The sequence below is a fragment of the Streptomyces showdoensis genome (assembly GCF_039535475.1).
GTDB classification, from domain to species: Bacteria; Actinomycetota; Actinomycetes; order Streptomycetales; family Streptomycetaceae; genus Streptomyces; species Streptomyces showdoensis.
Genome location: NZ_BAAAXG010000010.1, coordinates 1 through 112,255, shown reverse-complemented (window position 1 = coordinate 112,255; position 112,255 = coordinate 1). Strand labels below are relative to the sequence as shown.

The 112,255-nt window shown below is 73.8% G+C and carries 94 protein-coding genes and 6 pseudogenes; 49 read left to right on the top strand and 51 right to left on the bottom strand.

Annotated features, from left to right (window positions below; translation table 11 throughout):
• Positions 1-8,138: 8,138 nt before the first annotated feature.
• The 20 genes and pseudogenes from ABD981_RS05915 to ABD981_RS05820 all read left to right on the top strand — a co-directional run.
• Positions 8,139-8,569: pseudogene (locus tag ABD981_RS05915) on the top strand (phage tail sheath C-terminal domain-containing protein); the annotation flags it as partial.
• Positions 8,570-8,657: 88 nt separating this feature from the next.
• Positions 8,658-9,099: pseudogene (locus ABD981_RS05910) on the top strand (phage tail protein).
• Positions 9,096-9,583 (top strand): annotated as a pseudogene (locus ABD981_RS05905) (hypothetical protein); the annotation flags it as partial. The pseudogenes ABD981_RS05910 and ABD981_RS05905, both read left to right, overlap by 4 nt.
• 6 nt (positions 9,584-9,589) lie before the next feature.
• A pseudogene (locus ABD981_RS05900) lies at positions 9,590-9,747 on the top strand (DUF6760 family protein).
• A gap of 155 nt (positions 9,748-9,902) precedes the next feature.
• A complete protein-coding gene (locus ABD981_RS05895; RefSeq protein ID WP_345528201.1) occupies positions 9,903-10,652 on the top strand; it encodes a hypothetical protein in 750 nt (249 codons plus the stop codon).
• 1,568 nt (positions 10,653-12,220) lie between these two features.
• Positions 12,221-12,718: a hypothetical protein gene (locus ABD981_RS05890; protein ID WP_345528199.1), complete on the top strand. Its 498-nt coding sequence runs from the start codon at positions 12,221-12,223 to the stop codon at positions 12,716-12,718.
• A gap of 34 nt (positions 12,719-12,752) precedes the next feature.
• The gene (locus tag ABD981_RS05885) at positions 12,753-13,178 is read left to right on the top strand and encodes a phage tail protein (RefSeq protein WP_329418255.1); all 426 of its coding nucleotides are present in this window, start codon (positions 12,753-12,755) and stop codon (positions 13,176-13,178) included.
• Positions 13,179-13,326: 148 nt separating this feature from the next.
• Positions 13,327-14,055, top strand: a complete 729-nt coding sequence (locus tag ABD981_RS05880; protein ID WP_345528194.1) for a CIS tube protein — start codon at positions 13,327-13,329, stop codon at positions 14,053-14,055.
• Entirely contained in the window at positions 14,052-15,869 is a 1,818-nt protein-coding gene (locus ABD981_RS05875; RefSeq protein WP_345528192.1) for a VgrG-related protein, read from the top strand. The genes ABD981_RS05880 and ABD981_RS05875 overlap by 4 nt, the downstream gene beginning before the upstream one ends.
• Before the next feature lie 94 nt (positions 15,870-15,963).
• On the top strand, positions 15,964-16,281 hold the full coding sequence (locus ABD981_RS05870) for a PAAR domain-containing protein (protein WP_345528190.1): 318 nt from the start codon (positions 15,964-15,966) through the stop codon (positions 16,279-16,281).
• Positions 16,281-16,703, top strand: a complete 423-nt coding sequence (locus tag ABD981_RS05865) for a GPW/gp25 family protein (RefSeq protein ID WP_345528188.1) — start codon at positions 16,281-16,283, stop codon at positions 16,701-16,703. The genes ABD981_RS05870 and ABD981_RS05865 overlap by 1 nt, the downstream gene beginning before the upstream one ends.
• The gene (locus tag ABD981_RS05860; protein ID WP_345528186.1) at positions 16,703-18,673 is read left to right on the top strand and encodes a putative baseplate assembly protein; all 1,971 of its coding nucleotides are present in this window, start codon (positions 16,703-16,705) and stop codon (positions 18,671-18,673) included. The genes ABD981_RS05865 and ABD981_RS05860 overlap by 1 nt, the downstream gene beginning before the upstream one ends.
• Entirely contained in the window at positions 18,670-19,251 is a 582-nt protein-coding gene (locus tag ABD981_RS05855; protein WP_046912529.1) for a phage tail protein, read from the top strand. Before ABD981_RS05860 ends, ABD981_RS05855 begins: the two co-directional genes overlap by 4 nt.
• A 313-nt stretch (positions 19,252-19,564) precedes the next feature.
• Positions 19,565-20,326: an NADase-type glycan-binding domain-containing protein gene (locus ABD981_RS05850; protein ID WP_345528184.1), complete on the top strand. Its 762-nt coding sequence runs from the start codon at positions 19,565-19,567 to the stop codon at positions 20,324-20,326.
• Positions 20,327-20,461: 135 nt separating this feature from the next.
• Positions 20,462-21,454: a dihydroxyacetone kinase subunit DhaK gene (gene dhaK, locus ABD981_RS05845; protein WP_345528182.1), complete on the top strand. Its 993-nt coding sequence runs from the start codon at positions 20,462-20,464 to the stop codon at positions 21,452-21,454.
• 7 nt (positions 21,455-21,461) lie between these two features.
• Positions 21,462-22,070: a dihydroxyacetone kinase subunit DhaL gene (gene dhaL / locus ABD981_RS05840; RefSeq protein WP_345528180.1), complete on the top strand. Its 609-nt coding sequence runs from the start codon at positions 21,462-21,464 to the stop codon at positions 22,068-22,070.
• Positions 22,067-22,471, top strand: a complete 405-nt coding sequence (gene dhaM / locus ABD981_RS05835; protein WP_345528178.1) for a dihydroxyacetone kinase phosphoryl donor subunit DhaM — start codon at positions 22,067-22,069, stop codon at positions 22,469-22,471. The genes dhaL and dhaM overlap by 4 nt, the downstream gene beginning before the upstream one ends.
• 362 nt (positions 22,472-22,833) lie before the next feature.
• Positions 22,834-24,858: an NADPH-dependent 2,4-dienoyl-CoA reductase gene (locus ABD981_RS05830; RefSeq protein WP_046908540.1), complete on the top strand. Its 2,025-nt coding sequence runs from the start codon at positions 22,834-22,836 to the stop codon at positions 24,856-24,858.
• A 33-nt stretch (positions 24,859-24,891) separates the two neighbouring features.
• The gene (locus tag ABD981_RS05825; protein ID WP_046908539.1) at positions 24,892-25,443 is read left to right on the top strand and encodes a PadR family transcriptional regulator; all 552 of its coding nucleotides are present in this window, start codon (positions 24,892-24,894) and stop codon (positions 25,441-25,443) included.
• A 76-nt stretch (positions 25,444-25,519) separates the two neighbouring features.
• A complete protein-coding gene (locus tag ABD981_RS05820; protein ID WP_046908538.1) occupies positions 25,520-26,923 on the top strand; it encodes an FAD-dependent oxidoreductase in 1,404 nt (467 codons plus the stop codon).
• Here the strand turns inward: ABD981_RS05820 and ABD981_RS05815 are convergent.
• Both ABD981_RS05815 and ABD981_RS05810 read right to left on the bottom strand, forming a co-directional pair.
• Positions 26,920-27,381 (bottom strand): pyridoxamine 5'-phosphate oxidase, encoded by a 462-nt coding sequence (locus ABD981_RS05815; protein WP_046908537.1) that lies wholly within the window; start codon positions 27,379-27,381, stop codon positions 26,920-26,922. The two genes, ABD981_RS05820 and ABD981_RS05815, sit on opposite strands and share 4 nt — an antisense overlap.
• A 222-nt stretch (positions 27,382-27,603) precedes the next feature.
• Positions 27,604-28,944, bottom strand: a complete 1,341-nt coding sequence (locus tag ABD981_RS05810; protein WP_046908536.1) for a DUF2252 domain-containing protein — start codon at positions 28,942-28,944, stop codon at positions 27,604-27,606.
• Positions 28,945-29,146: 202 nt separating this feature from the next.
• Here ABD981_RS05810 and ABD981_RS05805 point away from each other — a divergent pair, with 202 nt between their 5' ends.
• Complete coding sequence (locus tag ABD981_RS05805) at positions 29,147-29,929, top strand: GntR family transcriptional regulator (protein WP_046908535.1); 783 nt, start codon at positions 29,147-29,149, stop codon at positions 29,927-29,929.
• Positions 29,930-29,974: 45 nt separating this feature from the next.
• On the opposite strand, the gene ABD981_RS05800 is transcribed toward ABD981_RS05805, so the two are convergent.
• Both ABD981_RS05800 and ABD981_RS05795 read right to left on the bottom strand, forming a co-directional pair.
• Positions 29,975-31,507, bottom strand: coding sequence for an amino acid permease (locus tag ABD981_RS05800; protein ID WP_046908534.1), 1,533 nt, complete (start codon positions 31,505-31,507; stop codon positions 29,975-29,977).
• A gap of 62 nt (positions 31,508-31,569) precedes the next feature.
• Entirely contained in the window at positions 31,570-32,565 is a 996-nt protein-coding gene (locus tag ABD981_RS05795; RefSeq protein WP_046908533.1) for a hypothetical protein, read from the bottom strand.
• 330 nt (positions 32,566-32,895) lie between these two features.
• Between ABD981_RS05795 and ABD981_RS05790 the strand changes: the two genes are divergently transcribed.
• The 5 genes from ABD981_RS05790 to ABD981_RS05770 all read left to right on the top strand — a co-directional run bounded on the left by ABD981_RS05790 (position 32,896) and on the right by ABD981_RS05770 (position 37,949).
• Positions 32,896-34,422, top strand: coding sequence for an FGGY family carbohydrate kinase (locus tag ABD981_RS05790; RefSeq protein ID WP_123954584.1), 1,527 nt, complete (start codon positions 32,896-32,898; stop codon positions 34,420-34,422).
• Positions 34,419-35,840 (top strand): FAD-dependent oxidoreductase, encoded by a 1,422-nt coding sequence (locus tag ABD981_RS05785; RefSeq protein ID WP_046908532.1) that lies wholly within the window; start codon positions 34,419-34,421, stop codon positions 35,838-35,840. The genes ABD981_RS05790 and ABD981_RS05785 overlap by 4 nt, the downstream gene beginning before the upstream one ends.
• Before the next feature lie 89 nt (positions 35,841-35,929).
• On the top strand, positions 35,930-37,156 hold the full coding sequence (locus ABD981_RS05780) for an FAD-dependent oxidoreductase (RefSeq protein WP_046908625.1): 1,227 nt from the start codon (positions 35,930-35,932) through the stop codon (positions 37,154-37,156).
• 5 nt (positions 37,157-37,161) lie between these two features.
• Positions 37,162-37,641, top strand: a complete 480-nt coding sequence (locus ABD981_RS05775) for an NUDIX hydrolase (RefSeq protein WP_046908531.1) — start codon at positions 37,162-37,164, stop codon at positions 37,639-37,641.
• A 62-nt stretch (positions 37,642-37,703) separates the two neighbouring features.
• Positions 37,704-37,949, top strand: coding sequence for a hypothetical protein (locus tag ABD981_RS05770; protein WP_046908530.1), 246 nt, complete (start codon positions 37,704-37,706; stop codon positions 37,947-37,949).
• A gap of 43 nt (positions 37,950-37,992) precedes the next feature.
• On the opposite strand, the gene ABD981_RS05765 is transcribed toward ABD981_RS05770, so the two are convergent.
• Positions 37,993-39,906, bottom strand: a complete 1,914-nt coding sequence (locus ABD981_RS05765) for an NAD-binding protein (RefSeq protein ID WP_046908529.1) — start codon at positions 39,904-39,906, stop codon at positions 37,993-37,995.
• Positions 39,907-40,129: 223 nt separating this feature from the next.
• Here ABD981_RS05765 and ABD981_RS05760 point away from each other — a divergent pair, with 223 nt between their 5' ends.
• A complete protein-coding gene (locus ABD981_RS05760; RefSeq protein ID WP_345528168.1) occupies positions 40,130-41,365 on the top strand; it encodes a D-alanyl-D-alanine carboxypeptidase family protein in 1,236 nt (411 codons plus the stop codon).
• 10 nt (positions 41,366-41,375) lie between these two features.
• Here the strand turns inward: ABD981_RS05760 and ABD981_RS05755 are convergent, their stop codons facing one another.
• Both ABD981_RS05755 and ABD981_RS05750 read right to left on the bottom strand, forming a co-directional pair.
• On the bottom strand, positions 41,376-41,714 hold the full coding sequence (locus ABD981_RS05755; RefSeq protein ID WP_046912452.1) for a DUF3040 domain-containing protein: 339 nt from the start codon (positions 41,712-41,714) through the stop codon (positions 41,376-41,378).
• A gap of 70 nt (positions 41,715-41,784) precedes the next feature.
• The gene (locus tag ABD981_RS05750; protein ID WP_046912451.1) at positions 41,785-42,054 is read right to left on the bottom strand and encodes a DUF5133 domain-containing protein; all 270 of its coding nucleotides are present in this window, start codon (positions 42,052-42,054) and stop codon (positions 41,785-41,787) included.
• A gap of 182 nt (positions 42,055-42,236) precedes the next feature.
• On the opposite strand from ABD981_RS05750, the gene ABD981_RS05745 reads away from it, so the two are divergent.
• A complete protein-coding gene (locus tag ABD981_RS05745; protein WP_046912450.1) occupies positions 42,237-43,277 on the top strand; it encodes an NAD-dependent epimerase/dehydratase family protein in 1,041 nt (346 codons plus the stop codon).
• A 47-nt stretch (positions 43,278-43,324) separates the two neighbouring features.
• Here the strand turns inward: ABD981_RS05745 and ABD981_RS05740 are convergent, their stop codons facing one another.
• Positions 43,325-44,218 carry a glutathione S-transferase C-terminal domain-containing protein gene (locus tag ABD981_RS05740; RefSeq protein ID WP_046912449.1) on the bottom strand — a complete coding sequence of 298 codons (894 nt, stop codon included), beginning with the start codon at positions 44,216-44,218 and terminating at the stop codon, positions 43,325-43,327.
• A 458-nt stretch (positions 44,219-44,676) separates the two neighbouring features.
• Between ABD981_RS05740 and ABD981_RS05735 the strand changes: the two genes are divergently transcribed.
• The 4 genes from ABD981_RS05735 (at position 44,677) to ABD981_RS05720 (ending at position 48,820) form a co-directional block, all read left to right on the top strand.
• Entirely contained in the window at positions 44,677-45,135 is a 459-nt protein-coding gene (locus tag ABD981_RS05735; protein ID WP_046912448.1) for an RrF2 family transcriptional regulator, read from the top strand.
• Positions 45,136-45,291: 156 nt separating this feature from the next.
• Positions 45,292-46,719: an acyl-CoA dehydrogenase family protein gene (locus ABD981_RS05730; protein WP_123955301.1), complete on the top strand. Its 1,428-nt coding sequence runs from the start codon at positions 45,292-45,294 to the stop codon at positions 46,717-46,719.
• A gap of 205 nt (positions 46,720-46,924) precedes the next feature.
• Entirely contained in the window at positions 46,925-47,812 is an 888-nt protein-coding gene (locus tag ABD981_RS05725; RefSeq protein WP_046912447.1) for a universal stress protein, read from the top strand.
• A gap of 240 nt (positions 47,813-48,052) precedes the next feature.
• A complete protein-coding gene (locus ABD981_RS05720; RefSeq protein ID WP_345528160.1) occupies positions 48,053-48,820 on the top strand; it encodes a CAP domain-containing protein in 768 nt (255 codons plus the stop codon).
• A gap of 19 nt (positions 48,821-48,839) precedes the next feature.
• On the opposite strand, the gene ABD981_RS05715 is transcribed toward ABD981_RS05720, so the two are convergent.
• From ABD981_RS05715 to ABD981_RS05685, 7 genes are all read right to left on the bottom strand, one after another.
• Positions 48,840-50,399, bottom strand: coding sequence for a sigma-70 family RNA polymerase sigma factor (locus ABD981_RS05715; protein WP_046910483.1), 1,560 nt, complete (start codon positions 50,397-50,399; stop codon positions 48,840-48,842).
• A 127-nt stretch (positions 50,400-50,526) separates the two neighbouring features.
• Positions 50,527-50,817, bottom strand: a complete 291-nt coding sequence (locus tag ABD981_RS05710; RefSeq protein WP_046910484.1) for a hypothetical protein — start codon at positions 50,815-50,817, stop codon at positions 50,527-50,529.
• Positions 50,818-50,923: 106 nt separating this feature from the next.
• Positions 50,924-53,149 carry an NADP-dependent isocitrate dehydrogenase gene (locus ABD981_RS05705; RefSeq protein WP_046910485.1) on the bottom strand — a complete coding sequence of 742 codons (2,226 nt, stop codon included), beginning with the start codon at positions 53,147-53,149 and terminating at the stop codon, positions 50,924-50,926.
• Between the two features lie 45 nt (positions 53,150-53,194).
• A complete protein-coding gene (locus tag ABD981_RS05700) occupies positions 53,195-54,232 on the bottom strand; it encodes a phosphoesterase (protein WP_123954953.1) in 1,038 nt (345 codons plus the stop codon).
• A 75-nt stretch (positions 54,233-54,307) separates the two neighbouring features.
• Complete coding sequence (locus ABD981_RS05695) at positions 54,308-54,601, bottom strand: hypothetical protein (protein ID WP_046910486.1); 294 nt, start codon at positions 54,599-54,601, stop codon at positions 54,308-54,310.
• Between the two features lie 237 nt (positions 54,602-54,838).
• Complete coding sequence (locus ABD981_RS05690; RefSeq protein WP_046910487.1) at positions 54,839-55,606, bottom strand: class I SAM-dependent methyltransferase; 768 nt, start codon at positions 55,604-55,606, stop codon at positions 54,839-54,841.
• The gene (locus tag ABD981_RS05685; protein ID WP_345528157.1) at positions 55,606-58,683 is read right to left on the bottom strand and encodes an aminotransferase class I/II-fold pyridoxal phosphate-dependent enzyme; all 3,078 of its coding nucleotides are present in this window, start codon (positions 58,681-58,683) and stop codon (positions 55,606-55,608) included. The genes ABD981_RS05690 and ABD981_RS05685 overlap by 1 nt, the downstream gene beginning before the upstream one ends.
• Here ABD981_RS05685 and ABD981_RS05680 point away from each other — a divergent pair.
• Positions 58,678-59,004, top strand: a complete 327-nt coding sequence (locus ABD981_RS05680; protein ID WP_345528155.1) for a hypothetical protein — start codon at positions 58,678-58,680, stop codon at positions 59,002-59,004. The two genes, ABD981_RS05685 and ABD981_RS05680, sit on opposite strands and share 6 nt — an antisense overlap.
• An 88-nt stretch (positions 59,005-59,092) precedes the next feature.
• Positions 59,093-60,079, top strand: a complete 987-nt coding sequence (locus tag ABD981_RS05675; protein WP_345528153.1) for a hypothetical protein — start codon at positions 59,093-59,095, stop codon at positions 60,077-60,079.
• Positions 60,080-60,280: 201 nt separating this feature from the next.
• On the opposite strand, the gene ABD981_RS05670 is transcribed toward ABD981_RS05675, so the two are convergent.
• A complete protein-coding gene (locus ABD981_RS05670; protein WP_046910489.1) occupies positions 60,281-60,601 on the bottom strand; it encodes a putative quinol monooxygenase in 321 nt (106 codons plus the stop codon).
• 146 nt (positions 60,602-60,747) lie between these two features.
• Positions 60,748-61,521, bottom strand: a complete 774-nt coding sequence (locus tag ABD981_RS05665; RefSeq protein WP_240495393.1) for an IclR family transcriptional regulator — start codon at positions 61,519-61,521, stop codon at positions 60,748-60,750.
• A gap of 144 nt (positions 61,522-61,665) precedes the next feature.
• Here ABD981_RS05665 and ABD981_RS05660 point away from each other — a divergent pair, with 144 nt between their 5' ends.
• The gene (locus ABD981_RS05660) at positions 61,666-63,423 is read left to right on the top strand and encodes a VanW family protein (protein WP_123954955.1); all 1,758 of its coding nucleotides are present in this window, start codon (positions 61,666-61,668) and stop codon (positions 63,421-63,423) included.
• Between the two features lie 86 nt (positions 63,424-63,509).
• Here the strand turns inward: ABD981_RS05660 and ABD981_RS05655 are convergent, their stop codons facing one another.
• A complete protein-coding gene (locus ABD981_RS05655) occupies positions 63,510-64,832 on the bottom strand; it encodes an MFS transporter (RefSeq protein ID WP_345528207.1) in 1,323 nt (440 codons plus the stop codon).
• A 463-nt stretch (positions 64,833-65,295) separates the two neighbouring features.
• Between ABD981_RS05655 and ABD981_RS05650 the strand changes: the two genes are divergently transcribed.
• The 3 genes from ABD981_RS05650 (at position 65,296) to ABD981_RS05640 (ending at position 66,357) form a co-directional block, all read left to right on the top strand.
• Positions 65,296-65,469, top strand: coding sequence for a CsbD family protein (locus tag ABD981_RS05650; protein ID WP_123954956.1), 174 nt, complete (start codon positions 65,296-65,298; stop codon positions 65,467-65,469).
• A 240-nt stretch (positions 65,470-65,709) separates the two neighbouring features.
• Complete coding sequence (locus ABD981_RS05645) at positions 65,710-66,006, top strand: DUF2188 domain-containing protein (protein ID WP_046910491.1); 297 nt, start codon at positions 65,710-65,712, stop codon at positions 66,004-66,006.
• Positions 66,007-66,159: 153 nt separating this feature from the next.
• A complete protein-coding gene (locus ABD981_RS05640) occupies positions 66,160-66,357 on the top strand; it encodes a hypothetical protein (protein WP_131723920.1) in 198 nt (65 codons plus the stop codon).
• Between the two features lie 233 nt (positions 66,358-66,590).
• Here ABD981_RS05640 and ABD981_RS05635 read toward each other — a convergent pair whose 3' ends face one another.
• The 3 genes and pseudogenes from ABD981_RS05635 to ABD981_RS05625 form a co-directional block, all read right to left on the bottom strand.
• On the bottom strand, positions 66,591-67,547 hold the full coding sequence (locus ABD981_RS05635) for a TIGR03557 family F420-dependent LLM class oxidoreductase (protein ID WP_046910493.1): 957 nt from the start codon (positions 67,545-67,547) through the stop codon (positions 66,591-66,593).
• A gap of 410 nt (positions 67,548-67,957) precedes the next feature.
• Positions 67,958-68,645 (bottom strand): annotated as a pseudogene (locus tag ABD981_RS05630) (HAD family hydrolase).
• A gap of 220 nt (positions 68,646-68,865) precedes the next feature.
• A complete protein-coding gene (locus ABD981_RS05625; RefSeq protein ID WP_123954958.1) occupies positions 68,866-69,198 on the bottom strand; it encodes a hypothetical protein in 333 nt (110 codons plus the stop codon).
• A gap of 132 nt (positions 69,199-69,330) precedes the next feature.
• Between ABD981_RS05625 and ABD981_RS05620 the strand changes: the two are divergent.
• Positions 69,331-69,820 (top strand): annotated as a pseudogene (locus ABD981_RS05620) (flavin reductase family protein).
• A 139-nt stretch (positions 69,821-69,959) separates the two neighbouring features.
• Here the strand turns inward: ABD981_RS05620 and ABD981_RS05615 are convergent.
• Positions 69,960-70,394, bottom strand: coding sequence for a hypothetical protein (locus ABD981_RS05615; protein ID WP_240495394.1), 435 nt, complete (start codon positions 70,392-70,394; stop codon positions 69,960-69,962).
• Between the two features lie 248 nt (positions 70,395-70,642).
• On the opposite strand from ABD981_RS05615, the gene ABD981_RS05610 reads away from it, so the two are divergent.
• Positions 70,643-70,846: a hypothetical protein gene (locus tag ABD981_RS05610; protein ID WP_131723921.1), complete on the top strand. Its 204-nt coding sequence runs from the start codon at positions 70,643-70,645 to the stop codon at positions 70,844-70,846.
• 81 nt (positions 70,847-70,927) lie between these two features.
• Here the strand turns inward: ABD981_RS05610 and ABD981_RS05605 are convergent, their stop codons facing one another.
• Together ABD981_RS05605 and ABD981_RS05600 are read right to left on the bottom strand one after the other, a co-directional pair.
• Positions 70,928-71,980 carry an ArsO family NAD(P)H-dependent flavin-containing monooxygenase gene (locus tag ABD981_RS05605; protein ID WP_046910498.1) on the bottom strand — a complete coding sequence of 351 codons (1,053 nt, stop codon included), beginning with the start codon at positions 71,978-71,980 and terminating at the stop codon, positions 70,928-70,930.
• 165 nt (positions 71,981-72,145) lie between these two features.
• Positions 72,146-72,565 carry an arsenate reductase ArsC gene (locus ABD981_RS05600; protein WP_046910499.1) on the bottom strand — a complete coding sequence of 140 codons (420 nt, stop codon included), beginning with the start codon at positions 72,563-72,565 and terminating at the stop codon, positions 72,146-72,148.
• A 356-nt stretch (positions 72,566-72,921) separates the two neighbouring features.
• Here ABD981_RS05600 and arsB point away from each other — a divergent pair, with 356 nt between their 5' ends.
• Positions 72,922-74,022 (top strand): ACR3 family arsenite efflux transporter, encoded by a 1,101-nt coding sequence (gene arsB, locus ABD981_RS05590; protein ID WP_345528142.1) that lies wholly within the window; start codon positions 72,922-72,924, stop codon positions 74,020-74,022.
• 59 nt (positions 74,023-74,081) lie between these two features.
• Here the strand turns inward: arsB and ABD981_RS05585 are convergent, their stop codons facing one another.
• The 3 genes from ABD981_RS05585 to ABD981_RS05575 form a co-directional block, all read right to left on the bottom strand.
• Positions 74,082-74,438 carry an ArsR/SmtB family transcription factor gene (locus ABD981_RS05585; protein WP_046910500.1) on the bottom strand — a complete coding sequence of 119 codons (357 nt, stop codon included), beginning with the start codon at positions 74,436-74,438 and terminating at the stop codon, positions 74,082-74,084.
• Between the two features lie 131 nt (positions 74,439-74,569).
• The gene (locus ABD981_RS05580; protein WP_046910501.1) at positions 74,570-75,070 is read right to left on the bottom strand and encodes a GNAT family N-acetyltransferase; all 501 of its coding nucleotides are present in this window, start codon (positions 75,068-75,070) and stop codon (positions 74,570-74,572) included.
• Positions 75,067-75,429 (bottom strand): ArsR/SmtB family transcription factor, encoded by a 363-nt coding sequence (locus tag ABD981_RS05575; RefSeq protein WP_046910502.1) that lies wholly within the window; start codon positions 75,427-75,429, stop codon positions 75,067-75,069. Before ABD981_RS05575 ends, ABD981_RS05580 begins: the two co-directional genes overlap by 4 nt.
• 149 nt (positions 75,430-75,578) lie before the next feature.
• Between ABD981_RS05575 and ABD981_RS05570 the strand changes: the two genes are divergently transcribed.
• The 3 genes from ABD981_RS05570 to ABD981_RS05560 are packed head-to-tail and all read left to right on the top strand — an operon-like array spanning position 75,579 to position 78,592.
• The gene (locus ABD981_RS05570; protein ID WP_046910503.1) at positions 75,579-76,967 is read left to right on the top strand and encodes an NAD(P)-binding domain-containing protein; all 1,389 of its coding nucleotides are present in this window, start codon (positions 75,579-75,581) and stop codon (positions 76,965-76,967) included.
• Positions 76,964-78,196, top strand: coding sequence for an MFS transporter (locus ABD981_RS05565; RefSeq protein ID WP_046910504.1), 1,233 nt, complete (start codon positions 76,964-76,966; stop codon positions 78,194-78,196). The genes ABD981_RS05570 and ABD981_RS05565 overlap by 4 nt, the downstream gene beginning before the upstream one ends.
• A gap of 24 nt (positions 78,197-78,220) precedes the next feature.
• A complete protein-coding gene (locus tag ABD981_RS05560) occupies positions 78,221-78,592 on the top strand; it encodes an ArsR/SmtB family transcription factor (protein ID WP_046910505.1) in 372 nt (123 codons plus the stop codon).
• Between the two features lie 65 nt (positions 78,593-78,657).
• Here ABD981_RS05560 and ABD981_RS05555 read toward each other — a convergent pair whose 3' ends face one another.
• The 18 genes from ABD981_RS05555 to aroA form a co-directional block, all read right to left on the bottom strand.
• Positions 78,658-79,593 carry a GNAT family N-acetyltransferase gene (locus ABD981_RS05555; RefSeq protein WP_046910506.1) on the bottom strand — a complete coding sequence of 312 codons (936 nt, stop codon included), beginning with the start codon at positions 79,591-79,593 and terminating at the stop codon, positions 78,658-78,660.
• The gene (locus ABD981_RS05550) at positions 79,590-81,926 is read right to left on the bottom strand and encodes a heavy metal translocating P-type ATPase (RefSeq protein ID WP_046910507.1); all 2,337 of its coding nucleotides are present in this window, start codon (positions 81,924-81,926) and stop codon (positions 79,590-79,592) included. The genes ABD981_RS05555 and ABD981_RS05550 overlap by 4 nt, the downstream gene beginning before the upstream one ends.
• A 139-nt stretch (positions 81,927-82,065) precedes the next feature.
• A complete protein-coding gene (locus ABD981_RS05545; protein ID WP_046910508.1) occupies positions 82,066-82,293 on the bottom strand; it encodes a heavy-metal-associated domain-containing protein in 228 nt (75 codons plus the stop codon).
• A 76-nt stretch (positions 82,294-82,369) separates the two neighbouring features.
• On the bottom strand, positions 82,370-83,545 hold the full coding sequence (locus ABD981_RS05540; RefSeq protein WP_046910509.1) for a pyridoxal phosphate-dependent aminotransferase: 1,176 nt from the start codon (positions 83,543-83,545) through the stop codon (positions 82,370-82,372).
• Between the two features lie 5 nt (positions 83,546-83,550).
• Positions 83,551-84,090, bottom strand: coding sequence for a FixH family protein (locus ABD981_RS05535; RefSeq protein WP_046910510.1), 540 nt, complete (start codon positions 84,088-84,090; stop codon positions 83,551-83,553).
• A 40-nt stretch (positions 84,091-84,130) separates the two neighbouring features.
• Entirely contained in the window at positions 84,131-84,484 is a 354-nt protein-coding gene (locus ABD981_RS05530; RefSeq protein ID WP_046910511.1) for a hypothetical protein, read from the bottom strand.
• Complete coding sequence (locus tag ABD981_RS05525; RefSeq protein WP_046910512.1) at positions 84,477-86,402, bottom strand: ABC transporter ATP-binding protein; 1,926 nt, start codon at positions 86,400-86,402, stop codon at positions 84,477-84,479. Before ABD981_RS05525 ends, ABD981_RS05530 begins: the two co-directional genes overlap by 8 nt.
• Positions 86,399-88,090 (bottom strand): ABC transporter ATP-binding protein, encoded by a 1,692-nt coding sequence (locus tag ABD981_RS05520; protein ID WP_046910513.1) that lies wholly within the window; start codon positions 88,088-88,090, stop codon positions 86,399-86,401. The genes ABD981_RS05525 and ABD981_RS05520 overlap by 4 nt, the downstream gene beginning before the upstream one ends.
• Before the next feature lie 296 nt (positions 88,091-88,386).
• Positions 88,387-89,634, bottom strand: coding sequence for an ATP-grasp domain-containing protein (locus tag ABD981_RS05515; RefSeq protein ID WP_046910514.1), 1,248 nt, complete (start codon positions 89,632-89,634; stop codon positions 88,387-88,389).
• Between the two features lie 11 nt (positions 89,635-89,645).
• Positions 89,646-90,824, bottom strand: a complete 1,179-nt coding sequence (locus tag ABD981_RS05510) for an ATP-grasp domain-containing protein (protein WP_240495398.1) — start codon at positions 90,822-90,824, stop codon at positions 89,646-89,648.
• Positions 90,824-91,951, bottom strand: coding sequence for a GNAT family N-acetyltransferase (locus ABD981_RS05505; protein ID WP_046910538.1), 1,128 nt, complete (start codon positions 91,949-91,951; stop codon positions 90,824-90,826). Before ABD981_RS05505 ends, ABD981_RS05510 begins: the two co-directional genes overlap by 1 nt.
• Before the next feature lie 10 nt (positions 91,952-91,961).
• Complete coding sequence (locus tag ABD981_RS05500) at positions 91,962-93,236, bottom strand: ATP-grasp domain-containing protein (protein ID WP_046910516.1); 1,275 nt, start codon at positions 93,234-93,236, stop codon at positions 91,962-91,964.
• Positions 93,237-93,282: 46 nt separating this feature from the next.
• Positions 93,283-93,633: a carboxymuconolactone decarboxylase family protein gene (locus ABD981_RS05495; protein WP_046910517.1), complete on the bottom strand. Its 351-nt coding sequence runs from the start codon at positions 93,631-93,633 to the stop codon at positions 93,283-93,285.
• Between the two features lie 36 nt (positions 93,634-93,669).
• Entirely contained in the window at positions 93,670-94,896 is a 1,227-nt protein-coding gene (locus ABD981_RS05490) for a M28 family metallopeptidase (protein ID WP_046910518.1), read from the bottom strand.
• A gap of 14 nt (positions 94,897-94,910) precedes the next feature.
• Positions 94,911-95,090, bottom strand: a complete 180-nt coding sequence (locus ABD981_RS05485) for a hypothetical protein (protein ID WP_046910519.1) — start codon at positions 95,088-95,090, stop codon at positions 94,911-94,913.
• A gap of 75 nt (positions 95,091-95,165) precedes the next feature.
• Entirely contained in the window at positions 95,166-95,858 is a 693-nt protein-coding gene (locus tag ABD981_RS05480) for a CTP synthase C-terminal region-related (seleno)protein (RefSeq protein WP_046910520.1), read from the bottom strand.
• 70 nt (positions 95,859-95,928) lie between these two features.
• Positions 95,929-97,446, bottom strand: coding sequence for a 2,3-bisphosphoglycerate-independent phosphoglycerate mutase (gene gpmI, locus ABD981_RS05475; RefSeq protein ID WP_046910521.1), 1,518 nt, complete (start codon positions 97,444-97,446; stop codon positions 95,929-95,931).
• Entirely contained in the window at positions 97,443-98,744 is a 1,302-nt protein-coding gene (aroA, locus tag ABD981_RS05470; RefSeq protein WP_046910522.1) for a 3-phosphoshikimate 1-carboxyvinyltransferase, read from the bottom strand. The genes gpmI and aroA overlap by 4 nt, the downstream gene beginning before the upstream one ends.
• Positions 98,745-98,989: 245 nt before the next feature.
• Here aroA and ABD981_RS05465 point away from each other — a divergent pair, with 245 nt between their 5' ends.
• Positions 98,990-100,069: a helix-turn-helix transcriptional regulator gene (locus ABD981_RS05465; protein ID WP_046910523.1), complete on the top strand. Its 1,080-nt coding sequence runs from the start codon at positions 98,990-98,992 to the stop codon at positions 100,067-100,069.
• A 41-nt stretch (positions 100,070-100,110) separates the two neighbouring features.
• Here ABD981_RS05465 and ABD981_RS05460 read toward each other — a convergent pair whose 3' ends face one another.
• Positions 100,111-100,485 (bottom strand): ArsR/SmtB family transcription factor, encoded by a 375-nt coding sequence (locus ABD981_RS05460; protein ID WP_046910524.1) that lies wholly within the window; start codon positions 100,483-100,485, stop codon positions 100,111-100,113.
• Between the two features lie 191 nt (positions 100,486-100,676).
• A complete protein-coding gene (locus tag ABD981_RS05455) occupies positions 100,677-103,190 on the bottom strand; it encodes a molybdopterin-containing oxidoreductase family protein (protein WP_046910525.1) in 2,514 nt (837 codons plus the stop codon).
• Positions 103,191-104,148: 958 nt separating this feature from the next.
• On the opposite strand from ABD981_RS05455, the gene ABD981_RS05450 reads away from it, so the two are divergent.
• Positions 104,149-104,892, top strand: a complete 744-nt coding sequence (locus ABD981_RS05450) for a YcnI family copper-binding membrane protein (protein ID WP_046910527.1) — start codon at positions 104,149-104,151, stop codon at positions 104,890-104,892.
• A gap of 18 nt (positions 104,893-104,910) precedes the next feature.
• The gene (locus ABD981_RS05445; protein ID WP_123954959.1) at positions 104,911-106,626 is read left to right on the top strand and encodes a copper resistance CopC/CopD family protein; all 1,716 of its coding nucleotides are present in this window, start codon (positions 104,911-104,913) and stop codon (positions 106,624-106,626) included.
• Here the strand turns inward: ABD981_RS05445 and ABD981_RS05440 are convergent.
• Complete coding sequence (locus tag ABD981_RS05440; protein WP_123954960.1) at positions 106,595-106,828, bottom strand: low molecular weight phosphatase family protein; 234 nt, start codon at positions 106,826-106,828, stop codon at positions 106,595-106,597. The two genes, ABD981_RS05445 and ABD981_RS05440, sit on opposite strands and share 32 nt — an antisense overlap.
• 127 nt (positions 106,829-106,955) lie before the next feature.
• Between ABD981_RS05440 and ABD981_RS05435 the strand changes: the two genes are divergently transcribed.
• Positions 106,956-107,267 (top strand): ArsR/SmtB family transcription factor, encoded by a 312-nt coding sequence (locus tag ABD981_RS05435; RefSeq protein WP_046910528.1) that lies wholly within the window; start codon positions 106,956-106,958, stop codon positions 107,265-107,267.
• Between the two features lie 114 nt (positions 107,268-107,381).
• On the opposite strand, the gene ABD981_RS05430 is transcribed toward ABD981_RS05435, so the two are convergent.
• The 3 genes from ABD981_RS05430 to ABD981_RS05420 form a co-directional block, all read right to left on the bottom strand.
• Positions 107,382-108,071, bottom strand: coding sequence for an ATP-binding cassette domain-containing protein (locus ABD981_RS05430; protein WP_046910529.1), 690 nt, complete (start codon positions 108,069-108,071; stop codon positions 107,382-107,384).
• Entirely contained in the window at positions 108,059-109,798 is a 1,740-nt protein-coding gene (pstC, locus tag ABD981_RS05425; RefSeq protein ID WP_165590998.1) for a phosphate ABC transporter permease subunit PstC, read from the bottom strand. Before pstC ends, ABD981_RS05430 begins: the two co-directional genes overlap by 13 nt.
• 75 nt (positions 109,799-109,873) lie before the next feature.
• Entirely contained in the window at positions 109,874-110,725 is an 852-nt protein-coding gene (locus ABD981_RS05420) for a phosphate ABC transporter substrate-binding protein (protein WP_240495396.1), read from the bottom strand.
• Positions 110,726-111,211: 486 nt separating this feature from the next.
• Between ABD981_RS05420 and ABD981_RS05415 the strand changes: the two genes are divergently transcribed.
• Positions 111,212-111,766: a hypothetical protein gene (locus tag ABD981_RS05415; protein WP_240495397.1), complete on the top strand. Its 555-nt coding sequence runs from the start codon at positions 111,212-111,214 to the stop codon at positions 111,764-111,766.
• The last annotated feature ends 489 nt before the right edge of the window (positions 111,767-112,255 follow it).

Sequence of the window (112,255 nt, the reverse complement as noted above, 5' to 3'; positions counted from 1 at the left end):
TCTTCCGGCGCCCGCCCGCACGGCTGGACACGCCGTACGAGTGCGTCCCTCAGTGGAGGATTACCGCGAGGTCGGCTCGCCCCCCTGCTCGCCCCGTCCGACGGCGCGGCGCGCTCGTATCGCAGTCGGGTCACAGGCGGCCGTGTCCGCACCAGTGTGACTCGCTCCAGACGTCCATGTCGGACTGGAGCCGACTCCGCGCGACCTCGACGGGCCTCTCCCGACCGTAGGATCCGGCCGCGCCGCGACGTACCGCGACCGCACGACGCGGGATCCGCTGTTTCCGTTGCCCGCTCGTGGTTCGATCCGTGGAGCCGAGCGGCAGAACTACACCCCACGACGGGCGCGAGGATCGTAGTTCACAGCCGCTTCGTAGGACGGCATCAGACGGCGACCGGTGTGTCGTGCGGATCGAACGATCTGATCGCGGACGCCGAGACGGCACGAACGAGGCGGCGCTGCCGCTGGCCGGGCGGGGGCCCCGGGACTGGACACCGATCCCGAACTTCTCCCCCGACGGGCGCCCTCCTCGCCTTCACGCGCACCTCGCCCGGAGGGGTGGGCGGACGCCAGCCTCGGGCCCCGGGCGCATCCTGATCGCCGACGGCCGCACCGGGGCGCTGCGCGGCGAGTCGTCCCGCGGACGGCAGGTGCGAGGGCGTGACGCCCAGCCGACCTGGTCGTCCGCGGCACGACGCTGGCGTTCACCCGCACCAGTCATCGGCGGCAACGGGGGAACAAGCAATCTGGACCGTGCCCGTGGACCGGCTCGACCGGCAGCGGGACCTGAGCGCCGGGCGATGTGCCCGCCGGCTGCGAGGTCATCGACGACACCCGGCGTTCTCGCCGGACGGCACCGTCATCGCCTCTCAACCGAAGAACGGCGGCGGCCGCGTCGACGAGCGCAACGGCCTTCCTGCTCGCGCCCCTGGCCGGCGGCGGGTTCGACGCCGGCTGCCGGGTCCTGCTGCCCGGACGCCGCCCGCGACGTGCCCGGAGGCCTGCCACCAGGAAGCTCCCCGACACCTCGGCGACCGGGCCCTTCCAGCCCCGCCGACGCCGCCTGGACGGCCGACGGCAGGGGACCTGGTGTTCAGCTCCCGGCCGCGCTCGGCCCGAACAGCCCAGAAGCTGCACCTGGTGGACTTCGCGAACCGGTGCCCCACCCCGCTGACCGCCGGCCTGCGGGCCGTCAAAGGAGCCCGCCGTCAGCAGTCCGTCGACCCTGCCGTACGGGCCCCACGCCGGCGTCCCGCCGCTGACCGTCGGCGTGCCCGGGATCGTCCGGGTCGAGGTCGTCAACGGCGGCCCCCGGCCGCCTCGCCCGGCACCCCGGCTGACCCTGGCGCCCCCGCTTGGCTGACCGTCACCGCGTCACCGCGCCGGCGCCTCCTGCGACGCGGGCGGCCCTGACCTGTTCCCTGGGCGCTCGTCCGCCGGGCGGCACCGTTCCGGTGGCGTCACCTTCACCGGCACACTCGCTCCCGGCGACCTCCGGTGACTGGTCGGGTGACCGGCGCCGTCCTCGCCCCGCCCGAGCGACAACGCGGGCCGCACGCTCGTGCCGTGCGCGAGGTGGTTGGATCCCCCGACCCCGACGCCTTCGGCCGTCGACCCCTGCGCCGACCACAACCGCCCCCCCCGACGACTCCGCCTCCCCCGACCACCGCGCCCCCCGCCGACGACCACTCCCCCGCCGCCTCCGAGCCGCCCGTGCCCGGCCGGACCGGCGTGCGGATCACCGCGCGCCCCGACCGGGGTACGTGGGCGGGCGCGTCGTCGTCAACGTACACGGTTCCGCAACGGGCGCAACGCGCTCGCGACCGGCCTCAGGCTGCGCATCGGCTGCCCCCGGGCGTGCCCTCCAACGGGCCGCCGCCGGAGCTGCGACAGCGGCTGGACCGCGCGCGCTTCCGGACCTGGCGCCGGCGCCCGCGCCGTCCTCCAGTCGTCCTCGCCCCCGCGACCGGGCGTTCACACCGGCCGGGTCACGCGGGGTCCTCACCACCACCGGCACGGACGCCGGAACCCCCGCGCAACACCGCCCGGCAGCGCATCCGGTCCTCCAACCGCGGATCGTCGCGGGTCCCCCGGATCGGCAAGCCGGCTTTCGGTCACCTCGGTGCGCGGCCGGGACTTCCCGCCCGGGTGCCCGTAACGGGTTCACCTGCGGCCCGGCATCACGGCCGCCGCGGCGGCGACCGTGCCCGGCCCGGACGGCTCGTTCGTCGGCCGCTGCTGATCCTCGCCAAGGATCAGACCGGCCCGCGGGAGATCACCGCGAGCGGGCCGGGCTTCGGCCGGTGCGGACGGACTTCCTCGTGTTCACGGCACGGGCAGCCGCCCGACGTGTGGCCGCCGTGATCCAACGAGGTCGACGAGCGCTGCGCCGCCTGCTCGTGGAGTCCCGGCTGGAGGCCGGCGGGCGTCGAGGTTGGTGTTCGACGCGCCATGAGACCTGACTGGGCGGCGCGGCGACGACACCGCCCCCGTGTGCGTCTTCCTGTTCGACATCGCGAGGACCACGCCCCCGCGGCGCGGCGGGGAGAGGGTGTACGACGAGGGGGCTTCGTCGTCGCGCGCCGCACCCCCCCCGCTGGGTTCGAGCTGCGTACCTGGTCTCCGCGTGGGCGGGCCGCCCCGAGGACGAGCACCCCGGCTCTTGCTGTCCCAGGTGCTCGTCTGCGCTCACGGGCCCGCGAACGACCCTCCCGCGCAACACCTGCTCGGCGGGACGCTCGCCGAACTCGGAACCTGCTCCTGTCCCCCGCTTCGACGCGTGGCGCCCACCAGCGACCCCGACGCCCCCTCGCCCGCCGACGTGTGCGTCGGCGCTCGGCGGTGAGCTGAACGCAGAGTCGATCGGGGTCGGGGTCCGGGCCCGCTCGCGGGCACGGCCGGGGTCGCCGCCCCGCCGGTCACCGCGAGGGGCTCGGTTGGTGCGTCTTCGGCACCCGCCTCCGGCCCGGACGCGCGCGGACGAGGCGCGCCGCCTGCGCTACACCGAGGTGGACGCGCCCCCCCCCGACGAGGGCTTTCGGCGCGCCACCCGGGAGCCCGCCCGCCCCCGCCCGCCGCCGACGAGGAGAGCGCAGCAGACCGTGACCGGCACCGTGCCGACACCGCCACCGACGGGGAGCCGAGCACTGACCAGGCCCGGGCGGCACGGCCCCCGCCAGACCCGGGCGACGCCTCCCGACCCGGCCCCGGAGGCGCCGCCCACCCGGCCCGGGAGGCCGACGCCTGCCCCGCCGACGGGGGAGCCGACAACCCGGCCCGGGCCCGGCGCGACGGCCGAACGCGTCCGGGAGGCGACGGCCGAACGGGTCCCGGAGGCGACCGGCCGAACGGGTCCCGCCCCCGGACTCCCCCTCCCCCGTACCTGTGGAGCCGGCTGGTGCTCGTCCGAGGAGGCGGGTGCGGCGGGCGGTGTGCGGTGCGGCTCGCGTCGATCCCGACCCGGACGACCCGTACCGGGGGCAGTTCCTGACGCCCGATGCGTCGCCGGGTCCTGGAATCCGCCGTACGACCCGTCCTCCCCCGCCGCTCGCGCCGGCCGCTCCGCCGGCCGTTCGCCGCTCGACGTGCTGGCCGCCCGCTTCTCCCTCGCCCCGCCGGACGTGGACCTGCTCCTGATCGCGCTGGGCCCCGGACCTGGACGCGCGCTTCGGAGCGGCTCTACGGCTACCTCAACGACGACCTGACGCGCCCGGTCGGCCCACGTCGGGCTCGGCCCTCGAACTCTGCGGCTCGCCGGGGTCCCGGCCGCCCGGTTCCGGCTCGCCCCCACCGCCCCGCTCGTCCTCCGGGGGCCTCGTCGAGGTCAACCGAGCCCGAACAGCGCCCCGCCGCTGTCCGCGTCTGGCCGTGCCCGACCGGGTCACCGCGCACCTGCTGGGCGAGCTCCTCGCCCGACCCGCTGCTCGCCGGGGTCCTCGGGCGGCGCGCCGAGGACTCCGGCCGCCGACCCCGGCCGAACGGGACCGGGCCGCCGCCGCGTCCGGTCACGGCCACAGTCCACCTGCGCTCCCACCGGCGGGGGACCCGCGGGCCTCGCCGCCGCCGCGCTGCGCGCCCGCGGGCTGGCGTCCCTGCCGCTGGACGCGGCGGCCCTGGGCGGCCACGGCGGCACGGTGGCGGACCGGGACTCGCCCGGGTCGCTCCCGCGTGGGATCCGCTTCGCGGTCTGACTTGTCGTCAGCTGGGCTAGTTGTCCTGGGCCCGCCGTTGATACATCTAGCTTGCCGATACAACGACCGCGGGTGCGACTGCGGTCTGACAGGACCTGGCCGGCCGTTAGTCCAGCAGGAGAATAGTCTGTGTCACTGGGCCTACGAATCGCTCTCTGCGCGATACATTCTGGATTAGCACCGGGGTCCCGACTGTCCTTTCTCCATCTGATCACAGCTGTGCACGACTACGGCGATCGAGCGGGCTTGTGGGTGGAGCCCGGCCTGGGCCCTCTTTGAGACACACCACCTCTCGTCCGTTCGTAACCCTCGAGCGGTCGGCCGTCCCCTCCCCTCGTCTACGGCAGGGCGGCCGCTGCGTGCGGTGCACAGCAGTGCCCTTGTGGCGCGGGACCGGACCGAGGGATCGGTACTGGGTGTGGTGGCGGAACAGTCCCGTGCAGGGCGCGTGCGCTGTCGTCTATTGCCTGCGTGGTCAGTCCTGCCTGTCGTGTGTGCTAAGTTTTCGTGTCTGAAAGGACCCCCCGTGTGCGTGACGAAGGCGGACTAGGCTCGGAACGCCTGGGCAGCTGCACCGGGCCGCCGGTTTGCACTCTGTCACGTGTGGCGCAACGGCACGCCGACACGGCGTCGGGCCGTGTAACGCCCGGAGGGGAACTGTCGCCGCCGTGCGCGGCCCAGCACACCGTAGCGGGGCTCGCCCGGTTTGGCCCGCCGGTTGGAGTCCCGCGCGGTGGGGTCTGGGAGGTCACCTGGTGCTGCCCGCCACGCACCCGGCGGCTGGAAGTGAGCTCTGCGTGCGGGCCGCCACTCTGCGAGCTCGCTAGATTGTGCTCTCAGAGTCGCTGTGGGGGATGCGGCCCCAATGGCGGCTGGCGCGCGTGGGCCGCGTTGGGGGTGATCGCGCTCTTCCGCGTTGTGCCCGTTCCGGCACGTGGAAGAAATACCAGTTGGTACCTGTCGCCGAGGGGGTCGTGGTCCGTGGTTTGCTCGACCTCGTGCATGGAGGCCTGTACGTGGTGACCTGTCGACTGAGCGGTCGTCGAACAAGTACGTCGCGCCGATACGCGAGATAGAACTGGAAGTTTCGGATCTTCACGGAGGCGGCGCGGTGCCGTCACGCGGTTGCTGTTCGGTACATGACGAGCGACGCGCTCTATCGGGTCACAAGTCAGCGCGCGGAGTGGTGTAAGGCCGCGCACGACCGGCGACCGGCCATAGCATCGAGTCGCTGTACTTTCTCCAGCGGCGTTGAGTCCCATATCGGAAATCCCCGAGCCTGGCCGATCCTTTGTATACCATGCCATAGACCCTTCCTCTCCGCCGAACACTCTGACGAGGCGTTCTCTTCATCTGATTCCCGGTTCGTAATGGGTGCAACGCGCGCCTCGACGTGTCGCGCTGTAGTCTTCTGGACTGTGCCGCGCTCGGGTTTTTCTCGCCGGAGTGGACGCGGCCCCAGACCGGCTGGCCTGTGGGAGCGGTGCCTGCAGATGCCCACGATGCGGGCCTGCCTCCCATGCTGTGACGGTACTCTCTGCGCTACCTCTGCTTGTCTGCCGCGGATAATCCCTATCGTGGTTTTCTTGTAGCTGTGCCGGGGGGTCGATCGCCTGGTGCCTGTTGTCTTGTTCAAGCCGCAAGTCGTACTTTCACTTTGTGCCTGGCGGGACTTGTCTCGTCTCAAGCTCGCCTTGTCCCTGCCCGTAACCGGCCCCGTGAGTGTGCCTGTGGCTGGGCCGCTATGACACACATGGTGCTCAGCTGGTGTTGGTCGGGGTGGCGCCACCGAGGTAAGTACACACACACCGTGGACCAATCTGAGTGTGCCCTGGATTCTGCCGTGTCTTCCCTCCACGCTGGATAGTGGAGCGTAGTGATCGGCCCCGTACCTGTGACCCAGTGTTTTTAGCAGTCGAGTCACCCGTGCTGATTGGTGACTACCCGCGGTGCCTTCTGCGTGTCGCATCAATTTCTATGGCGTGCGTGCCCGGACGGCGGGGCAGTACGCGCCTGTGCTGACGGAGCGTGCCCTCGCGCGTCTGTAGCCACTGTACTTTCCTCTGGCGTACTAGATGGCAAACTGCCCGCCTAGCCCCTCGGGCCGACGTTCCGTCGGACAGGTGTTTTGCAGCCCTACGCGCTGATTTCGTTGCGCACTTCATCGCGCCCTGCCCGCGCCTGCTCTCAGACGTGTGTGTACACTGCTAGCGCACGTAACAACTGGAGCGTGTGCATGCCGCGAATACGAAGTCCACCATGGGGAGCTCATCACTGGGCTACGGAGTCGTCGTGTAAACGTGGATAGGGAACGTGGTGAGTGTCTCTACAGTATTCTGGGTACCGCCGCGTCATGTATGACTCGTTTGGTTGACTCGTGCTACCATTCGGGACGCTGCGAGAGAGGGGTGCGGGGTGGCGATTAATGGCCAGTGTTCTCGGTTGGTTAATATATGGGAGCCGTCGCAGTGAGTTCCTGCATCGTAAGCAATTACGGATGCAGTGTTTGCTGCCAGCAAACCATAAAGGAATACACTATGCGGTTGTCCGGGCCCATATCTACCGTCGACTATGTGCCATAGGTGAGTCCGGTACCCTTTCATTTCTTTGTGTGTGTTCTACCTCGTGCTCCAGTCATCCACTTATTCTGAGGTCCAGGTGCGAGTTCAGCGGGCGTCTAGTGTCCCGGTCGTCAGGTTGTGTCACTAGACGCTCTCCGGCGGCGCCTACATGCCCCTCGCGTGCACGGCTAACTCGCCACGGCGGCGGCGCCGCGTACGTCGTCCGGGTCGGCCGCCCCTTCGTCCGTGACTTGTGGACTTGGGAGCGTACGGGGTGACGCATTAGCCGTAACCCGCGCGGGTGCAGGGACGCTTCGCGGTTCCGGCGGGGCCCAGGGAGCTGAGCTCAGGTGTGGCGGGGGCGGCTGGCCATCGTGCCGTTCGTGAGAACTCGGCGGCTTCCCCACGTCCGCGGCCCGGCCCGGCGTTCACCGCGTGTCCGTCGAGCATCAGCACGGACCCAGGTCGAGAACAACCCGCCGAGGACCGATTCACGGATCCTGCCGCCAGGGCGACCAGGTGGCCGAGACGTACGAGTTGTCCACAAAACAAACAACCCGCAAGAGCGTCAAGAGGCTACGTCGTCACAACAGACGCGGGCCTCGCGCCATCATCGGGTCTCCGAGAAGCGCGACGGCCCGCCCAGACGCGGCCCGCACAGCCCCCAGCACGGTCGACCCCTCACCGACGGGCCGGCGCCCCGGCGCCCTCTGAAAGCGGTGGCGGCCGTCGGGCAGGTAACCCGGCTCGACCCAGGCCGATTACGTTAACACGTATGCCAGTCGACGAACAGAACATGCCCTTAGATTATGCCCGATACACGGCTTTTTTCGCCGGCCCTGGAAGACGGATCGTACAGGAGATCACAACATGGTCGGGTGCCGTACCTGATGAGCGCCTACCAGCGCGGCGACATCTGATCGCCGAGGGGCGTGCGCCACCGTGTGCAGCTGACTCGACGGTGATCCTCGCACTGCGTAGCAGATGTGGCGAGTCACGTGTGCCGTCCATGGGACGCCCCTCCAGAAGGCCCGGGCTCTCCGGCAGCAGGTGCGGCGCACTAGGCGGTGCACTCAGCACGACGTGAGGCGGGCTGCACGACTGCCCGGTTTGCGACGCTCATGTATACTACCGGCCTGGTGCGGTGTCTTGCGCCCGCGGCGGCCGGGCGCAACACGACCGTGCCCGCCGAGCGTGTGCACACTCGCGGGCGTGTGTGGCGCGCAGCGACGCCGAGCTGCGCCCGTCCACAAGGGCCCGCCAATACGAGGTGATCAGATAGAGTGCGTCGTGGACTGAGCTGAATGCTCAGCAAGGGCAGTAGCAGGACCTGAGTGTAAAGCCCTGATCGGGTGGACCTGCGTTGCTGGGGCGCTGACACCGGCCGCGTGGCATCCGCGTGCTGGGTACCCCTGACCAAGACACAAAGACACCCTACTATCCTACCGACCCGGCCTGGGCGCTATCTGAACGTGCGCGCCGCCTCGTTTCAACTCACCTGGAGGAGTCGATCCTGCTGGCACCCCAGTGCGGTGGTCTTCGAGCCGAACGACGACCGGCCTGTGGTCCAGCATCCGTGGCGCACGTCACGGCCTTCCTCACCGAGAGAGTGGCGCCGTGAGGCGCCTGTTCGGCCGGACGGCGCGGCGGAGGCGTTCTCACGTGAATGTGCGACGGGACAACAACCGCGCAGGAGTCGATCGACCAGGGCGGGTGGTCTGCGAGATCGGCGTGGCGCCCGTCAAGCCGGCCGAGTTCGTGGTGTTCCGCTGCGGATGGCCCAGTTCTCGGACAGCAACCAGCCTCGTCGACGAGTGAGGCGCGGGGCCGCCGGACCCCGGAATCCGGCACGGCGGATGAATCAGATGAATCAGATGAGCGGACAGTGAGAGAGGGATAGACGGTCATGGCAGAGGGCGATGCTCTTTCCACCCATGTCTTCGGCGTGCAACTGGGGCGGCTATCTGGTCGAGTCGGTCCAGGAGATCAGCGGCGCTGAGCGTCGAGGAGGAGGTCGTCGAGGTCCGCCAGGTCAGCGCGACCGGCAAGCAGTATCATCCGCAAGCAGCACGGCGCCCGCCAGGCGGGGGAGATCACGATCACCCGGGGACTCGACAGAGCAGCGAGTTCACCAAGTGGATCAGGAGACCTGAACAACGGGGCCGTCGACACCGCCCTGGCAGAACATCACCATCGAGATCAAGGACAGCACCGGCTCGACCGTCCGGCGCATCCAGCTGATGCAGGGCTGGGCCTCCAAGTGGGAGGGCCCCTCGCTGAAGGCCGGCGAGTCGTCCGGGGCCACCGAGACCGTGACATCGTGTTCGAGAGAGATCATCGTCGAATGAGGCGTCGTACGGTGACCGGCGGGCAGCCTGGAGGAGATCCTCCAGGCCACGGCGCCCGCCCCGGCCCCGAGCAGCCGGCCCCCGCCGCCGCCGCACCGGCACCGCGGCAGGACCACGGGCTGCGCACACCGATTTCGAGTTCGAGCTGCCGCGCGGGTACGTGGACGAGGACGGACACCCTGCACCGGCACGGCGCGATGCGCCTGGCCACCGCGCGGGACGAGCTGCGGCCCCAGATCGACCTGCGGGTCAAGGAGAAACCCGGCGTACCTGAGCGTGGTGCTGCTCAGCCAGGTGATCACCCGGCTCGGCACGCTCACCGACGTGCACGCGGGCGTCGTGGAGCGCATGTACGCGACCGACGTCGCCTTCCTCCAGGACTTCTACCGGCGCGTCAACAGCGAGGGCCACACCCGCGCGGGCCGTCACCTGCCCGCACTGCGAGGGCGGCTTCGAGGTCGACCTCTCCGGTGGGCGCCTGGGGGGAATCGTGACGTACGCCCTCCCCCGGCTGCGGGAGGAGATCGCGTACATCGCCTACCACTTCCACTGGCAGCGCGACGACATCCTCGACCTGACCCATCGCGAGCGCCAGGACTGGGTCACCGAGATCGCCCGTATCAACACCGTGTGAACGAAGGCGGTTGACATCATGGCATGGCGGACAGGCTGCGGCGGCGCGGCGCCGGGCCCTCCCGGGGCCGGCTCCCACGGACGCCGCGGCACCGGGCCCGGCGGCGCCGCGGGACGCCGCCGCCCCACCCGGGTCCGGCGTGCCCGGGAACTGGGACGGCGGCTGGCGCATGACGACGAGCCCCCGGCTGACCGTCTCCCGCGCCCCGCTGGCCGTCAGCGACGGCCTCGTCTTCCGCGCCGGCCTGGCCGCCTGGCAGGACCCGTCGTTCGACACCGGACTCGCCCACGGCCTGGCCCCCTCCGCCCCGCCCGGCCTCGTCCGCGGGGTGGCCCGCCCCGCCGCCGACCCGCCCACCCACAGCGGCGGGGGCCCCGCTGCTGCATCCGCGCCCTCGGCCCGTACGGGGCGGAGCCCGAGCAGGACCCGACGCCGGAGCCCTCCGCGCCCCGCACCGCGCGCCCGTCGAAGCCCGGCCCCGTACGACGGGCCCGGGGCCGAGGCGCAGACGCTCGGCACACCCGCGCCCGAGGCCGGGGCCCCGACGACGGCTCCGCCCTCCGACGTCACGCCGGGACCGGTCGTGGCGCGGACCGTGGTCGGGGCGGGAGCCGACCGGGGGCTCCGGAACGCCGGCCCCGGCCGGGAACGCGGCCGGGACCCCGCGGGGAGGAGCCTCCTGGCGCGGCGGGACCCCGCCCCTGCTGCGCCGGTCACGGACGCGCGCGGCAACGGACCGGGAACCGGCGGCTCCTGTCACCCCCCGGCCTCGGTACGGCAGTACAGCGCGCCGAACCCTCCGGTGCGGCAGGGGCGGCCGGTCCCGGTCGGACCCGCGCCCCGGCGCGTTCCGGCAGGGCCCACCGGGCCGGCACGCCCCGAGCGTCCGGAGCGCCCGCGGCTACGGATTTCCCTCTGATACGGCGGATCGCCGTGGTTCCCCAGGCGCCGGTGGACGGCGCCCCGCCACGGGGAACGACGCCCTCACGCGCCTCCGGCACCGCCGCACTCCCCACCCGACGGGCCGTGGCCGGCGCTCCGGTGCCGCCCACGGCGGGGGCGGCAGCCGCGGCCGACCGGCGCCGTCCGGTGCCCCGGCGTCCCGCGCCCGCGAGGCGTCCCCTCCGGGAGGGGGCGGCCGGCGCCCCGGCATCGCACGGGGAACGCGCCGCCTCCTCGGCTCCCGCGCCCGGTCCGGCGCCGGTCCGCGGCCACCGGCGCCCCGCGCCGTGGTGCGCCCGCGCACCATCGGGCGGCCGTCGACCGTCGCCCGCACTCCCGCGATGCCCAGGCGCCGCGTGGCGGTCGTGCCGCCCCGCTTCCGGGACCACCCCTCCGGCCACGCCCCCGGTGCAGCGGGCGAGCAGGGCCCCGCTCGGGGCTCCGGTCGCCGAACCGCCCGTGGCGGCGAGCCGTCGGACGTGACGGTCCCCGGCTCGCCGATGCCCCTGGTCCGGCAGCAGGCCGAGACGGCCACCGCCCCGGCGACACCGTCGGCCACCAGGCCACCGCTCGGAGCCCCGCCCACCGGACCGACGGCCGCCACGAAGCCGCCGGAGGCGACTACTCCCGAGCCATCGCCGTCCCTGCCCACGGTCCAGCGTCGAGCCGAGACGCCGACCGCCCCGGAATCGCCTCGGACCGGCAGGCCGTCGCCCGACACACCCCTCACCTCACCACCGCCCATCCCGCGGCCGCCGAGGACGACCCCTCCGGACCCGTCGCCGCCTTGCCCACGGTCCAGCGCCAAGCCGAGACACCCGCCACTCCAGCGACACCACCGGTCACCAGGCCACCGCTCGGCGCGCCCCTCACCGAACTGCCGCCCACCGCGCAGCCGTCGGAGGCGACCCCTCCGACCCTTCGCCGCCCCTGCCCACGGTCCAGCGTCGAGCCGAGACACCCGCCACCCCGGCGACACCACCGGTCACCAGGCCACCGCTCGGCGCGCCCCTCGCCCAACTGCCTTCCACCGCGGCGCCGTTGGGCGCGCGACACGGCGCAGTCGTCGGAGGTGACGGTCACCGGGCCGTCGATGCCCGCCGTCCGACGTCCGGCCGAGCCGCCCGCCGGGCCCGGGCCCCGGGCGCGGAGCGGGCTCGGGGCACCCCTGCACGCCTTGCCGGCGAGCGCGGCGCTCCCGGGCACCGCCCCTGCGGCCCGGACCCGCACACCGCAGGCGACCCCGCTCCAGCGCACCGCCCTCACCGGGCCTTCGGGGGACCACGGCGACCGACGGCCCGTCCCGGTCCCGCTCGTCGAGCCGGACCCCGTCGCCGACGGCGGCAGCGGCGGCCCCGCGGACTCCCCTGTGCCGGTCCTCCGGCTTCTGGCGGCCCGTCCTCTGCCCTGGGCCTGGACGCCGTCGACACGGGGAGTCCGGACCCGCCCCGTACGGGCCCGGCGTCCAGGCCCGTGGTGCCCGCCCGGTGGCCGGACGCACCCTCGGCCGCGCCCCCGGGCCGGCGCGCGGCGGACGGGCCGCGGGTGACGACGGGGGCGGCCTCCCCCCGTACCGGCACCGCGCAGGCGCCCACGGTCTCCGTCGGCCGCGCCGCACGCCCCGTACCCGCGTCGGGTCCGGCGCCGCTGCCCGTGGCCGGCGCTCCGACGCCGCCGCTCGTGGTCCGGCCGGCCCCGGCCCCCACGGCCCCGGGCGGGCTGCCACCGGGCCGTCCGATCCCGGTGGCGCGGCCCGCGGTGGCGCGCGGTGCCGGTGGGGCGAACCCGCCGCCGCTGCAACGCGCCACCGGCACCCCGCGTCCCGACGGCGGACCGCCCCCCGCACCCGGTGCCGCGCGCCCGGTGCAGGCGGCCGCGGTGCCGGGCCGGGCGGAGCGGGTGCGGGAGACGGGGCCGCAGGGCTCGGACACCGAGTTGGACGACCTGGCCCGGCGGCTGCTGGATCCGGTCGCGCGGCTGCTGCGCACCGAGTTGCGGCGCGGGCGCGAGCGCGCGGGCAGGCCCTTCGACGGGCGTCGCTGAGAAGACGGACGAACGAGAGACGGACGGCGGAACGATGACCGACAGCATCTTCGCGACCAGCGTGTTCTTCCGGCTGGCGATCGGCGGCAACGACCTGGGCGCGTTCCACACGTGCTCGGGCATGGGGGCCGAGGTCGAGATGGAGAGCTATGCCGAGGGCGGCAACAACGGCTTCACCTGGCAGCTGCCGGGCCGGGTCACCTGGTCGAACATCACGCTCACCCGGCCGGTCACGGCGGACACGGCGAAGATCGGCCGCTGGCTGGACGAGACGCTGCGCAGGGTCGAGCCGAAGGACGGCGAGATCGTCGCCCTGCGGCCCGACCTGAGCCGGATCATCAGCTGGCAGGTCTTCGGGATCGTGCCGGTGCGCTGGCAGGGGCCCTCCTTCGACCCGGCCCACTCGGAAGCGGCGGTGGAGACCCTGGAGATCGCCCACGCGGGCCTTCTGCCCAGCTGACCCCGGCAGCCGCCCGCACCCGGCCCTCGCGCGAGCGCCCCGCACCGGCCCCCGCCCCCGCACCCGCACCCGCACCCGCACCCGCACCTGTGCCGTTTCCCCTTTCCACACCCGTACCTCGTCCCCGCTCCGGAAGGGAGTGCACGCCATGCCCGCATCGGCTCGCGCCAGCCGCGCCAGGGCCCAGCTCACCCTGAAGGAGCCCCCCGCCTCGGTCGGGGCCAAGCCCGGCGGGACGATCGCCCGGCTCGACCTCCAGTTCAACCCCTCGTCGCTGGAGCTGCGCAAGACCACCGAGTGGCGGCGCTCGCCGTCCCGGATGGCCGGGCAGTCGGCGCTGCCCGAGTTCGTGGGCAGCGGCCCGCGCGCGCTCAGCCTGGAGGTCTTCCTGGACGCCACGGCCACGCACGACAACTCCGTGGAGCAGGCGGTGGAGAAGCTGATGAAGGCGTGCGTGCCGACCCCGGCGAGCCTGGGGCGGAAGAAGCCGGCGAGCCCGTGGGTGCGCTTCGAGTGGGGCAACGCGCGGACGACGTCGTTCGACGGGGTGCTGTCCAGCCTGTCGGTGACCTACACGCTGTTCGACGTGGACGGGAAGCCGTTGCGGGCCACCTGCGCGCTGTCCATCGAGGAGGCGAGCGTCGACCCGCCCGGACAGAACCCGACGTCCGGCGGGCGCACCGCGCGCAGCACGCACACCGTGGTGGCGGGCGACAGCCTGGCGATGCTGGCGTGGCACGAGTACGGCGACGCGACGGCCTGGCGGGCCATCGCGGAGGCGAACGGGATCGACGATCCGATGGCGCTGGTCCCCGGGACGGAGCTCGTGGTGCCGGGGATGCGGGACGCGGGCGACGAGGACGAGGAGGGGCGATGAGCACGTCCGACGCCGGAGGCCGGTCGTTCGCGGCCGATCCGATCGTGGAGGCCCCGGGTGAGCTGCCGCCCGTCTGGGCCGCGCAGCTGGTGAGCTGCGTGGTCGACGAGAACGTGGCGCTGCCCGACACGGCGGTGCTCACCTACCGGGACCCCGACCACGAGTTCCTGCGCGCGACCGGCATCACCATCGGCACCCCGCTGCGGGTGTCGGTGGTGACGGTGAAGGGGCAGGCGCGGGAGCGGCTGTTCAACGGCGAGGTGACGGCCCTGGAGATCGACCGGGACCGCACCGGTTCGTTCACCGTCGTCCGCGCCTACTCCAAGGCCCACCGGCTCCAGCGGGGCCGCAAGGTCGTGGCGTACCGGAACATGACGGCCGCGGCCATCGTGCGCAAGGTGGCCGCCGGGGCGGGGCTCGCGGTCGGGGCGGTGGAGGCCGCGCCGGTGACGTACCGGCAGCTGTCCCAGGCGAACGTCTCCGACTGGGACTTCCTGCAGTTCCTCGCCGGGGAGAGCGGCGCGCAGGTGCGGGTGGACGACAAGGGGCTGCTCCAGTTCACCCGGCCGGCCAAGGCGTCCGGGGCGCCCGCCCCGTCGACGTCGGCCACGCGGCATCCGATGGTGCTGGAGTACGGGCGCAACCTGTTGGCCCTGCGGGCGGCGCTGTCGGCGGCCGACGGCGCGGCGAAGGTGGCGGTGCGCGGCTGGGACGTGACCACCAAGCGGCCCCTGGTCGCCGAGCGGCCGGCCGTGGTCAGCGACACGGTGGTCCCGGGGCTCGGTCCGCAGGCCGCCGCGCGGTTCGGGTCGTCGACCGTGACGGTGACGGACACGCCGTACCGCACGCAGGCCGAGACGACGGCGGTCGCGGGGGCGACGGCGGCGCAGATCAGCGCCGGTTTCGGCGAGCTGGAGGCGGTGGCCGAGGGCAATCCGCTGCTGCGGGCGGGCCGGGCGGTGGCCCTGGGCAACGTGGGTCCCGCGTTCTCCGGCCGGTACACGGCGACCGCCGTGCAGCACGTCCTGGAGCCGCACGGCGGCTACCGCACCACGGTGTGGGTCAGCGCGAGCCCCGACCGCTCGCTGACGGGTCTGGTGACGGGCGCCAACGCCCCGGGGCGCGGCCCGCGCGTCCCGGGCCTCGCGATCGGCGTGGTGACGGACGTGCGGGAGCCGAACGGCTCGGAGCGCGGGGCGGTGCGGCTGCGGTTCCCGTGGCTGGACGACACGTACGTCACGGACTGGGTGCGGACGGTCCAGTGGGGCGGCAAGGGCGGCGGTGGCGTCGTGAGCCCCGAGGTGAACGACGAGGTGCTCGTCGGCTTCGAGCAGGGGCTGTTGGACAGTCCGTACGTCATCGGCGGCCTCTACAACGGGGTGGACGAGCCCTCGCCGCACGACGTGCCCCTGGTCGACCGGACCAGCGGCAAGGTCAACCGGCGGTCGGTGGTGTCGCGTTCGGGCCATCGGGTGGAGCTGCTGGACGCGCCGGCGCCGGGCCCGTCGGGGCTGCGTCTGGTGACCGGTGACGAACGCCTCGAGGTCCGCCTCGACGACCGCCGGGACCGGATCGAGCTCACCGTGTACGCCGGGCGGAACCGGCCGGTGAGCTCCGTGCTGCTGGACCGGGACGGCATCACGCTGGACGCCCGGCAGGGCACGGTGAAGGTGACCGGCCGCGAGGTGGACATCGACGCCACGGCCGCGGTGCGCGTCGGCGGGCGGACGGTCCGGGTGGCCGGAACGGCCGAGGTCACCGTCGACGGCGGCCTCCTGGCGGTCCTCAAGGCCCGCCTCGTCCGCATCAACTGACCTCTCCTGTCCCTCCGTTCCCCACCCCCCGTCCCTCCTGTGTCCCACTTTCCGGTCTTCCCGCCGCAGCCCCCTTCCTCCCGAGGAGCCCCTGATGCCGTCCGCCGCCCGTACCGGCGATCCGACCGACCACGGCGGCCGGATCGCCACTCCGCCGCCCGGCGCCGCCGCGACCGTGGCGACGGTGCTGATCGGCGGGCTGCCGGCCGCCGTGGTGGGCAGCCTGCACGTCTGCGTGGTCCCGCCGCACGTCGCCCTCGGACCGGCCAACGTGGTGCTGCCCGACCCGGCCGGGCTCGCCGCGGGCGCGGTGCTGATCGGCGGACTGCCGGCGGCGCGGGCCCGCGACCGGACGGCGTGCGGCGCGACGATCCTGACCGGCGCGCCGGACGTCCTGATCGGGGGCGTGTGATGAGCGAGCGGTTCATCGGCCGCGGCTGGGCGTTCCCGCTGCGGGTCGGGCCCACCGGCGGGATCGTGATGGTCGAACGGGAGCGGGAGCTGGAGGAGGCGATCCGGCTGGTCCTGGGGACCGCCCCCGGCGAGCGTCCGATGCGGCCCGAGTTCGGCTGCGGGATCCACGAGTACGTCTTCGCGCCCGGCGACGGCGACACCGCCGGGCGGGTCGCGCAGCGGGTGCGCGAGGCGCTGGAGCGGTGGGAGCCGCGGATCGTGGTGGACGAGGTCGTCGTGGCCTTCGACTCCGTGGACGCGGGGACCCTCTACATCGACGTGCACTACACCGTGCGGACCACCAACGACCGGCGCAACCTGGTCTTCCCCTTCTACACGATCCCCTCCGAGGAGGGGCTCGGGAAAGCGGTCGACGACTGATGGCCCTCCCCTCCCCGAACCTGGACGACCGACGGTTCCAGCAGCTCGTCGACGAGGCGAAGCGGTACGTGCAGCAGCGCGCGCCGGAGTGGACCGACCACAACGTGTCCGATCCGGGCGTCACCCTGATCGAGACCTTCGCCTACCTCGTGGACCAGCTGCTCTACCGGCTGAACCGGGTGCCGGACAAGAACTACCTGGCGTTCCTCGACCTGTTGGGCATCCGGCTGTTCCCGCCCTCGGCGGCCGTCGCCGAGGTCGACTTCTGGCTGTCGGCCCCGCAGCCGGACACGGTGACGCTGCCCGCGGGGACCGAGGTGACGACGGCGGCGGGCGGGCCCGACGAGCCGGACGAGGGCGTGGTCTTCGCGACCGTGGACCGACTCCGGATCGTGCCGAGCGAGTTGACGCGGCTGGTGACGGCGCCCAGGTCCGGCGGACAGACCGACGTGACCGGCGCGCTCGCGGAGGGGCGGGACGTCCCGTGCTTCCAGGCGGCCCCGGAGCCCGGCGACGCGCTGCTGTTCGGGCTGCCCACGGCGGTGCCGCGCTGCGTGGTCGCCGTGCGCCTGGACAGCCGGGTGCAGGGCGTCGGCGTGGACCCGCGCCAGCCCCCGCTGGTGTGGGAGGCCTGGGACGGCGGGCGCTGGCGGCGCTGCGAGACGGGCTCCGACAGCACGGGCGGCCTGAACCGGCCGGGCGAGGTCATCGTGTACGTCCCGGCCGGGCACACCGCTTCGGTGGTCGCGGGGACGCGCGCGGGCTGGCTGCGGTGCCGGGTGACGGAGGCGGAGCCCGGCCAGCCGTTCTACTCGGAGTCCCCGACCGTGCGGGAGGCGGCCGTCTTCACCGTCGGGGGCACGATGACCGTGGAGCACGCCGAGACGGTGACCGACGTGCCGCTGGGCGTCTCGGAGGGGGTGGCGGGACAGAGTTTCCGGCTCGGCCGCCCGCCGGTGCTGCTGGACGGGGAGCCGCCGGTGGTGGAGGTGTCCTCCCCGGAGGGGTGGCAGCGCTGGGAGCTGGTGGAGCACTTCGGCCGTTCGGGCCCGGAGGACCGGCACGTGCGGGTCGACGCCACCCTCGGCGAGTTCACGTTCCCGCCGGTGCTGCGCGAGCCCGACGGCACCCTGGGCTCGCGCGGGGCCGTGCCGCCCAAGGGGGCGCACATCCGGGTGGCCCGCTACCGGACCGGCGGCGGCCCGGCGGGCAACGTCGCCCGGGGCGCCGTCTCGGTGCTGCGCAGTTCCGTCCCGTACGTCACCCGGGTCGCCAACCGGGAGGCCGCGCGGGGCGGGGTCGCCGGGGAGACCCTCGACAACGCCAGGCTGCGGGCCCCCGAAGCGCTGCGCATGCAGGAGCGCGCGGTGACGGCCGAGGACTACGAGATCATCGCCCGGCAGGCGGCGCCTTCGGTGCTCAGGGTCCGCTGCCTTCCGGACGCCGGGGGCGGCGCGGGAGCCGTACGGGTCCTGGTGGTCCCGGACGCCGTGGCGGACGAGGGCGACCGGCTCCGCTTCGAGCAGCTGATCCCCTCGGAGCAGGTGCTCGGGGCGATCACCGGCGCGCTCGACGAACGGCGCCTGATCGGCACCCGTCTGGTCGTGGAGCCGCCGTTCTACCAGGGCGTGACGGTGGTGGCCCGGCTGTCGGCGCCGGCCGCGGAGGCGGACCGGGTGCGGGAGGCGGCGCTCGCCGCGCTGTTCCGGCACCTCGACCCGCTGCGCGGCGGGCCCGACGGCACGGGGTGGCCGTTCGGCCGGCCGGTGCAGTACGGGGAGGTGTTCGGCGTCCTGCAACGCGCCGTCGGGGACGTCCTGGTGGAGGAGATCCGGATGTTCGCGGCCGACCCGGTCACCGGCCGGCGCGGCGCCCCGGTCGACCGGATCGAGGTCGCCGCGGGCGCGCTGGTCTTCTCGTACCAGCACCAGGTCGTCGTGGCGGCCCGGGCCGAGGAGGAGCGCGGATGAGCCGGGCCGCGGTCCCGGGGCTGCCCAGCCGGCACCCGATCGGCGGGCAGCTGCCCGCGCTGTACGCCGAGGACGACTTCGCCCAGCGGTTCACGGCCGGGCTCGACACGGTCCTGGCCCCGGTGTTCGCGACCCTGGACAACCTGCCCGCCTACTTCGACCCGCGGGTGACCCCGGCCGACTTCCTGTCCTGGCTGGCCACCTGGGTGGGGGGCGTGGACGACCCGCGGTGGCCGCCGGACCAGCGGCGCGAGGCGGTGGCCCGCGCGGTCGAACTGCACCGCCGGCGCGGCACCCGGCGCGGCCTGGTCGACGCCCTGCGGCTGGTCCTGGGCGTGTCCGCCGAGGTCGAGGGGGACGGTGCGGCCATCTGGTCCGGGACTCCCGGGGCCGCGCTGCCGCCCGCCCCGGCCGACGAGGTCCTCGTCCGGGTGTGGCCGCACCGCGAGCCTACGGTCGACGCCGACCGGGTCCGCGCGCTCGTCCGCGCGCTGTGCCCGGTCCACACGGTCTGCCGGGTGGAGGTCCTGCCCGGCCCGCCTTCCGGCGGCGGCGAAAGGGGCGACGGCCTTGCGTGAATGCCCGGCGTGCGGGGCGCCCAACGGTGCGACGGACGACTTCTGCGGCAACTGCGGCGCCTACCTGGACTGGTCGGACCAGGCCCGGCCCCCGGCTCCCGGGGGGACGGGCCCGCAACCGCCCGCCGCGGCCGAGCCGGAGCCCCCGGAGAACCGGCCGCAGGCAGCACGGACCGAGCCCCAGCGGCCGGCGCCACCCACCCTTCCGGCGGCACCCCCGGAAGCCCGGCCCCTTCCCCACCCCGCTCCCGCGGCCCCCACTCCCCCTGCTCCCCCCGCCCCCACGTCGTCCCCGGACGCCTCGCCGCTCCCCGTGCAGCCCGCGAGGGCGGTGACGGCCCGCCCGCAGGTCCGGGCCGCCCCGGTGGACGACACGGTGTCCGGGCTGCCGTGCCCCGCCTGCGGCACGCCCAACGCGGCGGACCGGCGCTTCTGCCGTCGGTGCGCGGCCCCGCTGACGCCGACCGCCGAGCCGCCCGCGCCGCCCTGGTGGCGGGTCCGGCCGTTCCGGCGCCGGGTGCGGGCGGGCTCGGGCCGGGCGGTCCGCTTCCTGACGGTCCTGGTGGTGGTCCTGGCGCTGGGCGCGGCGGGGCTGCTGCTCCTCCCGGCCGGCCGTCACCTCTTCGAGGACACCCGGGACAAGCTGGGCAAGGCGAAGGCGGTGACGCCGGCCCGGGTCCGGGCGAGTGCCGAACTCCCCGGGCACCCCGCGGACGACACGACCGACGGGCTCAGCAACCGCTACTGGGGCGCGCCCGGGGCGGGCGCCTCGGTGACGTACACGTTCGCCAGGCCCTTCCGCCTGGTGGACGTGATCGTCACGAACGGGGCCTCGTCGGCGCCGGAGGAGTACGCGCTCCAGGGGCGGGCGCTGCGGATCGGGATGGAGGTGACGACGAAGGACGGCGGGACGGTCCGCACCTCGCTGGGCCTGAGCGACAAGGCGGGCCCGCAGACGTTCCCGACCGGCATCAGCGACGTCACCGCGATCCGGCTGGTCCTGGAGGCGCCCGCGGGTCTGACCGGGGGCCGCCATCTGGCCCTGGCGGAGGTGGAGTTCTTCCAGCGGGGCTGACGCTCCCGCGGGGTCGCGGCTCCGCCCGACGGCGCCCGCGCGGTGGTCCCGACGGCGGAACACCCCGCGCCCCCGGGACCGAGCTGCGAGGATCGTGATCGGCGCCTTGCCCGCTCCTCTCACTAGGAGGCATCCGTGAGGATGTTGATCAATGTTCCGGAGACCGTCGTCGCGGACGCGCTGCGCGGGATCGCCGCCGCGCACCCCGACCTGAACGTCGATGTGGAGAACCGGGTCGTGGTGCGGCGGGACGCGCCGGTGGCCGGGAAGGTGGCGCTGGTGTCGGGCGGGGGCTCGGGGCACGAGCCGCTGCACGCGGGGTTCGTGGGGCCGGGGATGCTCTCGGCGGCCTGCCCGGGCGAGGTGTTCACCTCGCCGGTGCCGGACCAGATGGTGCGGGCGGCGGCCGCGGTCGACAGCGGGGCGGGCGTGCTGTTCGTGGTGAAGAACTACACGGGCGACGTCCTGAACTTCGAGATGGCAGCCGAACTCGCCGAGGACGAGGGCGTGCAGATCGCGAAGGTGCTCGTCGACGACGACGTGGCCGTGACCGACAGCCTGTACACGGCGGGGCGGCGCGGCACCGGGGCGACGCTCTTCGTGGAGAAGATCGCCGGGGCCGCCGCGGAGGAGGGCGCCCCGCTGGAGCGGGTCGAGTCGATCGCGCGCCGGGTCAACGAGCGCGCGCGGAGCTTCGGGGTGGCGCTGAGCGCCTGCACGACCCCGGCGAAGGGCTCGCCGACCTTCGACCTCCCCGAAGGGGAGCTGGAGCTGGGCATCGGGATCCACGGGGAGCCGGGCCGTGAGCGGCGCCCGATGATGACCGCGCGGGAGATCGCGGACCACACCGTCGACGTCGTCCTGGAGGACCTGCGGCCCAAGGGCCCGGTGCTCGCGCTGGTGAACGGGATGGGGGCGACGCCCCTGCTGGAGCTGTACGGGTTCAACGCGGAGGTGCAGCGCGCGCTCGCCGAGCGCGGGGTGCCGGTGGCCCGCACGCTCGTGGGCAACTACGTGACGTCGCTGGACATGGCGGGCTGCTCGGTGACGCTGTGCGAGGCCGACGAGGAGCTCCTGCGCCTGTGGGACGCCCCGGTGCAGACGGCCGCGCTGCGATGGGGTCGGTGATCCGGCGATGAGCGAGCCCACCTACGACGCGGCGTTCTTCCGCGCCTGGCTGGAGGGGGCGGCGGCCGCCGTGGACCGCGAGGCGGACCGGCTGACCGAGCTGGACTCGGCGATCGGCGACGCCGACCACGGCGCCAACCTCAAGCGCGGCTTCGCGGCGGTGACCGCGACCTTGGAGAAGGAACCTCCGGCCACCCCGGGCGCGGTGCTCGCGACGGCCGGACGGCAACTGATCTCCACGGTCGGCGGCGCGTCGGGACCGCTGTACGGGACGCTGCTGCGCCGCACGGGCAAGGCCCTGGGCGAAGCGCCGGAGGTCTCCCGTACGGCCCTCGCCGAGGCGCTGACGACAGCGGTGGCCGCCGTGTCGCAGCTCGGCGGGGCGCAGCTCGGCGACAAGACGATGCTGGACGCGCTCGTCCCGGCGGCCGAGGCGCTCGGCACCTCGTTCGAGGCGGCCCGGGAGGCCGCGGAGGCGGGCGCGCTGGCGACCGTGCCGCTGCAGGCCCGCAAGGGCAGGGCGAGCTATCTGGGCGAGCGTTCCATCGGCCACCAGGACCCGGGGGCGACCTCGTCCGCGCTGCTGATCGCCGCGCTCGCGGAGGTGGCGGCATGAGCGGCCGGGTGGGCATCGTCCTGGTCTCGCACAGCGCGGCCGTGGCCACGGCGGTGGCCGAGCTGGCCCGGGGTCTCTCGGGCGGCGGCGACACGGCGCCGATCGTGCCGGCGGGCGGTACCCCGGACGGCGGCCTGGGCACCAGCGCGGACCTGATCGTCCGGGCGGCCGAGGCCGCGGACGGCGGCGTCGGCGTGGCCGTTCTGGTCGACCTGGGCAGCGCGGTCCTGACGGTGAAGGCCCTCCTGGCCGAGGGCGACGAGCTCCCGGAGGGCGCCCGCCTGGTCGACGCCCCCTTCGTGGAGGGCGCGGTGGCCGCCCTGGTGACGGCGACGGCGGGCGGCGACCTGGACCAGGTGGTGGCGGCGGCCTCGGAGGCGTACGCGTACCGCAAGGACTGACTCCGCACACGGCGACGGCGCGGAGGGGGCCGGGGCGGGGGTGGGGTGTCCGGACGTGGCGGCGCCCGTAACGAGCGAAGCGAAGTGAAGGTCGCAGTCCGGACACCCCACCCCCGCCCCGGCCCCCGCACCACCCACCGGGCTGACCGGCCGCCACCCACCGGCCTGCGCTCCCGCCTGACCGACTCCCCCCGCCTGACCGACTCCCACCCACCGGCCTGACCACTCCCACCCACCTGCCCCTGCCGCCTCCCCCTGTGGCATGCCACACATCCCGCCCCCACCCTTATGCAACTTGTTGCACAAGCCTCGGCCGGTCGTCTACAACAGTCCGTGACGACCCCGCGCGAGGAGGCGCCCCGATGGCCCCGACCACCCCGTACCCGCACCTGCTGAGCCCGCTGGACCTCGGGTTCACGACCCTGCCCAACCGGGTGCTCATGGGATCCATGCACGTCGGCCTGGAGGAGGCCGAGCACGGATTCGAGCGCATGGCCGCCTTCTACGCGGAGCGCGCCCGCGGCGGCGTGGGCCTCATCGTCACCGGCGGCATCGCCCCGAACGAGGCCGGCCGCCCCTGGGACGGCGGCGCGAAGCTGACCACCGCCGAGGAGGTGGCGGAGCACCGTCGGATCACGGACGCGGTGCACGAGGCCGGCGGCCGGATCGCGATGCAGATCCTCCACTTCGGCCGCTACGCCTACCACCCCGCCCTCGTCGCCCCCAGCCCGCTCAAGGCCCCGATCAGCCCCTTCGCGCCGAACGAGCTGACCGACGCCGAGGTCGAGCAGACCGTCGAGGACTACGTGCGCTGCGCGGAGCTCGCCAAGGAGGCCGGGTACGACGGCGTCGAGGTGATGGGGTCCGAGGGCTACCTGATCAACGAGTTCATCGCGAGCGCCACCAACCAGCGCACCGACCGCTGGGGCGGCTCGTACGAGAACCGGGTCCGTTTCCCGCTGGAGATCGTCCGCCGCATCCGCGAGCGCGTGGGCACGGACTTCATCCTGATCTACCGCCTCTCCATGCTGGACCTGGTCCCGGGCGGCTCCACCCTCGACGAGGTGACCGCGCTCGCCAAGGAGATCGAGGCGGCCGGCGCCACGATCATCAACACGGGCATCGGCTGGCACGAGGCCCGCATCCCCACCATCGCCACGTCGGTCCCGCGGGGCGCGTACACCTGGGTGACGAAGCGGCTGATGGGCGCGGTCTCGGTCCCGCTGGTCACCAGCAACCGCATCAACACGCCCGAGGTCGCCGAGGGCATCCTCGCCGAGGGCCGCGCCGACATGGTGTCGATGGCCCGCCCGTTCCTCGCGGACCCCGACTTCGTGGCGAAGGCGGCGGCGGACCGCGCCGAGACGATCAACACGTGCATCGGCTGCAACCAGGCCTGCCTGGACCACACCTTCAGCCTGAAGATCACCTCCTGCCTGGTGAACCCGCGCGCCTGCCACGAGACCGAGCTGGTCCTCTCCCCCACCCGCCTCGCCAAGCGGATCGCTGTCGTCGGCGCGGGCCCGGCCGGCCTCGCCTGCGCGGTCTCCGCGGCGGAACGCGGCCACGAGGTCACGCTGTTCGACGGCGCCGAGGAGATCGGCGGCCAGCTGAACGTGGCCAAGCGGGTGCCGGGCAAGGAGGAGTTCGACGAGACGCTGCGCTACTTCCGGGTGCAGCTCGCGGAGCGCGGCGTCGAGGTGCGGCTGAACACCTTCGTGTCGGCGGCCGACCTGACGGAGTACGACGAGGTGGTCGTCGCCACCGGCGTCACCCCGCGCACCCCGGAGATCGAGGGCGTCGACCACCCGAGCGTGGTCGGCTACCTGGACGTGCTGCGCCACGGCGCGCCGGTCGGCGAGCGGGTCGCGATCCTGGGCGCGGGCGGCATCGGCTTCGACGTGGCGGAGTTCCTGACCGACGGCGGGGAGGGCGCGAGCCAGGACCCGGAGACGTACTTCCGGCAGTGGGGCGTCGACACGTCGTACGAGACGCGGGGCGGCCTGCGCGCGCCGGAGCGGCCGCGGCCGCCGCGCCAGGTGCACCTGCTCCAGCGCAAGACCACGAAGGTCGGCGCCGGCCTGGGCAAGACGACGGGCTGGATCCACCGCACGGAGCTGAAGCACCGGGGCGTGACGATGGTGGCGGGCGTCTCGTACGAGCGGATCGACGACGAGGGCCTGCACCTGACCGTCGAGGGCGAGCCGACGGTGCTGCCGGTCGACACGGTGGTGCTGTGCACCGGCCAGGAGCCGCGCCGCGGGCTGTACGAGGAGCTCCTCGCGGCGGGCCGGACGGCGCACCTGATCGGCGGCGCGGACGTCGCGGCCGAGCTGGACGCCAAGCGGGCGATCGACCAGGGCACGCGGCTCGCCGCCGCGCTGTGAGCGCCCCGGCCGGCCGAACCTAGGATTGCGGCCATGTCCCTCCCGCACGCGATCCTCACGGCGCTGCTCGAGAAGCCTTCGTCGGGCCTCGAACTGACCCGCCGATTCGACCGGTCGATCGGCTACTTCTGGTCGTCCACCCACCAGCAGATCTACCGCGAGCTGGGGAAGCTGGAGCAGGCGGGGTACATCCGTGCCCTGCCCGCGCCGGTGCCCGCGCGGGGGCAGAAGAAGGAGTACGAGGTGCTGCCGGCGGGCCGCGAGGAGCTCGCCGGCTGGGTGGACACCGCGGAGGACCCCAAGCCGCTCCGCTCGGCGCTGCTGCTGCGGATGCGGGCGGCGGCCGTGGTGGGCGGCAGGGGGCTGCGGGCGGAGCTGGAGCGCCATCTGGAGCTGCACCGGCGCCAGTTGGCCGAGTACCGGGAGATCGAGGTGCGGGACTTCCCGCCGGAGCGGCGGGCGGCGGAGCCGGACCGGCTGCGGCACCTGGTGCTGCGCGGCGGCATCGACCTGGAGCGCTTCTGGGTGGAGTGGCTGACCCAGGCGCTGCGGGAGCTGGACGGTCCGGGCACGGCGACGCCCTGAAACGACCGCGCGCCCGCCCGCGGTGGATACTGGTCAGTCCTGGACCGACAACGTCCACACACGCGAAAGGGCGAGGATGGCCGACGAGTTGGGTCACCGCAGGACACGTCATGCGGTGGTCATCGGGGGGAGCCTGGCGGGCCTGCTGGCCGCGCGGGTGCTCAGCGAACACGCCGAGCGGGTCACGGTCGTGGAGCGAGACCGCTACCCGGAGGGACCGGAGGCACGGCCGGGCGTTCCGCAGGGCCGGCACCTCCACGTGCTGATCGAGGGCGGGCAGCGGGCGCTCGACGAGCTGCTGCCCGGCTTCATGGACGAGCTGCACGGGCTGGGCGCGCCCAAGGTGGGCGTCCCGCAGGACATGGTCCAGTGGCAGAACGGGCATTGGTACGTCCGCTCCGAGGCGACGGCGTACTTCTACACGGGCCCCCGGCCCCAGTTGGAGTGGCTGGTGCGGCAACGGGTCGCCGCCGATCCCCGGATCGAACTCGTGGAGGGCACCGAGACGGTCGGCCTGCTCGGCGACGCGGCCCGGGTGCGGGGCGTACTGGTGCGCGAGCGCGGGGCCGGCACGGACCGGGAGCCGCGGGCGCTGGAGGCCGATCTGGTGGTGGACGCCTCGGGCCGCTCGACCAAGGCGCCGGACTGGCTGGCCGCGATCGGCGCGGAGGCCCCGCACGAGGAGACCCTGGACACGGGCCTGGCGTACGGCACCCGGTTCTACCGTTCCCCCGCCGCGGACCCGTCCACGGACGCGCTCGGCTACTACGTGGTGCCGAACCCGACACAGGTGCACAGCGGTGTGGTGCTGCCGCTCGGCGACGGCCGGCACGTGGTCACCCTCGGCGGGCTGCGCGACGACGTGCCGTCCACGGACGAGGACCTGTTCGAGGAGTACGCGCGCAAGCTGCCGCACCCCGTGGTGAGCGAGTGGCTCGCGAAGGCCGAGCCCCTGACGCCGGTGTACGGCTCCCGCAAGACGACCAACGTCCGCCGCCGGTACGACCGTCCGGGGCGCCGTCCGGCCGGTTTCCTCGCGACCGGCGACGCGCTGTGCGCCTTCAACCCGATCTACGGGCAGGGCATGGCGGTCGCCGCGCTGTCCGCGCTGGCGCTGCGCAAGGCCCTGGCGGACCCGCGGCGCACGCCGACGACGCGGCGGGTGCAGCGGGCCCTGTTCGACGCTTCCAAGCAGGCCTGGGACATCTCGGCGGGCGCCGACAAGAATATGCCGGGCGTGACCGGCAACGCGGTCGGGACGGGGGTGACCGACAGACTGACCGGCTGGTACATGCGCCGGGTGCAGGCGCGCGCCTCGGGCAACCCGGTGGTGGGCACGCCCTTCCGGGCGGCGCTGACGCTGACGGCCCCGCTGACGGGCCTGTTCGCCCCCTCGGTGGCCCGCGCGGTGCTGTTCGGGCCGGTGCCGGAGACGCCGGCGGAGCCGCCGCTGCTGCGCGGGGAGGCCGGAGGGTCCTAAGCCGCCCACTCCGTCCTGTGGCCGAAGCCCCGGCTGTTGTCGACGAGGCGCAGCCAGGTCGGGTGGATCACCCAGTGGTCGGCGCGGGACAGGGCCTGCGCGAGGCGCCCGGCCGTGGCGACGAAGGGGAAGCGGCGCGCGTACGCGGCGCGCGCCGCCGCCAGGGCCGGGCCGCTCGCCCGCTCGCACGGGCCGCGGCCCTGCAGGCCGGTGAGCGAGCTCCACTGCTGCGCGTCCCGGTGCGCGGTGAACGCGACCCGTGCCCCCGGCGCCTGGCGTGCGAGGGCGGCGCCGTGGCGAGTGGAGCGGGCGGTGAGGAAGACGAGGGCGCCCGTGCCGGTGACGGCGTAGAGGACGGCGCAGGCGCCCGGTCCGTCCTCGTCGGCGTAGGCGAGCGAGAGGGTGGTGTGGGCGGCCAGTGCCCGGCGCAGCCGCGCCGGCGGCCCGTCCGCGTTCATGCGGTGCCCCGGGCGCCGGCGACGCGGCGCGGAGGGTGACGCATGGGAGGGCTCCCGGTGTCGCGCGGACGTTCGCGCCTCCACGGTAGGCGATCTCGACGTCGCCGGACCCCGGATTCCGTGGGACCGACGTCCCCGATGACCGGGACTTTCGCCTGGTGATGTCGCTCCGGGCCGGTCGGCGGGCGGGGGTCGCGCCGGAGTGGCCGACCCCTCGGCTCCTCACACCCCCGGGGCCGCCGTCACCACGCCCGCCGCGATGCCCGCGCTCAGCGCCGCGTAGTCGTCGGCGTTCTGCCCCGCGTACCGCAGGGCGAAGTCGGCGATGCCGCGGTCGAAGACGTCGGAGGAGCCGAGGTACGCGGCGATGGCGATCCGGTCGCCGGAGCGGGCGTGGGCGCGGGCGAGGGCCCAGCCGCACAGCCGCGCGTACTGGCGCAGCACCGCCGGGGACATGGTCTCGACCTCGGCGGAGCCCTTCATGTCGCGCAGCTGGCGCCAGTAGAAGTGGCGTTGTTCGGGGCCGGTCATCCAGCCGAGGAAGATGTCGCTGGCGGCCTGGGTGAGCCGCTGGCCGCAGACCACCCGGCGGCCCTGGTGGCTGAAGGCGCTGGGGGTCAGGTACTCCTCCAGGACCGAGGGTCCGGCCTCCTTGATCTGGAGGAAGAGCGGGTCGCCGTCGTCGCGGCCCTCCAGGAGCAGGATGAAGCAACGGGTGCCGACGCTGCCGACGCCGACGACCTTGCGGGCGGCGTCGACGTAGTGGAAGCGGTCGAGGAGCGTCCGGCGCTCCTCGGAGAGCGAGCTGCGGTAGTCGCTGAAGATCTTCCCGATGGTGACCCGGTCGACGTCCGTGACCCGTTCGAGCAGCGGCGGGTCCTCGACGATGTGCCGGCCGGTCTCGTCCTTCTCGGTGAGCTTGCCGAAGGCCTGGAGGCTGGTGCGGCGCCGGGCGCGGGCGAGTCGGCTCTCCAGGCGTTTGCGGTCGGAGGCGCCGCGGACGAGGCCTGAGACGTCGTCGGCGGAGATCCGCTCGTACCAGACCTCCAGTTCGCCCAGGCCGGCGAGGCGGCGCATGGCCGTGCGGTAGCCCTCGGCGGAGACCTGGGCGGCGCGGTGGGCCTTGGCCTTGGTGGTGCCGTTCTGGAGGGCGGCCACGGCGATGGAGGCGGCGAGCCGCTTGACGTCCCACTCGAAGGGGCCGGGCAGCGTCTCGTCGAAGTCGTTCACGTCGAAGAGGAGCGCCCGTTCGGGTGAGGCGTACACCCCGAAGTTGAGCAGATGGGCGTCGCCGCAGAGCTGGACGGTGAGTCCGGTGTGCCGCTGGGCGGCGAGGTCGGCGGCCATGACGGCGGCCGCGCCGCGCAGGAAGGCGAAGGGGGACACGGCCATGCGGCCGTAGCGGATCGGGACGAGTTCGGGCACCCGGTCGACGGACTGGCGCTCCAGGACGCCCAGCGGGTCCGGGCGCTGCGAGGAGGGTATCCAGCGCCCGTGCGAGGAGCGGGGGACGCGCTTGCGCGCGGCCCGGCCCCTCTCGGCCCGTTCGGAGGGTGTCGTCATCCGGCCTCACCCACTTCTTCCACCGCCGCTGCCTCCACTGTTCCGTCGCGATCCATTACAAATCGGGACGCTCGATTCGGCCACTCTCGACGAACGGACTTCCAGAATGGTTTAGACCAATGATAGGAATTGCTCACCCACGCGGTTCAGATGCTCACACCGAGCAATGGTTGAACCATGCATGACAGAGAGGGTCCGTGACATGGCCGAGCCCGTTTCCGAGCCCGGACCGAGGGCGGCGCTTCCGCTCTACCTCCGGGTCGCCGCAGTGCTGCGGGACGACCTCATCCAGCGCCGCATCTCCCCCGGCAGCCGACTGCCGTCCGAGCGCCACCTCGCCCACCGCTTCCACGTCAACCGCCAGACCGTCCGCGGCGCGCTCCAGCTGCTGCGGGACGAGCGGCTCGTGGTCACCGACCGGCGGGGCACCTTCGCGGCGGCCGCCGACCAGGACCCGCGCGGCCCCGGGCCGACGGCGCTCCGGCGCTCCTTCCCGGGCGGGCCCCGGGCGGCGGACGCCCTGGTGCGCGCCGCGCTGGCCTGGGAGGCGCCGCCGGTCGCGCTCGCCGCCCGGCTCTCGCTCGCGCCGGGCGAGCCGACGCTGGTCCACCGGCACGCGGTGCTGGCACCTTCGGGGGTCTCGCTGCAGCGGTCGGTGTCCTGGTTCTCCCGGCCCGCCCTGGCGGAGATCCCGCAGCTGGGCCGCTACCGGCGCAGCGCCGAGCGGTTCCAGCAGCAGCCGGACCTGCGGCTGCTGTACCACTGGATGCACCACGCGGGCCTGCGCACCACCCACCGGGAGTCGGTCGGGGTGCCGCAGGTTCCGGCGGGCCACGCCGCCGACGGGGCCGTCCAGGCGGCCGGCGGCGGGGCCCGGCTGAGCGTCCACCGGGTGGTGAGCGACCAGCACGGGCACGCGCTGGAGGTCACCGACATCGACGTGGCGGCCCGGACCGGTTCCTGGACCTACGAGTTCAGCGGCTGACCGGGCGCGGGCCCGTCCGCCCGCACCCGGCCCGCCGGACGGGTCTCAGACGATGCCCTCGGCGATCTCCGCCTCCTCGCGGGCGCTGCCGTACGCCGAGGGCGTCCCGTACGAGCGGCGGGCGACGTACCACCAGACGCTGGCGAGGACGAGCACGACCGCCAGCGCGATCACGGCGTAGTTCATGCTGTCGACGGTCACCGGGGACTTCTGCGGCAGGCAGAAGAGCACGGTCACGCCGGCCACCCAGACCACCGCGATCCAGCCGATCGGCCTGCTCCAGCGGCCCAGGCTCCAGGGGCCGGGGACGAAGTTCCGTCCCGCGCGCAGCCGCAGGTAGATCGGGATGGCGTAGGCGGGCGTGATGCCGATGACGTTGATGGCGGTGACGGCACCGTACGCGGTGGCGGAGTACAGCGACGGCAGGGCGAGCAGCGCGGCCACCGCGACGGAGAGCCAGACGGCCGGCACCGGGGTCTGGGTGCGGCTGCTGACCCGGCGCCAGAGCGCCGAGCCGGGCAGGGCGTTGTCGCGGCTGAAGGCGAAGACCATGCGGCTGGCGGCGGCCACCTCGGCGTTGCCGCAGAAGAGCTGGGCCACGATCACGACGAGGAGCAGGGCCTTGGCGCCGCCCTCGCCGAGCGCGTCCAGGAGGATCTGGGCGGGCGGCACCCCGGTCGCGCTGTTCTGCGTGCCCGCGTAGTCCTGGATGGCGAAGGTGAGTCCGGCGAGGAGGGCGAAGCCGGCGATCCAGGAGGCCCAGATGGAGCGGACGATGCCCTTGGCCGCGGTCACCGAGGCGTTCGCGGTCTCCTCCGAGAGGTGGGCGGAGGCGTCGTAGCCGGAGAAGGTGTACTGGGCGAGGAGCAGGCCGATCGCGGCGACGTAGAGCGGGTTGCTCCAGCCGGTGTCGTTCACGAACTCGGTGAAGACGAACGAGGCGGACTGGTGGTGGTCGGGGACGAGGGCGAGCGCGCCCACGATGAGGGCGACGCCGCCGAGGTGCCACCAGACGCTGATCGAGTTGAGCACGCTGACCAGGCGGACGCCGTAGAGGTTGAGCACGGCGTGGAGCAGCAGGATCACCAGGAAGATGAGGAAGGTGGATCCGGCGGTGGGGACGATGCCCCACTGGAGGTTGAGGAAGGCGCCGGTGAACAGGGCGGCGCCGTAGTCGATGCCCGCGATGGCGCCGAGCAGGCCCAGGAGGTTCAGCCAGCCGGTGTACCAGCCCCAGCGGCGTCCGCCGAGCCGGTCGGCCATGTAGTAGAGCGCGCCCGAGGTCGGGTAGGCGCTGGTGACCTCGGCGAGGGCGAGGCCGACGCACAGCACGAAGAGCCCGACGCCGGCCCAGCCCCAGAGCATGACGGCGGGGCCGCCGGTGCCGAGCCCGAAGCCGTACAGGGTCATGCAGCCGGAGAGGATGGAGATGACCGAGAAGCTGATGGCGAAGTTGCCGAAGCCGCCCATCCGGCGGGCGAGGACCGGCTGGTAGCCGAGCTCTCTGAGCCGCGCCTCCTCGTCGTCCTTGGCCGGGGGCGGCTTGCGTATCGCGTCGGTGGGGGCGGTGCGGGACATGCGTTCCTCCGGGGACGGGGGGCGTACGGGGGTGTGGGTGGGGGGAGACGCGCGGCGGCCGGTCAGGTGCCCGGCCGGGACTCCGGGGCGGTCAGGCAGCGGGCCCTGGCCCGCAGGAAGACCTCCTCGGCGGGCCCGCGTTCGTCCGGGAGCGCGGTGCGGTACGCCCAGGGCTGCGGGGTCCAGTACGGGCCGAGGGACTCGAACACCCGGGCCGCGTCGGCGAACTTGAGGGCGCCGTACAGGGCGTGGGCCAGGTGGTTGAGGTCGAGCAGACTGGCCTCCTCGGTGGCGCAGAAGAGGAACCAGGCGTCCATGGCGCGGCGGGCGTCGCGGACCGCGTCCTCGGCGACCCAGTGCAGGTCCAGGGCGCGCTCGTGGCCGCGGTCGCGCCGGTAGCGCTCGACGCGCACGTACAGCGGCAGGGCGTGCAGCGCGGAGCCGACGGGGGCGGCGGAGGAGGCCCACTGGGCGTAGTTGACCGCCTCGGAGAGCGGGCCGGGCCGCCGGGCGTACACGAACTGGAGCATCCGGTGGTGCGCCTCGCGGTTGTACGGGTCGCGCTTCTCGGCCTCGGCGAGCAGTCCCCAGGGCCCCGGGGGCAGCATCGGGGCGGGCGGCGGGAGCCGGTGCTCCTCCATGCTCTGCCGGGCGTCGAGTAACGACAGGGCGAGGCGGCCCACCCAGGGCACGGGGTCGGCCGGGGCGCGTTCGACGGCCTCCCGGCAGGCGGTCCAGGCCTCCTGCCACAGTTCGCGGGTCCGGGCGTGGCCGGCCCGGTGGGCGCGGACGGCGCGCTCGACGGCGACGCGGGAGTGCATGACGGCGGCGGCGATGGAGTCGGGCTGCTCCGCCCGCCAGGCGGCGACCACGTCGGTGCCGGCCGCGACGGCGGCGAGGACCTGGGTGCGCCGGGTCCAGCCGGGCCAGCCGGTGGTCTCGTCGAGGAGCCGGGCCATGGCCACCCAGCGGCCGGTCCGCAGGTCCTGGACGGCACCCCGCAGGGCATGGTCGTGGCCCGCCGGGTGGTAGACGGGCCGGAAGCCCTGCGCGGCCATCAGGAGGCCCTGCCGCGGGTGGGCGAGGCAGGGTGGCGGGTGGGAGACATGGTTCCTCGGTGAGGTGGGTGGAGGGGGGTGGTCAGTCCCCCGTGGCCATCCCGGCCGTTGATCGGCGATCACTATAGAGGTCGCTGGACGTGACCGGTCCACTTTCATCTGTGACCGTAACTATCAAGCCAGCGACTGAATTTGACTTGATGTCAGTGATGTTTCGGAAACTGACGGGTTCACCGGGGAAACCTTGACGCGGCGCCCCGGCTGCATCAGGCTGACCGGTTCCACGATCAAGGACCTCCACCCACCGCACAGCAGCAGGGAGTCGCGCGCATGACGGGCCCGGTACTCGCCGTCGACCAGGGCACGTCGGGCACCAAGGCGCTCGTCGTCTGCCCCGCGCGCGGGGTGATCGGGAGCGGATTCACCCCCGTGCACCCGCGCGCCCTGCCCGGCGGCCTGGTCGAGGTCGACCCCCGTGAGCTGTACGACTCCGTGGTCGCGGCCGGCCGGACCGCACTCGCCGAGGCCGGGGAGCCCGCCGTCGCGGTGGGCCTCGCCAACCAGGGCGAGACGGTGCTCGCCTGGGACCCTGCGACCGGCGCACCGCTCACCGACGCCCTCGTCTGGCAGGACCGCAGGGCCGCCCAGCTGTGCACTCAACTCGCAGAGCACGAAGGCGAGTTGAAACGTATCACCGGTCTGCCGCTCGACCCTTACTTCGCCGCCCCCAAGATGGCCTGGATCCGCCGCAGCCTCACCGGCGCCGGTGTCGTCACCACGAGCGACGCCTGGCTCGTGCACCGGCTCACGGGCGCCTTCGTCACCGACGCCGCCACCGCGGGCCGCACCGGGCTGCTCGACCTCGACACCGCCGCCTGGTCCGGACCCGCCCTCGACGTCTTCGGCCTCGCCGGGGAGCGCCTGCCGCGCGTGGTGGACTGTGACACCCCGGTCGGCACCACCACCGCCTTCGGCCCGCCGCTCCCCCTGACCGGACTCCTCGTCGACCAGCAGGCGGCCCTCCTCGCCCAGGACGTGACCGAGCCCGGCACCGCCAAGTGCACCTACGGCACCGGGGCGTTCCTGCTCGCCCAGACGGGGACCGTGCCGCGCCGCGGCGACTCCGGCCTGGTCTCCTGCGTGGCCTGGCGGCTGCGCGGGCGGACCAGCTACTGCCTGGACGGGCAGGTGTTCACGGCCGCGTCCGCCGTCCGGTGGCTCACCGGTCTCGGGGTGATCGCGGGCGCGGCCGACCTCGACCCCGTCGGCGGCGCCGTCCCCGACGCGGGCGGCGTCACCTTCGTCCCCGCGCTCACCGGGCTCGCGGCCCCCTGGTGGCGCGGCGAGGTGCGCGGCTCGCTCACCGGACTCGGCCTCGACACCGGACCCGGCCACCTGGTCCGGGCCCTGTGCGAGGGCATCGCCGCGCAGGTCGTGGAGCTCGCCGGCGCCGCCGCGGCCGACCTGGGCGCCCCGCTCACCGCGCTGCGGGTCGACGGCGGCCTCACCCGGTCCGCACTGCTCATGCAGACCCAGGCCGACCTCCTCCAGCGGCCCGTCGAGGTCTCCGCGCTCCCGGACGCCACCGCGCTCGGCGTGGCGGCGGTCGCCCGGCTCGGCCACACCCCGGGACTCGCCGTCCACGAGGCCGTGCCCGACTGGAAGCCGTCCGCCGTGTACGAGCCCCGGATCACGCCCGCCGAGGCCGCGGAGCGCCTGGGCCGCTTCCGTACCGCGGTGGCACGGCTGCTGGCCGAAGGGGCCGCCACCGCGCCCGGCGGGACCGCCACGGCACCGGGCGGGGCCCCGGCGGCACCCGGCGCACCCGCCGTCGCACCCGGTGGGACCGCCGCGTGACCGTCACCCGGCGCGGGGCCCTCCCGGACGGACCGGGCCCGGGCGCCGCGTACGACGTCACCGTGGTCGGCGCGGGCGTGGTGGGCTGCGCCATCGCCCGCGAGCTCGCCAGGTACTCGCTGCGGGTCGCGCTCGTGGAGGCCTCCGGGGACGTCGGCGAAGGCAGCTCCAAGGCCAACACGGCGATCCTGCACACCGGTTTCGACGCCGTCCCCGGCTCCCTGGAGGCCCGGCTGGTCCGCGAGGGCGGCCGGCTGCTCGCCGCGTACGCCCGGGAGACCGGCATCCCCGTCGAGCCGGTCGGCGCGCTGCTGGTCGCCTGGGACGAGGAGCAGCTCGCCGCGCTCCCCCGGCTCGCCGCCAAGGCCGAGCGCAACGGCCACCACGGCACGCGGCCCGTCGGCGCGGCGGAACTGCGCACCCTCGAACCCCACCTGGGGCCGGGGGCGCTCGGCGCGCTGGCCGTACCCGACGAGTCGGTCGTCTGCCCCTGGACCACCCCGCTCGCCTACGCCACCCAGGCCGTGCGCTCCGGGGTCGACCTCCATCTCGACTGCCCGGTGGAGAAGGTGCGGCCCGGCGGCCCCGGGACCCCGCACCGGCTGATCACCCGGCGCGGCGTGCTGCGCACCCGCTACCTCGTCAACGCCTGCGGCCTGTACGCCGACGCGTTCGACGCCCTGGTCGGGCGGTACGACTTCACCGTCACCCCGCGGCGCGGGCAGCTCCTCGTCTTCGACAAGCTCGCGCGCGGGCTGGTCCGGCACATCCTGCTGCCCGTGCCCGGCGTCCTCGGCAAGGGCGTGCTCGTCGCGCCGACCGTCTACGGCAACGTGCTGCTCGGCCCCACCGCCGAGGACCTCGACGACAAGACGGCCACCGGCTCCACCGCCGAGGGGCTCGCCGCGCTGCGCGCCCAGGGGGGCCGGATCCTGCCCGCGCTGCTCGACGAGGAGGTCACCGCCGTCTACGCCGGGCTGCGGGCCGCCACCGGCGCCGAGGACTACCGGATCGCCGCCCACCCCGGGCTGCGGTACGTGACGGTCGGCGGGATCCGCTCCACCGGACTCACCGCCTCCCTGGCCCTCGGCCGCCACACCGTCGGCCTGCTCGCCGACGCGGGCCTGGAGCTCGGCCCCGAGCGCCCGCTGGCCCCGGTGACGATGCCGAACCTCGGCGAGGCCTTCCCCCGCCCGTACCGCGACGCCGCCCGCATCGCCCGCGACCCCGCGTACGGCGAGATCGTCTGCCACTGCGAGCGGGTCACCCGGGGCGAGATCCGCGACGCGCTCGCCTCCACGGTGCCGCCCGCCTCGCTCGACGGGCTGCGCCGCAGGACCCGGGCGCGGGGCGGGCGCTGCCAGGGCTTCTCCTGCGGGGCCGCCGTGCGGGTGCTGTTCGAGGAGGGGACCCGGTGACGGGAGAGAGCCCGGTGACGGGAGGGGACCCGGTGACGGGAGAGGACCCGGTGACGGCACGGGACCGGGTGGCGGCGGGTGGCGGCGCGGTGGAGCGTGCCGTCGACGTGCTGATCGTCGGCGCGGGCCCGGCCGGCCTGGCCGCCGCCGCGCGGCTCGCGGCGGCGGGAGCGGGCCGGGTCGAGGTCCTGGAGCGGGAGCGGACCGCCGGGGGCGTGCCCCGGCACTGCGCGCGCGGCGGCTTCGGGGCGTTCACCGGACCCGGCTACGCCCGCCGTGCGGTGCGCGCCGCCGTACGGGCCGGGGCGGTGGTCCGCACCGGGGCGGGCGCGACGGGCTGGGCCGGGCCGCTGACCCTGGAGGTCACCGCGCCGACCGGACTGGAACGGATCACCGCCCGGGCCGTGGTCCTCGCCACCGGCGCGCGCGAGCGGCCCCGCGGCGCCCGCCTGGTGCCGGGCAGCCGCCCCGCCGGGGTGTTCGGCACCGGGGAACTCCAGCAGTCCGTCGAGCTGTTCGGGCTGCGCCGGGAGCGGATCGGGCGGCGGGCGGTCGTGGTCGGTTCGGAACCGGTCGCCCGGCACGCGGCGCGCACGCTGCGCCGGGCCGGGGTCACGGTCGCGGCCGTGGTCGCGGACCGGCCGCGCGGACCGCGCCTGCCGGGGCCCGTGCTGCGCGGGGCGACGGTCGTGGAACTCGTCGGCCGGGGGCGCCTGTCGGGCGTCGTGGTGCGCGGCGCGGACGGGCGCACCGGGCTGCTCCGGTGCGACACGGTCGTCTTCACCGGGGACTGGATCCCCGAGCACGAACTGGCCCGCACCGGCGGCGTCCCGCTCGACCGGGCCACCCTCGGGCCGGCCGTCGACCCCGCGTTCCGCACCCCGGTGCCGGGGGTGTTCGCCGTCGGCAACCTGCTGCGGGGCGTGGAGCCCGCCGTGGTGGCCGCGGCGGAGGGCCGGGCGGTCGCCGCCGCCGTCCTCGCCCGGCTCGCGGGCGCGCCCTGGCCGGGCCCCGGGGTCCCGGTCGCCCCGGAGGGCGCCCTGCGCTGGGCCTCCCCCAACCGCCTGACCGGGCCCGCCCCGGCCGTGCTGCTCCGCCCCGCCGACCGGCTGGTCCGCCCGCTCCTCACCGTGACGCAGGACGACCGGATCCTGTACGAGGCCAGGCTCCCCGGGCTCGTGGAGCCGCACCGCTCGCTGCGCCCGCCCACCGGCTGGACGGCGGACGTCGACCCGGCGGGCGGTCCGGTCGTGATCCGGCTCGACGGAACGGGGGCGCGCCCCACTCCCGCTCCCGCCCGGTCTCGGCCACACTGAGCGGTATGCCCGACAAGCGCAGCGCCGGTCTCCTCCTCTACCGCAGGACCGCCGACGGCGGTACGGAGGTGCTCATCGGCCACATGGGAGGCCCGTTGTGGGCCGGGCGGTCGACGGCCGCCTGGTCGATCCCCAAGGGGGAGTACGGGCCCGAGGAGCCGCCCGAGGCCGCCGCGCGGCGGGAGTTCGAGGAGGAGCTGGGACTTCCGCCGCCGGACGGGGAGCCGCTCCCGCTGGGCGAGGTCCGGCAGGCCAACGGAAAGACCGTCACCGTGTGGGCCGTCGAGGCGGATCTCGACCCGGAGCGCATCGTGCCGGGCACGTTCACCATGGAGTGGCCGCCCCACTCGGGCGTGGTGCGGGAGTTCCCGGAGCTGGACCGGGTCGGCTGGTTCTCCTTCGAGGCGGCGGCGCCCCTGCTGGTGGCCGGTCAGCAGGCCTTCCTGGAGCGCCTCGCGGCGCAGCTCGGCGGGCCAGAGGCCTGATTGTCAGACCCGTAGGAGAGGGTGGTGGCGACGACCGCCGCAAGCTCGAGAGGGAGCCCGACATGACGACGATCACCGGCCGTGAGCGCGCCGCCGCCCAGGCCTACCTGCGCCTGCTCGAATCCACCCAGGCGGTGCTCGCCGATCCGCGCCTGGAGCCGTACGCGGCGGCGATGCTCACGCATCCGATGGCCGAGGCCGACCAGGCGCTGCGCGAAGCGGGCTTCTCGGGGAACGAAGCCCATCTGCTGCACCTGGTGGCGTCCCTGCGGGCGTCTCCCGCCGTGGAACGGGGAAGGCCCGTGTGAGCCGGACCGGACGGTCCGGCTCGCACGGGCCTCGCCCGTTGCGTCAGGTCCGGACGGCGGAGCGGCGGCCGAGGAGTTCGGCGAGGCCTCGGCGGGTGGCGGCGACCACGACCCGGTCGCCGGGGCCGAGGACCTCGCCCGGCGGCACCTGCCAGACCAGGCCGTAGCCGGCCCGGTTCGCGGGCACCCCGGCCGCCCCCCGGGCGATGACCCGCCAGGCGCCGGGCCGGAACGCCTGGGCGACCGTCCGGCCCTCCAGGAGCGGATGGTCCGTGACGTCGAGCGCGGCGAAGAGCAGCACCCGGCGTTCCACGGGGATGGCGCCCAGGACCTGGCGGCCCATCATCGCCCCGGCGAACGCGGGCGCCGACAGGTGCGAGACGCTGCGGCTGCGGGTGAGGGCGCCGGGGTGCGCGGCGCGCAGGGTGCGGTAGACGGCGGTGGCGAAGTCGTCGTCGTACAGGCGCAGCGCCACGCGCAGGTCGGGGCTGATCGACCGGGCGTGCAGCGCCGCCTCCAGGTTGGTGATGTCGACGCTGGTCAGGGCGAGCAGGGCGCGTGCCCGGTGGATGCGGGCGGCCTCCAGGACGCCCTCCTCGGTGACGTCGCCGATGACCGTGGGCACCCGCAGCCGGCGGGCGAGCGCGAGGCCGCGGGCCTCCGGGTCGGCCTCGACGCAGACCACCGGGATGTTCATCCTGCGCAGCCGGGCGAGCACCCGGGTGCCGACCTTGCCGAGACCGAGCAGCACCACGTGTCCGGACAGTCCGCGCGGCGGGCGGCGCAGGGTGGTCGCGGACCGGAAGGTGCCGAGGGCTTCGAGGAGGGCGGCGACGAGGACGGGCAGCAGGAGCAGCCCCACGAAGCCGGCGAGGATCTGGAGCAGCTGACGGCTGGTCGGCTCGCCCACCGCGGGGTCGCCGATCGCGAAGACGTCGAGCAGGGTCAGGTAGGCGGCGTGCAGGGGGTGGTCCCCGGTGGCGAACGTCGAGGCCAGGGCGAGCGCGAGGACGGCGGCCGCCACGCCCGCGAGGGACCAGCGCAGCCGCCGGGAGAAGAGCGAGCCGACGGGCAGCGAGGAGCCGCCGAACCAGCCGGTGGCCTGCGCCGGGCCCTCGTAGCTGACGGCTTCCAGGGCGACGATCCCGCGCCCGGTGGCGGCGGCGACGGCCGCGTCGTCCGGGAGCAGTTGCGGGCCCTGGTCGCCGCTGAGCTCGGAGCCCTCGCTGCCGGCCGGGTCGCTGGCCGTCGCGGAGAGCAGCGCCAGGGTGCACAGGCCCGGGTCGGCGACCTCGCCGCGCGCGGGCGGGGTGCGGTCGACGGCGTGCAGCAGCAGGCCGCCGGCCTGGATCACCTTCTTGCTCCCGGCGATGGCGGTGGCGGCCAGGGCGGGCGCGGCGGTGTCGGCGTCGGACAGGACGGTCGTCGCCGCGTCGAGCTTCTCGGGGTCGAGGCCGGGTTCGGAGACGGCCGCGGCCTGGTCGAGGAGGGTGGCCAGGTGCTGCCCGAGCTTGCGGTTGTAGAGCCGGATGACCAGGCGGAGCCTGGGGTTGAGCCGGCGGGCGGCGAGCGCGGCCCGGATGTTGCGCTCGTCGTCCTCGTGCACCAGGGCGAGCGCGGCGGCGCGCTCCACGCCCGCGTCGAGCAGGGCCTGGTCGTCGGCCTCGCCGGTCTCCATGACCCGGATCGACCGGGCCGGCGGCCCGCCGCGTGGGTCGCCCCCGGACCCCGCCCCGCCCGTGGTGCCCGCCGCGCCCGCGGTGCCCGTCGCGGCGGCGGTCCTGCTGACGGCCGCGGTGACCCGTCCGAAGAGCGCCGCCGCCCGCCCCGTGCGGGCCGCGGGGCGGCTGGGCGTCTCGACGGGCGCGGGGACGAGCAGGGTGACGCGCTCCCCGTACATCTCGTGCAGCTCGGCCGCGAGACGGTGGGCCAGCACGTCGTCGCCGCAGACGATCATGTGCTCGGCGGGGGCGGGGCCGTCGGAGCCCGGCGGGGCAACGGGCCTGCTCTGGTTCGGGAATGAGGACACGTCACCAGCATGCCCTGCGCCACCGACAGCCCGGACGGCACCCGCGCCCCCGGCCCCGCCGGGGGCGACGCGCCCACCCTCCGGCAGAGCCGCTACGCCGGTCGGCGCACTCCGCCCTGCGGGCTCCGCGGCGCGTTCCTAGGGTGGCTGAATGATCGTCATGCCAGCTGTTCGTCATGCCGCCGCCGGTGCCGCGGTGCTGCTGCTCGTCCTGCCGGTCCCCACGGCCTCGGCCTCCTCCGTCGCCGAGCCCACCCCTCCGGTGCGGTCGTTCGTCGATCCCGCCCGGCTCGACCGTTCCGGCACGCAGGTGGAGGCGCTGCGGGGCGCGCCCGGTCTGCCCTCGGTGTCGGCCCTCTCGTGGGTGGTGGCCGACGCGACCACCGGCGAGGTGCTCGCGGCCCGCGACGCGCACCGGCCGCTGCCGCCGGCGAGCACCCTGAAGACCCTGTTCGCGCTGACCGCGCTGCCGCGGCACGACGGGGGCGAGCGGCACACCGTCAAGGACGAGGAGCTGACCGGCATCGGGGAGGGGAGCAGCCTCGTCGGGGTGAAGGAGGGCTACACGTACAAGGTGTCGGACCTGTGGAACGGCGTCTTCCTCAGCTCCGGCAACGACGCGGTGCACGTCCTGGCCGCGATGAACGGCGGCTGGGAGTCGATGACCCGGCAGATGCAGGAGAAGGCGCGCGCCTTGGGCGCCCGCGACACCCACGTGGTCTCGCCGGACGGCTACGACGCGCCGGGCCAGGTGTCCTCCGCGTACGACCTGGCGGTCTTCGGGCGCGCGGGCCTGCAGGACCCGCAGTTCACCCGCTACTGCTCGACCCGTTACGCGGACTTCCCGGCCGGATCCTGGTCGTACGGCATCGCCAACACCAACCGCCTGCTCACCGGCGCGGACGGGGTGGCGCGCTACCCGGGGCTCATCGGCATCAAGAACGGCTACACGAGCGGCGCCGGGAACACCCTGGTGGTGGGCGCGCGACGCGGGGCCCGCACGCTGGTCGTGTCGGTGATGAACCCGCAGGGCGGCGGCGGGTTCGCCGTGTACGAGGAGGCCCGGGAGCTGCTCGACTGGGGCTTCGAGGCGGCGGGGCGGGTGCGGCCGGTGGGTTCCCTGAAGCCCGCGAAGGCGGTCCGGAAGGAGGCGGCGGGCACCGTGCACGCCGCCGCGCGGCAGGTGGACCGGGCGGGTCCGGAGGTCGCTCCCGCGGCGGCGCCGGCCGGCCCGGCCCGCCCGGTCGGGGCGGTCGGCGGCGCGCCGCGGCGGGAGGCCGCCCCGTCGGGCAGGACGGCCGGGCTCCCGCTGGCGCTGGTGGGTGCGGCGCTCGGCGCGGCGCTCTCCCTGTGGCTCTGGCGGCGGTTCGGGGCGCGCGGGAACTGAGGGGTGCGCCTCAGCGGTCCGGCTCGTCCGGGCGGGGCCGCTCCGCTCCCGTCAGGTGGCGCCGGGACCAGCGCAGCAGCAGCCGGAGCCCGCACACCAGCGTCACCACCCACACCACGGCGAAGGCCCAGATCAGCGGGGGCGACTCGGTGGCGACGGCGGCCACGAAGAGGCCGAGCGCCACCGCGCCGAGGAGGAGGGTGGCCCGTCCGCCCAGGAGGCGGATCCGCGGCCGGTGCCGCGGCCGCCCGGAGCGAAGGCCCCGGGCCAGGGACCGGTCCGCGCCCAGGCCCTGTTCGATCTCGGCCAGGATGCGCCGCTCCCGCGGCGAGAGCCGTGCCTCGTCCATCGCCGACACCTCCAGGCGGGCGGCGCAGCACGTCCGGCCGGCGTGCCCGGGCCGTGGTCGCCCACCCTCCCTAGTCTGCGCCCACCGGGCCCCGCGCGTGCCGTCCGGCGGCTCCCGGGGCCATGGCGGCGACGGCCGGCCGGGGCGTGGCGAGGTAGTGCTCGGCGGCGTGGACCGCCTCGTGGGCGCTCCGGACCCCCATGAGGACGCAGAGGGTGTACGAGGTGTCCTCCAGCCGTCGGCGGACCGCGGGGTCGCACGGCCGGGACAGGACCTTCCGTTCCTGGGCGCGGTAGCTCCGCAGCAGCCGGTCGATCGTGTTGCGGTCGGGGAGCAGCATCCGTTCCTCCTGGTACGCCCTGGCCCCCCGACCCCACCATCCTCGGGGCACATCCTCACCGACGCGACCCGCGGCGCGACGCTCCGTGACCGGGCCCTCCTCCCCGCGTGCGCGGGCGGCGCCGAGGGCGGAAGGTCGAGATGAGGGGAAGGCCGGGGTCGGGAAGGTCGGAGGGTCAGGTCATGAACCCGAGCGATCGCCTGCGGGTCGTCGTCACCGGCGCCACCGGGAACGTCGGCACGAGTCTGGTCCGCGCCCTGGAGCGGGAGCCGAGGGTCGGCTCCGTGCTCGGTCTGGCCCGCCGGCTGCCGCGGCTGGAGCTCGCGAAGACGGAGTGGGCGGAGCTGGACCTGTCGCAGGAGGCCGCCGGGCCCCGGCTCGCCCAGTACGTGGAGGACGCGGACGCGGTCGTCCACCTGGCCTGGCGCTTCCAGCCGACGCACGACCCGGTGGAGACCTGGCGGACCAACGTGCTCGGCGCGGTACGGGTCTTCGACGCGGTCGCCGCCGCGCACGTCCCGGTCCTGGTGCACGCCTCGTCGGTCGGCGCCTACTCCCCCGGGCCGGAGGGCGGCCCGCCCGTCTCGGAGTCCTGGCCGACGCACGGCTGGCCGGGGGCCGCGTACACCCGGGAGAAGGCGTATCTGGAGCGGGTCCTGGACACCTTCGAGCGGGACCACCCGCAGACGCGGGTGGTCCGGATGCGGCCCGGATTCCAGTTCAAGGAGGAGTCGGCGAGCGAGCAGCGGCGGATCTTCGCGGGGCGCTTCCTCCCCGGCCGGCTCTTCCGGCCGGACCTGCTCCCGCTGGTGCCGGAGCTGTCCGGCCTGCGGTTCCAGGCCTTGCACACCGATGACGCGGCCGATGCCTACCGGCGCGCGCTGCTGCGGGACGTGCGGGGCGCGTTCAACCTGGCGGCCGGTCCGGTGGTCGACGCCGGGACGCTCGCCGGGCTGCTCGACGCCCGCCCGGTGAAGGTGCCGAACGCCGCGGTGCGCGGCGCGCTCGCGACGGCCTGGCGGCTGCGGGTCGCCCCGTCGTCGCCCGGCCTCTTCGACGCGGTGCTGCGGCTGCCGCTGCTGGCCACCGACCGGGCCCGGAGGGAGCTGGAGTGGGCGCCGTCCAGGACCTCGGTCGAGGCCCTGGAGGCGTTCCTGCGCGGGGTCCGCACCGGCGCCGGTGACGCCACGGAGCCGCTCGCGGGCCGGCGTTCCGCGGCCTGACCGCGGTGTCACCGGACCGGCCGTCACCGGTCCGGCGTACGGATCCGTCAGCCCCAGTCGACGATGCGCATGGCGGCGCCGGCCGCCTCCCGGCCCCGGCAGTGGGCGCGGTGGTGGGCGAGGACGGCGTCGATGTCGAGGTGGCGGCCGAACGCGGGGAGTGCGGCGAGCCGTTGGGCGTAGGCCCAGAGCGCGGGGTGTCCGGCGACCCGGTCCATGGCGGCGGCGTCGAGGTGCCAGCGGTGGACGGTGTCGAGCTGGACGAGGGTCACCCAGACGGTGACGTCGGCGGCGGTGGGCGCGTCGCCGAGGACGTACGGGTTCCGGGCGAGCCGTCGTTCGAGGGAGCCGAGCGCGGCGAAGAGCACGGTGAGCGGATCGTGGTGGGCGGCCTGGTCGTCGAGGCCGAGCTCGCCGGCCCGCTGGGCGGCGGCGTGCACGCTGCGCGCGCACAGGTCGGCGACGGCGCGGATCTCGTCCTGGTCGGCCTCGGGGAGGAGTTCGGGTCCGTCGCCGCGGAAGCGCAGGGCGAGGTCGCGCAGGATGTCGGGCACGTGTGTGGAGACGATGCGGCCGGTCCAGTCGTCGCTGAGGACGGGCGCGGCGGCGGGTCCCGTGTACTGGTGGGCGCTGGCCTCGTACAGGGGGCGCAGGGCGGCGTAGCCGCCGTCGGCGGTGTCGGGGGTGGCGGGCAGGACGGTCAGCGGCAGCGTCCCGTCGAGGCCCAGGAGGCTGTGGGTCACGGCGATGCCCAGACAACTGGGGTCGGCGGGTGCCAGATGGAGCCGGTAGCGGTGCGGCACGGCGTAGTGGCCGCTGCGCACGTCGCGGCCGATCCGGCCGCGGAAGGCCGGGGTGGCGGTGGCGGGCACGATCGACGGGACGACGGAGGGAAGGCCGGAGTCGAGGGCGGACGGGGCGGTGGTGGGGATGACGGACATGCTTCTCCCTGGGGTGCTCGGTGCTGGGTCGCGGTGGCGCACGACGGTGTCGGCGCGCGCCCGGAGGCAGCAGAGGTACGGGAAGGAGTCAGGGCACTGGAGCTGCTGGAGCTGCTGAAGGTGCGGAAGTGCCGAGCGGTGGCCGGTGACGGCCGGTGCGGGGCGCGGCGGTGCGGTACGGGGCGGCGTCCGGGATCCCGGGCGGGCGGCTCTGCTCGGCCCGGGTGACGGTGGTCCACCGGTGGCGGTCCGCCGAACGGGCGCTACGCCGCGCTGCAGACCCGCAGCAGGTCGATGTGGCGGCGGGAGGTCAGCGGCAGGGAGCGGGGCAGGCGGGCGGCGTGTGCCCTGTCCGCCGCGTCCGTGGCTCCCATGATTCCCTACCTGTCCGCTCGGTTTCCCGTCCACGAGTGTGGGATCGTCCGCGCCCCCCGTCAAGGGTGCGGAATAATGCTCGTATGCGCATTTCAGCCAGGGCCGACTACGCGGTGCGGGCCGCCCTCCAGCTCGCCGCGGCCCAGGACACCGGGCCGCTGAAGGCCGAGGCCATCGCCGACTGCCAGGGGATCTCCCACAAGTTCCTCGAAGGCATCCTCGGCGACATGCGCAAGGGCGGCCTGGTGCAGAGCCAGCGCGGCGGCAACGGCGGCTACTGGCTGGCGAAGCCGGCCGGGGAGATCTCGGTCGCGGACGTGATCCGCTGCGTGGAGGGCCCGCTGGTCTCCGTGCGCGGGGTGCGCCCGCCGGAGCTGTCGTACACCGGTCCCGCCGAGTCGCTGCTGACCCTCTGGGTGGCGCTGCGGGCGAACGTGCGCAACGTGCTCGACGGGGTGTCGCTGGCGGAGCTGGCCTCGGCGAAGCTGCCGCCCGAGGTCGTGGCGCTCGCCGAGGACCCGGACGCCTGGACCAATCCGTAACCGTCCGGCCGCTCACGCCGCCGCTGGTCAGCCACCCTCCGTTCCACCTTTCAAGATGTCGTTGTCCGCGATGCGGACGCCCCTTGGGGCCCGGGCGGCCCCTCTGCCACTATCCCTACTATTCCAGTGGGGATACTAGGGATCATGTGAGGTGACGTGAGAACGCCGAAGAAGACCGCGATACGGCCCACCTCCGCGCCGGCCGAACGCCCGGCCGACGACGAGATCTGGCCCCGCGTCACCAGAGAGCTCGCCGACGACCTCGCCGTGGACGCCCTGACCAGGGACCGTGCCGGCAAGGCACCCTTCGACGAGGTGGCCCGGCTCCAGGAGGCGGGCCTGCCCGCCCTGCTCACCGCGCCGGGACCGAGCGGCCGCGGCGCCGACTGGCGCACCGCCTGCGGGGTGGTCCGGGAGATCTCCGCCGCCGACGGCTCGATCGGCGAACTCCTCGCCCACCACTGCGTGCTGTCCTGGACCTCGCGGTTCCTCGGCCCCGCCGCGGGACCTCTCGACCTCGACACCCGGACCGCCGACGAGCGCTGGCTGCTCGCCGGGGCCGTCGAGCCGCCGCGCGTGGACCACGCGCCGGCCGGGCTCACCCTGACACCGGCCGGCGGCGGCGCCTACGTCCTCGACGGGCGGCGCGCCTTCGCCTCCGGCGTCACCGTCGCCGACCGGCTGGTCGTCGGCGCCCGCTGTACGGAGACGGGCGACCTGCTCGTCGTCCTGGTCGACCCGGCCCACCCGGCCGTGTTCACCGACGCGGGCGCCGAACGCGTCGGCCAGCGCCTCGCGGGCGCCGGCACGGTCACCTTCGACCAGGTGCCGGTCGCGGCGGGCCAGGTGCTCGGCGCGCTCCCCCAGGACGAGCACGCCGTCGCCCCGTACTCGACCCTCGCACCCCTCGCGCTGCGGCTGCTCCTGGTCCACGTGGGGCTCGGCATCGCCGAGGGCGCGCTCGCCGAGGCCCGCGACATCAGCCGCGCCACCCAGGCCGCGCCGCCACCCGCCGAAGGGGCCCGGGGGCGGGCCGCGTTCGCGACGGACTTCGCGAACGGCTTCGCGGCGGACTTCGCCGCCACGGGCACCGACGGCCGTCCGGGACCCGCCGGCCGCACGGGGATCCCGGGGCTCTCGGGCGCCGCCGGGTTCCCGGCCCCGGGCCCGGTGGGCTTCACCGGCGGCGGACCGGGGGACGACCCGTACCTCCTCCTGGCCTACGGGGAGTTGGCGACGGCCGCGCACGCCGCCGCCGCGGTGGTCGAGCGGGCCACGGACGCCCTCGCCCACGGTCTGGTCGAGGAGCGGGCCCTCGGCGTCGAGGACCTCGCGGACATCGCGGTGCTGGTCGCGGCGGCCGAGACGGTCACCAACCGGGCCGCGGTGGAGATCACCACCCGCATCCTCGAACTGGTCGAGCCGGCGACCGCGGCCCGCCCACACGCCGGCGGCCAGGGTTTCGACCGCTTCTGGCGCAACGTCCGGGCCCTCACGGCCTCGGTCTCGCCGGACCACCGGCTGCGGGACATCGGCGACCACTACCTCAACGGCACCCACGCCCGGCTCACCCTGCTGGCCTAGGCCCCGTCTTTCGGCCCGGCACGATCCGGAGGGCACGGCCTCACGCGTGGCGGCGGAAGGGCCGGCCGCCGAGGGCCGGATCAGGGCCGGACGGCGGGCGGTTCCGGGACCTCCGGCCCTCTCCCCGGACGGCCGATGGGCCCAAGCTGGAGACCGAGGGCCGGCCACCCGGCCGGCCCGACGCCGAGCCGACGGAGGCAGCCTGATGAGTCGTGAGATCGTCGCGGGAGTGGACGGCTCCCCCGAGAGCCTGGCCGCGGCGGACTGGGCCGCCCGCGAGGCGCTGCACCGGGGGCTGCCGCTCCGGCTGGTGCACGCCTGGCGCTGGGAGCCGCTCGACCTGCCGCTCCTCCAGGACCCGGCGACCCAGCAGCAGGCCGCCCAGGGCGTGCTCCGGGAGGCCGAGGCGGCGGTCGCGGAACGCCACCCGGAACTCGCGCTGACCGCCCAGGTCATCGGCGACACCCCGGTCGCCGCGCTGCTCGACACCTCCCGCGAGGCCGACCTGCTCGTCCTGGGCTCGCGCGGGCACGGCGCCGTCACCGGCTACCTCCTCGGCTCGTACGGGCAGCAGGTCATCGCCGCCGCGCGGTGCCCGGTCGTCGCGGTCCGCTCCCGCGACGGCGCCCCGGCCGAACCGCCCGCCGGGGAGATCCTGGTCGGCCAGCAGGGCGGCCCCGAGGACAGCGCGCCCGCGCTGCGGTTCGCCTTCGAGACGGCCGCGGCCCGCGGGGCGGCCGTCAGGGCGGTGCGGGCCTGGAGCCTCCCGCCGCTCCTCGCGTACAGCCCGGCCTCGCTGCGGCTCGCCGACGAGGCCGGCGGGCTCGTGCCGTACGAGGAGAAGGCGCTGCGCGAGGCGCTCGCCCCCTGGCGGGAGCGGTACCCCGACGTCCCGGTGACCGAACACGTGGAACTGGGCAGCGCGGGGCAGGTGCTGCTGTCGGGTTCGGGCGCCGCGCAGCTGCTCGTGGTGGGGCGGCGGGCCCGGCGCGGGGCGCTCGGCTCACGGATCGGTTCGGTGGCGCACGCGGCACTGCACCTCGCCCCCTGCCCGGTCGCAGTGGTCCCGCACGAGGTTGACGCACAAGATTGACGAGGAGTGTCGCGCTGTCCGGGGCCGGAAAGTGTTATCGCCGTCGCCCCGGTGGCTCTCCCGAGTGCCGGACCGTCCGGCGGCCCCGAACAGAGAGCGGAGCCCATGCAGCACGACGCGTACGACGCAGGTGGCACGGACGATCGCCCTGGCCGGCCGCCCGGGCGGGGCACCGTCGGCCGGCACCGCAGGGACACCCGGCGCCGCGGCCGCCCGGGAGCTCCCGGGGGACGCGCGGCGATGACGGCCGGGGCGGTCGCGGCGGCGCTGACGGTCGCGACCGCGCTGTACGTGGCGACGCTCGGCACGCCGGCCGACGCGGGCGCCCGTGCGGCCGCGGCCGGGGCCCTGGCCCCGCTGCCCGTGGCTCCGGCGGCGGACGGCCCGGGAACGGCCGCCGGCGCGGCGCCCGCCTCCGCCCGGGACGCGGGCGCGGCCGCGGTCGTGACCGGGACGTCCGCCGCCGGGCCGGCCGCGCAGGCCGCCACGTCGTCCCCCGGCGCCGTGGAGACCTCGCCGGACCCGGCCGGGCGGACCTCCGCCGACCCGGCCTCGCGGTCCGCTGAGCGCGCGCCTCGCGCGGTGGCGCCGGTGGCGGCGAAGGCGGCTCCCGCGGCGGCGACGGCCGCGCAGTACGTCGACCAGGTCCTCGCCCTCGCCAACGCCGAGCGCCGGAAGGCCGGGTGCGATCCGCTCCGGTCCGACGCCAAGCTGCGGCGGGCGGCGCAGAAGCACGCCGACGACATGGCCGCCCGCGACTACTACGACCACACCACCCCGGAGGGGCGCACCCCGGGCGACCGGATCACCGCGGCGGGGTACGACTGGTCGGCCTGGGGCGAGAACATCTTCCGCGGTCCGCACACGGCCGCGGAGGCGGTCGAGGGCTGGATGAACAGCGAGGGGCACCGGAAGAACATCCTCAACTGCGCGTTCAAGGAGGTCGGCGTCGGGGTGAGCCTCACGGACAACGGCCCGTGGTGGGTGCAGGACTTCGCCTCCCCGTGAGGGCCGTCCGCCGGGCCCCTCAGCCCAGGGGCGTGGCGAGCTCCTGCACCCAGATCGTGCCGTCGGGCCCGCTCACGGCGGCGACGCCGGTGTCCCGGTAGCGGCAGTCGAGCAGGTTGCTGCGGTGCGGGGGGTCGGCCATCCAGTCGGCGACGACGGCCGCCGGGTCGCGCTGCCCCCGGGCGAGGTTCTCGGCCCAGGCGCTCCAGGAGTACCCGACGGTCTCGAAGCGGTTCCCGGCGTCGGTGCCCTCCGGGGTCGTGTGCCCGTAGTAGCCGCGGTCCACCATGTCCCGTCCGTAGGCGCGCGCCGCGGCCGAGAGCTTCGGATCGGCCCGGAGCGGTCCGCACCCCGCCTCGGCCCGGTGGGCGTTGACCAGCGCGTTCACCCGCTCCTCCACGCTGGGGCGCGGCTTCCGGGTCCGGCTGGGGCTCGGCGTCGGGCGTGGCGTGGGCGGCGGGGTCGTGGTGGGCGTGACGGTCGGGGGCGCCTGCACCGGGGGCGGGGGTGCGAGGGTGCGCAGCTCCGCGCGCGGACCGGGGGCGCCGGGCACGAGGAGGAGGACGGCGCCGAGGACGGCGAGGGCGGCGGTGGCCGCGGGCCAGAGGGGGCGGGGCGGGAGGGTGGACGCGCCGTCCGGGACGGCGGATCCGGTGCCGTCCTGAGGCGTGGTTCCCGGATCCTGGACAGGGGATCCCCCGTCACCCGCGGCGGAACCGACTCCGGGATCCTGGACGGCGGATCCGGCCTCGGGGCCCTCCCCGGCGGCCCACCCCGCCGTCTCCATCGCCCCGGTCCCGCCCCGCCCGGCCCAGACGAGCAGCGGCGGCACCAGGCCGAAGCCCACCAGGAGCCCTTCGGCCGGGGCGAGGCCCGTGCGGGTCGGGGCGCAGTGGGGGCAGGTGTCGAGGTGGCGGGCGAGACGTTTGCGCCAGAGCGGGGAGGGGTGGCCGTCCCAGCCGGCGGTGGTCTCGGCGAGCGTGGGGCAGGGCGGTGCCGCGGCGAGGGCGCGGACGACGGTGCGGCCGGTCTCCAGGCGGGCCTTCATGCGCTGGACGCGGACGGCGGCGTGCCGGGGCGGCAGGTCGAGGGCGGCGGCGAGTTCGGCGCGGCTCAGCTCGCCGGCGGCCTCCAGCCACCACAGGGAGAGGAGCTCGCGGTCCTCCTCGTCGAGCCAGCGGGTCGCCTCGGCCACCTCGCGGCGCTGGCCGGTCAGGCCGAGGCGCAGGATGGCGAGCTCGGTGAAGTCGCCGGCCGGGTCGGCGAGGGCCGCGGCCCCGTCGAGGCCGGGCTGGGGCGCCTGCTGGCGTTCGCGCCAGCGGCGCCGTATCCGGTTCATCGCGATGGCGACGATCCAGGAGCGGAAGCGCGCGGGATCGCGCAGGGCCGGGAGGCCGTCGAGGGCGCGGATCATCGTGTCCTGGACGAGGTCGTCCACGTCGGCGTGGCCGTCGAGGGCGCGGCCGACGATGTTGTAGACGAGCGGGAGGTAGGCCCGTACGAGATCGTCACCGGCGCGCGCGTCACCGGCCCGCGCCGCCTCGACGAGCTCGGCGGTGCGGTGCTCGACGCTGTTCATGTCCTGTTGCTCCCTCGTCCCCGGTGACGGTGTCCGCCCGGTGCGGGCCGTCGTCAGGAGACCGCGGGGAGCGGCCCGGACAACACTTTTCCGGGAATCTCCGGCGTGGGTGTCCCGGGGGGGACCGCTACCCCGAGAGGTGCGGCAGGGTCGGCACCGTCGCCCCGCCCCCTTCCCGTACCGCCGCGACGACGGCGTCGTGCAGGTCGCGGCTCTCCTCCTCCGATCCGCAGGGAACCGGACTGCCCGACATGGTGAACCAGTCGGATGCGCCGCTGTACTGCACGGCCACACGTGCCTCGGCGTCGATGTAGGTGGTGTGCACGGTCAGGTCGCCCGTGAGCACACCGGCCTCGACGGTCAGCACCCCGCCCCGCCCGGTGTAGACACCGGCGGTCGTCCATGATGCCCAGCTCATCCATCCAGACTCACACCCGGACGGCGGATGCGCCACCGACGCGACCGCCCCGGCCGGACGGATGTCCGGCCGGGGCGGCCCTGGTCCCGCGTCGGGTCCTCGCTGATCAGGCGAGGGTGGCGACGGCCTCGTTGAAGGTCGCGGACGGGCGCATCACGGCCGCGGCCTTGGCCGGGTCGGGCTGGTAGTAGCCGCCGATCTCCGCGGGAGAGCCCTGGACGGCGACCAGCTCGTCGACGATCTTCTGCTCGTTGGACGCGAGGGTCTCGGCCAGCGGCGCGAAGGCCTTGGCGAGCTCCGCGTCCTCGGTCTGGCGCGCCAGCTCCTGGGCCCAGTACAGGGCCAGGTAGAAGTGGCTGCCGCGGTTGTCGATGCCGCCGAGGCGACGGGTCGGCGACTTGTCCTCGTTGAGGAAGGTGCCGGTCGCGCGGTCGAGGGTGTCGGCCAGGATCTGGGCGCGGGCGTTGCCCGTGGTGGCCGACAGGTGCTCGAAGGAGGCGGCCAGGGCGAAGAACTCGCCGAGGCTGTCCCAGCGGAGGTAGTTCTCCTTGACGAGCTGCTGGACGTGCTTCGGGGCGGAGCCGCCGGCGCCCGTCTCGAACAGGCCGCCGCCCGCCATCAGCGGGACCACGGAGAGCATCTTGGCGCTGGTGCCCAGCTCCAGGATCGGGAAGAGGTCGGTCAGGTAGTCACGGAGGACGTTGCCGGTGACCGAGATGGTGTCCTCGCCGCGGCGGATGCGCTCCAGGGAGAACTTCGTGGCCTCGACCGGGGACAGGACCTTGATCTCCAGGCCCTCGGTGTCGTGCTCCGGCAGGTAGGCGTCGACCTTGGCGATCAGCTGCGCGTCGTGGGCGCGGGTCTCGTCCAGCCAGAAGACGGCCGGGGCGCCGGTGGCGCGGGCGCGGGTGACGGCAAGCTTGACCCAGTCCTGGATCGGCAGGTCCTTGGTCTGGCAGGCGCGGAAGATGTCGCCCTCGGCGACCTCCTGCTCCAGCACGGTGGCGCCGGAGGCGTCGACGAGGCGGACGGTGCCGGCCGCGGCGATCTCGAAGGTCTTGTCGTGGGAGCCGTACTCCTCGGCCTTCTGCGCCATGAGGCCGACGTTCGGGACGGAGCCCATGGTCGACGGGTCGAAGGCGCCGTGGGCGCGGCAGTCCTCGATCACGGCCTGGTAGACGCCGGAGTAGGAGCTGTCCGGGAGGACGGCGAGGGTGTCGGCCTCCTGGCCGTCCGGGCCCCACATGTGGCCGGAGGTGCGGATCATGGCCGGCATCGAGGCGTCGACGATGACGTCGGACGGCACGTGCAGGTTGGTGATGCCCTTGTCGGAGTCGACCATGGCGAGGGCCGGACCCTCGGCCAGCTCGGCGTCGAAGGAGGCCTTGATCTCCTCGCCGAGGCCGTGCGGGATGGACTCCAGGCCCTTGAGCACGGTGCCGAGGCCGTCGTTGGCGGACAGGCCGGCGCCGGCCAGGACCTCTCCGTACTTGGCGAAGGTCTGCGGGAAGAAGGCGCGCACGACGTGGCCGAAGACGATCGGGTCGGAGACCTTCATCATCGTGGCCTTGAGGTGCACGGAGAAGAGCACGTCCTCGGCCTTGGCGCGGGCGACCTGCTCGGAGAGGAAGGTGCGCAGGGCCTCGACGCGCATGACGGAGGCGTCGACGACCTCGCCGGCGAGGACCGGGACGGACTCGCGGAGCACGGTGACGGTGCCGTCGGCGGCGACGTGCTCGATGCGCAGGGCACCGGCCTCGGCGATGGTGGCGGACTTCTCGGTGGAGCGGAAGTCGTTCTCGCCCATGGTCGCCACGTTGGTCTTGGACTCGGGGGTCCAGGCGCCCATGCGGTGCGGGTGGGTCTTGGCGTAGTTCTTCACGGCGCCGGGCGCGCGGCGGTCCGAGTTGCCCTCGCGCAGGACCGGGTTGACGGCGCTGCCCTTGATCTTGTCGTAGCGGGCGCGGACGTCCTTGTCCTCGTCGCTCTGCGGGTCGTCCGGGTAGTCCGGGAGGGCGTAGCCCTGCTCCTGGAGCTCCGCGATCGCGGCCTTGAGCTGCGGGATCGAGGCCGAGACGTTCGGCAGCTTGATGATGTTGGCCTCGGGCGTCTTGGCGAGCTCACCGAGCTCGGCGAGGGCGTCCGCGATGCGCTGGCCCTCTTCGAGCCGCTCGGGGAAGCTGGCGATGATGCGCCCGGCCAGGGAGATGTCACGCGTCTCGACGTTGATCCCGGCCGTCGAGGCGTACGCCTGGATCACGGGCAGGAACGAGTACGTCGCCAGGGCGGGCGCCTCGTCAGTGTGCGTGTAGATGATGGTCGAGTCAGTCACCGGGTGTGCTCCGCTCCACGTCTGCGTCTGCGAGATTGCTCGACATCAAGATATCTCGTGATCGGGGTCCTCGGGAAAGGGGTCCTCCGGAACCGGACTCGCGAGCCGGTACGGGGCGGGCCCCGGGTCCAGGTCGACGTGGCGCAGCAGGCCGAGCAGCAGGGCGGCGACGCCCGCGCCGGTGCCCGCGGCGAGGGCCTGGCCGCAGCGATGGGCGGTCCGGGCCAGGTCGGCGGGGAGCGGGCCGGGACCCGGCAGGCAGGAGAGCAGCAGGTACGCCCCGGTGGCGAGCCCGGCGGCGGCGACCAGGACGAGCGGGACGGCGACGAGGAGCCGCTGCGGGGGCAGGCGGCGCCGGGGAGCGGGGCGGATCTTGCCCTTGCGGGCGAGGAGGGCGACGACCGCGGCGAAGCCGGCGAGCACCAGCAGGTCGGCGGCGATCACGTCGCCGGGCCGGAGCCGCCCGGAGGCGATGCCGTACGCGCCGAGGGCGGCGGCCCACAGGGCGGCGAGGCCCACGACGACCGCCCGCAGCCGGTGCGGCACGACCAGGACGAGGCCGAGGGCGGTGCCGGCGGCGAGCACCGAGGTACTGCTCGGGAAGCCGCTCCGCACGACGGCGCCCGAGGCGTCGACGAGGTGCGGGCCGGGCGCGTACCGCTGGAGGAGCTCGGCGGCGACCAGGGCGGCGGCCACGGTGCCGAGGGCGGCGCCGGTCAGGGCGTACCGCCGGCGCAGCGCGCCGACGCCGGCGAGCAGCAGAGGGGCGAGGACCAGGGAGAGGGTGCCGAGGCCGCGGAGCGAGGGGTGCTCGCGGAGGAACTGGGCGACGGCGGGGTCGGCGAGCCGCCCGGCGAGCGCGGCGTCCCCCCAGCGTCTGCCGGTCGCGGTGAGGACGAGACCCGCGTAGGCGACGGTGAGCAGGAGGACGGCGGCGAGGCAGGCGCGCCGCATGCGTATGCGGATGCGGGCGCTGAACGATCCGGCGGCCTCGGCGGCGACGGCGGCGTACCACCAGGTGTCACCGGCCGTCGCGACGCTCCTCGGGGAGCCGCCGGTACGGGGCCTGTCGAAGGGTGCCATGCCTCGATTCGACCCCGGCACGGGCGGGACCGCCCGCTGGAGGCACCCGAACGACACGCGGCGGGGCGCCGGGCGTCAGGGGGTGCGCTTCGACATCTGGGCGACGACGGAGACGAGCAGGCCGGCGAGGAGGAGGCCCATGCCGGCGAGGGAGACGGTCGAGCGGACCGCGGTGTCGTCGGACAGGAGCGAGGCGGCCTGGACGAAGAGGGCCGTGGCCATCATGATCTGCGCCCAGCCGAACACCGCGGGACGCTGGATGTGACGCCGCTGCCGGCGGAACGTCCAGCCCGTGCGGATCGCGGCGATCCCGCTGATCAGGAGAAGGATTCCGAGTACGACGCTCGGTATGCCCAGATACGAGCTCATGACGTGCCCCCAGCCCGGTGGTCCCGCTGTCGGCGCGATCATGCCACAGCCGTGCGCCGTCCGCCGTTGCGTTCGCGCCGCCGCGTCCCGTCCAGGGTGAAGGCCGTGTCGACCAGGGCGACATGGCTCAACGCCTGTGGGGTGTTGCCGAGTTGGCGGCCGGCCGCGGGATCCCACTCGACGGGAGCTGACGGCCCGGTGGGCAGGACGGCCCGGTGGGCAGGACGGCCCGGTGGGTCAGGGCGCGGGCCGCTCGGCGGTCAGGAGGAGGACGCCGGTGTCCCCGTACTCGGGCAGGGTGCGGTCCTTGGCCAGCCGGGAGATCCGCAGCCCGGTGGTGCGCGGGGCGAACACGGCGCGCAGGGCGGTCTCGTCGACGGGGCAGGCGGGCCAGACCGGGCCGCCGCCGATGCGGTAGCTGGGCATGCGCTCCATGAAGGAGGCCACGAGCCGCCCGCCGGGGCGGACCGCGTGGACGAAGGCCTCGCACAGGGAGGTGAACTCGCCGAAGTCCTCGGTGACGCTCTCGGCGACGAAGTTCATCGAGGCCGTGTCGTAGGCGCCGTCGGGGAGGTCCCCGGCGCCCCCGGCGACGACCCGGACCCGGGCGAGGGCCTCGGGCAGGGTGGCGGGGAGCGTGGGGTCGAGGGCCCGGCACAGGGCGTAGAAGGGCTGCCAGCTGTCCTCGGGGCCGTGCTCCAGCTGCCGCCTGAGGTAGTCGCGGCCGGCGGAGCCGGGTTCGAGGGCGTCGATGCGGCGGGCGGTGCCCGCGGCGAGCATCAGCGGGTAGAGGTTGGGCCCGGCGCCGAGTTCGAGGGAGCGGGCGACGGAGCCGGGGGCCGACGTCCGGTAGAACGCGGAGTGGTGGTGGATGACGCCGATGTCGCAGGGGTGCATCCGGCGGTAGTTCTCGGCGAGGTAGGCGTCGACGGGCCAGGCGTTCCAGTCCGCGTCGCGGTTGCGGCGGACGGTGGGGCCGCGGGCCGGACGGCGGGCCGTCGGCATCAGGACTCCGGGCGCTGTCCGGCCCGGACCGCTCCGGGGCGGACGGCCGCGTGGTGCTGGAGCGGGAAGCGCTGCGCGAGGGCGGTGAGCGCGTCGTCGAGCTGGTCGATCTCCTCGTCGGTGTTGGCGGCGGTGATCTGGATGCGGAAGCCGACCCGGTCCCGGGGCACCAGCGGATAGCCGGCGAGGGTGACGTAGATGCCGCGTTCCCAGAGGAAGGCGGCGACGGCGGCGAGGTCGTCCGGGTCGGCGAGCGGGATCTCGACGATGGGCAGGCCGTCGGTGTTGGGGGTGGCGATGCCCAGGCCGCGTACGTGGCCGAGGACCCTCGCGGTCCTGCGGTGCAGGTCGGCGCGGAGCGCGTCGCCTCGCTCGTCGTTGACCTGGAGCCCGGCCAGGGCGGTGGCGAGCGAGGCGGTCGGCGAGGGGCCGGAGTAGAGGTAGGGGGCGGCGGCCACCTTGAGGTGCTCCTTGAGGCGGCGGGGCACGGCGAGGAAGGCCAGCAGGGAGGAGTACGCCTTGGAGAAGCCGCCCACCAGGACGATGCCGTCGTAACTCTCGCCGAGGTGGCGCACGATGCCGTTGCCGCGGGCCCCGTAGGGGCTGCTCTCCCCGGGGGTGCGTTCGCCGATGACGCCGAAGCCGTGGGCGTCGTCGACGTACAGCAGGGCGCCGTGGTCGCGGCAGATCCGGGCGATGCCGGGCAGGTCGGGGTAGTTGCCGGTCATGCTGTCGACGCCGTCCATGCAGACCAGCCGGGGGCCGCCGCCGGGCGCCGCGCGCAGCATCGCGTCGAGCTCCCACGGCCGGTCGGCCCGGAAACGGTGCACCTCGGCGCCCTGGCCGCGGGCCACCACGCAGGCGTCGTAGAGCGTGCGGTGCGCCTGGGCCTCGACGAAGATCCGGCCGCCGCCGGCGAGCAGCGGCACGACCGACTGGTGGATGAGGGTGATCGTGGGCAGCAGCAGGGTGTCGGGGGCGCCGAGCAGGGCGGTGAGCCGGTCCTCGATCAGGGGGTAGAGGCGGGGGCTGCCGATGAGCCGGGACCAGCTGGGGTGGGTGCCCCAGCTGCGCACCTGGGGGTCGATGGCGGCCATGATCTCGGGGTCGAGGTCGAAGCCGAGGTAGTTGCAGGAGGCGAAGTCGACGAGCCAGTGGTCGCCGACGCGGAGCCGGCGGCCGTCGACCTCGTCGATGACGGCGTCGCACATGGGGCTGGTGCGCTTGAGCCGTTCCAGGTCGTGCCAGCGGGCGTCGGGGCGGTGACGCGGTCCGGTCCCGTGGTGGGCGCGGGCGGGCGGGCGCTCCGGGGCGGACGCGCGGGCGGCTCCGGGCGGGAGGGGCGGGCGGGGCGGGAGGGACGTACCGGCGGGGACGGAATCGCGGGCGGGGGTGCGGGCGGGGGTGGACGTGAGTCCCCGGGCGCCGGCAGCGGCCGGTTCGGGGGCGCGGTGCAGGAAGGCCTCGGCCTGGTGGGCGGTCATCGGGCGGGCGAAGAGGAAGCCCTGTCCGTAGCGGCAGCCCATGTCGGCGAGGAGGGCCCGCTGGTCCTCGTTCTCGATGCCCTCGGCGACGACCTGGAGCCCGAGGACGTCGGCGATGCGCACGATGCCCTCGACGAGGGCGACCTGCTGCCGGTCGGTGGTGAGGTCGTCGATGAACGACTTGTCGACCTTGAGGACGTCGATGGGGAACTCGCGCAGATAGCTGAGCGAGGAGAAGCCGGTGCCGAAGTCGTCGATGGCGATGGAGACCCCGAGGTCCTTCAGGGCCCGCATGGTGGTGCCGATCTGCTCGTCCCCGCGCATCAGGACGCTCTCGGTCAGCTCCAGGACGAGGGAGTCCGCGGCGAGCCCGGAGGACCGCAGGGTGCGCCGGACCACGTCGAGCAGCCCGGGGTCGCGGAACTGGCGGGCGGAGACGTTGACGTTGACCCGCAGCGGCGGCGTGCGGGGGCGGGAGCGCTGCCAGCGGGAGGTGTCCCTGGCCGCGTGGTCGAGGACCCAGGCGCCGAGCGGCATGATGTGCCCGCTCTCCTCGGCGAGGGTGATGAACTGGTCCGGCGGGACCATGCCGCGGCGGGCGTGCGGCCAGCGGATCAGCGCTTCGAAGCCGGCCAGGGCGCCGTCCTCGACGTGGACGATGGGCTGGTAGCGCAGGGCGAAGGCGTGGTCGGCGAGGGCGGTGTCCATGCCGGCCTGGAGCTCGTGGCGGGCGACGAGACGGGAGTGCAGCTCGGGCCGGAAACGGCGCCAGCGCTTCTTGCCGGCCGCCTTCGCCGCGTACAGGGCGAGGTCGGCGTGGCCGAGGAGTTCCTCGGCGTGGGCGCTGTCGAGGACGGTGGCGACGCCGACGCTGGTGGAGACGGAGACGGCGCCGTCGGTGAGGTGGAAGGGCTGGCTGAGGGTGTGCACGATCTCCGCGGCGAGGGCCTCGGCGTCGCCGGGTTCGCGGGCGCCCTCGATGAGGACGGCGAACTCGTCGCCGCCGAGCCGGGCGGCGGTGTCGGTGAGCCGGAGCACGGAGCTGAGGCGGCGGGCGACGGCGACGAGGAGTTCGTCGCCGACGGAGTGGCCCATGGTGTCGTTGACGACCTTGAAGTCGTCCAGGTCCACGAAGAGCATGCAGGTCAGGGTCGATTCGCGGCGGCCGCGCAGCAGGGCGCGCTCGATGCGCTCCAGGAGCAGCACCCGGTTGGGCAGGCCGGTGAGCGAGTCGTGGAAGGCGCGGTGGGTGAGCTCGCGTTCCAGTTTGCGCTGCTCGGTGACGTCCCGGAGGGTCAGGACCAGGCCGTGGACGGTGGCCTCGTTGCGCAGGTTGCTGCAGCGGACCTCGACCTCGAGGTCGGCGGCGCCGCCGTGCAGCAGCTTCCAGTCGTCGCGGGCGTCGACGTCGCCGCGCGCGCGGACGTCGGCGAGGATGCGCAGGGCGCTCTGGGCGTCGCCGGGGGCGAGGAGTTCGGTGAGCGGGGTGCCGGGCAGCAGGGAGTGCCCGAACATCGACTCGGCGGAGGGGCTGGCGTACCGGACGGTGTCGTCGTCGTCGACGATGAGGATGACGTCCGAGGTGTTGTGCACGAGGGTGCGGAAGTAGGCCTCGCTGGTGCGGCGGTTGACCTCCTCGCTGAGCCCGAAGCGTTCCAGGGCGAGGGCCGCCTGGGAGGCGAGGGACTGGGCGGGGCCGGCGATCTCGGAGAGCTTCTTGTCCGTGCCGGCGAAGAGGAGCGCGCCGAGCAGCGGTTCGCCCGCGGCCGGGGCCTGGAGGGCGAGCGGGCAGACCAGGACGTGGTCCTCGGGGTCGGCCGCGGCGGCGAGGGCCGGGTCGAGCCGGGCGGCGGGCAGCAGGCGCCGGCCGTCGGCGAGGAGCTCGGGCCAGGGGGTGCCGTGGGGGGCCGGTGATCCCGGCGACCTGGATGTTCCACGGGTGGCTCGCGGTGGGCACGGCGGCGAGCCGGCCGCGCCGGTCCCGGGCGAGCAGCATCGTGCGGTGCGGGGTGCCGGCGCCGAAGAGGGTGGCGGACGCGGTCTCGACGGCAGCGGCGACCTCGCGGGGGCCCAGGGCGGCGACCAGGGAGGCGGCGGCGACCCGCAGGCTGCGTTCGCGGGCCTCGGCCCTGCGGTGGTCGGACATCATGCCCCAGAGCCGGCCGAGGACCAGCAGGAACATGATCGCGGAGAAGATCGCGATGACGCCGACGTCCCGTTCGGGGTCCCGGCGCAGCGACTGGAAGAGCAGCAGGACCGGGGCGATGAGGGAGGCGGCGGCGAGCAGGAGCAGGCGCCGTTCGGCGATCCCGGGCGCCGGTGCGGGCGCGGGCTCGGTGAGGCCGGTCATGGAGGGGTGCAGGGCGGCGAGGCCCCAGGCGGTGAAGAAGACCACCCAGCCGATGTCCCAGGGGGTGCCGACCTGCCAGGTGCCCTCCATCTGCTGCATCCCGTAGACGACGTCGGAGAAGAGGATGCCGCAGGTGCCGAGGGTGAGCAGCTGTACGGCGCGGGAGCGCAGTCCGCCGGGGACCAGGAGGCGGGCGAGCATCGCCAGCATCAGGACGTCGCCGAGGGGGTAGGCGACGGAGATCGCCCGCTCGACCCAGGTCATGTCCGGGGAGGTGGCGAGCGGGGTGATCAGGTTGACCCAGGAGAGCAGGGCGAGCCCGGAGGTGAGGATGAGCGCGTCGAGCGCCACCGCGAGGTCCCGCCCGGCGGCCCGGTGCCGGATGAAGCCGTACAGGCCGACCGCGAAGAGCGGGTAGGTGGCGAGGTAGAAGGCGTCGGCGACGGACGGGAAGGGCCTGTTCTGGTGGAAGAAGGCCTCCAGCACGTTGTACGCGGTGTCGCCGGCGACGAAGGTGAAGTTGGCGGCGGCGAGCACGAGCCAGGGCCAGCGGTGGGCCGGCCGGTGCAGCCGGACGCCGGTGAGGATGGCGGCGACGCCGCTGAGTCCGATGAGCGCCCAGAGCACGGTGTGCCGTGAGGGGACTTCCAGGTAGGCGACGGTGAGGCCGGCCACGAACAGCACGTACACGAGGGTCCACCGGCTCAGTGGCCCGGTCAGCTGTCGCAGCGGCATCGTCGACCGCCCCCTTGGTGGCCCGGGGGCCCGGAGAGTACGTCCAGTCTCCCGGGTGCGGCGGGGCCCTGCATCTCGCGCCGGCGCCCGGGAGACCGGGGTGCGTCAGCGGGCGAGCTCGGCCATGGCGCCCCAGCCCTGCTGCGGCACCTCGACGTTGATGATCTCGGGGGTGGCGGCGATGGCCCCGGCCATCGTCTCCAGACCGGCCTTGAAGTGGGCGGACGCCACGTGGGCGGCGCCGGCCTCGGCGTCGGCGAAGGCCTCCAGGAGGACGTACTGGTGCGGGTCGTCGACGCTGCGGGACCAGTCGAAGAACAGGTTCCCGGGCTCCTCGCGGGTGGCTCGGGTGAAGTCGGCGACGAGGTCGAGCCAGGTGTCGGCGTGCTCGGGGCGGGCGGTGAACCGTACGGCGATGAAGATCATGCCTCCACGGTGCGCCGTCCCGGGGCCGACGGCCAGCGGGGGCGGGCGGGATTCCGGCAGGGTCGGAAAGCGGGGGGATCCGGCAGGGTCGGATGCGCGGGGAAATTCCGGCAGGGTCGGATGCGCGGGGGCGCTGCCCCGTCGGATCACCCGGTGGGGAGCGCCGCCGCGAAGAGCGGGACCGCGCGGGCGAGCGCCGCGCGGACCGCGCCGTGCCGCTGCCGGAACCCGTCGGTCGGCAGGGAGACGGAGACGGCGTGCACGACACCGTCGCCGCGCGCGGGGAGCACGGTGGCCAGGCAGGTGTACGCGGGGTCCGCCTCCCCCACGGAGACGGCGAAGCCGCGCTCGCGCACCCGGGCCAGTTCCGCCTCGAAGCGCGCGGGGCTGGTGATGGTGCGCTCGGTGAAGCGGGCCATGCCGTGGTCGGCCAGATAGCGCCTGCGCCGGGCCGCGGGCAGCTCGGCGAGCAGGGCCTTGCCGTGGGCGGTGGCGTGGGCGCGGGGCTCGGCGCCGGGGACGAAGGGGTGGGCGGTGTCGGTGACGGGGGCGGTGGTGTCGACGACGGTGATCCGGCCGTCCCGGTAGGCGGTGAAGTAGGCCTCGGCCCCGGAGGTGCGGCGCAGCAGCCCGAGCAGCTCGCCGATGCCGGCCTCGCCGCCGCCGAGCCCGTGATGCCGCTGGTAGGCGCGGTGGAGCGCGGGGACCCGGGGCCCGGGGGCGTACCCCTCGGGGGTGCGGACGAGATGGCCGCGGGCGATGAGCGGGCCGGTCAGGTGGTAGACGGTCGACAGGGCGCAGCCGAGCGTGCGCGCGAGCGCCTTCGCGGGGACGGGCCGGTCGGCGTCGGCGACGGCGTCGAGCAGCGCGAGGGCGCGGTCGACGGACTGGGGTCCGGGTGGGGAGGGAGGCACGGGCACGGGGTCCACCCTAGGGGCGCCTGGCCTCGGAGGCTGCCGAGGGCGGGGGGAGCTCGTGGGTGAGATCAGGCTCATAGTCCGATACGCCCGATTACGCGTACGGTGTACAGATACCTCTGACTCCTTACCGCACCGGGAGGGTGTGTGCGCCGCTCCACGACCGACCACGCCACCGCGGGCCCCTCGGGGCGCCGCGGCCATATACGCAAGGCGGCGCTCGCGACCGGCGCGGTCGCGGCCGTCGCCGGAGGACTGTACGTGGCCGGCCTGGTCACCGCCGGGGACGACATATCCGCCGGCACCCGGGTCGACGGGGTGGACATCGGCGGGCTGAGCCGCGCCGAGGCCGCGGCCCGGCTGACGTCGGCCGCCCCCGCCGCCTGGAAGGACCCGCTGAAGGTCCGTATCGGCGACACGGACGCGACCGTGGACCCCGCCGCGGCGGGACTCACCGTGGACGTGGCCGCCACCGCCGACAAGGCGGCCGACCCGTCGCGCGATCCGTTCACCGTGATCGGCCGCCTCTTCTCCTCGGGCGAGCGGGACGTCGAGCCGGTCGTCGCCTTCGACGGCACGAAGGCGCGGGCGGCCGTCGCCGCGACGGCGAAGGAGCACGACCGTACGGTCCGCGAGGGCGCCGTGGCGTTCAAGGACGGCAAGGCGGTCGCCACCCAGCCGCGGGACGGGCGGGCGCTCGACACCGCGGCGGCGGTGGACGCGCTGCGCGGCGCGTACCCGGCGGTGGGCGGCTCGGCCCCCGTGGTGCTGCCGGTCTCCGTGACGCAGCCGAAGGTGACGGCGGCCGAGGTCTCCCGCTTCATGAAGGAGGTCGCGACCCCGGCCATGTCGGGCCCGGTGACGCTCACCGCGGGCGACAAGCGGCTCGCGATCTCCGCCGCGACCCTGGGCGACCACCTGAAGGTGACCTCGTCCGGCGGGCGCCTGAGCTCCGCCCTCGACCCGGCCTCGCTGATGCGCGACCCGGACGTGGCCCGCCCGCTGGACGCCTTCACCGGCGCCCCGGTGGAGGCCCGGCTCGGTGTACGCGACGGCAAGGTGGTCGTCGAGCAGGACGGCCGCCCGGGCCGCGAGGTGTCGGCGACGGCCCTCGGCCGGGCGGTGGAGCCGCTGCTCACCAAGGAGGGCCCGGCGGCCCGTACGGCTCCGGTCACGACCAAGGTGACCCAGCCCGAGCTGACGGCGGACTCGCTGGCGGCGCTGGGCATCAAGGAGCAGATGTCGACGTTCACGGTGAACTTCCCGACCGCGCCGTACCGGACGACCAACATCGGCCGGGCGGTCGAGCTGATCGACGGCTCGGTGGTGAAGCCGGGCGAGGTGTGGAGCTTCAACCGCACGGTGGGCGAGCGCACGAAGGCCAACGGCTTCGTCGACGGCACGATGATCATGGACGGCCAGTACCAGAAGGCGCCGGGCGGCGGCGTCTCGGCGGTGGCCACCACGATGTACAACGCCCTGTTCTTCGCCGGTGTCCAGCCGGTCGAGCACGGCGCGCACTCCTTCTACATCGAGCGCTACCCGGCCGGCCGCGAGGCGACGGTCGCGTGGGGCACGCTGGACCTGAAGTTCCGCAACGACTCGGGCAAGCCGATCTACATCAAGGCGAGTTCGACGGACAAGTCGGTGACGATCAGCTTCCTCGGCACGAAGAAGTACGACTCGGTGGAGGCGGTCGCGGGACCGCGCACCAACGTCAAGCCGCCGGCCGAGCGCAAGGACCCGAGCCCGAAGTGCGAGGTCCAGGAGCCGCTGGAGGGCTTCGACATCACGGTGGACCGGGTCTTCAAGAACGGCGGGACCGAGGTGAAGCGTCAGACCTTCTCGACCCACTACACGCCACGGGACAAGGTGACGTGCGTGGGCGAGAAGCCCGGGCGCTGACCCGCCCCGCACGACGGCGGAAGGGCCCCTCTCCTCGGGAGAGGGGCCCTTCCGCCGTTCCCGTGCCCTGTAGGTCCCGAACGGACTCAGGCGTCGGCGCGGACGGCCGGGGCGGCGGGCGCGTCCTCGGCGACCTCGGCGAGGTCGCGGTGCCGGGTCTCGCGGGCGCAGCCGACGGCGACGACGGTGAGCAGGGCGGCCGCGATCACGTAGAGGGCGATCGGGGTGGAGCTGTCGTAGTCGGCGAGCAGCGCGGTGGCGATGAGCGGGGCGGGGGCACCGGCGGCGACGGAGGAGAACTGGGCGCCGATGGAGGCCCCGGAGTACCGCATGCGGGTCGCGAACATCTCGGAGAAGAAGGCGGCCTGGGGCGCGTACATGGCCCCGTGCAGGACGAGCCCGACGGTCACGGCGAGCAGCAGGCTGCCGAAGGACCCCTGGTCGATGAGGGCGAAGAAGGGGAACATCCACAGCCCCACGCCCACGGCGCCGACGAGGTAGACCGGCCGCCGCCCGATCCGGTCGGAGAGCGCGCCCCAGAGCGGGATGACGGCGAAGTGGACGGCGGAGCCGATGAGGACGGCGTTGAGGGCGGTCTGCTTGGAGAGGCCAACCTGGGTGGTGGCGTAGACGAGGATGAAGGCGGTGATGACGTAGTAGCTGATGTTCTCGGCCATCCGGGCGCCCATGGCGACGAGCACGTCACGCCAGTGGTACCGGAGCACGGCGACGAGCGGCATCTTCTCGGCCTGTCCGGCGGCGTCCGCCTTGCGCTGCTCGGCGGCGGCGAGCGCGGCCTTGAAGACGGGCGACTCGTCGACGGAGAGCCGGATCCAGAGCCCGACGATCACCAGCACGCCGGAGAGCAGGAACGGGATCCGCCAGCCCCAGGACAGGAACGCGGAGTCCGACAGCAGCGCGGTCAGCGCGGAGAGCACGCCGGTGGCGAGCAGCTGCCCGGCCGGCGCCCCGGTCTGCGGCCACGAGGCCCAGAATCCGCGCCGTCGCGCGTCCCCGTGCTCGGACACGAGCAGCACGGCCCCGCCCCACTCGCCGCCGAGCGCGAAGCCCTGCACGAGCCGCAGCGCGGTGAGCAGCAGCGGCGCCGCGGACCCGACGGTCGCGTGCGTCGGCAACAGCCCGATCGCGAACGTCGCCCCGCCCATCAGCAGCAGACTCAGCACCAGCAGCTTCTTCCGCCCGAGCCGGTCACCGTAGTGCCCGAACACGAGCGCCCCCAGCGGCCGGGCCGCGAACCCGACGGCGTAGGTGAGGAAGGAGAGCAGGGTCCCGACCAGCGGATCGGACTCCGGGAAGAACAGCTTGTTGAACACCAGCGCCGCGGCCGACCCGTAGAGGAAGAAGTCGTACCACTCGATGGTCGTCCCGATGAGGGACGCGGCGACGATGCGCTTGAGGGAACCGGGGGGCGTGGGGGGCGTGTGTTGCGGCGGCCATGTGCACCACTTCCGAGCGGGGTGACGGGGACGTTGTCGTGTCGCCACACCGTAGGAACGCGCAGGTCAGGGGCGTATGTGGTGGGACACCATAGTTCCGCTTCCCGGAGTGCGCGGGGGGCACCATGCCCGCTCCGCCGGGCGCCGTCGAACGCCGCCGGACGGCGCTCGACGAGGCCCGGAGAGGACTGGGGTTTGCATGGTGCGCCCCGGTTTGAGGGAAGGGTTCCGAATCCCCCACCGAGGGCGGCCCGGGCGCCGGCGCGCCGATGACCGCCCACCAGGCCCGGGTTGGGCGACGGGCCGCGCTCGTGCGGATACGCAGCGCTCCGCCGCCGGCCTCACGTTTAGCGGACGGAATGCCGGTCAGAGGCCACATGTACCGTTTCATCCGATTCCAGGGAAGTGGTGAGCCATGTCGGGCACGGAGAAGGGCCGGGCCAAGGCCGAGCAGGCCAAAGGCAAGGTCAAGGAGGCGACGGGTCGTGCGGTGGGCAACGAGAGCATGACCGCCGAGGGACGCGCCGAGAAGGCCAAGGGGAACGCCCGTCAGGCCAAGGAGAAGATCAAGGACGTCTTCAAGAGCTGACCTGCTCGGTCGGGCGATGCCGAGGAGGAGGGGGTCGGACGGGGCCGAGGAGGGCCGAGCGGCGTCGGCCGGATGGTCCCCGTTCGGGAGGACCGACGAGTGGGGCGGAGGCTTCGCCGTTCCGCTGGACCTGGCGTCGGAGCGCGTGTCCAGCGCGGGCTCCGACGCCCACGGTCGCCTCCCGGGGGCGACGGCTGGGTGTGGCGCCGGGAGCCCGCCCACAAGGCGAGGAAGAGGACCATGGCAGCGAAACGGACCGTCTACCACGTCGCACCCTCCGGCGAGCGGGCCACGGCGGCCGGTGTGAAGTGGCAGGTCGAAGGCAGAGAAGGGCGTCGGCTGCTGCACGAGCCGCACCGGACGCAGCAGGACGCGATCGAGTCCGCTCGCGCGCACGCCAGGGAACACCTCCCCGCGCAGGTCGTCGTGCACGCCCGCGACGGGCACGTGCGAACCGCCTACGCCTACGGCGACGCCCCTGCGGCGTCCGACGCCGAACGTGGCCGCAAGGCGGGCGAGCGCGGCGGCATCTACTAGGAGAAGTCCCGCCGTGCCGGCGCCCCGACCGGTGCCGTGGCCGCTCGTCGTGGCGCCACGCATCCGTACGGCGAGCGGCACGGACGAGACCCCCAGGACCCCGCGACCCCGCGGGACCAGGGTGGAAAGAACCGAAGCGAAGAGGTGATGACGGTGAGCGGTCCCCAGGACACCGGCGACCCGAGGGTCGACGAGCAAGCACGCGAGCGGTCCGCCGAGCAGCGGAACATCACCGCGCCGACCCCGGCGGACGTGCGGGCCAAGGACGAGAACGACGACGCCGAGGACGCCAAGGACGGCAAGAGCGGCAAGGACGGCGCGGAGCCGTCGGCGCCGGGGACGGACACCTAGTCCGACCCCGCCCCCGCGCGGGGGATGCGAGCGATGTCCGGGGGCGGAGCCGGGCCCCGCCGAACGCACGAGCGCACGAGCGCGCCGACCATGGGTCCAGGTCCGCCGGCCCCGCCGATCATCTCGGTCCGCGGGGCGGCTCCGCGGCGTCCGGGCCCTCCTCAGGCGGTTCCCCGCTCCCGCGGCGGCCGCGCCCCCGCGGGAGCGGGAGCCACGGCCGCCGGCGGGGGGGTTCAGCCCCGCAGGGCGGGCAGGACGTGCTCCTGGTAGGCGTCGAAGAACGCCTCCTGGTCGGGGCCGATCTGCCCGACGTACACCTCGTCGAACCCGGCCCGCGCGTAGGCGCGTACGGTCTCCACGTGCCGGTCGACGTCGTCGCCGCAGGTGACCGCGTCCGCGACCGCCTCTCGCGTGACGAGTTCACTCGCCTGTTCGAAATGGGCCGGTGTGGGGAGGATCTGGGCCAGCTCTCCCGGAAGCAGCTCGCTCGGCCACAGCCGGTGCACCAGCCGGACGGCCTTCTCCCGGTCGGCGCTCCAGCACACCTTCACCCCGCCCACCACCCGCTTTCCCGCGCCGCCGTTCTCCCGGAAGACGCCCACGAGTTCGGGGTCGGGTGCCATGGTGACGAAGCCGTCTCCGATCCGGCCCGCCAGTTCGGCGGCCTTGGGGCCGAACGCGGACACGTAGACCGGCGGAGGGCTCTCGGGGACCGTGTAGAGGCGGGCGTTGTCGACGGTGTAGTACAGGCCCCGATGGCTGACGAGTTCGCCGGTGAACAGCTCGCGCATCACCTCGGCCGCCTCCTCCAGCATCTCGGCCCGCTGGTCGAAGGACGGCCACGCGTCACCGTGGACGTGCTCGTTCAACGCCTCTCCGGTGCCCACGCCCAGGGCGAAGCGGTCATCCAGGAGGACGCTCGACGTGGCGGCGGCCTGGGCGGTGACCGCCGGGTGCAGGCGCACCGTCGGGCAGGTCACCAGCGTGGTGACGGGAAGGTCGACCGTCCGGGACAGCGCGCCGATCATCGACCACACGAACGGGCTGTTGCCCTGGGCGTCGTTCCACGGATGGAAATGGTCGGAGATGGCCAGCCGGGTGAACCCGGCCTGGCGGGCCCGGCGGGCCTGGTCGATCAGTTCCCGGGGGGTGAACTCCTCACACGCCAGAAAGTAGCCGTATTCGGTCATCTCGGTTCCGCTCCTCTCCTCGTCCCCCGTTCCCGGTGCCCTTCGGGCTGCCGGATCGTCAGGTTCTCGGCGCGTACGTGGTCGCAGCAGCACGCCAGGTGGTGCGGGTTCCCGCGCAGCTGCTCACGTACCCCGCCGGGAACCTTCGTCACGCGACTCCTTCTCCGCGCGGTCCCGGCCCCCCGGGCCTCGGTCGCGTGCCGGGGACGGGGAGGCTTCCGCGCGCTGTTCCTCGCGCCCGATTCCGGGCGCCTGGCGTTTCGCGGACCTGCCGCCCGAGTCGTCCACCGAGTTCCGCCGCCGCTCCTGCTCCACCTCGTCGGCCTCTGCGGAACCGGAGCGCCCGCGCGGGCCCCTCTCGACCGAACCGGGACGGGGGACGCGGGGACGGCGAGGTGTCCGCCGTGGTTTCATCGGTCCCGCCCCCGCGCCGGATCGGGTACGGCGAAGGGCCCCTCGCCCAGGTGGGCGAGGAGGTCGGCCGGGTCCTCGTACACCACGGCGGCGCCCGCCTCCATCAGGTCGGCGCGCGGGATGCCCCCGCACAGCAGGCCGACGCACGACACCCCGGCCCGGCGCGCGGCCTCCATGTCCCAGACGCTGTCGCCGACGAACACGGCCCGGTCGGGGGGTACATCGACGAGGGAGAGGGCGTGCAGGAGGGGATCGGGGGGCGGGTTTGCCCTGGTCGACGTCGTCGGCGGTGGCCGTCTCCCGGATGGCGTCGTCGGCGTCCAGGGCCCGGCGCAGCGCGCTGAGCTCGCGGTCCTTGGCCGAGGTGACCAGGACGACCGTCCAGCCGGCACCCGCCAGCGCGCGCAGGAGCTCCGCGGCCCGGTCAAAGGGTTCCAGTCGCTCGAAGAACGTTCCGTAGAGGCTGTCGTGCGCCGCTCCGAGACGGGCGGCGTCGGCACGGTCACCGGAAGGGCCGAGGACGTGATCGATCAGCTGCTCCCCCGGCAGTCCGATGGCGCGGTGCACGGCCCTGGTCGGCACCCGGTGGCCGTCCTGCCGGAACGCCTCCCACCAGGCGACGACGTGCAGGGGGTTGCTGTCGACGAGGGTTCCGTCGACGTCGAAGAGCGCGGCGCGGTCCATGCGGTGGCCTTCCTACGGCCCGCCCGGGAAGCGAGCGGGCGGTTTCCCGTCAGTCGGGCGGGGCCCACGGGGAGCGGGGCCCACGGTGAGCGGGCCCGTCGCTCCTGTGATGTCCAACAGGCGGAGCATCCGGCGGCTGGGCTCCTCCGTGTCGGGCCCCTGCCCCGGGCGGAGCGACCCATGCGTCCGCGAGCCCGGTCAGTCGCGTGCGCGGGCCCGGTCAGTCACCGGTGTGGCGGGCCCACCGTCGGCACCAGCGCACGACCAGGGCCGTCAGCCCGATCAGGGTGAGCGCCCACAGGCCGGCGAACAGCCAGGTCAGGACCGGGCTTCCGGTCTCGATCGCCGGCACCATCAGCGCGACGGAGGCCGCGAAGAGGACGATGACGCCCAGTGGCAGCCGGCCGTGCGTGCGAGGCAGCGGACGCACGCGCGGGAGGAGACCCCGTCTCATCGAGCTCAGCCGCCGGTCGAGGGCCCTGTCACGGCTGAGTACCGCCTCCATGCCGGCGAGCGCGCGACGCTCGTGGGCGGACAGCCTGACCTCGTCCACGAGGACACCTCCTGACGGCTGACTGCGCCGCGGCACGCGGGGGGCCGCGGGCCGTCGGAGGGCGACTGCCCGGCCTCTACCGGGGCAGTCGCCCCGGTAGAGGGAAGAAGTCGCGAAAGGAGCGTGGGCGCCATGGCGGAGTTCTCGGCCTTCACGGAGCAGCTCGACAGTCCGATGTACGTGGTCACCGCCGCTTCCCCGGGCGGGCGGGGCGGCTGCCTGGTGGGGTTCGCCTCCCAGTGCTCCATCGACCCGCCCCGGTTCGTCGTGTGGCTGTCGACCGCCAACCACACGTACCGCGTCGCCCGCGCGGCGGAGCACCTGACCGTGCATCTGCTGCACCGGGGGGGACCGGGCGACGGCCGAGCTGTTCGGAGGGGAGACGGGCGACCGGACGGACAAGTTCGCCGAGCTGTCCTGGCGGCCCGGAGAAGGCGGCAGCCCCGTCCTGGACAGCCTCTCCACGTGGTTCACGGGGCGGATCCACGCGCGGATCGAGGGCGGTGACCACGTGGGCTTCCTGCTGGCCCCGGTGGCGGCGGGGTCGTCCGGGTCCGGCGCCTCCGCCCCGCTGCTCCGCTACCGGGAGCTGCGGGACCTCGACGCGGGGCACCCGGCCTGAGCGGACGGAGCGGCGTCGGCCCTCGGTCCCGGTGGACGCCGGTGCCGTGGGGCATCGCCGGAGCACCCCGATGGCGGTGGAGCAGCCGAGCCCGCCGAGGACGACGGCCAGGGTGGTGACGAAGAGGAGACGCCCCGGCTCAGGTTCCCTTGAGCGTGCAGTCGTAGGGGCGGCCGGGGCGCGCCGTGCAGCCCGCCGCCACGACCTTCCAGCCGGAGTCGAACAGTGACAGGAACAGGGTGTCGCCCGCCATCCGGACCAGCGCCTGCCGCCCGTACGCCTCGGTCGTGCGTACGCCGTGGGTCCTGGGCAGTCCTTGTGCGGCCAACGCGCCGGGGCAGGGCCGGCGCTCGTCCTGCAGCAGCTGTTCCCGGGTTCCCGGAGCGAGCAGTCCGCAGGCGCGGACGTGGTCCCCGGACGCGACGGCCGCCTCGAAGGCCGCTCCCGCCGAGGCGGCGGATTCCTCCCGTGCGGCGGGGGCCCCGCAGGCCGCCGCGCCGAGCGCCATCGCCGGCACCAGCAGCAGGCCGTACCGGAAGTGCCGCCTCCAGCTGGAGGGGTTGCGTTCGGGCACCGGAGAACTCCTGGCGGGCGCGGGCTGTAGGGACCCCCGTACGTTCACACGACGCCACCCGGCGTGCTCCGGCCCACGCCGTCGCGCGGCGGGGCCGTCACCCGCCTGGGCGCGGTGACGCGCGGGCTCCCCCTGACTCGTCGGGCACGTCCGTGCGCTCGCCGAAAGCCGTGACGCTTCGCGCGCATCACGGGTCGGCGGCTGGGCAGACGCGGTTCAGTGGCTCCGACGACCCGGAGGAGGCCGTCATGGACGAGCAAGGCGGCGCCGGAGGCGTTCCCCAGAAGCCGCAGGGAGGCGTCCGGGACGGCGAGGACCGCACAGCGGCGGCCGATACCGACGAGGCCAGCCGTCTCGACCGCCCCGAACCGCGCCGGGATCCCGTGACGGGACGGCGGCGCTGGAGAAGCCCGAAGACCGCCCGGAGCGAGCGGGCCGGGGAGGACGGGTGACACGAGCCGCCGACCGCCCCGGGGACGAGACCGTGCGGGGCGCGGTGGGCGCGCCGTCCGGTGGAGCCGCCGGGCGGCCCGTCACAGCAGCTCGGCGATGGCCCGGACCGCTTCCCTCGCCGTACGCCCCACGCCCACCAGAGTGGCGGAGGCCGGGCCGGTCCAGTCACCGTAGCCGAGGAGATGGACGCGGGGGTCGGCGAGTGACCGGGTGCCCTGGGTGGGGATGCGGCCCTCGGCGGTGCGGAGGCCCAAGGGGGTGAGGTGGGTGAGGGCGGGGCGGAAGCCCGTGCACCAGATGACGGCGTCGGCGTCCGCGGTCATGCCGTCCGGCCACGCTACGCCGGTCGGGGTGAGCCGCTCGAACATCGGCGTGGCCTTGAGGAGGCCGGAGTCCCGGGCTTCCCGTACGGGCGGGACGGCCACGATGTCGCCGAGTGCCGCGATGCCTCCGGTGTCGGGGCGGCCCGCGTCGAGCGCGCGGCGCCGGGCGGTGGCCGCGTCGAACAGGGCGCGGCCGTCGATGTCGTCCGGGAGGTAGCGGGGGTCGCGGAGGGTGGCCCAGGTCAGGTCGGTGTCGTACGCGAGGTCGGCGGCGATCTGGGCACCGGAGTTGCCGCCGCCGACGACGATGACCCGTTGGCCCGCGAAGTCCTGGGGGCCTCGGTACTCGACGGTGTGGAGCCGGCGTCCCCGGAAGGTGTCGCGGCCCGGGACGGCGGGCACGAAGGGGCGCGACCAGGTGCCGGTCGCGCTGATCACCGCGCGGGCGTGCCAGGTGCCGGAATCGGCTTCCACCCGGAGGAGTTCGCCCGCGTCGTGCACGCCGCGGACCCGGACCGGGCGGACGACGGGGAGTTCGTAGCGCTGCTCGTAGTCGGTGAGGTACTCCACCACGTGCCGCGCCTCGGGGAACGGCTCTCCCTGCTGGGGCGGCATGATCCGGCCGGGGAGGGAGGAGTAGGCCGCCGGCGAGAACAGGTGGAGGGAGTCCCAGGCGTGCCGCCAGGCCCCGCCCGGGGCCGCCCCCGCGTCGAGGACGACGAAGTCCAGCTCGGCCCGGCGCAGGTGGTAACCCGCCGCGAGTCCGGCCTGGCCTCCACCGATCACCACCACGTCCAACGTGCCGTTCATGTCGGGGACTTCCCTTTCTCGCAGGCGGCGCTCAGGTGACGGCAGACTACGTCCGATGCGCTCGCGCAGGTACGGGTTGCGGCCAGGTCAGCGGTCGCCGGCCGGCCGACCCGGCCGGGCCCGGCCCTGGGGGGCACCGGCCGCGCGGGGGCGCCGGTCGCCGGGTCAGGCCTCCCGGCGTGCCTCGATGTCGGCGATGAGCGCCTCGATGTGGGACCGGATCCGGTCGCGGATCGGGCGGACGGACGCCACGCCCTTTCCGGCCGGGTCCTCCAGTTCCCAGTTCAGGTACTTCTTGCCCGGGAAGATCGGGCAGGCATCCCCGCAGCCCATGGTGATGACGTAGTCGGAGGCCTGGACGGCCTCGCTGGTCAGCACCTTGGGCTCCTGGCCCGTGAGGTCGATGCCGAGCTCGGCCATGGCCTCGACGGCCGACGGGTTGATCCGGTCGGCGGGCAGCGAACCGGCCGAGCGGACCTCCACGCGGTCGCCGGCGAGGTGGCGGAGGAAACCGGCGGCCATCTGGGAGCGGCCCGCGTTGTGGACGCAGACGAACAGGACGGAGGCGAGCGGGGAGGCGGGCATCGGGGTGTTCCTTTGGTGCGGTGGCGCGGTGGTGCGGAGATCACGTGCCGGGCCGGCGTGACCGCCGGTCGCCGCACGGCATGCCGATGGACACGGGCAGCGCCTCCTCCACCGCGAGCATGATTCAGCGCAGCCTGGTGTCAGCTGGCAATGATGTGAGAGTATCAGCACGCAATGATGTCAGTCGATGCTGAATCGTGTGAGCGCCGGGCGAGGTCGGGGCCGTCGGAGACCGGGCCGTGCGGTCGCTTCCCGTACCACCGGCTCCGCCCTGACCTCGTCGCCCGGTTCGCCGCCCGATTCGCCGAGCCGGCCGAGTCCGCCCGTACCGCTGCCGAGAACAAGAGGGCCTGTCCGTGACACCCACCGCTCCCGCGACCGCCGCCGAAGAACAGTCGGTGGTCGCGAAGCTGTCGACGCTCGACCGATTCCTCGCCGTGTGGATCCTGCTCGCCATGGCCCTCGGCCTCGGCCTCGGACGCCTGGTCCCCGGCCTGAACGACGCCTTGGCGAAGGTCGAGATCGGCGGGATCTCGCTGCCGATCGCCGTCGGCCTGCTCATCATGATGTACCCGGTCCTGGCGAAGGTCCGCTACGACCGCCTCGACGCCGTGACGGGCGACCGGAAGCTCATGGTGTCGTCCCTGGTCATCAACTGGGTGCTCGGTCCCGCGGTGATGTTCGCGCTGGCGTGGACCTTCCTGCCGGACCTGCCCGAGTACCGCACCGGCCTGATCATCGTGGGCCTGGCCCGCTGCATCGCCATGGTGATCATCTGGAACGACCTCGCCTGCGGCGACCGCGAGGCCGCCGCCGTCCTGGTCGCGCTGAACTCGGTCTTCCAGGTCGTCGCCTTCGGGCTGCTGGGCTGGTTCTACCTCGACTTCCTCCCGGGCCGGCTGGGCCTGGGCGAGGGCGAGACGCTCGACATCTCGATGTGGAAGATCGCGCTCAACGTCCTCGTGTTCCTGGGCGTGCCGCTGCTCGCGGGCTTCCTGACGCGCCGCGTCGGCGAGAGGAAGCTGGGCCGCGAGACGTACGAGCGGGCGTTCCTGCCGAAGATCGGCCCGTGGGCGCTGTACGGCCTGCTCTTCACGATCGTCATCCTCTTCGCCCTGCAGGGGAGGACGATCACCTCGCAGCCCCTGGACGTCGCGCGGATCGCGCTGCCGCTGCTGGTGTACTTCGCGGTGATGTGGTTCGGCACCTTCGCGCTCGGCAAGGCCGTCGGCCTGAACTACGACCGGACGGCCACCCTCGCCTTCACCGCCGCCGGCAACAACTTCGAGCTGGCCATCGCCGTCGCGATCGCCACGTTCGGCGTCACCTCCGGCCAGGCCCTCTCCGGCGTCGTCGGCCCCCTCATCGAGGTGCCGGTGCTGGTGGCCCTGGTGTACGTGTCGCTGGCCTGGCGCAAGAGGTTCACCACGCCGAGGCTCGCCGCCTCGCGGAGCTAGGCCGCGTCGTCCGCCTCGGCGGCGGCCGGCCCTTCTCGGGCCCGGCCGCCGCCGAGGCGTCACGTCGACGCGGCCCGGACCAGCAGCCAGCCCATCGCGGCGAGCACCGCGGGTTCGAGGCGGTAATAGACCCAGGTGCCACGCCGCTCGGACGACAGCAGACCCACCTCCTTGAGCTTCTTCAGGTGATGGGACACGGTCGGCGGGGACACCCCCACGTCCGAGACCGCGCACACGCACGACTCCCCGCTCTCGTCCGACGCGATCGCCGACAGCAGCCGCAGGCGGATCGGGTTGCCGAGGGCGTGAAACATCCTCGCCGTCCGCTCGGCCTCCACCGCCGACAGGGGCCGCTCGGCCAAGGGCGCACTCAAAGCCTCGATCCCGACGGGCGGCAGCCAAGGAGTGTTTGACATGCCGTCATGTTGACATACGTCGAAGCAAGCACGTCAGGGTGGCTGTCTGGCACAGGCTTTTCGGCCTGTTCACCGCACCCGTCACACCGGAGGGCGACGGCCGGCCCGCTGCGGCGTTCACGTGCGGACGATCAGTCGACGCGGGAGCTGCGGCGCTCGACGAGGGTCACGTCCCTCCACACCCCGTGGTGGCGCCCGATCCGCTCGCGGGTCCCGATGACCCGGAACCCGGCCCGCGCGTGAACGGCGAGACTGGCGGCGTTCTCGGGGAAGATGCCGGACTGGATCGTCCAGACCCCCGCCGCCTCCGTCGAGGCGATCAGCGCCTCCAGCAGGGCGGAGGCGACTCCCCTCCCCCGCGCTTCGGGGTGCACGTAGACGGAGTGCTCGACCACGCCCGCGTACGCACCCCGGTCGGACACCTTGGACACGGCGACCCAGCCGAGCACGCGTCCGGCCTCGTCGAGCGCGGCGAAGCGGTGCTCGGGCAGCCTGGACGCGTCGAAGCGCTCCCAGGCGGGGGCGGCGGTCTCGAACGTCGCGTCGCCCCCGTCGATGCCGGCCTGATAGATCGCGACGACCTCCCGCGCGTGGGCCGCCGTGAGCGGCACCACGCGCACCGGCGCGTTCACGCCGCCGCGGCCTGGGTCAGCAACGCCCCCATCGCCGCGAGGACGGCGGGCTCGACGCGGTAGTACACCCAGGTGCCGCGCCGCTCGGAGGACAGCAGCCCCGCCTCCTTCAGCTTCTTCAGGTGGTGGGAGACCGTGGGCTGGGAGACGCCGACGTCGGAGATGTCGCAGACGCACGCCTCACCCCCCTCGTGCGAGGCGACGGCCGAGAACAGCCGCAGCCGGACCGGATCGCCGAGCGCTTTGAACATGACCGCGGTCCGCTCGGCCTCCTCGGCCGTCAGGGGACGCTCGGCGAGCGGCGGGCAGCACGGCTCGACCTCGGGGTCCAGGACGGGAAGCGCCTTCACATTCGACATACGTCTATGTTGACACACGTCGAACCAATGGGGAGGGGCCCCGGGACCCCCTCCCGGAATCGACGTCTGTCTATGTTGACGACCATCGATTCAGGTGCCATTCTGAGAGCAAGAGATCGACGGTTGTCGAAGTAACAAAGGGGACCCCCGTGAACGCCAACGCCACCGAGCAGCTGCCCGTCATCGTGATCGGTGCCGGGCCGGCCGGTCTGGCCGCCGCCGCCCACCTCGTCGACCGCGGCATCGACCCGCTCGTCCTCGAAGCCGGAGCGACCGCCGGCGCCGCCGTCCGCGAGTGGGCCCACGTGCGGCTCTTCTCGACGTGGAGCGAGGTCACCGACCCGGCGGCCGAGAAGCTCCTGGCGCCGACCGGCTGGGTGAAGCCCGACGCGACGACCTACCCGACGGGCGGCGACTGGGCCGGGCGGTACCTGCAGCCGCTCGCCGACGCCCTCGGCGAGCGCGTCCGCACCGGGGCCCGGGTCACCGGCGTCTCCCGCGTCGGGCGCGACCGCGTCGTCGACGCCGAGCGTGAGACGCAGCCGTTCACGGTGCACGTCCGGTACGCGGACGGGCGTGAGGAGCGGATCCTCGCCCGCGCCGTCATCGACGCGTCCGGCACCTGGGCCGCACCCAGCCCGGCCGGCGCCGACGGCCTTGCCGCACTCGGCGAGAAGGCGGCGGCCGACCGCGTCTCCTACCGCGTCCCCGACCTGAACGACCCCTCCGCCCGCGCCCGTTACGCCGGGAAGCGCACCGCCGTCATCGGCTCCGGCGCCTCCGCCTTCACCGCCCTGGCCCTCCTCGCGGAGCTCGCGAAGTCGAAGGACGGCGCCGGTACGCACGCCACCTGGATCCTGCGCCGGGGCATCTCCGGCTCCACCTTCGGCGGCGGCACCGCCGACCAGCTCCCCGCCCGCGGCGCCCTCGGACTCGCCGCCAAGGCCGCCGTCGACGAAGGCCACGCCGACGCCGTCACCGGCTTCCGCACCGGCGCCATCGAGCGCGACGGCGAGCGGCTCGTGCTGGTGGCGGAGGACGGGCGCCGCCTCGACCCGGTCGACGAGGTCATCGTCCTGACCGGCTTCCGCCCCGACCTGACCTTCCTCGGCGAGCTCCGCCTCGGCCTCGACGAGCGCCTCCAGGCTCCCGTCGAGCTGGCTCCGCTGATCGACCCCAACCAGCACTCCTGCGGCACCGTCTACCCGCACGGCGTGAAGGAGCTCTCCCACCCCGAGCAGGGCTTCCACCTCGTCGGCATGAAGTCCTACGGGCGGGCGCCGACGTTCCTCGCCCTGACCGGCTACGAGCAGGTCCGCTCCGTGGTCGCCGCCCTCGCCGGCGACCACGAGGCCGCCGAGCGCGTCGAACTCGTCCTCCCCGAGACCGGCGTCTGCGGCGGGGCGGGCCTCTTCGACCAGCCGGTCACCGACGAGGCGTCCGCCGGAGGGACGTCCGACGGCGGCGGCTGCTGCGGTCCCGCCCCGGAGCTGATCCAGCTCGGCACCACCGCCCCGGCGTCCTCCTGCGGCTCGTGACCGACCTCGACGCCCGTACGAGCGGGGCCGCGACCGGATCCGTGAACCGGTCGCGGCCCCGCGCCGTGCTGCCCGCGCTGTGCGCCACCCAGATCACCGGCTGGGGCGTCGTCTATTACGCCTTCCCCGTCCTCAACCCGCAGATCACAGCGGCCACCGGCTGGTCCACCTCGGCCACCACGGCGGCCTTCTCCCTCGCGCTCGTCGTCTCCGGCATCGCCGGGATCCGTGTCGGCCGCGTCCTGGACCGCCGCGGCCCCCGCACGGTCATGACCGCCGGCTCGGCCACGGGCGTCGTCAGCCTGGTCGTCGTGGCCCTGGCCCCCAGCCTGCCGGTGTTCCTCGTCGGCTGGATCCTGGCCGGGTTCGCCATGGCGGCGACCTTCTACCCGCCCGCGTTCGCCGCCCTCACCCGCTGGTGGGCCCCCGACCACGTCCGCGCGCTCACCATCGTCACCCTCGCCGGCGGCCTGGCCTCCACCGTCTTCGCGCCCCTGACCGCCGCCCTCGCCCAGCACCTGACCTGGCGGGCGACCTACCTCGTGCTCGCCGCGATCCTCGCCGCCGTCACGATCCCCGCCCACGCCTTCGCCCTCAAGGCACCCTGGCCGGCGGCTCCGACCGCACCCGCCCACACCGACGGGACGCCGAAGGCCGTCGCCCGAAGCCGCCCCTTCCTGCTGCTCGCCCTCGCGTTCACCCTCTCGGCGTTCGCGATGTACGCGGTCGTCTTCTCCCTCGTACCCCTCCTGCTCGAACGCGGCTACACCACCGGCCAGGCGGCCTGGGCCCTCGGCCTCGGCGGCGCCGGCCAGACCCTCGGCCGCACCCTCTACGCCGCCCTCGCCCGCCACACCGCCACCACCCCCCGCACCGCCGCCCTCATCGCCCTCGGGGCCCTGACCACCGCCGCCCTGGCCCTCGCCCCAGGGCCGTACGCGCTGCTGGTCCTCATGTCGGTCGCGGCCGGGGTGGTCCGCGGCAACCTGACCCTCCTCCAGGCCACCGCCATCACCGACCGCTGGGGAACCACCCACTACGGCAGGCTCTCCGGCATCCTCGGCGCACCCGCCATGACGGTGTCCGCCCTCGCGCCGTTCGCCACGGCCCTGCTCGCGCCTCCCCTCGGCGGCACACCCCAACTCTTCGGCGCGCTGGCCGCGTTCGGGGCCGTCGCGGCGCTCGTCGCCCTGGGGACCTCGGTCCGGCCGAATCCATTGCGGCCGTGATTCGACACATGCAAAAATAGAAGAATGTCGAACCTGAGTGCGGTTCCCGAGGTCGCCCTTCCCCCGCAGGGGGTCGTGCCCTGTTGTTCTCCGCTCACCTCGGCGGAGCTCTCGACGCTGGACGCCGAGCGACTGGCCAACCTCTTCAAGGCACTCTCCGACCCCGTCCGGCTGCGGCTGCTCTCCCGCGTGGCCTCCCACCCCGCGGGCGAGGCCTGCGTCTGCGACATCGCGGACGTGGGCGTCTCCCAGCCGACGGTCTCCCACCACCTCAAGAAGCTGCGCGAGGCGGGTCTGCTCACCTCCCAGCGCCGGCGTACCTGGGTGTACTACCGGATCGACCCGAGCGTCCTGGCCGCCCTGGCATCCCTCCTGAACTCGTCCGCCCGCTCCTGACGTCACGCGGACGTGGAGCGGGCGGGCGCCGTGTACGGGGATGGCCACGGCGCCCGCCCGCGGTCTCAGGCGGGGCGGATGCCGTGCACGGTCGTGCCGGCGAGACCGACGCCCCGGAAGGGCCGGACGTCCGGTTCCTCGGACGAGGTGAAGAGGTTCAGCCAGAGCGGCGCGGCCACGGCCTCCCGCTCCCCCGCCACCGGCGCGTAGGACAACAGCAGCGTCGGGTCGGAGAGTTCGACGAGCCGGACCACCCGATCGGCCTGGTGCGAACCGCTGCCGGGCTCGACGAGCTGCCCCGGCACCGCGCCGAAGCCGAGCCGCGACTTGAATCCGAAGAGGCCCGCGTTGCCCACGTGGCCGTAGAGGTTGATGTCACGCCCGAGGGTGGCCCAGCGACGACCGCGGAGCCGTGCCTCGCGCAGCGTCTCGCCGTACAGGACGCGGGAGAGGCTGTCACCACGCTGACCCGCGGTCACGGCCGAGAACCGGGCCCGCATCTCGTCGTTCGCCGGCAGGTCCTGGTTCAGGCACGCGCCCACCAGGACCTCCCCCGCGCGGACGGTGACGACCCGGTACGTCCCGGCCTCCGCCAGGATGTTCGCGCGCTGCCGGACCGCGACGGCCCAGCCGTTGCGCATCTCGGCGACCTGGCGTGCGTACAGCTCCAGGAACTCGTCGAGCAGCGGGACGGTCAGCGGTTCCGTGGTGACCCGGAGTCCGGCCGCCTCCGCCTTGCGGTAGGCGGACCGGATGTCGTAGCGGTCCTTCCCCGACAGGGCGGCGAGGTACTCCTCCTCCGACGTCCGCGCCTCCGCACGCCACATGACGACCTGGGGCTTCGGCAGGAAGCCGGCCTCCCTGAGCAGGGGCCAGGAGTCCGCGGGCGGGTCCTGGACCCTGACGAGGTCCACCTCCTGCTCGTACGCCCGCCACGTCCCGTCCAGCGCCTGATCGACGTCGACGAGTGCCATCGGCAGGCCCAGGGAGTCGACGATCACGAGGCCGGCGCCGGGGTGGGCTGCGCGGGGACCGCGAATCCGGTCCCCGCCTTCTCGTCCTGCTTCCGTGAGGCCGACTTGAACCCGCGCAGTCGCAGGCTGTTGGTGACCACGAAGATGCTGGAGAGCGCCATGGCGGCACCCGCGATCATCGGGTTCAGCACGCCCGAGGCCGCGAGCGGAATGCCGGCGAGGTTGTAGACGAACGCCCAGAACAGGTTGCCCTTGATCGTCCCGAGGGTCCGCCGCGAGAGCCGGACCGCGTCGGCCGCGTCGCGCAGGTCCCCCCGTACGAGGGTGATGTCGCTCGCCTCGATGGCGGCGTCGGTGCCGCCGCCGACGGCGATGCCGAGGTCGGCCTGGGCGAGCGCGGCCGCGTCGTTGATGCCGTCGCCGACCATGGCGACGTTGCGGCCCTCGTCCTGGAGGCGGCGTACGACGGCCGCCTTGTCCTGCGGCAGGACCTCCGCCTCGACCTCGGTGATGCCCATCTCGTCGGCGATGCGGCGTGCCGCGCCCTTGCTGTCACCCGTCAGCAGGATGGGGCGAAGCCCCAGGCTACGCATCTCGTCGATGGCGGCGCGGCTGGTGGGCTTGGCCTCGTCGGCGACGAGCAGCAGCCCGCGCAGGCGCCCGTCCCAGCCGACACCCACCGGTGTGTGCCCGCTGCCCTCGATCTCGGCGAGGCGGCTGCGGAGCGAGTCCGGGGTGGTCATCCGTTCACCCACCCAGCCCGGGCGGCCGACCATGATCTCCCGGTCTGCGACCGTGCCCACGACGCCGAAGCCGGCACTCGCCTTGAAGTCCGCGACCGCGGGGAGGTCCGAGGTCACCCCGGCGGCGGCCGTCGTGACGGCCCTGGCGATGGGGTGTTCGGAGGAGTGCTCCAGTGCTCCGGCGAGGGTCAGCAGCTCGTCGCGGTCCGTACCCTCGGCGCAGACCGTCTCGACGAGCCGCATCGTGCCCGTGGTGACCGTGCCGGTCTTGTCCAGGAGGACCGTGTCGATCCTGCGGGTGGACTCCAGGACCTGGGGTCCCCTGATCACGATGCCGAGCTGCGCGCCGCGGCCCGTGCCGACCAGGAGGGCGGTGGGCGTGGCGAGTCCGAGGGAGCACGGACACGCCACGACGAGGACGGCCACGGCCGCGGTGAGCGCGACCGCCGCGTCTCCCCCGTTGCCGATCCAGAAGCCGCCGACGCAGACGGCGAGGGCGACGACCACGGGCACGAAGACGGCGGCGATGCTGTCGGCGAGGCGCTGGACGGGTGCCTTGCCCGCCTGGGCTTCGGAGACGAGCCGGCTGATGTGGGCGAGCTGCGTGTCGGCACCGACCCGCTCGGCACGGACCGTGAGACGGCCGTTGACGTTGACGGTGGCTCCGACGACGCCGTCCCCGGCGGACACCTCCACGGGGACGCTCTCCCCGGTCAGCATCGACGCGTCGACCGCGGACGTGCCCTCGACGACGACGCCGTCGGTGGCGACCTTCTCCCCCGGCCGGACCACGAACAGGTCCCCGACGCGGAGTTCACCGATGGGGACGGTGACCTCCCGCCCGGCGCGCAGCGCGGTGACGTCCTTCGCCCCGAGTTCGAGCAGGGCGCGTACGGCTCCTCGGGCGCGGTGCTTGGAGCGGTGCTCCGCGTAGCGGCCGACGAGGACGAAGAGCGTGAGGGAGGTGGCCACTTCGAGGTAGATGTGGTGCAGCCCCTGGCCCGGGGTGGGGGTCATCAGGAAGGGCATCCGCATGCCGGTGATGCCCGCGTAGCCGAAGAACAGGGCGTACAGCGACCAGCCGAAGGAGGCGAGGACTCCGAGGGAGACCAGGGTGTCCATGGTGCCGCCGGCCTGCTTGAGGTTCTTCCAGGCGGCCGTGTGGAACGGCGAGGCTCCCCAGACCGCGACCGGAGCGGCGAGGGTGAGCGAGAGCCACTGCCAGTTGTCGAACTGCAGCGGAGGGATCATGGCCATGGCGATGACCGGGACGGTGAGGGCGAGGCAGACGAGGATGCGGCGGCGCATGACGCCGAGTTCTCGTTCGGCCGCCTCCTCCGCGGTCTCGCGGGTCTCGGACTCGGCCGGAGCCGGAGCGTGCACCGGCGGCGGGAGGACGGCGGTGTAGCCCATCTTCTCGACGGTGCCGATGAGTTCGTCGACCGTGTGCCGGTCGTCGAAGCTGACGTGGGCGCGTTCGAGGGCGAAGTTGACCTCGGCGGTCACGCCTTCGAGCCGGTTGAGCTTCTTCTCGATCCGGGCTGAGCAGGCACCGCAGGTCATGCCGCCGATGTCGAGCGTGACCACGGCCGGTGCCGTCGTGGCAGTGCCTGCCATGACTGCGTACTCCTTTGCGGAAGGCGGATGGGGTGTCGCGGAGAGTGCTAGAGAGGCGGCAGGACGCCGCCCAGCAGGTACGAGACGCCGAAGCAGGCGACGAGGCCGACGGCGAAGAGGACCAGCTTGGCGGGCGGATTCACGCGGCCGTTCCGGCGAACTCGTAGCCCGTGCGCTCGACGGCGGTCCGGACCGTGCCGTGGTCAAGGTCTCCGGGGGTGGTGACGGTGACGTGGCCGCTCTTGTGGTCGACGACGACCTCGGCGCCCTCGCCGAGGTCCGTCTCGATCGCGGTACGGATGCGCTTGGCGCAGCCGCCGCAGGTCATGCCGCGGACCTCGAAGACGGTGGCGGTGCTGCTGCTCATGGGGTACTCCGTTCGTCGGGGGGAATCCCGGGGGTCCGAGGGGGTGCGGGAGAGGTTCTGGGGAACTCGGTCGAATTCAGAGGGACTTGAGATGCGCGCCGATGCGCTGCAGTGCCTGGGAGATGTCTTCCGTGCCGACCGCGTACGACAGGCGCACGTGGTCCGGGGCAGCGAAGTCCCGCCCCGGCATGACCGCCACACCGGTGTGTTCGAGCAGTTCGCGGGCGACGGTCCCGGCGTCGTCGTCGGGGCGGGTGTAGAGGCCCCGTACGTCGACGAAGGCGAAGAAGCCGCCCTGGGGTGGTGCGGCCAGGCGCAGCGGCGGCAGGGCGGCGAGGCCGTCCCGCATCAGCGCACGGCGGACGTTGAGCTCCTCCGCCCTGCGGGCGAGCTCCTCGTCCGTGTCGCCGGTCAGCGCGGCGAGCGCCGCGTACTGGGAGATCGAGGACGGGGCGGAGCTGGTGTGGCCCTGGACGGCGGCGAGTGCGGCGGCCACCGGCTCGGGGGCCGCGGCGAAGCCGATCCGCCACCCGGTCATCGCGTACGTCTTGGAGAAGCCGCCGATGGTGACCGTGCGCTCGGCGACCTCGGGCCCGAGGGAGGCGACGCTGGTGAAGGCGGCGCCCTCGTGGACGAGGTCCCCGTAGATCTCGTCGCTGACGATGACGAGGTCGCGTTCGACGGCGACCCTCGCCAGCGCTTCGAGCTCCGTACGCTCGTAGACCACTCCGGTGGGATTCGAGGGGCTGTTGAGCAGTACGACCCGCGTCCGTGGGGTGAGGTGCGCCCTCAGGGTCTCGGGGGTGAGCTTGAATCCGGTGCCGGTGGTGTCCACGACGACCGGGACGGCCCCGGCCAGCGCGATCATGTGCGGGAAGCTCACCCAGTACGGGGCCGGGAGCAGCACCTCGTCGCCGGGCTCGCACAGCACGGTGAAGACCTGGGCGAGCGCCTGCTTGGCGCCGTTGGTGGTGACGATCTGCGCCGGTTCGTAGGCGCTGCCCCAGTGGGAGGCCAGGCGCCGGGCGATGGCCTCGCGAAGGGGGCCGATGCCGGCGACCGGGGTGTAGCGGGTGTGTCCCGCGGCGATCGCCCGTCTGGCTCCCTCGGCCGCCTGGTCGGGGGTCGGGAAGTCGAGTTCGCCGCCGGTGAGGTTGATGATGTCGGCGCCGTCCGCCTGCAGGGCCTTGACGTGGGCGTCCAGGGCTGCGGTGCTGGAGGCGGGCAGGTTCCGCGCGCGGTTGCTGAGCACGGGCCCTATTCCGCCTTCACGTCGAACGCCGCGGAGGCCGCCGTGCCGGAGGCCGGCGTGACGACGACCGTGACCAGCCAGTCGCCGGGCATGCCCAGCACCAGCTTGGCCTCGTAGGCATCGCCGTTCGCGGTGGCCGACTGGTTGCCGCCCTTCATCTTCATGTTGGGCATCTCGGGGTTGATCTCGACCTTGGCGCCCTCGACGGCCTTGCCCGCCGCGTCCTTGACGGTGATCGTGGCGGTGCCCGCCGCGCCGCCGCCCTTGGCCGGACAGGGGCTGACCTCGAGGGTGACCTCGAGGCCCGCCTCGGTCCTGGTCCCGGTGCAGCCGGCGTCGAGCTTCGTGCCGCTGCCGGTACCGCCTCCGGCGGCGGCCGACGAGGGGCTGCAGCCGGTCATGCCGGCCATGAGGACGACGCCGGCCAGGGCGACGCCCACCACGGACGCCGGGCGCGCCGCTCCCTCGCGGGTGCGGGGCCGGGCCCGCCGCGGCGCTTCCGTGTCCTGCGCCGCAGGCTCGGTGGTGGTCGTGCGCCAGGTCATCTGTCCTCCTTCGGACGGGGCGGGTGGGGGTGGGGGTGGGTCAGCCGCAGCAGGACGACTTCTTCGCGGGCGCGGCGGCCGCCGCGGCGGGGGCGGCCTCGGCCGCGGGCTTCGGGCCGCAGCAGGACGACGCCTTCGGCGCCGGTGCCTTCTCGGCCGTGCCGGCCGTGTCGGCGGCGGGCTTGGGGCCGCAGCACGAGGCCTTCTTCGGCGCCTCGGCCTGCTCGGCCTTCGGCTTCGTGTCGGTCGCGTCGGCCGTCGCGGGCTTCTCCGGCGTCGCGGCGGCCGGCTTCGGGCCGCAGCAGGACGACGCCTTCGGCGCCTCGACGGTGGCCGCCGGGGCGGTCCCCTGGGCGGCGGTCCAGAACATGCTTCCGAGGGTGGTGTCAGACATGGGCGTTGTCCTTTCCGGTGGTGTTCTTGCGGGCGCGGCCCTCCTGGGCCTGGCACAGTTCGGTGAGCCGTCCGCCCGCGGTGAGCAGTTCGACGGGGCGGCCCGACTCGACGATGCGCCCCTCCTCCAGGACGAAGACCTGGTCCAGGTCCTCGACGAGGGTCAGCCAGTGGGCGACGACGATGGCGGTACGGCCTTCGAGGAGGCGGCGGATCGCCGCGAAGACCACGCGCTGGCGGTCCGGGTCGACGCTGGAGATGGCCTCGTCGAGGACGATGACGCGCGGGTCGGCGAGCATGGCGCGGGCCAGGGCGATGATCTGGCGCTCTCCCACCGACAGGCGCGAACCCCGCTCCCCCACGCGGGTGCGGTAGCCGTCCTTGAGCTCGGAGATGACCTCGTGCGCGCCGACCTGCCGGGCCGCCTCGATGACCTGCTCCTCGGTGGCCTCGGGCCGGCCGAAGAGGATGTTCTCGGTGACCGAGCCGTCGAAGAGCTGGGCCTCCTGGGTCACGAGGAGGACCTGGGAACGCACGGAGGCGCTGCTGATGTCGGCGAGGTCGTGTCCGTCGATGCTGACGGTGCCGCTCGTCGGGGTGTAGAGGCGGACGAGGAGCTGCATCAGGGTGCTCTTGCCCGCGCCGCTCGTCCCGACGATGCCGATGTGCTGGCCGGGTTCGGCGTGCAGCGTGATGCCGTGGAGGACGTCGGGGCCCTCCCCGTACGCGAAGGTGACGTCGTCGACGGCGACGGCTCCCTCGACCGGCGGCAGGGTGCCGGAGCCGCTCTGCTCCTCCTCCAGGTCGAGGACGTCGAGCATGCGGCGCGCGGAGGCGGCGATGTCGGACGCCTGGCCCATCTGGTTGGCGAGGTCGCGGACGGGGTTCAGCATGCGCTTGACGAACAGCGCGAACGCGGCGAGGGTGCCGGCCGCCAGGGCGGTGCCGGACGCCATGCCCATCGACGCCATCATGGTGTCGGTGCCCATGAGCATCCAGGTCATCGGCATCATGCCGGAGGCCATGTCGAAGAAGAACCCGGATCCCAGCTGGTGTCCGTTCACGATCTGCAGACCGCCGAAGAAGATCAGCAGGGACAGGGCGAGGAAGACGCTGAAGCCGAGGTGCGAGGTGAGCCACAGGCGCTTGCGCGACAGCCGGTTGTGGACCGTGCTGTATTCCTCCGAGCGGTCCCGGAGGTCGGCGAGGACCGCCTCCTCCTGGCCGAAGGCGCGGATGTCGGCGAGGCCGTCGATCCGCTGGTTGAGGTAGCCGACCACGCGGTCCCAGCCCTCGCGCTGCGCCCGGGTGTCGGGCTTGAGGCGCGCCGTCCACTTCACGGCGATCCACACCATCAGCGGGATGGTGACGAGCGTGGGCAGGGCCACCAGGGGGCTGAGCGCGAGCAGGAACACCGCGAACGCGATGAACCAGATGACGCTGTTGGTGACCTCCATCAGCGTCTTGGTCAGGAAGCCGCGGAAGCGGTTGGCCTCGAAGAGCACGCGGGTGACCCACTCGCCGCTCGCCTGGGAGACGTGCCGGGAGAGCTGGACGTTGTGCAGGCGCGCCACGAGGTCGTTGCGGATGGTGACCGTCAGGCGCTCGTTGACCCGGATCATCGCCGAGTTGTACGTGATGCGGATGACGTTCTCGAGGACGGTCAGCAGGACGAGGTTGAGCGCCGTCGAGCGGACGGCCTCCATGTCTCCGATGACGATGTGTCCGATGCCGGCCATGACCGTGTACATCACGGCGATCGTGACGACGGTGTTCACGACGGCCATGGCGGTGGCGATGGTGAGCCAGCCCCAGTTCGGGCGGAGGTAGGGAAGGAAGCGGCGGACGGCCTTGAGGAGCGTCCGGCGTGCCTCGCGGTCGTCCTCGACGGCGGGCGCCTGTGTGGACGTGGTGGTCATGAGTCCTTTCCTCCGTCCGGGCGTGCCGCGCCGGCGAGGGTGGCCGTGGCTCCCGCGGAGGGCTCCCGGGGGGCGAGGCTGATGGTCCGGTCGACGTAGTCGGAGACGGCGGGCTGCTGGGAGGCGATGACCAGGGTGCGGCCCCGGCGGACGCGGAGGACGGTCTCCAGGAGCGCGGCCTCGGTCTCGGCGTCCAGGTTGGCCGTCGGGTTGTCGAGCAGCAGGATGTCGGGGTCCACGAGCAGGACGCGGGCCAGGCCGATGCGCTGGCGCTCGCCGGCGGAGAGGTCCAGGGTGCTGGCTCCGAAGCGGCGGTCGAGGGGGATGTGGGCGAGGCCGGCGGCCTCGACCGCGTCCGCCGTCTCCTGCCGGGTGGCCTCGGGCCGGGCGAAGCGGACGTTCTCCTCCAGGGTCCCCTCGAAGATCCACTGGCGCTGCGGCAGGCAGACGATGCGGCGGCGCAGTGCCGCGGGCTCGTACGACCGGGCTTCGACGCCGTCGTACGCGACGCTGCCGGCCTCCGGGTCGCGCAGCCGGGCGAGGACGTGGAGGAGGGTGGACTTGCCGCTGCCGGTGGGGCCGGTCAGGGCGACGGCCTCACCGGGCTCCACGTGGAACTCGGCCCGGTCCAGGATGCGCCGGCCGGCGATGTCGACGTCGATGCCGGTCGCCCGGATGCCGCCCAGCGCGGGGACGTCGGTCGTGCCCTCGCGGGAGGCGATCACGGAGGGGGCGTCCATGACGCGCAGCAGGCGCTGCGCGGTGACGACGCTGCGGAAGGCTCCGTTCACGTGCATGGCGAGCATGTGGATGCTCATCTGGAACATCATGACCAGGGCGACGACGGCGACGAGGTCGCCGACCGTGCTGGTGCCGTCGAGGACCGCGTTGCCTCCGGCCCACAGGGCGATCGGGGTGGGCAGGCCGCCGACGACGTTCAGGATCGCTTCCCAGCGGCTGTACGTGCGCTTCATCTGGCCGTCGCGGGCGGTGTGCGCCTCGTTGACCTTGTTCAGGCGCTCCGAGGCGTCCGACTCGCGGCCGTAGGACTTGACGACGTTGATGTTGGCGAGGGACTCGCCGACACCGGCCAGGAGCTTGGTGAACTGGCTCTTCAGCTCGATGAAGGCCCGCTGCAGGCGGAGCTGCACGGTGAAGTTGCCGATGACGACGAAGATCAGCGGGATGCACGCGAGCAGGGTCGTGCGGGGGTCGATGACGAGCGCCGTGACGAGCATGGCGAGCATGACGAGGATCTGGTTGAGCAGTTCGAGCAGGCCGCCGTTGGTGAGGCCGCGGACGGAGACGGCGTCGGAGATGAGGCGGGTGAGCGCCCGGCCCCCGGACGCCTCGGCGACGTCGGCGGGTCCCAGGTGCATCATCTTGCGCACCAGGTCCTCGCGGAGGTCGTTGACGGCCTTGCTGGCCACGGTGAACCGGATGCGCTTGCCGTAGTGCAGCAGGGCCGTGGTGGCCACGCCGGCGGCGAGCACGCCGAGCGAGGTGACCAGCAGGGTGCTGGACTTCCCGCCCAGGATGCCGATGTCGATCGCGTACCGGGTGAGGAGGGGCACGGCGATGTTGCCCAGGAGGCCGACGAACATGATCACCGTGGCGGTGACGATCTCGCGGCGGTAGCGCAGCGGGTAGCCATAGATGAAGCGCAGCGCGCGGAGCGAGTCGTTCAACGTCGAGCCCCCTCTGATGAGTCGTGGGTGGGTGGTGGTCTCTCAGCGGGCCGCACTCCGCCGGAGTGCGGCCCGCCGTGGCGTCCCGGGTGGGGATCAGTCGCAGCAGGCGCAGGCGCAGCCGCACTCCTGGCCGTCCTCGGCCACGTCCTCGGCGCCGCTGGTCTCGCAGCAGCCCGAGCCGATCATGTCGTCAGCCATGCTTCCTCCTCCCCGAGTCTTGATTCGATAATTTCAAAAGTATCGAATCACGTGGCTGGTTGAGCGTCAACAGATCTTCCTCAAACGGAAGTTGGTCAACAGCAACTCGTGTGCGGACGGTCCACCGCCGCGTCCGCGGCGGCGTCGTCGACCAGCCGGATCGCGAGCTGCTCCCGGATCTTCGCGTAGTCGCGCTCCAGCTGCTCCAGGCTCTCGCCGGCCAGCACGATGCGACCGAAAGCGCCGCCCTTGGGGTGCTCCACGGGGAGCACGGCGTCACCCGGCTTGACGTCGAACTCGACGAACGGCGGCAGTGGGGACTCCAGGCCGCCGAGCGAACCGGCCGCCGCGGCGTCGTAGTCGATGCGCCCGCCCGCCTCGAAGACGATGCTGCGGTAGAGCCCGGCGGGCGCCTTGGGTGCCCGCGGCTCCGCACGGCGGCCGAGAGCGGCCTCGGTGGCGATGAGGCTCGGTTCGTAGCCGGTGGTGGAGCGGATCATCTCGACGGCCTGGCCGCCGGGAACCCGGGGGTTGATCTCACCGGCGCGCCAGCCGTCGGCGGTGAGGGTGAACTGGAGGGCCGCGACCCAGTCGTCGAGACCGACGGCGGCGAGGACCCGGTCCGCGAGCTCGTCGAGCTCCGCGCGCCGCGCCTCGTCGAGGCGGCTGGGGAAGAACCCCCCGACCTTGACGAAGGTCGGGGGCGGCCCGACCTCGCCCTCGACGACCCAGACGACCTGGGTGCGGCCGCCGATCCTGGTGGCGAAGACGCCGAACTCCGGTCCGGTCACGTACTCCTCGATGAGGGCGGAGTCGCGTCCCGCGGCCAGGATGTCACCGACGGCCTGCTCCACGTCCGCCCGGCTCGCGCAGTACTTGAGGCCGGCGGCACTGGAGGCGTCCCGCGGTTTGACGACGACGGGGAGGCCCAGTTCCTCCGCGGCCGCCGCTCCCTCCTCGGTGCCGGAGACCACCCGGTTGCCGGGTACGGGGACCCCCGCCCCGGCGAGCAGGCGGTGCGTCGCCGCCTTGTCGATGCAGGCGCGGGCGGCCTCTTCCGTCACGCCGTGCCCCAGCTTCAGCTCGGCGCGCAGGCGTCCGGCCAGGGGCACGAGCCGCTCGACCCCGGTGACCACGGCGTCGATGGGCCGGTCGGCGTGTGCCTGGGCGACCAGCGCGGCCACGCCGCCCCAGTCGTCGAAGTCGACCTCCAGCGGGTAGTCGGCGAGCATGACCTGCTCGATCGTCATGTTCTCCTCGGCGAACACGACGTCGTAGTCGGTGTGTTCCTTCAGCTGCTGCACGGTGCGCTGGCCGCTGAGGACGAGGACGCGAAGGGTCAAGGGACCATCACCTACTGGTTGTCTGGCTCGACGCGGAGTCGGAGCGATTCGAAGACGGCGCGGTATCTGCTCTCCAGCTCCGCCGGGTCGTCGCCGTAGACCACGATGCGGCCGTAGCTGCCGCCGTGCGGGTCGTCGACGCTGCGGACGGTGTCGCCGGGCTCGACGTCGAGCGTGACGGCGGGTGCGTCGATGCCGTCGAGGTCGTACCAGGCCCTGCCCGGGCTCTCGCTGGTCACGCACCGGTACAGGACCCTGGTCGCGGTGGGGGTGCCCCGGGTGACGGGGCGCCCGAGGGCGATCTCGGCGGCGGCCCGGGTGAGGTCGATCCCGCTGAGCCGCTCGGTGGCGGCGCACAGCTGTCCGCCGGGCGGACGTGCGGCGACGTTGACGAGGACCGGGCCGTCGGCGGTGAGCCGCACCTGGGTGTGCGAGACCGCGTGGTCGAAGCCGAGCACGGCGAGGGCGCGGGTGACGAAGGCCGCCACCTCGGCCTCCTTCTCGGTGCTGAGCCCGGAGGGGTAGTCGTACCCGGTCTCGGCCTGGCGGGGGCCGGGTCCGACGTGCTGGGCGAGAATGCCGACGACCTCGGTCCGGCCGTCGGCGGTGATGCTCTGGACGGCGTACTCCGGACCTTCGACGGCCCGTTCGACGAGGAGCGGGGCGGGACCCAGCACCGCGACGGCGCGGAGCACGTCCTCCGCGGTGCGGCACAGCAGGCTGCCCCGGCCGCCGGAGCCGCTCGCCTTCTTGACGACGACGGGCAGGCCGAGGCGCCGCGCCGCGGCGGCGGCGTCCGCCGGGTCGGCGGCCGGCAGGTGGTCGGGCACGCGCACTCCGCCGCCGGCGAGCAGCATCCGCATGCGGATCTTGTCGTGGCAGGCGAGGGCGGCCCGGAGGTCGAGGCCACGGGTCCCGAGCCGCGCGGCCAGGTAGCTGGCCAGCGGCAGGTGGGCGTCGTAGACGCTGAAGACGGCGTCGAGGGGGCGGGTGGCGTGCAGCCAGCGCAGCGCCGACTCGGCGGCGTCCCAGTCGTCGAGGTCGATGTCCAGGGGGACGTCGACCTGGCAGGCCAGGTCCAGGGGCGTGGGGTCGTCGAGCAGGACGGACCGCACGTCGAGGCGGTTGAGGACGTCGACGACGCGGCGTCCGGAGACGCACGCCACGCTCTGGCGCGTGTCGGCGTTCATCAGCAGCACCGCCTGATCATGTCGAGTTGGTCGTCGGGGCCCTGGCAGCGCTGTTCGAGGCGGCGGCAGGCGGCGTGCAGGGCCGCGCGATCGGAGCGGTCGGAGGTGTTCAGGGCGAGGTAGAGGGGAACGGGGTGGGCGCCCAGCTTGCGCTTCTCCGCGCCGTTGGAGCGGCCGAGGTCGATCGAGGTGACGTCGGTGGTGACGGCTCCCTCGATGAGCCGGGCCGCCATGGCGCGGTACGGCACGAAGGACGACAGCCGCTCCGTGTCCAGACCGGCCAGCCACATCGACCAGGTCCCGGCGAACTGCCAGCCGGCGAAGACGCCCACGGTCTCCCGCGCGGCGTCGACGGCGGTGACCGTGCGCTCGTACGGCGCCAGCCGGTGCTTGAGCGCGTAGAGGAACGCCTCGGGCAGGACGTCGGTCGGCGTGCCGCGGTCCTTGAGGATGGAGTGCACGAGGCGGACGAGTGTGGCGGCGTCCGCCGGCTCCTCCGCGACCGTGTAGCCGCGGCCCGAGACCCGGCGTTCCTTGCCCAGCTTCCGGCGGAGCCGTCCCGACTCGAAGCTCCAGTAGTCCGCGACCGACTCCGCCTCGGTGGAGCACCGGTACGAGGTGGTGATGTGCGCGGTGGCGTAGCCGTGCCTCATGAGCCGTCCGCCGAGCGCGCCCGCGGGGGCGTTGGCGACGGCCCACGTCCGTGCGCCGTTCTCCCGCGCCGTCTCCTCCAGTGCGCCGAGCAGCGAGTCGAGGGCGTCCTCGTGGCCGGGCACGGCCAGCGGTCCGCCGTCGAGTGCGGCGAGGCTGTGGGCCATGAGGACGGGGCCGCCCAGGTCGAGCTGGGCGAGCTCCGTCAGATAGGCGAGGCGCGGACAGTCGTGCACCACATAGGCCGGGCACACGCCGACGAGGACGTCGTCGCGGTACGCCAGCAGGTGGCGCGGTTCGAAGCCGCCCGGCGGGGCGTCCTCGAAGGCGGCGAGCCACTCCCACGTGTGGAAGACGGTGCCGCCCGCCTGGGCGACGACGCGGTTCCACTCCGCGCCGTCGATCGCGTGGACCGACGTCCGCAGATCGGTCCGGTACCGCCCGGTCACTGCCGCGGTGGAGTCGGTGAGGGTCATCCGGGCCACCTCAGCAGCACGACTTGAACTCGCGGCTGTCGGTCTCCGCCGGACCGAGGCCTTCGCCGAACACCACCTGCAGGCTGAGCTCGTCCCGGATCCGGCGCTCGGCCAGGTCGAGCTCCTCGGCCGAGTCTCCGTAGACGACGATGCGTCCGTAGACGCCGCCGTTGGGGTGCTCCTTGGGCCGCACGGTCTCGCCGGGTTCGACCTCGACCTCGACGAGGGGGCCGAACGGCCCCGGTTCCGGCACGACCTCGTCGTACAGGAGGGTGCCGGCGTCGTCGAAGACGATGCTCGCGTAGCGGGCGAAGGCGACGGTGGCGGCCGGGTCGGGCTGCGGAAGGCCCACGGCCTGGCGCGTGACGGCCTCCGTCATGTCGACACCGCTGACCGCCGTGGTCATCTCGACGAGTCGGCCGCCGGGGCGCCGTGCGTTGACCTCGATGACGCGGAAGCCGTCGGGTCCGCGCCTGATCTGCGTGTGGCTGATCCAGTCGTTCAGGCCCAGGGCGCCGAGGACGTCCCGCATGAGCTGGTCCAGCTCGTCGCGTTCGGCCGGCAGCAGGCCGCTCGGGTGCTCGTAGCCGAGCTCCACGAAGACCGGCGGCGGGGTCATGCGCTGCCGGAAGACGCTGAGGACGCTGGTCCTCGTCCCGTGCGTGACGGTCTGGACGGCGTACTCGGGGCCGTCGACGTACTCCTCGACGAGGGCTCCCTCCAGCGCTCCGGCCGGGGCCGCGAACAAGGCGGCGACGGCCTCGCGCAGCTCCCGCTCGCCCTGGCAGCACCGGACGCCGAACGCGCCCGCCCCGTCCCGGGGTTTGACGACGACGGGATAGCCGATGTCCTCGGCGGCCGCCAGCGCCTCGTCCACGGTGGTCACGAGCACGAAGCGGGGTACGGGCAGACCCGCCTCGCTGAGCACCGTACGCGTGCGCCACTTGTCCCGGCAGTTCGCGGCCGCGGTCTCGTCCAGGCCCCGGGGGGTGTCCACGAGGAGCCCGTTGAGGTGGGCCATGAGCGGCAGCCTCGGCTCCGTGTGGGTGAGGACGGCCACCGGGGCCTCGTCGCCGAGCTCGGCGCGGATCGCCTCGGCCACCGCGTCCCGGTCGTCGAGGTCGACGTCGAGATGGGCGTCGACCCAGGGCATGCAGTGCCACGGAACCTGTTCGTCCACGAGCACCACGCGGTACCCGAGGTTCCGTACGACGCTGAACTCCCGTTCGCTGCGGCCGCCGAGCACGACGACGCAGCCCGCACCGCTGATGGATGGATCAGTCACGTGCCGCAGTCCTTCGAGAAGAGGTCGGAATGGAGCAAGGACGGGACTAGCAGCAGGTGTTGGCCTTCTTGGCCGCGGCGGCGACGGCCTGGACGGCCGGACGCTGCAGGGCGTCCAGCTTCATCGCCTCGACGATGCCGGCGATCTGTCCTATCTCCTCGTTCTTCAGCCCGAGCTTCTTGGCGGCGGCGAGGAAGGACCGCACGGTCTCCTCGCGGTCCTGCATCAGCGCCGCGCACAGGGCCACCGCGGCACGGGTCTTGGGCTCCAGGGCCTCGTGGTCGAAGACCGCGCCGAAGAACTCCTGGTAGCTCTTGGAGAAGGCGGCGTGGTGCTCCCCGACGGTGGGGGCGAGCTGGATCAGCTGGGTGGAGACGGACTGCTGGGCCGCGGCCATGGTGAGACTCCTGAAGGGAAGGGGTGGTGAAAGAGATCAGTTCTGAGCGGCGAGGCGGTGGATCGTCTCCAGGACGAGCCGCCCGGCCTTGCGCAGGGCGTCCGGATCGATCCGCTCGGGGCCGTCGAGCGGCGAGTGGTAGTGGGCCGCGCCGAATCCGATGCCCGCGGCGGGGAATCCGGCGGAGGCGTAACGGCGGTTGTCGGACGACACCGTTCCCGCGTACAACGGGATGCCGAGACTCCGGCCGGCGCCGTCGAGTGCGGCGATGACGTGGCGCGGAGCCGGGTCGGCCGGGCCGAGCTCGACCGCGACCTTCCCGTTGAACTTGCCGGCCATGTCGAGGTTGAGCGCATCGGGCTCGACACCCGCCTCGCGCAGCGCGCGTGCGTGGTGGCCGGAGCCCAGGGTGCCGATCTCCTCGGCGTCGACCAGGGCGAGGACGACGGGCCGGCGCAGCGGCCCGGCCGAGGTCAGCACGCGGGCGACCTCGCACAGCACCGCGGTCCCGCTGGCGTTGTCACCCGCGCACGGGAAGTGCCGCTCGGGGTCCGAGCCGACACCGTCGTAGTGGGCGCTGAGCAGGATCGGCCTCGCCTCCGGGTCGCCGCCCGGCAGGGTGGCGACGATGTTCGTGCCCGTGGCGGGCACGCGCACCAGCGGCACGTGGGCGGTGAGCACGCCGCCCACCGCGTCGGCCAGCAGGTCCGGCCGCACGGCCACGACGGGGAGGCCGACCGGGGTCGGGCCCTGGACCCGCTTGGTGAGGAATCCCGAGCCGTCGGCGTTCTGGGCGGTGAGCATCCCCACCGCACCGCGCGCCGCCAGGACTTCGGCGAGCTCGGCGAAGGCGTTCCCCTGAGGGACCGTGGCCAGAGCCGCCCACTCCCCCGCTCCCGCGTCCTCGGCGACCGTGCCGCTGACGGGCCCGGGCATCGGTCCCGAGCGCGGATGCTCGGCGAACTCGGCCCGGTGGACGAGATCGCGGTCGAGCCGCCCACCCGCCACCCGGAGGGTGGGCTGCGCCGTCAGGCGCATGACCTCCCGGATGGCGAAGGCGTCGAGTACGGGGGTGAGGCCGTAGGAGGTCAGCTCCGCGGCGAGGAACCCGGTGGCCAGGTCGTGGCCGGCCGTGCCGGGCGCGCGCCCTTGCATGTCCGGGGCGCACAGGACCTGGAGCGTCGCCAGGGCACGGTCCGCGTCGAACGCGTCCACCGCGGACCGGGCCGCGTCGGGCTCCCGGCTCTGGGCTGTGTCCGTCATCTGAGGCGTCTTCCTCAGCAGCCGCCGCCGGGCTCACCGCAGCAGCCGCCGCCCTGGCCGCCCGCGACCGCGCCGGTGGCGTCGGCCGGCTCGCCGCAGCAGCCGCCCTGCGAGGCGCCCGCACCGGCGGTCGGGTCCGTGACGAAGCCGCCGACGGTCTCCTGCTCGGTCGCCTCGGTCGAGTCCGTGGCCATGACCCACTTCCTTCCAGCTCGTCTGATTCGAACTCTCTTTACTTAAACAAGTATCGAATCAGAGAGATCGTCGTGTCAATGGCCGTGACGCGCCCGCTCGCCCACCGCGCCGAGGAACGCCCTGATGAGGGGGTGGAGTTGGGCGGCCGTCGACGACAACTCCGGCTGGAACAGGCTGCCTACGAAGAACGGGTGGTCCGGCAGCTCCACCGCGCGGGGCGCCTTCTCCGCGTCCCAGCCGGTGACGCGCAGCGAACCCGCGAGTATCCGGTCCTCGTACTCCGGGTTGAGCCCGTACTTGCAGTGGTACGTCTCCACGGTCTCCGACAGCCCCGGGTAGACGGAGGCGAGCCGGGTGTCCGGCGCGAAGTGGAGCGGGGCCGTCTCGCCCACCAGCGAACAGCAGAGCGGGACGATCAGCGGCGTCGCCGCGTCCGCGTCGTACTGCACGTCCTCGGCGTCCACCAGACCGAGGACGTTGCGGGCGTACTCGATGAGGGCGTGCTGGAAACCGCCACAGGTGCCCAGGTACGGGATGCCGAGGGTGCGCGCGGTGCGGATGGCGAGGAGGACGTTCGCCTGGCTGACGTACGGCGACCCGGGCACGACCCAGATCCCGTCGTACGCGGCGATGTCCTCGGTCACCGTGCTGCTGGGGAGCCAGTCGACGTCCACGCCGAAGGCGGGCACGATCTCGTCGAATCGCGCGTGGGCGGGAACGCGGTCGCTGCGGTCGCCGACGAGGGCGAGCCGGGGACGCGGGGTCATCGGGAGGTCTCCGTTCCTGTGGGGGTGAAGGGGGACGTGCCGTCTGTCAGGTGCCCGGGGGTTCCCGCGCTCACCACAAGGGCCGCCCGGTCATGCGCGGCGCCGGGGCGAGCCCGAGCAGCGCCAGGACGCTGGGCGCGATGTCGGCCAGGGTGGCGGGCCCCGCCGGAGCGGCCACCTGCTGCCCGGGCGCCGGGACGAGCACGGCAGGGACCGGGTTGGTCGTGTGCCCGCCGTACGGTCGGGCGCCGGCGGAGGCGTCGGTGAGCATCTTCTCGGCGTTGCCGTGGTCCCCGACGAGCAGCACCCAGCGGCCGGTCGCCCGTGCGGCGTGGCAGACGGCCTCCACGGCGCGGTCGGTGTGCTCCGCGGCCCGGCGGGTCGCGTCGAAGTGACCGGTGTGACCGACGACGTCGATGTTGGCGAGGTTGGCGACCACGAGGGGGACGTCGTCGCGGCCGGCGGCCGAGACCACCGCTTCCGTGACCCGGTCGAGGTTCATCTCCGGCCGCGCCGTGTAGTCGGGAGCCACGTCGCCGGTGACCCTGACGTGTTCCTCGACGGGGACGACGGCCGCGTCCCGGCCGTTCAGGTAGTACGTCACGTGCTCGAACTTCTCGGCCTCGGCGATGCGCACCGAGCGCACACCGTGCGCGGCGAGCTCGGCGGCCAGACCTCCTCCCGCGTCCGACCGGTGCACCAGCGGCGGGATGGCCGCCTCGGTGTCGTACTGCGCGAGGCTGAGGAAGGTGACCCCACGGCCGGCCAGCCGCCGGTACAGGTCGTCCGCCAGCTGCTGGATGCGGTCGCTGCGGAAGTTCGTGAACAGGACGGCGTCACCGTCCCGCACCGGGCCCAGCGGCCGGCCGTCGGCTCCCGTGACGACGCAGGGCGGCACCCATTCGTCACCCCGCCGAGTCAGCTCCAGCGCCTCCTGCGGCTCGCCGATCGCCTCGCCCTTGCCGTCGACGAGGGCGAGGGAGACCTTCTCGGTCAGTTCGAGGTCGCCGCTCTTGTCGAGCGCGTAGCCGCGCCCGACGACGGTGGCCACCTGGCCGACGCCCGCCTCGGCGACGAAGCCCTCGACGAGGCCGAGATACGCGGCGGCCGTGTGGTCGGCGACGTCGCGCCCGTCGGTGATGGCGTGGACGCGGACCGCGGGCACGGAGAACCGGGCCGCGATGCGGAGCAGTTCCCGCAGGTGCTGCACATCGGCGTGGATCATGCCGTCGGAGCAGAGCCCGACGAGGTGCAGGGTCCCCCCGGCGGCGGAGAGCCGGTTCAGCACCTCGACCAGGGTCGCGTTCGACCGCATGCGTCCGCTGGAGATCTCCTCCTGGACGAGCACGCTGTCGTACGGGACGGGCCGCCCGGCCCCGATGACCATGTGACCGATCTCGGAGTTGCCGACCGTGCCGGGGAGCAGGCCGACGGCGGTACCGGAGGCTTCGGCCAGCACGGCCGGGCAGTCGGCGAGCAGACCGTCGAGGTACGGCGTGGCCGCCGCGGTCAGCGCGTTGGCCTCGCTCGGCCCCGCGTGGCCCCAGCCGTCGAGGACCAGGAGGATGCCCGGGGTTCCGGCGTTCACAGCGTGCTCGTGGTGTCGTCGCCGTGGAGGCCGTCGAGCGTCTGCCAGAAGGTCGGGAAGGACTTCGCGACGCACCCGGGGTCCGTGATGACGACGCCTTCGGTGCGCAGACCGGCGATGGCGAAGCACATGGCGATGCGGTGGTCGTCGTACGTGTCGATGACGGCGCCGTGGGGCGTGCCGCCGGTGATGGTCATCGCGTCGGCGTGCTCCTCGACGGTGATGCCCATCTTGCGCAGCTCGGTGGTGACGGCGGCGATGCGGTCGCACTCCTTGATCCGCAGGCTCGCGATGTTGCTGATGTGCGTGGTGCCCCGGGCGAAGGCGGCGACGACCGCGAGGGTGGGGACGACGTCCGGCATGGTCTCCATGTCGATGTCGATGCCGTGGAGCTCCCCGCCGGTCAGGGTGATGGAGTCGTCCGTGACCTCGGCCGTGCACCCCATGCGGACCAGGGCGTCGACGAGGCCGACGTCGCCCTGCTTGGAGGTCCTGCCGATGCCCGGGACGGTGACCGTTCCGCCGAGCACGGCGGCGGCGGCGAGGAAGTAGGACATGCCGGAGGCGTCGGGCTCGACCGCCACGGTGCCGCCGCGCAGCTTCTGGCCCGCGGCGACCTTGAAGCGGGTGTAGCCGTCGCGCTCGACGGTGACGCCCAGCTCGGCGAGGGCGGCGATCGTCATCTCGACGTACGGCTTGGAGATCAGGTCGTCGACGAGGTGGATCTCGGTGTCCTGCTCGGCGCGCGTGGCGTTGACCAGGAGGCTGGAGGTGAACTGCGAGCTGACCGCGCCACTGATGCGCGTCGAACCGCCGCGGAAGCTCGGACCGGTGACCCTGATGGGCGGGCTGCCGTTGCCGCGTACCGCTTCGGCCGTCACTCCGACACCGGGCAGCGCGTCGAGCAGCGAGCCCATGGGCCGCTCCTGCATGCGCTTCGTGCCGGTGAGCACGGTCGTCCCGTCGGCGTGGCCCGCCATGGCGATCAGGAACCGGATGGGGGTGCCGGCGGCGCCGACGTACACCTCCTCGGCCGGGGCCGTCATGGGCCTGCCGGTGGGCGTGACGGTGATCCGCTCGGCCGCGGCGTCGATCTCCACCTCGACGTGCCCGAAGGCGCGCAGCGCACCGGCGAGGAACTGCGTGTCGTCACAGACGAGGGCGCCCTCGATGGTGGTCGCCTCGCCGGAGAGGGCGGCGAGCGCGAGGTAGCGGTTGGAGTAGCTCTTGGAGCCGAGGACCTTCACCCGCTTGTCGAAGGTCTGCAGGGGTCGGATCGTGACGCTCTCGGCCTTCATCCGCAGATCTGTCCCGAACGAGCTCAAAGCCTCTCCCGATGGTCATGGCGCCGTGGACGCCGGTGATGACGCGATCGAGACTGCGGGGACTTCGGGGTGGCTGAGAAGTTGCTTTCCAGTGCAGCAAGTTGCCGGGCAACATGCTGCCTCACTTGATCAAAAGCGGGCGACGGAGCCCGTTCAAGCGATCAACCACCGTGCTATCTTGAAGAAATTCAATTCAGCAACACACCTGTGGGGGGCGGATGTTGCAGTCACTGGGATTGAACGAACTGGCCCACGAGATCTACCGCTTCGCACTCGACCACCCGGGGTGCCGGGTCGCCGATCTGCTCGACGGCCTCGACGCGTCCGAGGCCGACCTTCAGCAGGGCATCGGCCGCTTGCTCGAACTCTCGCTGCTGCGGCACGCGTCAGGAACGCTGATTCCGACCCGACCCCCGCTCGCCCTGCGCACCATGCTGGAGCGCCAGCAGTCCGAACTCCTGCGACGGCAGTCCGAGTTCGTCCACATCAAGGCCGCGGTCGACCGCCTCTCGGAGGAGTACGAGGACGCCCAGGCCCGGGGCACCCACTCCGGCTGGGAGCGCCTGGAGTCACCGGCCGCGATCCACGCCCGCATGGAACGACTCGCCGGCCGGACGGCGACCGAGTGCGTCTCCCTGCTGCCGGCCGACGCGAACGGTCTCGAGGCCCTGCGCGCCCGCCGCCCACTGGACCAGCACATGCTGGACCGCGGGGTCCTGGTGTGGAACGTCTACCTCGAGAGCATCTACAACGACCGCACCGGCCTGGCCCACGCCCGCTGGCTCGCCCAGAACGGCGGCAAGGTGGGCACGGCGCCGACCCTGCCCCTCTGGCTGGTCGTCTTCGACCGGACCACGGCGCTCCTTCCCGTCGATCCGCAGAACCCCGCCGCCGGCGCCGTCCAGGTGACCGGCGCCGGCTACCTCGTCGGCCTGATCGCGCTGTTCGAGCGCCTCTGCGAGAGCATGACGCCCCTGGACGCTCCCGGCGTCCGCGAGGGGGACCAGCCCACCCCGCTGGAACGGGAGTTGCTGCGCCTCATGGGCCAGGGACTCACCGACGAGGCGGTGTGCAAGAAGCTCGGCGTGGGCCTGCGCACCGCGCGCCGCATGATCGCCGACCTCCTGGAGCGCCTGGGGGCCCGCAGCAGGTTCGAGGCGGGGGCGAAGGCGGTCGCGAGGGGCTGGCTGCGCCCGTGCGCATGCGGAGGCGAGCAGCCGATTCGAGCCAAGGAGGCGAAGGGCTCCCCGGTCCCGGCCACGCTCACCGAGGGGCTGGGGATCGGCATGCTGGTCTGAGCTCCGGGCCGACCGGGGCCGCACACCGGCCCGGCTGACGCTCAGGCCCGCACGACCGCGAGTTCCTCCATGCCCGGGACGGCGAGCAGGCCGGAGAGGAAGCCGAGGTTGTCGCGGCGGATCCGGTAGTAGACCCAGGTGCCCCGACGCTCGGACGTCACGAGCTGGGCCTCGCGGAGGATCTTGAGGTGGTACGAGATCGTCGGCGCGGAGAGTTCGAAGGGGCTGGTGAGGTCACAGACGCACACTTCCCCGTCACCCGTTGCGGACGCGATCATGGACAGGATCCGGAGCCGGATCGGGTCACCCAGGGCCTTGAACATCTTGGCGGTGCCCGCGGCCCGCTCCTCGTCGAGAGGGGCGGCTATGACGGGCGTGCAGCAGGACACGGGTTGGATCACCTCAAGCTGTGACATCTGTCTAGTTTCACAGTTGTCTAATCTTTGCGCAACTCATCTGAGGCGTGCCGAAATCCTCCGTAATCGCCTTCCTGGTGCGGGAGATGGCCCCGCCTCCGCCGGGTGGGGTGCGCGGCGGAGGCGGGGCCCGGATGCCCGGCGAGGGGTGTGTTGCGGAGGTGGACCGCCGGGCCGGCCAGGGGAACGGATCAGGCCGGAGCCTTGGATACGCGGCAGGCGAAGCACTTGTACGCCTGCTGCCCGGAGAGGTTGTCGTAGTAGCGGTCGTCGACGAGGGTGTTCGCCGCCTCGTAGGAATCACCGCCCAGGTCCTGGGCGAGCTCCTGCGCGGGACCGAAGGTGTTGGGCAGGAACACGGTGTCCCGGCGGATGCCCTCCCAGTACAGCGCGGTGGCCGAAACCCGTCCCCGCGGGCTCTCCACGATCACGTCGTCGCGGTCCTCGATGCCGAGCCGCCGGGCGGTGTCCGGGTGGATCTGGAGCAGCCGGATCCCGTTGAGCCGCGCGCCGGTGGGCGTCCAGTGCGTGACGGAGGCGAAGTGCACCACGCTGGGCCGGCCGGTCATGCCCATCAGCGGGTAGTCGCGGTGGACGGAACCGTCCCCCTTGACCCCGAGCCGCACCGGATGCGTGACGGCCTGCGGGTTGACCGGGCTGGCGACGAACCGCTCCTCGTACGTCAGCGTGGGGTGCCCGCCGGTCACTTCGGGGTGGGTGTAGAAGACGGGCAGCGCACCGTGTCCCGCCGTGGCGAGCCGGCGGTCCAGCTCCTCCGTGAAGATCTCGATCTTCCCGCTGGGCGTGAGGAAGCGCGCCCCCTTCGCCGCGCCGAGCGACTCGGCGGCCTCGTACCAGGAGGGATGGTCCTGATAGAGCGCGCTGACTCCGGGGTGATCGGCCGAGGGGCAGGGCCAGCGCAGCGGCTCGGATCGCTTCCGCATCCGCTTCCGCGTCATGCCGCCCATGCCGGGGGTGTGCTCGACGAACTCCGCCCAGAGGGTGGCGTAGTCCTTCCACTCCAGCGGGAAGGCGTCGGCCCAGTAGGAGGACGGGTTGCGTCGGTCCTGGCGCGCGAAGGCGTGGGCCAGGTCGATCCAGATCTCGTAGTCGGTCCTGGATTCGCCACAGCGCGGGACGGCCGCCTCCTGCCAGCGGATGGCGCGGTCGTCGCGCCGCATGTAGACGCCCTCGTACTCCAGCGGCGAGCTCACGGGCAGCACGACGTCGGCGTAGTAGGCCGCCTCCTCCATGAACAGTCCGGTGTAGACGTAGAAGTCCAGCTTGCGGAAGGCCTCCTTGACCTTCTCCGTGTTGGCCGAGGAGATCAGGGGGTTGCCCTGGGTGATGATCGCCTCGAGGGGGTACGGCTTCCCGGTGAGGATCGCCTCGGCGAAGTAGTCGGGCCCCACGGGCAGCGCGGCTCCCACTTCGGGCGTCCGGACGGCGAGTTCGGGCAGGTGCAGGTCGCCCGGCCAGGTGTTGTGCATGAAGTTGCACCCCGTGCCGAGCCGGCCGATGTTGCCCGTGACCGCGGCCAGGAAGGTCAGGACGCGGTACGTGTCGAAGGCGCCGAGCTGGTGCGAGATGCCGGCGTTGCAGAAGATGGCCGCCTTCCCGGCACGGGCGTAGTCGCGGGCGACGCGGCGGATGGTCTCGGCGGGAACGCCGGTGACCGTGGCGGCCCAGTCCGGGGTGTATCCCGACGCGGCCATGTGCGCGCGGAGTTCCCTGAAGCCCAGGACCCAGCGGTCGACGAACTCACGGTCGTACAGGCGCTTGTCGAGGATGTGGTGGAGGATGCCCAGGACGAGCGCCAGGTCCGTGTGGGGCTTCGGGGCGATCCACTCGTCGGCGAGGGCACCCGTCGGGGTCCGCCGGGGGTCGACGACGACCAGCTTGGCGCCGGTGGCCGCGCGCCCGCGCAGCAGGTAGTCGAAGGTGACCGGGTGGGTCTCGGCCTGGTTGGTGCCGAGGAAGAGGAAGTAGTCCGCCGAGCCGAGGTCGTCCCGTCCCGTGGCACCGTCCGTGCCGTACCCGTTGGTGAAGTTGCCCAGCCCGAAGGTCGCCTTGAGCGCGTTGCCGCCCGCGTCGTTGCAGGTGGGGCCGACATCGGTGTTGTTCGGACTGCCGAGGAGCGCGAAGAGGCGGGCGACCAGGGAGCCGGTCCCGCGCGGGAGGCGGCCGGTGGTGCGGTTGGCGATGGAGGCGGCCCGACCGCTGTCGCGCAGCGCGAGGAGGCGCCGGGCGATCAGGTCGAGAGCCTCGTCCCAGGTGGCCTCGCGGAAGGTGGATTCCCTGGAGCCCTTCCCTCCGCCCGTGCGGATCAGGGGCCTGGTCAACCGCAGCGGATTGTGGGTGAGTTCGGCCATCATCGGCGCCTTGACGCAGAGGTTGCCCCGCTGCACCGGGTCGCCGGGGGCTCCCTGGACGCTGATGACCCGATCCGCGCGAACGCCGACGGAGATCGCGCAGTTCGAGTTGCAGAACTGACAGGCGCTCTTGACCGTCCGGTCGGGGCGCAGGGCCGCCGAGCCCTCGGTGAAGTTCAACAGACCGCCCTCGCCGACGGTGGCGGGAGTCGCGTGCGCGGTACTTCCGCCGGCCGCGGACGCGGGCGGGACGTTGACCATCAGGGCCGCGCTGGTGAGCACGGCGCCTTGGACGACGTTCCGTCTGGAGACAGGTTTGCTGCTGTGCGACACGTCCGACTCCCCCTGTGGTGTGGCAGGCGTCGAGAGCCTATGGTGATCACGATCCCCTGTCTAGAGATTCATCGAATCAAGGGGCTACAGTGAGGCGCGCCGTCCCGCCGATCCGGACTGGCCTGTTTCTGCGTTGACTTGATGACGCGTCAGCAGCGGATGAAGCATTCGACGACGAACCCGCAGGGGGGTGGGGATGGATTCGCGTGCGCGCTCACGGCCCGGTGCGGGTCTCGTCCGGGCCTTCCTGCTCACCTGGCTGAGCGTGGTGCTGTCCGCGTGCGGCCACAGCGTGGCCACCGGGGCCGCCCCCTCGTGGACCGCGGTCGGGATCGGTTCGACCGCCGTGTCCCTGTCGGTCGCCCCCTTCGCCCGCCGCCGCACCTCGGTGCTCGCGAACGCAGGCGCACTCGCCGCCTTCCAGGTCGGACTGCACGCGTTCTTCACGGCGTCGATGCCGACGGGCTCGGCGGCGCACGTCATGGGCCCGGCGCACGAAGGCATGGCGGACCCCGCCTGGGCGGCCCTCCTTCCCACCGTGCCGATGCTGTGCGGCCACCTCGTGGCGGCGGCGGCCGCCGCCTGGCTCCTCCACGGCGGCGACACCGCGATGGCGGAGGCCGTCGAACTCGGGGGCCTGTACGGCTCCGATGCCGTCCGGCTCGTACGACACGTGCTCGCCGACCGCCTGTCGCCCCGACGGCCCTCCCTGGAAGCACTCGCGACGCTCCTGCGCCGCACCGCGCCGAGGCGGTCGGCCGCACCCCGGGGCCCGGGGCCCCTGCTCGTCCATGAGGTGACGCGGCGCGGGCCGCCCCGGGGGGGCCGCCGCCCTCGGCTGACGTCGGCATCCGTCGTACGCGGGGAGGGCGGAGACCTCACGCCCACACCGTCCCGTCCCCTTCGCCGTGGCCTCCCACGAGACCACACGGGGACCTGCCCCACCGGAGTCTCACCCATGCGCGCCTTCGCACGCCTCGCCGTCCTGTCCGCGACCGCGGTCGCCGGCCTCGCCATCGCCTCGCCCGCTTTCGCCCACGTCTCCGTCCAGCCGGAGGGGACCGCCGCCAAGGGCGGCTACGCCACCGTGAACGTCAAGGTCCCCAACGAGCGGGCCGACGCCTCGACGGTCAAGGTCGAGGTGACGTTCCCCGCCGACCACCCCCTGGCCTCGGTGATGCCGCAGGCGGTGCCCGGCTGGAACATCGCGGTCACGAGGACGAAGCTGGCCAAGCCGCTGACCCTGCACGGCAAGAGCATCACCGAGGCCGTCAGCAAGGTCACCTGGACCGCCACCGACAAGGGCATCCAGCCGGGCTACTTCCAGAAGTTCCCGCTGTCGCTGGGGCAGCTGCCCGAGGACGCGGACGAGCTCGTCCTCAAGGCACTGCAGACGTACAGCAGCAAGGAGGTCGTCCGCTGGATCGAGCCGTCCGAGGAAGGCCAGGAGGAGCCGGAGCACCCGGCACCCGTACTGCGGCTGTCCGCCGCGACCGACGACCACCACGGCACGGCCACGGCGACGCCGGCCCCGAAGACCCCGAAGGCTCCGGCCGGCGAGGGTCACGGCGCCGAGAGCGCCGAGGGGCACGACGGCGACGGTCACGGCACCGAGCGCTGGCTGGGCATAGGCGGGATGGTCCTGGGCGCCGCGGGGCTCGTCACGGCCCTGATCACCAGCCGTCGCCGCGGCGACGCCTGATCCGGCACGGGATTCGCCGTGACGGTCCTCGCCTCCCGTACGTACCGATGGCTCGTGGTCGCACTGGTCTGCTGGGGAAGCCTCTGGTCCGGCGGATCGGCCCCGGTCTCCGCACACGCCGTGCTGACGGGCAGCACGCCGGCGAGGGGGGCGGTGCTCGCCGCCCCGCCCTCCCGGGTGGTCCTGGTCTTCACCGAGGAGATCGCGCTCTCCGCCGACGCCATCCGCGTCCTGGACCCCGCAGGACGGCGGGTCGACGACGCCCGGCCCGTCCTGGAGGGCGCCGACACGTACGTCGTCGGGCTCCGCGGACGGCCGGGCCGGGGCACGTACACGGTGGCGTACCAGGTGGTGTCCGCCGACAGCCACCCCGTGGCGGGCGCGTTCACCTTCTCCGTGGGCGCGCCGTCGGCGACGGCCGATCCGGCGGGATCGGGCGTGCGCGATCCGGACGCGGGTCCGGTCGGCTGGGCGTACGCGGGATCACGCTTCGGCGCGTACCTCGGCGTGACCGCCCTGACGGGCGTGGTCTGTTTCCTCCTGTTGTGCTGGCCCCGGGGCAGGGAGCATCGCGCGCTGAGGCGCGCCGTGACGTCGGCGTGGGCCGTGCTCGTGGCCTGCACGCTGGCGCAGTTCCTGCTCCGGGGGCCCTATGCGGGGTCGGGGCGCCTCGCGGATCTCGCCGACGTCGCGCTCCTGGGCGACGTGGCCGGGAGCAAGACGGGCGTCCTGCTCCTCGGGCGCCTGTGCCTGCTCGCCTTGGGCGCCGTGGCGTGGACGTGGTGGTGCCGGAGCGCCCCGGCGGGGAGGAATCGCGTGGTGCTGCCGGGTGCGGCCGTGACGGGTGGGGCGCTGGCGTGGACGTGGGCGGGCGCGGAGCACGCCTCGGCGGGTCTGCAGACCGCCCTCGCCATGCCGGCCGACGTGATCCATCTGCTGGCCGCGGGGGCGTGGACCGGCGGTCTCGGGGTGCTGGCCTTCACCTTGACGCGGATCGAGGAGCTGCCCACGGCGGCTGTGGCACGCTTCTCGCGGGTGGCGTTCGTCAGCGTCTGCGCCCTCGTCGTCACGGGCCTCTACCAGTCCTGGCGTCAGGTGGGGTCCCTGCCCGCCCTGACGGACACGCGGTTCGGGCTCCTGCTGCTCGCCAAGACGGCCCTCGTGGCGCTGCTGCTCTGCCTCGGCCGGGTCGCCCGGCGCCGGACGAGGGCCGTCGCGGACGCCGAGGCGGAGACCGCCGCCGATCGCGAGCGGGGAAGGTCCGTGCTGCGCGGCCTCCGGCGAGGGGTGGCCGCGGAGGCCGCACTGGGCCTGGGCGTCCTGGCGATCACCACCGTGCTCACGACGACGGAACCGGCCCGTTCGGCACACACGGTGGCGGCGGCCCCCGCCGGTGCCGTCGTGTCGGTCGGGGCCTCGTTCGACACCGGGGGCCCGCGCGGGAAGGGGAGGGCCGACATCGTGGTGGACCCGGGCCGGGCCGGGCCGAACGCCGTCCATGTGACCGTGTCGGGTCCTGACGGCGGGCCCCTCGACGTGCCGGAGGTACGGGCGACCCTCACCTCGTCCGGGGGGATCGGGCCTCTGGCCGTCCCCCTGCGCCGCGCGTCGGAGGGCCACTGGACCGCCTCGGGCTTCCAGGTGCCGACACCGGGGGCGTGGGAATTGGCGGTGACGGTACGGAGCTCCGACGTGGATCAGATCACGCTGCGTCGTCCACTCGCCGTCCGCTGACGTCGGCGCCGGAGGCCTTCCGCTCGATCTCGGAGACCAGGTCCCGCACCCGCTCCCCGATCTCGTCGCGTATCCGGCGCACGACGTCGGGGCCCTGACCCGCCGGGTCCTGCAGGGCCCAGTCGCGGTGGTGCTTGCCGGGGAGGACGGGGCAGGTGTCGCCGCAGCCCATGGTGATCACGTGGTCGCTGGACTTCGCCATCCCGGGCGTGAGCACCTGTGGGGTGGCGCGTGGGCAGGTGAGGAGTGACGGCGGGCCGGCCGCAGCCTGATGACAGACTGGGGGAATGCGGTGGCCGCGACACCCGCGGCCGTGAGATTATCAGCACATGCTGACATCAGTCGACAGTGACATCTTGAAGGTGCTGGCCGATCCCCTGCGCCTCAAGATCGTGACGTTGCTCGCCCGCGAGGCCCTCTGCACGACCCACCTGGTCGAGGAGACCGGAGCCAGGCAGACCAACCTGTCGAACCACCTGAAGGTGCTCCGCGAGGCGGGGCTGGTCGACACGGAACCCTGCGGGCGGTGGACCTACTACCGCCTCAGGCCGGGCGCGCTGTCCGCACTCGCCGGAGAGCTGGGCGCACTCGCCGCCGCCGCCCGGGAGACCGCCGACAGCGGCCGCAAGCGGGGCTGCTGACACGGCGGAGACCCTTCACCGGCACGTGCCGCGTACGTGCCGCGTACGGAAAGGGCCGTGCGGCCGGCTCGAGGAGCCGGCCGCACGGCCGGAGGGTCGCACCCGGGAAGGGATTCAGCCCACGGGGGCCGGTCGGGGTACCGCCACCGGCGGATCCAGCTGCACCGTCCTGTCACAGAGCCTCGCCACCTGGGCGGGGTCGTGCGAGACCAGCAGGACGGTCCTGCGCCCGCGCAGCGCGGCCACCGACTCCTCGACCGTGTCCCGGCTCCGTTCGTCCAGGGCGCTCGTCGGTTCGTCGAGCAGCAGCGCGGCCGGTTCCAGGGCCAGGGCGCGGGCGAGGCAGAGCCGCTGGCGCTGCCCGGCGGACAGGTTCTGCGCCGGGGAGTCCAGCCGGTCGCAGACCTCCTTCCACAACCCGGCCTCGTTCAGGGCCTCTTCGGCTCGATCGCGCAGCTGCCCGCGCGACGCCCGCAGCACGTGCCGGATGCCGAAGAGCGCGTTGTCCAGGATGCTGCCGCCGAAGACCACCGGAGTCTGGGGCACCAGCACGACTTTGGTCCGCAGGTCGGCGTCCCCCTTCCGATGGGCGATCGCCCGTCCCAGGACCTCGACGTGGCCGTCCCGTACGAGACCGGCGGGAAGCAGGTCGACGAGCGCCCGCAGGACCGTCGACTTGCCCGCGCCGGACGGCCCGCACAGGCCCGTCGTCGACCCTTGGACCAGCCCGAACGAGACGGGCCCGACGAGGGCCTTGTCCCGGTCGCGGACCCGGAGTTCGCGTACGGCGATTACGTGGTCCATCGCTCCCCCTCGAAGCGGTTGCGCAGCGCGACCGCCACGCTCAGCAGTACGGCCGTGATGATCACCAGGACCAGCGCGCTCCCCCACGCCTGCGAGACCGCCTGCGGGTCGCCCGAGTCCTGGGACAGGGTGAAGATGTGGGTGGGCAGCGCCTGCACGGGGGCGTTCACGATCCCGTCGGGCAGGGCCGGCGCCCCGAAGAACACCGTCGCGGTGAACAGGAGCGGTGCCGTCTCCCCCGCGGCACGGGCCAGGCCGAGCAGCAGCCCGGTGACCGTGGCCGGCCAGGCGTACGGAACGACGACCGACCGGATGTACTGGGCCCGCGAGAGGCCCAGCGACAGCGCGCTCTCCGTCATCTCCGCCGGCATCCCGCCGACCCGGCCGGCGGTCGTCAGCGCGACCACGGGCACGACCACGGGAACCAGCACGATGGCTCCGGCCAGCCACGACCGGCCCCATCCCATGGCGCTGCACACGATCACGAACCCGGCGAGGCCGAGGAGAATCGTCGGTGTGCCGCTGACCACCACGGTGACGGTCTGCAGGACACGTGCCGCGCGGCCGGACGCATGGACGCCCAGCAGGATGCCCGCCCCGAACCCCAGCGGGAGCGAGATGAGCCCCGTGGTGGTGACGAGCAGCAGCGTGCCGACGATCTGGTCGCTCACCCCGCCGCCGGCCGAACCGGCCGCCGACGTGAACCAGAACGACGGGGAGAAGGCCGCACTGCCCCTGGTCGCGAGGACGGCCAGCATGGCCACGAGCAGCGCTCCGGGAAGCAACAGCGCCCCGAGGCGGAGCAGCGCCACCGCCTTGTCGAGCTCCGCCCGCATCCGCCCCGGACGCCGCTGCCGGTCGGCCCGCTGCGCACCCTTCGCTCCCGACGACCGCCGCGTCCCCCAGACCGTGGCCGCGGCCACCAGACCGAGCAGAATCAGCCCGAGCCCGCAGATCGAGGCGAAGTAGGGACCGGAGGTGCCCGCCAGAACGGGCTCCGGTCCGGCCAGTTTCGTGGTCAGGGTCTGCCCGGGGTGGACCAGCGAGTCGATCAGCTCGCCGAACGAGGTCGGCAGCCGGCCGTCGGCACGCCCGACGACCAGGAACACCGCGATCGCCTCGCCGAGTGCCCTGGCGAGGCCGAGCAGGACGGCCGCCCGCATCCCCTGACGGGCCTGGGGCAGCACGGCCGACCGGACGACCTCACGCCGGGTGAGCCCGAGCGAGTAGGCGGCTTCGCGGTACCGGTCCGGCACGGCCGACAGGGCGTCCACGCTCACCGCGACGATCGTCGGCGTGATCATGACGGCCAGGACGAGGCCGGCGGCGAGGAGGCTGTCTCCGCCCGGTACGTCACCGAGCCACGCGACGGCCGGGCGTACGGCCATGATGCCGATGAGGCCGTAGACGATGGACGGAACGGCGGCCAGCAGCTCCACGCTCATGCGCAGGGGCCGCGCGAGCCGCGGGGGCAGGTACTCCGAGAGGGCGATGGCGCCGGCCCAGCCGACCGGCACCGCGAGCGCGAGCGCGATCACGCACACGACGGCCGAACCATAGATCATGGCCAGCCCGCCGAAGACGGAGTCCGTCGGGTTCCAGACGGGCTCGGCCACGAGTCCGAGCCAGTCGACCGCGCCGCTGAGCACACCGAGCCCGAGGTAGCCGACGAGCACCAGCAGGACGCCCGCGACGGAGACCGCGCCCGCGACCACCCAGGGCCACACCCACCGGGACCGTTGTGGGCGGGCTGATGTGTCCGGTGCGGCAGGCGGCCGCACCAGCGTCTTCACGGTCACGGACTACTTCCCGATTTGCTTGAGGGTCAGGTAGCCGTGCTTGGTCAGGAGCGGCTGCCCCTTGTCGGAGAGGATGTAGTCGATGAACCGCTTCGCCTCGCCCTTCGGCTTCCCGTTCGTGACCATGTAGAGCGGGCGGCTCATCGGGTACGTCCCCGTGGCCACGTTCTCCGAGGAGGGGGCGATGCCGTCGAGGGTGACCACGGCGAGCTGGTCACGGCCCTCCACGAAGCCCGTCGACAGCGGAGCGACGGCTCCGGGGGTCGACTCCAGCTTGTTGCGGGTCTCCAGGTTGCCGCCCACGATGGCGAAGTTGTCGGAGTTCGGCGGCGGCGGGGGCTTCTCGCCGTGGTAGAGGTACTTGTCGAGGACCTCCCGCGTGCCGCGCCCCGGCTCCTTGTCGTAGACGAAGACCGGCAGGTCCGGACCGCCGACGTCCTTCCAGTTCGTGATCTTCCCTTCGAACAGGCCCTTCACCTGCGCGGAGGTCAGGTTCTTGACCCCGGCGTCGGCGACCTGCTTCGTGATGATGATGCCCACCGCATCGGCGCCGATCTGCGTCTCGACGTAGTCGGTCTTGGGACTCGCCGACCGGTCCTTGTCGGCGACCGGCTTGGAGCTGAGCGCGATGTCGATCTGCCCGGCACCGAGCTGCGAGATGCCGCCGGCCGAACCACCCTGCGTGGCCACGGTGATGTTCAGCCCCTGCGCCTTCAGCGCCTCCGCCGCATCGGCGGCGACGGGCGCCACCGTCGTGCTGCCACTGGCCTGAAGCGCCTTCCCCGCGCCGGCTTCGGCCTCCGCACAGGCAGTGGCGAGCGAGGCGATCAGAACGGCCCCCGTGGCGAGATGCACGAACCTCCGCCGACCGACCGACCCTGCGGACCCTGCACTTCCCTTCGTCGCGCCGATCGGCTGCGAAGGCGATTCCATGGTGCGGGACATACGGGTCCTCCCCCAGATGGTCTCTGATTTGAATGGAGTCTAAGCAGGCAGGCAGGCGGCTGGAAACCCTCTATCAACAACCCTTCGTACAACAGGAGTTCACATTGCCCCCACTTTCCATACATCTTCCGTTTCCTTGATCGCCCGTTTACACGAGCCACGTCGGCGCAGGCCGGCCGAAGCCATCCCGCGCACGGACACTCGGCCCGGAACCTGACGTCAACTGCCCTTGCGGACATGCCGGTTCTCCCGTAGTCATGTCCCAGACAGGCCGAGGGGGGCGGCCCGCTCCGTCACGCCGCCCCGCCCTCCGACGAGGGGTGCACCGATGGGCTCGCCATGACACCAGGGCCACGCATGCGAGGAGTGCGGGCCACCGCGTTCACGCTCGTGTGCGTGCTGCTCACCGCCACGGGCCACAGCCTCATGTCAGGCCGCCCGGTCTCCGGGTGGCCTCTCGCCGTCGCGTTCGCGATCACGGTCCCGGCCGCCTGGCACCTGGCGGCGAGGGAACGCGACCTGCTCACCATCGCGGCCGCGGCCATGACGGCCCAGGGAACCCTGCACACGCTGTTCTCCTCGTGGCCCTCACCCGGTGCTCCGCCCATGCACCACATGCACGCCGACGCACCGGCCTCGTCCCTGCCCGCGGCCGTCCAGACCCCGCCTGAGGCGGCCTCGTCCTTCGGCATGCTCGTGGCGCACGTGCTGGCCGCGCTGTTGAGCGGTGTGTGGCTGGCGTACGGGGAGCGGGGGGCGTTCCGGTTGTTGCGGGCGTTGCCGGCGGAGCTGTTCCGGCCGTTGTCGCTGCTGCTGGCCGTGGTGCCGGTCGTGGTGGGCCGGCCGCGTGTGCGTCCGGTGCGTCCGGGTGACGCGCGTGTGCCGCGGCGGCTCCACCTCGCGCATTCCCTGGTCTCCCGGGGTCCTCCCCAGGCAGTCGCTGTCGTCTGATCCGACAGCCGGTCCCCCGAGCCCGCCGGCCGCCCCGCGGCCGCCGCTCGGGCCCCGGCCGCGCCCTGGTGCCGGCCGTACCCCCTTCCTGCCTGCCTCTCAAGGACCCGAGGACCCGTGGCGATGACACCTGCCCGCATCCACCCGACACACAGCCCCCACCACTCCCCCGAATCCGACGCGGCCACCACCCTGCTGGCCCTCGCCGCCCGTGACGGCGACCCCGCCAAGGCCGACCAGTTCGTCCGCGCCCTGCACCGCGACGTCTGGCGCTACGTCGCCTACCTCAGCGCCGACCGCCAGGCCGCCGACGACCTCACCCAGGAGGTCTTCCTCAGAGCCCTCGCCGCCCTCCCCCGCTTCCAGGGCCGCTCCTCCGCCCGCACCTGGCTCCTGTCCATAGCCCGCCGCACCGTCGTCGACAGCCTCCGCCACGCCGCCGCCCGCCCCCGCCTTGTTGTTGTTGAGAGAGATCACTCACGTGTGATA

Excerpts from the sequence above, each read along its gene's own strand:
- ABD981_RS05550 (WP_046910507.1), bottom strand. The coding sequence starts at position 81,926 with ATGGCAGGCACTGCCACGACGGCACCGGCCGTGGTCACGCTCGACATC.
- ABD981_RS05460 (WP_046910524.1), bottom strand. The coding sequence starts at position 100,485 with ATGTCACAGCTTGAGGTGATCCAACCCGTGTCCTGCTGCACGCCCGTC.
- ABD981_RS05600 (WP_046910499.1), bottom strand. The coding sequence starts at position 72,565 with ATGCCCGCCTCCCCGCTCGCCTCCGTCCTGTTCGTCTGCGTCCACAAC.
- ABD981_RS05650 (WP_123954956.1), top strand. The coding sequence starts at position 65,296 with ATGTCGGGCACGGAGAAGGGCCGGGCCAAGGCCGAGCAGGCCAAAGGC.
- ABD981_RS05725 (WP_046912447.1), top strand. The coding sequence starts at position 46,925 with ATGAGTCGTGAGATCGTCGCGGGAGTGGACGGCTCCCCCGAGAGCCTG.
- ABD981_RS05645 (WP_046910491.1), top strand. The coding sequence starts at position 65,710 with ATGGCAGCGAAACGGACCGTCTACCACGTCGCACCCTCCGGCGAGCGG.
- ABD981_RS05485 (WP_046910519.1), bottom strand. The coding sequence starts at position 95,090 with ATGGCCACGGACTCGACCGAGGCGACCGAGCAGGAGACCGTCGGCGGC.
- ABD981_RS05710 (WP_046910484.1), bottom strand. The coding sequence starts at position 50,817 with ATGAGCTGGGCATCATGGACGACCGCCGGTGTCTACACCGGGCGGGGC.
- ABD981_RS05770 (WP_046908530.1), top strand. The coding sequence starts at position 37,704 with ATGACGACGATCACCGGCCGTGAGCGCGCCGCCGCCCAGGCCTACCTG.
- ABD981_RS05830 (WP_046908540.1), top strand. The coding sequence starts at position 22,834 with ATGGCCCCGACCACCCCGTACCCGCACCTGCTGAGCCCGCTGGACCTC.
- ABD981_RS05560 (WP_046910505.1), top strand. The coding sequence starts at position 78,221 with ATGTCGAACCTGAGTGCGGTTCCCGAGGTCGCCCTTCCCCCGCAGGGG.
- ABD981_RS05810 (WP_046908536.1), bottom strand. The coding sequence starts at position 28,944 with ATGACGACACCCTCCGAACGGGCCGAGAGGGGCCGGGCCGCGCGCAAG.
- ABD981_RS05865 (WP_345528188.1), top strand. The coding sequence starts at position 16,281 with ATGAGCGAGCGGTTCATCGGCCGCGGCTGGGCGTTCCCGCTGCGGGTC.
- aroA (WP_046910522.1), bottom strand. The coding sequence starts at position 98,744 with ATGAAGGCCGAGAGCGTCACGATCCGACCCCTGCAGACCTTCGACAAG.
- ABD981_RS05805 (WP_046908535.1), top strand. The coding sequence starts at position 29,147 with ATGGCCGAGCCCGTTTCCGAGCCCGGACCGAGGGCGGCGCTTCCGCTC.
- ABD981_RS05465 (WP_046910523.1), top strand. The coding sequence starts at position 98,990 with ATGTTGCAGTCACTGGGATTGAACGAACTGGCCCACGAGATCTACCGC.
- ABD981_RS05670 (WP_046910489.1), bottom strand. The coding sequence starts at position 60,601 with ATGATCTTCATCGCCGTACGGTTCACCGCCCGCCCCGAGCACGCCGAC.
- ABD981_RS05755 (WP_046912452.1), bottom strand. The coding sequence starts at position 41,714 with ATGGACGAGGCACGGCTCTCGCCGCGGGAGCGGCGCATCCTGGCCGAG.
- ABD981_RS05765 (WP_046908529.1), bottom strand. The coding sequence starts at position 39,906 with ATGATCGTCTGCGGCGACGACGTGCTGGCCCACCGTCTCGCGGCCGAG.
- ABD981_RS05700 (WP_123954953.1), bottom strand. The coding sequence starts at position 54,232 with ATGGCACCCTTCGACAGGCCCCGTACCGGCGGCTCCCCGAGGAGCGTC.
- dhaL (WP_345528180.1), top strand. The coding sequence starts at position 21,462 with ATGAGCGAGCCCACCTACGACGCGGCGTTCTTCCGCGCCTGGCTGGAG.
- ABD981_RS05740 (WP_046912449.1), bottom strand. The coding sequence starts at position 44,218 with ATGTCCGTCATCCCCACCACCGCCCCGTCCGCCCTCGACTCCGGCCTT.
- ABD981_RS05435 (WP_046910528.1), top strand. The coding sequence starts at position 106,956 with ATGCTGACATCAGTCGACAGTGACATCTTGAAGGTGCTGGCCGATCCC.
- ABD981_RS05635 (WP_046910493.1), bottom strand. The coding sequence starts at position 67,547 with ATGACCGAATACGGCTACTTTCTGGCGTGTGAGGAGTTCACCCCCCGG.
- ABD981_RS05735 (WP_046912448.1), top strand. The coding sequence starts at position 44,677 with ATGCGCATTTCAGCCAGGGCCGACTACGCGGTGCGGGCCGCCCTCCAG.
- ABD981_RS05800 (WP_046908534.1), bottom strand. The coding sequence starts at position 31,507 with ATGTCCCGCACCGCCCCCACCGACGCGATACGCAAGCCGCCCCCGGCC.
- ABD981_RS05430 (WP_046910529.1), bottom strand. The coding sequence starts at position 108,071 with ATGGACCACGTAATCGCCGTACGCGAACTCCGGGTCCGCGACCGGGAC.
- ABD981_RS05775 (WP_046908531.1), top strand. The coding sequence starts at position 37,162 with ATGCCCGACAAGCGCAGCGCCGGTCTCCTCCTCTACCGCAGGACCGCC.
- dhaM (WP_345528178.1), top strand. The coding sequence starts at position 22,067 with ATGAGCGGCCGGGTGGGCATCGTCCTGGTCTCGCACAGCGCGGCCGTG.
- ABD981_RS05795 (WP_046908533.1), bottom strand. The coding sequence starts at position 32,565 with ATGGCCGCGCAGGGCTTCCGGCCCGTCTACCACCCGGCGGGCCACGAC.
- ABD981_RS05535 (WP_046910510.1), bottom strand. The coding sequence starts at position 84,090 with ATGACCTGGCGCACGACCACCACCGAGCCTGCGGCGCAGGACACGGAA.
- ABD981_RS05745 (WP_046912450.1), top strand. The coding sequence starts at position 42,237 with ATGAACCCGAGCGATCGCCTGCGGGTCGTCGTCACCGGCGCCACCGGG.
- ABD981_RS05855 (WP_046912529.1), top strand. The coding sequence starts at position 18,670 with ATGAGCCGGGCCGCGGTCCCGGGGCTGCCCAGCCGGCACCCGATCGGC.
- ABD981_RS05895 (WP_345528201.1), top strand. The coding sequence starts at position 9,903 with ATGACGACGAGCCCCCGGCTGACCGTCTCCCGCGCCCCGCTGGCCGTC.
- ABD981_RS05880 (WP_345528194.1), top strand. The coding sequence starts at position 13,327 with ATGCCCGCATCGGCTCGCGCCAGCCGCGCCAGGGCCCAGCTCACCCTG.
- ABD981_RS05860 (WP_345528186.1), top strand. The coding sequence starts at position 16,703 with ATGGCCCTCCCCTCCCCGAACCTGGACGACCGACGGTTCCAGCAGCTC.
- ABD981_RS05720 (WP_345528160.1), top strand. The coding sequence starts at position 48,053 with ATGACGGCCGGGGCGGTCGCGGCGGCGCTGACGGTCGCGACCGCGCTG.
- ABD981_RS05760 (WP_345528168.1), top strand. The coding sequence starts at position 40,130 with ATGATCGTCATGCCAGCTGTTCGTCATGCCGCCGCCGGTGCCGCGGTG.
- ABD981_RS05870 (WP_345528190.1), top strand. The coding sequence starts at position 15,964 with ATGCCGTCCGCCGCCCGTACCGGCGATCCGACCGACCACGGCGGCCGG.
- ABD981_RS05695 (WP_046910486.1), bottom strand. The coding sequence starts at position 54,601 with ATGAGCTCGTATCTGGGCATACCGAGCGTCGTACTCGGAATCCTTCTC.
- ABD981_RS05440 (WP_123954960.1), bottom strand. The coding sequence starts at position 106,828 with ATGGCGAAGTCCAGCGACCACGTGATCACCATGGGCTGCGGCGACACC.
- ABD981_RS05545 (WP_046910508.1), bottom strand. The coding sequence starts at position 82,293 with ATGAGCAGCAGCACCGCCACCGTCTTCGAGGTCCGCGGCATGACCTGC.
- ABD981_RS05750 (WP_046912451.1), bottom strand. The coding sequence starts at position 42,054 with ATGCTGCTCCCCGACCGCAACACGATCGACCGGCTGCTGCGGAGCTAC.
- ABD981_RS05885 (WP_329418255.1), top strand. The coding sequence starts at position 12,753 with ATGACCGACAGCATCTTCGCGACCAGCGTGTTCTTCCGGCTGGCGATC.
- ABD981_RS05480 (WP_046910520.1), bottom strand. The coding sequence starts at position 95,858 with ATGACCCCGCGTCCCCGGCTCGCCCTCGTCGGCGACCGCAGCGACCGC.
- ABD981_RS05690 (WP_046910487.1), bottom strand. The coding sequence starts at position 55,606 with ATGCCGACGGCCCGCCGTCCGGCCCGCGGCCCCACCGTCCGCCGCAAC.
- ABD981_RS05820 (WP_046908538.1), top strand. The coding sequence starts at position 25,520 with ATGGCCGACGAGTTGGGTCACCGCAGGACACGTCATGCGGTGGTCATC.
- ABD981_RS05815 (WP_046908537.1), bottom strand. The coding sequence starts at position 27,381 with ATGAACGCGGACGGGCCGCCGGCGCGGCTGCGCCGGGCACTGGCCGCC.
- ABD981_RS05585 (WP_046910500.1), bottom strand. The coding sequence starts at position 74,438 with ATGTCAAACACTCCTTGGCTGCCGCCCGTCGGGATCGAGGCTTTGAGT.
- ABD981_RS05610 (WP_131723921.1), top strand. The coding sequence starts at position 70,643 with ATGGACGAGCAAGGCGGCGCCGGAGGCGTTCCCCAGAAGCCGCAGGGA.
- ABD981_RS05715 (WP_046910483.1), bottom strand. The coding sequence starts at position 50,399 with ATGAACAGCGTCGAGCACCGCACCGCCGAGCTCGTCGAGGCGGCGCGG.
- ABD981_RS05605 (WP_046910498.1), bottom strand. The coding sequence starts at position 71,980 with ATGAACGGCACGTTGGACGTGGTGGTGATCGGTGGAGGCCAGGCCGGA.
- ABD981_RS05525 (WP_046910512.1), bottom strand. The coding sequence starts at position 86,402 with ATGACCACCACGTCCACACAGGCGCCCGCCGTCGAGGACGACCGCGAG.
- ABD981_RS05575 (WP_046910502.1), bottom strand. The coding sequence starts at position 75,429 with ATGTCGAATGTGAAGGCGCTTCCCGTCCTGGACCCCGAGGTCGAGCCG.
- ABD981_RS05450 (WP_046910527.1), top strand. The coding sequence starts at position 104,149 with ATGCGCGCCTTCGCACGCCTCGCCGTCCTGTCCGCGACCGCGGTCGCC.
- ABD981_RS05510 (WP_240495398.1), bottom strand. The coding sequence starts at position 90,824 with ATGAACGCCGACACGCGCCAGAGCGTGGCGTGCGTCTCCGGACGCCGC.
- ABD981_RS05790 (WP_123954584.1), top strand. The coding sequence starts at position 32,896 with ATGACGGGCCCGGTACTCGCCGTCGACCAGGGCACGTCGGGCACCAAG.
- ABD981_RS05505 (WP_046910538.1), bottom strand. The coding sequence starts at position 91,951 with ATGACCCTCACCGACTCCACCGCGGCAGTGACCGGGCGGTACCGGACC.
- ABD981_RS05495 (WP_046910517.1), bottom strand. The coding sequence starts at position 93,633 with ATGGCCGCGGCCCAGCAGTCCGTCTCCACCCAGCTGATCCAGCTCGCC.
- ABD981_RS05825 (WP_046908539.1), top strand. The coding sequence starts at position 24,892 with ATGTCCCTCCCGCACGCGATCCTCACGGCGCTGCTCGAGAAGCCTTCG.
- ABD981_RS05875 (WP_345528192.1), top strand. The coding sequence starts at position 14,052 with ATGAGCACGTCCGACGCCGGAGGCCGGTCGTTCGCGGCCGATCCGATC.
- ABD981_RS05490 (WP_046910518.1), bottom strand. The coding sequence starts at position 94,896 with ATGACGGACACAGCCCAGAGCCGGGAGCCCGACGCGGCCCGGTCCGCG.
- ABD981_RS05530 (WP_046910511.1), bottom strand. The coding sequence starts at position 84,484 with ATGTCTGACACCACCCTCGGAAGCATGTTCTGGACCGCCGCCCAGGGG.